This is a genomic window from Klenkia taihuensis (assembly GCF_900112525.1).
In the GTDB taxonomy this organism is placed as follows: Bacteria; Actinomycetota; Actinomycetes; order Mycobacteriales; family Geodermatophilaceae; genus Klenkia; species Klenkia taihuensis.
In genome coordinates, this window is sequence record NZ_FOMD01000003.1 from 1 (window position 1) to 114,403 (window position 114,403).

Below are 114,403 nucleotides of genomic sequence, written 5' to 3' on the forward strand. Positions count from 1 at the left end.
GCCAGGCCGGCGATCCACAGGTCACCACCGGCACCCGGGGAGTTGGTCACGTCCGACAGCGGGGAGTAGGCGAACCAACCGAAGTCCGCCGCACCACCCGGGGTGAAGAACCCCGAGATCATGATCAGGCCGCCGAACAGGAACAACCAGTACGAGAACGCGTTCAGCCGCGGGAACGCCACATCCGGAGCACCCAGCTGCAACGGCAGGATCAGGTTCGCGAACGCGAAGAACAACGGCGTCGCGAAGAACAACAGCATCACCGTGCCGTGCATGGTGAACAACTGGTTGTACTGCTCGTTGGACAGGAACTGCAGCCCCGGCCGCGCCAGCTCACCACGCATCAGCATGGCCATCAAGCCACCGACCATGAACCAGGTGAACGACGTCGCCAGGTACATCAACCCGATCACCTTGTGATCGGTGGTCCGCAGCAGCATCGACAGCCGCGAACCCTTCTCGGCCACGTGAACCGGAGAAGGACGGCTCACGATCGGGGCAGGAGCGATCGTCACGGGGGTGTTCCTCAGCTCGACGGGGGCGTGCCGCCAGCCTAGGCGGGGGGTACGACAGCGCTCGGAGGTCCCTGTGCCGTCGTCCTCGCGGTGCGTGACCTGGCTCACCTGCGGGGCTAGGGTCGGCCGCGGAGGTGGTCGACGGTGCCCATGGATCTGCTCGCGCACGTCCCCGGTGACCGGGGGTGGCCGGTCGTGGGGCACACGTTGTCCTTCGTGCACGACGCGGCCGGGCTGGTCGAGCGGCACCGCCGGGCGCACGGCGACGTGTTCCGGATGCGGGTGCTCGGCCGCGAGGGCGTCACCTTCCTGACCCCGCAGGCCACCCGCGAGATCTACCTGGACCCGGGCAAGGTGCTCTCCAGCGAGCGCGGCTGGTCCAGCTCCATCGGCCCGCTGTTCCGCAACGGGCTGATGCTGCGCGACTTCGACGACCACCACCGGCACCGCCGGGTGATGCAGCAGGCCTTCAGCCGGGCCGCGCTCACCGGCTACGTCGACGCGATCCACGACGTCACCGACCGGCACCTGCGCGGGCTGCCCGCCGGCGACGTCGACGTGTACGTGCTGATGAAGCGGCTGACCCTCGACATCGCCGCGGAGGTGTTCGTCGGGGTGTCCCTGGGGCAGCAGTCCGAGCGGGTGAACCGGGCGTTCCAGGCCGCGGTCGCCGCCTCGATCACCCCGCTGCGGGTCGCCGTCCCCGGCTCCACCTACCGGCGCGGGCTGCGGGGCCGGGCCGAGCTGACCCGGGTCTTCGGCGAGCTGGTCGCCCAGCGGCGGCGCGAGGAGCCGCGCGGTGACCTGCTCTCGCGGCTGTCGCACGCCACCACCGAGGACGGCGAGCTGCTGCCGGTCGACGACGTGGTCGACCACATGGTGTTCCTGATGCTCGCCGCGCACGACACCACCACCTCGACGCTGGCGGTCATGCTCTGGCAGCTGGCCCTGCACCCGGCCGAGCAGGACCGGGTGGCCGAGGAGGTCCGGGCGCTGGGCGGCGCCCCGGTCACCCCCGCCGACCACGGCCGGCTCGAGCACACCACCCGGGCGATGCAGGAGGCGCTGCGGCTGAGCCCGCCGGTGCCGTTCTCCCCGCGGCACGCCCTGGCCGACGTCGAGATCACCGGCGTCCGGGTGCCGGCCGGGCACGGGGTCAACGTGTCCAGCCTGGCGCTGCACCGGCACCCCGACTGGTGGACCCTGCCCGACGCCTTCGACCCCGACCGGTTCGCCCCCGGCCGGGAGGAGCACAAGCAGCACAGCCACCTGTTCGTGCCCTTCGGCGGCGGTGCGCACCTGTGCATCGGCAACCACGTCGCCGAGGTCATGGTCAAGGCGATCGTGGCCCGGCTGCTGGCCGGCCGGCGGGTGACCGCCGACCCCGCGGCCGGCGTCGTCATCCGGCCCGTGCCCATCCCCAAGCCCCGTGGACCGATGCTGCTGACGGTGCGCTGACCTGGTTCCATCGGCGGCATGCCGTCGACGCTGACGCTCGCCCCCGCCCCGCCGTCCGAGGCCGCCGAGGCGGTCCGGCTGGAGGTCCGGCAGTTCCTCGCCGAGGAGCTGGCCGCCGGCACCTTCAGCACCCACGTGGACACCTGGCTGTCCGGGGTGGACCCGGCGTTCTCCCGGAAGCTGGGTGAGCGCGGCTGGCTGGGCATGACCTGGCCGAAGGAGTACGGCGGCCACGAGCGCACCGCGATGGAGCGCTACGCCGTCACCGAGGAGCTGCTCGCCGCGGGCGCGCCGGTGGCCGCGCACTGGATCGCCGACCGGCAGTCCGGGCCGAACCTGCTGCGCTACGGCACCGAGACCCAGCGCAAGGAGATCCTGCCGAGGATCGCGGCGGGGGAGTGCTACTTCGTCATCGGCATGAGCGAGCCCGACTCCGGCTCCGACCTGGCCTCCATCCGCACGAAGGCGGTGCGCAACGCCGACGGTGACTGGGTGGTCGACGGCGCCAAGGTGTGGACGTCGAACGCGCACCACAGCCACTACGCGATCGTGCTGGTGCGCACCGCGCCCGCCGACCCCACCGCCCGGCACGCCGGCATGAGCCAGCTGCTGGTCGACCTGTCGCTGCCGGGCATCACGATCAACCCGATCCGCATCCTCGACGGCGGTCACCACTTCAACGAGGTGGTCTTCGACTCCGTCGTCGTCCCCGGCGACATGCTGCTGGGCGAGGAGGGCGCCGGCTGGCACCAGGTCACCGCCGAGCTGGCCTTCGAGCGCAGCGGTCCCGAGCGGATCCTGTCGACCTTCCCGCTGCTGGCGGAGTTCGCCCGCCGCGCGTCGTCGCCGGCCGAGCTCGCCACCCTGGGCCGGCTGAGCGCCCGGCTGCTCGCGCTGCGCCAGCTGTCCATCCGGATCGCCGCGGCGCTGGACCGGGGCGAGCTGCCCGACATCCCGGCCGCGCTGGTCAAGGACGTCGGCACCACGTTCGAGGCCGACGTCGCCGAGGAGATCCGCCGGGTGGTCGACGTCCCGGCGTCGCTGGACTCACCCGACCCGCTGGGGCGGGCGCTGGCCGAGGCGCAGCTGCACCAGCCCGGCTACACGCTGCGCGGCGGCACCAACGAGATCCTCCGCGGGATCGTGGCGCGCGGGCTGGGTCTGCGATGAGCGGCGAGCAGGACCTCGTCGTCTCCACGGTCCGGGAGATCCTGGCCGGCCACGAGCCGGTCAAGCTGACCGCCGAGCGCCGCTGGGACGCGCAGCTGTGGGCCGAGCTGGCCGACGCCGGGCTGACCGGGGTGGGGCTGCCGGAGGAGGCCGGCGGGTCGGGCGGCGAGCTGGCCGACGCGGTCGCCGTCGTCGCCACCCTGGCCGCCGGTGCCGGGGCGGTGCCCGTCGCCGAGCAGCTGCTGGTCGCCGGTCCCGCCCTCCTGGCCGCCGGGCTCAGCCTGCCGCCGGTGGGCGAGCCGCTGACCGTGTCGGTCTCCGGCGGCCTGCGGGTCGAGGACGGCCGGCTGACCGGGACGGCGACCGACGTGCCCTGGGCCGGGGTGGCCCGGCACCTGGTGGTGGTCGCCGACGGCCCGGACGGCGAGGTGCTGGCGCTGGTCGACGTCGCCGAGCTCGAGGCCGGCGACGCGACGAACCTCGCCGGGGAGCCGCGCGGGTCCTACGTGCTCGACGGGGTGCCCGCACAGGTCGGCCCGGTGGGGGAGCTGCGGGCCCGGTACGCGCTGGCCCGGGCGCTGCAGCTGTCCGCGGCCGCGGAGACCGTGCTGGCCTGGACCGTGCAGTACGCCGGGGAGCGGGTGCAGTTCGGCCGGCCGCTGGCGAAGTTCCAGGGCATCCAGGTGCAGCTGGCGCAGATGGCCGGCGAGGTCACCGCGGTCTCCGCGCTGGTCGACGCCGCGGTGCAGCGGCTGGACCGCGGCGAGCCGCTGGAGCTGGCCGCGGCCGCGGCGAAGGTGCGGGCGGGGGCGGCGGTCGACGTGGTCGCGCGGCTGGCGCACCAGGTGCACGGCGCGATCGGGTTCACCCTGGAGCACCGGCTGCACCACCTGACCACCCGCATGTGGTCCTGGCGCGACGACGCCGGCAACGAGACGACGTGGGCGCGGGTGCTGGGCGCCGCGGTCGCCGGCGACGACCCGTGGCCGGCCCTCGTGGGGGTCGTGTGAGCGAGCCCGCCTGGGTGCAGGACGCGATCTGGTGGCAGGTGCACCCGCTGGGGTTCGTGGGTGCCGAGCGCGAGGCCACCGACCAGGTGAGCCACCGGCTGCCGCGGATCGCCGGCTGGCTGGACCACCTGGTCGCGCTGGGCTGCAACGGCCTGGCGCTCGGGCCGGTGTTCGCGTCGGCCACGCACGGCTACGACACCCTCGACCACCTCCGCATCGACCCCCGCCTCGGCGACCAGGGGGACTTCGACGCGCTGGTCGCCGCCGCGCACGAGCGGGGCATCCGGGTGCTGCTGGACGGCGTGTTCAACCACGTCGGCCGCGACCACCCCGCGGTCACCGACCCGGCCCGCCGGCACTGGATCCGGTGGGACGGCGACCGGCCGGGCACCTTCGAGGGCCACGACCTGCTCGTCGAGCTCGACCACACGCAGGACGACGTCGTGGCCTTCGTCGTCGACGTCATGTGCTCCTGGCTGGACCGCGGCGTCGACGGCTGGCGGCTGGACGCGGCGTACGCCGTCCGCCCCGACTTCTGGGCCCGGGTGCTGCCCGCCGTCCGGGAGCGGCACCCCGACGTCTACGTCGTCGGCGAGGTGATCCACGGCGACTACCCGCAGGTCGTGGCCGCGTCGGGGATGGACGCGGTCACCCAGTACGAGCTGTGGCAGGGCGTCTGGCACGGCCTCGCCGAGGGCAACCTGTTCGAGACCGCGCACGCGCTGCAGCGGCACGACGGGTTCCTCGACGCCTTCGTGCCGTGGACCTTCGTCGGCAACCACGACGTCACCCGCATCGTCGACCAGGTGGGGGAGCAGCTGCTGCCGCACGCGCTGGCGCTGCTGTTCACCACGGGCGGGACGCCGGCCGTGTGGTCCGGCGACGAGTTCGGCTGGCACGGGATCAAGGAGCACCGCGCCGGCGGGGACGACGCGATCCGGCCGGAGTTCCCGGCCGACCCGCTCGCCGTCGAGGGCGGGGCCACCTTCGCGCTGCACCAGGAGCTGATCGGGCTGCGCCGCCGGCACCGCTGGCTGCACCGGGCGCGCACCGAGCAGCTGCACCTGACCAACGAGCAGCTGGTGCTGCGGTCGGTGGCGGACGGGGAGGCGCTGGTCGTCGCCCTGAACACCGCCGCCGAACCGGCCGTCGTGCCGGCGGCGGGGGAGCTGCTCGCCGGCGCGGGGACGGCGCGGGGCGGTGACCTGGAGCTGCCCGCCCACGGCTGGGCCGTCCTCCGCGGATAGGTGCAAGATGCAACGGTGATCTTCGAGAACAGCGGGATCGAACGGGGCGAGGACGGCGTCGCCCGGTACACCGGCCTGGCGCGCAACGTCGTCCGCGGCTTCGCCGACGCGGTCGCCGCGCACCCCGACCGCACCGCCGCCGTCGAGCTGGGCGGCGGCACCGCCACCTACCGGGAGCTGTGGAACGGCGCCGCCCGGGTGGCCGGCGGCCTGCGCGCGGCGGGCGTCGCCGCGGGGGACCGGGTCGCGGTCGGGCTGCCCAACGGGCTGGCGTTCCTGCGCGCCTTCTGGGGCGCCCAGCTGGCCGGCGCCGTCGTCGTCCCGCTGAACACCCGGCTCGCCCCGGTCGAGCGTGACTACGTGGTCGCCGACTCCGGCGCCGCCGTCGTGCTGGACACCGCCGACCTGCCCGACGACGAGCCGGTCGAGCCGGCGGACCCCGCGCACACCGACGTGGCCGCGCTGTTCTACACCTCGGGCACCACCGGCCGGCCCAAGGGCGCGGTGCTCACCCAGGAGTGCCTGCTCAGCTCGGCGGAGAACGTGCAGCGCTGCCGCGAGCTCGACCGCGCCGGCCACCACGTCTCGCTGATCTCGGTGCCGCTGTTCCACGTCACCGGCTGCTGCTCGCAGATGGTCACCCAGGTGCTCATGGCCGGGACCACCGTGCTCATGCCGAAGTTCTCGCCCGCCGCGTTCCTCGCCGCGGTCGCCGAGCACCGGGTCACCCTGCTGACCAGCGTGCCGACGATCTACGAGCTCGTGCTGCGGCACCCCGACCTCGCCACCACCGACCTGTCCAGCGTGCGGGCGCTGTCCTACGGCGGGGCGCCGATGGCCCCGGAGCTGGTGCACCGGCTGCGCGCGGCGTTCCCCGGCGTCGCGCTGGGCAACGGGTTCGGGCTGTCGGAGACGAGTGCGCTGGCCACCTTCCTGCCCGATGCCTGGACCGACGACCACGCCGACTCCGTCGGTTTTCCCGCCCCCGTTGTCGACGTCGCGGTCGACCGGCCGGACCCGGACACCGGGGTGGGCGAGCTGCTGGTCCGCGGACCGAACGTCGCGACCGGGTACTGGGGCGACCCGGCCCGGACGGCGGAGACGTTCCGCGACGGCTGGCTGCACACCGGCGACCTCGCCACGATCGACGGCGAGGGCCTGGTCCGGATCGTCGACCGGGCCAAGGACATGATCAACCGGGGCGGGGAGAACGTGTACTCCGTCGAGGTGGAGAACGCCCTGGCCGAGCACCCCGACGTCCTCGAGGTCGCCGTGGTCGGCGTGCCCGACGACGTGATGGGGGAGAAGGTCGGCGCCGTGCTGCTGGTGCGCGAGCCGCTGGACCTCGCCGAGTTCGCCGCGTTCGCCCGGCACCGGCTGGCCGACTACAAGGTGCCGCAGTGGGTGCGGGTGCTCGACGGGCCGCTGCCGCGCAACGCCGGCGGCAAGGTGCTCAAGGGCCCGCTGCGGACGGCGGAGGGCTGGACGCCGGTCCCTCGATGAGTTCCGGGCCGCCGGCCGGTCCTGTCCCCGACGACCCCCGGACCGAGGAGCTCCCGTGCGCCTGCGCGACCTGGACACCATCACCCTCTTCGTGGAGGACCTGACCGCCGCCCGTCGCTTCTACGCCGACGTGTTCGACAGCCGGGAGCTGTACTCCGACGACGTGTCGACCGCGCTGTCCATCGGCAACGTGACGGTCAACCTGCTGCAGGCCGACCGGGCCGAGGAGCTGGTGACGCCCGGCGAGGTGGGTGCGCCCGGCCCCGCCCGCTGCCTGCTCACCGTGCAGGTCGCCGACACCGACGCGGTCTGCGCGGAGCTGGCGCGGCTGGGCGTGCCGCTGCGCAACGGCCCGCAGGACCGGCCGTGGGGTGTGCGGACGGCGGCCTTCGCCGACCCGGCCGGCCACCTGTGGGAGGTCGCCGCGCCGCTGGCCTGATCCGGGTGACGCAGGTGTCAGTCGACGTCGCCGGGCACGTGCGGGGTGTCGTCGGACTGCGGGGCCACGGCCAGCTGGGCCAGCACCGACGCCACCGCGATGCCGCCGCTGACCGCAGCGGCCTGCCGGTAGCGCGGGAGGAGCAGCCAGGCGGGCACCATGCTCGCCGCGTGCAGCGCGTCGATCGCGGCACCGGCCTGGAGCGCCGGCCGGGTCGGGGTGGCCAGCAGGACGGCGCTCTGCACCACCGTGCGCACGCCGAGCACCCGCACCAGCCAGTTCGCCGGCGCCCGCCGTCCGGGTGCGAGGTGCGCGACCGTCCACCGGGAGGCGGCGGCCATGGCCAGCCCGCCGAGACCGAGGACGGCGGACACCGCGCGGGTGCGGGCGCGGCGCTGGCTGCGGGCAGGCAGGCCGCTGCGGACCGGGCTGATCGACGTCATCGTGCCCCGCTACCCGCACACCCCGTCGGGAACCTCACCGTGCGCGGACCAGCAGGGGCTGCGCCACCTCGCCGACCACCCCGGTGGCGTCGGAGACGGTGCCGGTGCACAGGCCCAGCCCGTTGGCCTCGATCCGGGTGCGGCAGGCCAGGTGCACCCAGTCGCCCTGCGCCTCCCGGGTCAGGTGGCAGGTCATGCCCGGCGGGATGGACAGCCACCGGTCCAGCGGCAGCTCCACGGAGATCCCGTTGGCGGCGTCGGCGGCGATCAGCACGCGGTCGGTCCCGGTGAGCTCCTCGCCGGCCACCAGCGGGATCCGGACCCGGGTCCACACGTCGGCGGCACCGAGCTGCTCGGGCGACCCGGCGGTGTAGCGCCACTCCAGCGCGTGCTGGTAGCCGAAGTCCGGCAGGTCGGGGAAGACCACCGTGCCCTCGTCCGGCACCGCCGGCGGGACGGCGGCCGGCGTCACCACCGGTGGGGTGGGGCCGGGCGCCAGCGACCACACGCGGGCGACCGCCGCCGTCCGCCCGTCGACGGTCAGCACCGCCTCGGTCAGGTCGATCCGCCGGCCGGGCCGGACCGGGGACACCTGCACCTGCAGCTCCCGCCGCGGGATGGCGCCGTAGAAGTCGACCGAGACCCGCACCGGCTGCTGCCCGCCGGCGGCCGCGGCGAGGTGGGCCAGCAGCGCGGACGGTGGGCCGCCGTGCTGGGCCTCGGCCTCCCACGGGCTCTCGGTCGCCCGGGTCGGGGTGTAGCGCCCGTCCCCGAGCGGCAGGTAGAAGGCCTCGGCGATCTCGTCCACGTGCCGCACGCTAGAGCAGCGCGTGTCGCACCCGGAGGACACGGGCGCCACCGCGCACCCTCGAGCGGTGAGCTCCCGACCCGTGCGCGTCCGCTCCGAGCGGGCCGGGCCCGCCCGCCGCGGCCCGTCCCGGCGCGCCCGCCGTGCCCTGCTGTCGGCGGTGTGCGCGCTGGCGGTGCTGCTCGGGGTCGGGTTCGGCGTGCTGGGCGGCGAGGACCCCGGCCCGGCACCGGTCCCCACCGCGAGCACCCAGCTGCCGCCGTCCCCCTCGGCACCGACGTCCGCGCCGGCCACGCCCACCACGGGGGCGACCGAGCCGCCGCCCCCGGTCACCGCCACCCCGGGCACCGCGCTGGCGGCGCTCGCCCAGCTGCCGGTGCGCGGGCGGGCGCCGCAGACCGGCTACGACCGCGACCAGTACGGCGAGGGCTGGGTCGACACCGACCGCAACGGCTGCGACACCCGCAACGACGTGCTGGCCCGCGACCTCACCGCCGAGCAGTTCCGCCCCGGTACCCGTGACTGCGTGGTCACCAGCGGCGTCCTGCTCGACCCGTACTCCGGCGCGACGATCCTGTTCCAGCGGGGGCAGGGCACCAGCGAGCTGGTGCAGATCGACCACGTGGTGGCGCTGTCGAACAGCTGGCAGACCGGCGCGCAGGGCTGGGACGCCGCCACCCGGGTCGCCTTCGCCAACGACCCGCTCAACCTGCTCGCGGTCGACGGCGGGCTGAACTCCCAGAAGCGCGACGGCGACGCCGCGACCTGGCTGCCGCCCGACCGCGGGTACCGCTGCGCCTACGTCGCCCGCCAGGTCGCGGTCAAGGTCAGCTACGGCCTCTGGACGACGCAGGCCGAGCACGACGCGATGGCCACCGTGCTCGCCACCTGCCCGGAGCAGCTGGTGCCCGTCGGGTGACACCCGACCGGGTGGTCGCGACCACCGATGTGGTGACGCAGCGTGAGGACGAGCGGGTTCCGGCACCACGATGCACCGGTGATCACCTCCCGGGTCCGTGCCGCCGCCCTCGTCGTCCTGGCGATCGAGGTGCCGCTGGCCGCCGCGCTGCTGGTCGCGAACAGCACGTCGTCCGCGCGGGCGTTGGAGCCCGGCCCGCACGCCTTCCTGCAGACGCACCCCGACGGCTCCCCGGTCACCTGGGACCCGTGCAGCCCGATCGGCTACGTCGTGAACTGGGACCACGCACCCGACGGCGCGCTGCCGCTGCTCACCGACGCGGTGGCCACCGTCGAGGACGCCACCGGCCTGACGTTCACCGCGCTCGGCGCCACCCGGGTGGACCCGACGTCGGACGCCGCGGTCGACGTGCTGCCCGCCGGTGCGGAGGTGCTCATCTCCTGGGTGCCCACCGGGGAGGAGCAGCTGTACGCCGACGGCGAGGCGGTCGGCTGGGCCCGGCCGCTGGCCGCGGGGGGCGGCTACGTCCGCGGGCAGGTCTCCCTGGACGCCGGCTGGTTCGCCGCTGCCTCGCCCGCCCAGGCCCGCCGGGTGGTGCTGCACGAGCTCGGGCACCTCGTCGGGCTGGACCACGCCGGCGACGACGGCCAGCTGATGGGCGCCCACGGCACCCCGACGGCGTTCCAGCAGGGCGACCTGGAGGGGCTCGCCGAGCTCGGCCCGCGCAGCGGACCCCGCTGCAGCTGATCGGCCCGGCCGTCGACTAGACAGTGCACATGACCGACGCGACCACCCTGACCGACGCCGGCTGGCTCTCCCGCGAGGAGATGGACTCAGCGCGCGAGCGGTTGCCGATCCTCTACGTCGACGCCGTCCCGGTCCGGGTGGACGACCACGGGGTGGTCACCGAGATCGGCCTGCTGCTGCGCGCGGGCGAGGACGGGCAGATCAAGCGAGCGCTGGTCTCGGGCCGGGTGCTGTACCACGAGCGGGTGCGCGCGGCCCTGCTCCGCCACCTGGAGAAGGACCTCGGCCCCCTCGCGCTGCCCCGGGTGCCGGCCTCGCCGCAGCCGTTCACCATCGCCGAGTACTTCCCGACCCCCGGCGTCACCCCGTTCCACGACCCCCGCCAGCACGCGGTCTCGCTGGCCTACGTGGTGCCGGTCGAGGGCGACTGCGAGCCCCAGCAGGACGCGCTGGAGCTGACCTGGTTCACCCCCGACGAGGCCCGCGACCCCGGTGTGCTCGCCGAGCTGGCCAACGGGCAGAGCCACCTGCTCACCCAGGCGCTGGCGCACCTCGGCGTGTGACGCGGGCGGGGCCGCGCCGTCCCGCACACTGGTCCCGATGACCGAGGACCCGGCCACGCAGCGCTACCCGCTGCCGCCCTGGCCCCCACCGGCCCAGTCCCCGCCGGCCGCCCTTCCGCCCGCCCCGTCCCCACCGCGGCGCGGCTCGCGGCTGCTGCGCGGCTTCGTCGTGCTCGTGGCCGTCGTCGGCCTGGTCGCCGCCGGCTGGTGGCTGCGCACCGGCGAGGCGCCGCCGGTGCCGCAGGTCGGGCCGTCGGCGGCCACCGCCGACCCGGCGCCGCGCACCGTGCCCACGCCCGGGTACGAGGAGTCCGGCACCCCGCTGGGCACGCCGCCGCCGGCCCCGGACAGCGACGTCTACGCCTTCGTCGCCCGGCAGGACGACGGCACCACCCCGGTCGCCTACGACCCGTGCCGCCCGGTCGCGGTCGTGCTCAGCCCGGACGGCGCCCCCGCGGACGCCGAGCCCCTGCTGGTCGACGCGCTGGCCCGGATGTCCGAGGTGACCGGGCTGCAGTTCCGCTACGAGGGCACCACCGACGAGCTGCCCGGCGGCTCGCGCGAGGCCTACCAGCCCGACCGGTACGGCGACCGCTGGGCGCCGGTGCTCGTCGGCTGGCGCACCCCCGACCAGGAGCCCGGCCTGGCCGGCGACGTCGCGGGCCTGGGCGGCAGCGCCTCGGCCGGCCCCGAGGGCGGACCGCTGGCCTGGGTGACCGGCAGCGTGACGCTGGACGGCCCGGAGTTCGCCGAGCTGGCCGCCTCCGGGGACGCCGAGGTGGGGCGGGCGATCCTGCTGCACGAGCTCGGCCACGTGGTCGGGCTGGCGCACGTCTGGGACTCCGACCAGCTGATGGCCTCCACCACCTCCGGCCGGGTGCTCGACTTCGCCGACGGCGACCTGGCCGGGCTCGCGCAGCTCGGCGCCGGGGTGTGCATCCCGGAGCTGTAGGGCCACCGATGAGATCGGCCGGCGGTGGCAGTCTCCCCGGCATGACCCAGCAGACCATCCGGCACACCCTCGACGCCCCGGGCGCCGTCCTGTCCTACGAGGTGCTCGGCAGCGGCCCGGTGCTGGCGCTCATCGGCCACCCGATGCCGGCCGACGGCTTCCGGCCGCTGGCCGAGCAGCTGGCCGGGGCGCACACCGTGGTGCTGCACGACCCGCGCGGCACCGGCGACTCCACCATGACCGACCCCACCGAGCCGCCGGACGTCGCGACCCTGGCCGACGACCTGTCCCGGGTGCTGGCCGCGGTCACCTCCGAGCCGGCCGACGTGTTCGGCTCCAGCGGCGGCGGCATCACCGCGCTGGAGCTGGCCGCCACACACCCCGAGCAGGTGCGCACCGTGGTCGCGCACGAGCCGCCGCTGGTGGAGTACCTGGACGACGCCGCCGTGCACCGGGCCGCCGGGGAGCAGGTGCAGCGGCTCTACCGCGAGCAGGGCCTGATGGCCGCGATGGCGCTGTTCGCGCAGCAGAACGGGTTCGCCCCGCCGCCCGGTGCGCCGGCGCCCCCGCCGCCGTCCGAGGCCGACCTGCGGTCGATGACCCGGCTGGTGCTGGGCATGGGCACGATGACCGGGCACCGGGTCGGCGAGCTGCCGGCCGGTCAGGTGGTCATCGGCGTCGGCGCGTGGTCGGACCAGGCGACGACCGGCCGGACCTCCCGCGCGGTCGCCGCCGAGCACGGCCTGCCGCTGGTGACCTTCCCCGGCGGGCACGGCGGGTTCCATCCCGACCAGGGCGGTGACCCGGTCGCGTTCGCCGTGGCGCTGGAGGAGGCCCTCAGGCGGTGACGGTCCGGGCCAGCGCGCGCCGGGCCCGGTAGTCGGCCACGGTCAGGCACTGCAGCCGCGACTCGTCGCCCTGCTGGTTGTCCACGTAGGCCAGCGACGCCACGTAGGGCTCGATGGTGTGGATCTTCTGCAGCGGGGTGACGACGAGCAGCTGCAGACCCAGCCGGGCGAACAGGTCCAGGGCGAACCGGGTGGAGTCGTCCGAGCCCCGCCCGAACGCCTCGTCGACCACGACGAACCGGAAGTCGCGGGCCAGCTGCTTCGCCGGGTCGATGCCGAACTGGTAGGCCAGCGAGGCGGCGAGCACGGTGTAGGCCAGCTTCTCCTTCTGGCCGCCGGATTTGCCGCCGGCGTCGGTGTGCGTCTCGTGCTCGGCGTCGTCGTGCCGCCACCGCTCGGTCGCGGTGAACTCGAACCAGGTGCGGACGTCGGTGACCAGCCGGGCCCAGCGGCGGTCCTCGGCCACGTGCCCGGCGCGGCCGCGCAGCCGGTGCACCACGCGGGCGACCCGGGCGAAGCGCTCCTCGGGGTCGGTCTCGCCGGCGTCGGCGCAGGCCCGCAGGTCGGCGCGGAAGTCCTCGATCTCCGGGGCGGCCGAGCGCCGGGCCTCCAGGGCCAGGTAGCGGCCCGGGTGGTAGTCGATGTCGTGCAGCGAGCCGTTGATCGCCGCGACCCGCTCGGTGACCTGGTCGGCGCGGTGCTCCAGCTCGGCGAGGAAGCCGGCGACGTCGCGCACCGTGTCCTGCTCGAGCAGCGCGGTGAACGCCGCCTCGGCGCGGGGCAGCTGGTCGGCGCGCAGCCGCTCGTGCAGCGCCCGGAAGGCGTCGACCGCGCCGCGGGAGGCATCCAGGGAGGCGGCGACGTCGGGGTGCTGGGCGCGGAAGGCGGCCATCGCGCGCACCATCCGCTCCTCGACCTCGGCGCGGACCGACACCTGGGTGGTGCGCTCGCGCTCGAGCAGCGCGCGCATGTTCCGCTCGCGCTCGTCGACGTCGGCCAGGTCGGTCACCGGGACCGTCGCGACCAGGGCCCGGCGGTCCAGCCGCTCGGGGGCGGTCAGCGACCGGTCGATGCGCAGCGCCCGGGCGACCGCGGAGCCGTCGTCCACCGCGAGCTGCGCGGGCCGGACGTCGGGGGCCTCGTCGGCGACGCCGGCGGCGGCCAGCCGGCGGCGGACGCCCTCCAGCACCGAGAACGTCTCGCCCAGGGCGTAGGCGGCCGCGCCCCGGCGCTGCTGCAGGGTGGCCTGCGCGGTGGCCAGCGCGACGATGTCGCGGCGGACGTCGTCCATGGCGCCGTCCAGGCCGAAGAGGACGCCGGAGGCGGCGATGAGCAGGTCGCGCTCGCGGCCGAGCTCGGCGATCTGCCGGATGGCGCCCTGCCAGTCCAGCGCCCGCCAGCTGTCGTAGGCCGACAGCTGGGCGAGGTCGCGGCTGCGGGCGACGGCGCGGGCCCGCTCGGCGCGGACGGCGTCGCGGGCGGCGGTGAGCTCGGCCAGCTGGGGCAGCAGCGCGTTCTCCGCGGCGGTCAGGGCGCGGATCTTGCCGGCGGCGTCCCAGCCGAGCACCCGGTGCACGGGGTCGGCGGCGGGGTGCCGGTCGTCGAGGGCGTGCCGGCCGCTGCGGTCCTTGACCTGGCCGGTGCGGGTGACCGCGACCGGGGTGCGGGCGAACTCGGCGACGTCGTCGACCCGCAGGTGCGGGGCGCGGCGGGCCAGCAGGCCCTCCAGCCACGCGGCCAGCGGGGTGGACCGGACCTCGAGGACGGCGGCCAGCGACTGCGGCGCGGGCATCGGTGCGGCGGTGGGCAGCTCGGCGGGCACCGGCAGGTAGGCCAGCTCCGCGCCGAGGTCGGACCCCTCGACCCAGGCGCAGACCTCGGCGTAGCGGTCGGCGGGGACCAGCAGGGTGAGCGCGAGGTCGCGCAGCACCCGCTCGGCGGCGGGCACCCACTCGGCGTGCACGGGGGAGACCCGGACCAGCTCGCCGGCGAAGGGCAGCTCGGCGGCGTCCACGCCGAGGGCGGCGGCCAGCCGGTCGCGCAGCAGCACCTGCTCGCGGGGGACGGCGCCGGTGCGCCCGCGCAGCCCGGTCAGCTCGTGGCCGATGCCGGCGGCGCGGGAGCGCAGCGCGGCCAGTGCCACCTCGACCTCGGCGAGCCGGTCCTCGGCCTCGCCCTCGCTCTCCACGGCGCGGGCGAGGGCCTCGGCGACCTCGGTGCGCCGGACGACGAAGTCCTCGCCGTCCACGACCGGGTCCAGGCCGGTGGCCTCGAGCAGGCCGGCGAACACCCCGGCGCGGGTGCGCCGCTCGCGGCGGGCCTCCTCCAGCTCCAGCAGCTGCTCGTCGATGTAGCGCAGCCGCTCGCCGCCGTTGCCGGTGCGCTGCATGGTCAGCGACAGCTCGCGGGCGCGGGCCAGGTCGAGGTTGGTGATGCCCTGGGTCAGCGCGCGGTCGGCGGCGGCGACCTCGGCGCGCTGGGTGGTGGCCCGGGCGGCGAGCAGCTTCTCGCGCAGGGTGTCCGCCCAGCGGGGGAGCGCGGCGAGGTCGGCGTCGACGGTGGCGATCTGCTCGGTGAGGACGGCGTGCCGGTCGGCGTCGGTGAGCACCGGGCGCAGCTGGGCGAGCTGGGCGCGGCCGGTGACGACGGCGTCGTGCGCGCGGGTGAGGTGGTCGACGTGGCCGAGCAGCCGGTCCACCCAGCCGGCGGAGTCGCCGGGCTCGAGCAGGTGGCTGCGGACGAAGCCGTTGAGGTCGCCGACGGTCTTCATCGAGACGGTCTGGTGGAACAGGTCCATCGCCTGCTCGGAGGCGATGCCCAGCCGGTTGCGGAAGGCGCGGCCGTACTCGGTGAAGGTGCCGAACACCTCGACGTCGGGCCGGGCGGCCAGCCGGCGGCGCAGTGCCGCGGGGTCGCTGCCGAAGTCGGTCAGGTCGCCGGCGATGGACAGGTCGCGGTCGGCGACGAGGTGGAACCGGTCGGGCTGGCCGACCTCGCCCGAGCGCAGCCAGAAGACCTGGCCGAGGGTGACGGTCTCGTCCAGGCCCTCGTTGCGGAACACCGCCAGCAGCGCGGTCCAGGTGCTGCCCGGGCGCAGGCCGACGGTCCGGGTGCCGCCGGTGGAGCCGGTGCGCTCGGCCCGCCAGTGGCCCTGCACGTAGGAGCGCAGGTCGCGCTCGCGGGTCGGGGCGCCGGCGGCCTCGTTGTAGGAGACCCGGGCGGCGGGCAGCAGCAGCGTGCTGATCGCGTCGACGATGGTCGACTTGCCCGAGCCGATGTCGCCGGTGAGCAGGGTGTTCTGCCCGTCGGCGCGCAGCGTCCAGACCTTGCGGTCGAAGGTGCCCCAGTTGAGCAGCTCGAGGCGGTCCAGCCGGAACCCGGCGCGGGGGGCGGGGCCGTCGGGGCCGTCGTCCTCGGTGGTGAGCAGCAGGTGCGGCACCGGCGGGGTGGTGGTCACGGGAGGTCCTCCACGGCGGGCTGGAGCTGCTGGGTGGCGGCGGCGTACTCGGCGAGCTTGGCGTCGAAGTCGGCCAGCCACTGCGCGTCGACGAAGGCCTTGAGCACGCGGCGGACCTCGAAGCCGCCGTCCGGGCCGGGCATCCGGCGCAGGAAGCCGAGCTCGACGGCCTTGGCGACGTGCCCGTCCACCTGCTCGACCAGCCGGTTGCGCCGGCCGGGGTCGGGCAGCACCTCGGCGAGCAGGTCGACGATCTCCAGCCGGGAGAGCACCAGCCGGCCGCCGGCCTCGCCGGCGTCGGTGGCGGCCAGCCGGCGGCGCAGCAGCGCCAGCAGCAGGCTGACCGGGAAGGACAGCGACCGGCGGGCGACCAGCCGGGGCACGGGGACGCCGCCGTCGGGGTCCTCGTCGGGGCGCTGCCGCAGGAAGGCGTAGCCCTCGGTCTCGTCGACCACCGGCACCAGCCCGAGGACGGCGACGTGGTCGCGCAGGTCCGGCTGCAGGGCCAGCAGGTGCCGCCACACCTCCGGCGCGGACTCGCGGTAGACGACGCCGCGCATCAGCGAGGTCACCACCAGCGGGAGGCTCAGCTCGGCCCGGGGCGGGGCGGTGTCGGGCAGCAGGGCGGTCATCGGGGGTCCTCCGCGAGCACGGTCGGGACGGCGGGGTGGGCGCGGCGGCCGGCCGGGTGCCGGGACCCGGCGCGGGGGTCGGCGTGCCGGCGGGCGTAGACCACGCGGGGCAGGGTGGCGGTTCGCTGCCGGCCGTCGGGGTCGGTCCAGGAGACGGTGTCCGGGTCGTCGTCGGGGCCCCCGGGCTCGTCCTCGGCGGACGGCGCGGGCAGGACGACGTCGAAGGCCTCGTCGCGCAGGGACAGGTAGGCGACCAGCTCGGCGAGGCCGTGCTGCAGCGGGTGCTGCTCCAGCACGGTGGCGAGCTCGACACGCGGCCGCTGGAGCAGGGCGCGGCGGACGTGCGCGGTCAGCGGGACCGGGTCGACCTGCACCTGGTCGAACAGGGCCGCGGCGGCGAAGTCCTCGTCGCCGGCCTCGGGCCGGGCGCTGTCGACGGCGGCGCGGCGCGGCGGGGAGTAGAGGTGGCGCTCCATCGGCAGGACGACGGTCGGGTGCAGGTCGTCGAGCCCGACGGAGAACCCGTCCAGGTCGGCCAGGCCCGCCGAGAGCAGGCGGGCGCGGGCCTCGATGCCGGCGACGAGGTCGACGACGCGTCGGTTCTCCTGCCACACGTCGTCGTCCAGGCCGGTGCGCAGCACGTCGACCAGGCCGCGCAGCACCTGGCGGGTGTGCTGGGCGGCGGCGACCAGGTCGTGCCGGATGCGGCGCATCCGCGGGTCGGCGCAGGTGCGCAGCGCGGGCAGCGCGTGCACCCGGTCGAGCAGGTCGGTGAACTCGTCCTGCAGGCGGGGGGAGAGCAGCCGGTCGTAGCAGGCGTGGAAGCTGCGGCCCTGGTCGGTCTCGGCTATGCCGGCGCGGCCGGCGGCGACCTCGAGCGCCAGCGCGCCGTCCCCGGCGGCGATCCGGTCGCGCAGCTCCCGGTCGCGGTCGCGGAATGCGGCCTCGACGGCGCGCAGGTCGGCGAGCAGGCCGGTGGCGGTGGCGGTGGCGTGCAGGTAGCGGTCGCGCTGGGCGGCGGGCTCGTCGTCCCCGGTGGCCAGGGCGCGCAGCTGGTCGACGACCGTGCCCAGCCGGGCGGCGGTGTCGACGAAGGGACGGCGCTGCAGGCCGCGGACGAAGGCGACGGCGAGCTCGGCGGCGGGGGTGGCGTCCATGAGCGGCTCGTCAGAGCCGGGCGGGTACCAGGCGCGCAGCCAGCCGCCGTCCGGGCCGGCCCAGCCGTCGAGGTAGCCGCGGGCGTCGACCGGGACGCGGGAGGTGCCGTCGAGCTCGGCGAGCAGGTCGGCCAGCCGGTCGGCGAGCTCGCCGGCGGGCAGGCCGTGCGCGCCGCCCTCGGTGAAGACGCGGGCGAGGAAGGCGACGACGAGGGGTGCGTCGTCGGCGCGGAGCAGCCGCCAGGCCGCGTGCTGCTGCAGCGACTGGACGTCGTCGACCTGCATGTCACCCCTCCCGGCCGTGATCGTGATCGGCGCGAGGGTAGGTCGGTGGTCGCGTCCGACCCGGCGGGGCACTCCGGGGTGTGACTACTGAGCTACGTGGGGTTGCCGACCCGGGGGGGCGCGCTCGGCCAGCTCGGACGCCGGGACCGGCCGGCCGAACAGCCAGCCCTGGCCGGCGTCGATGCCGAACCCGGCCAGCCGGGCGTGCTGCTCGGCGGTCTCCACGCCCTCGGCGAGTACCTGGATGCCCAGCGCCGACGCGAGGCTGGTGAGCCCGGCGATGAGCTCGTCGCTGGTGTCGGGGCCGGTGATGGAGCGGTCGAGCTTGAGCACGCCGACGGGGTAGCGGTGCAGGTAGCCCAGGGAGGTGTAGCCGGTGCCGAAGTCGTCCAGGCTCACCCCGACGCCGAGGTCGGCCAGCTCGTGCAGCGCGGCCACGCCGGCGTCGACGGGCAGGGCCTCGTGCTCGGTGATCTCCAGGTGCAGGCGGCGCGGGTCCAGCCCGCTGGCGTGCAGGGCGTCGAGGACCCGGGTGGCCAGCAGCGGGTCCACCATCGACGAGCGCCCGAGGTTGACGCTCACGGTGCGGTCGGCGTCCCAGCCGGCGGCCTCGCGGCAGGCCTCGGCCAGCACCCAGCCGTCCAGGGCGGCGCCCTGGCCCTGGCTCTCGGCGACGGGCAGGAAGGCGTCGGGGGCGAGCAGCCCGCGGGTGGGGTGCTGCCAGCGGACCAGGGCCTCGTGGCCGAGCACCCGGCCGTCGACCAGGTCGACCAGCGGTTGGTAGACCAGGAACAGCTCCCCGGCGCCGGACCCGCCCGCCACGAGCCGGCACAGGTCCTCGCCCAGGCCCAGCTGGCCGAGGACCTCCTGCCGCTGGGCCGGCACGAACGCCGTCGCGGCACCGCGGTGGACGGCCTTGCTGGTGTAGAGCGCGATGTCGGCGTCGGCCAGCGCGAGCGGCAGCCGGCTGTCGTCGTCCAGGTCGACCCAGCCGGCGCTGGCGCGGACGGCGAAGCGGGTGCCCGGCGCCACGGGGAGGGTGACCGGGGCGTCGAGGGCGGCGCGCAGCACGTCGTCCACGGCCGGGGCGTCGGGGCCGAGCACGAGGACGAACTCGTCGCCGCCGGAGCGGGCGACGGTGCCGGCGCCGCCGACCGCCGTCCGCAGCCGGTCGGCGACCGCGCAGAGCAGCTGGTCGCCGGCCTCGTGGCCGTGGGTGTCGTTGACGACCTTGAAGTCGTCCAGGTCCAGCAGCGCGAGCCGGCCGACGGGGCCGTCGGCGGCGGTCAGCAGGAGGCGGTCGAACGCGCTCTGCAGGCCGCGGCGGTTGGCCAGGCCGGTCAGCGGGTCGAGCCGGGCGTAGGTCTCGCTGGCCGCCAGTGCCTGCGCGCCGCGGGCGGTGGTGAGCACGGCGAGGGCGGTGCCGGCGGCCAGGTACACCAGCCACGGCAGCCGGCCGGCCGGGTGCAGCAGGGCCAGCACCAGCGGCACCGGGGCGAGCGCGACCAGGCCCAGCACCCGGCCGGACTCCGGGCGCAGGTGGCGCAGGGAGGCGGAGGAGAAGGCGGACGGGGCGCTGGGGTGCAGTGCGCCGGCGACGAACAGGGCCATGGACAGCGCCCAGAGCAGCTGCACGGGGCGGTCCAGCGGCTGCAGCCGCAGCCCGGTGGAGGAGGCGACCATGTCGTAGAGGCAGTTGACGGCGCCGCCGGCGAGCAGCAGCTGCAGGCTGCGGGTCAGCCCGGCCCGGGAGCAGGCGAAGCGCAGCAGCACCGCGACGACCAGGGCGTCGACCGGGGCCCAGGCCGAGCCCACGGGGGCGTCGGCCGACAGCGCGGTGGTGACGATCTGGGCGGTGGCCAGCCCGGTGACGACGACGAGCGCGGCCTGGTCGGCCCGGCGTCCCCAGGCGCCGCGGCCGCGGACCCGGCGCTCGGCCGGGCGCGCCCGCAGGTGCTGGGCGTAGAGGCTCACGGTCAGGGTCACCGCCAGCACCAGGCCGAGCAGCTGGGTCACCGACGCGAGGGCGGGGGAGGGGACGGTGGCGGCCATGGAGACCGCCCAGGCGCCGAGCATGCCGGCGACCAGCGCCCACAGGGTCCACCCGGTCCGGCGGTGCAGCAGCACGGTGAGCGGGGCGAGGGCGGCCAGCACGCTGACGGCGACGACGCCGGTGGCCCGGGTGCCCGGCAGCGCGCACAGCAGCAGCGCCGCGACGGTGGCGGCGGCGAGCAGGCGAGCGGGGGCGGTCACCCGGGTGTTGTCGGCCCGGAGCGGGTCGTGCTTGACCGGGCGGGTCCGCATGTCATCCCTCGGGGGTTGCCGCGCCGGCCGGCTGCGGGCGCAGGTCGCCGAGCCGGTCGGTGGGGACCGGGCGGCCGAACAGCCAGCCCTGGCCGGCGTCCACCCCGAGGCGGGCCAGCCGGGCGCACTGCTCGTCGGTCTCGATGCCCTCCGCGAGCACCGTGGTGCCCAGCGCGTCGGCGAGGCCGACCAGGCCGCGCAGCAGGGCGAGGGAGGCGTCGGGGCCGGTGACGCTGCGGTCGAGCTTGAGCACGGTGATCGGGTAGCGCTGCAGGTAGGCGACCGAGGTGTAGCCGGTGCCGAAGTCGTCCAGCGCGAGCCCGACGCCGTCGGCGGCGAGCTGGTGCAGCGCCAGCACGCCGGCGTCGGCGGGCAGCTGGTCGTGCTCGGTGATCTCCAGGTGCAGCCGGGCGGCCGGCAGGCCGGTGGTGGCCAGTGCGGCGCGGACGGTGCCGGCCAGGCCCGGGTCGACCATGGAGGAGCGGCCGAGGTTGACGCTGACCGTCCAGGTGGGGTCGGGCCAGGCCAGCGCGGCGCAGCAGGCCTCGCGCAGCACCCAGGCGTCGATGGCTGCGCCGTGGCCCTGGGCCTCGGCGACCGGCAGGAAGGTGTCGGGGGAGAGCAGGCCGCGCTCGGGGTGCCGCCAGCGGACCAGCGCCTCGCACCCGCGCACGGTGCGCGCGGGAAGCGAGACCAGCGGCTGGAACAGCAGCACCAGTTCACCGGCGCCGGGGTCGCCGGCCACCAGGCGGCGCAGGTCGGCGCCGAGGGCGAGGGAGCCCAGCACCTGCTCGCGCTGCTCGGGGGCGAAGCGGGTGGCGCGGCCTCGGGCGCCGTCCTTGCTGGCGTAGAGGGCGACGTCGGCGTCGGCGAGGGCCAGCGGCAGCTCGCTGGCGCCGGTCAGCTCGACCCAGCCGGCGCTGCAGCGGACCGGGAAGTCCAGCCCGGCCAGCGGCACGGGCGCAGCGAACGCGGTGGCCAGCAGCGCGTCGACGTCGGGGGCGCCGGGGCGCAGCAGCAGCACGAACTCGTCGCCGCCGGAGCGGGTGACGGTGCCGGTGCCGCCGACCGCGTCGGCCAGCCGGGCGGCGACGGCGACGAGCAGCCCGTCGCCGGTCTCGTGGCCGTAGGTGTCGTTGACGTGCTTGAAGTCGTCGAGGTCGAGGACGGCGAGGCGGCCCACGCGGGAGACGGGGTCGGTGGTGGGCGGGAGGAGGTCCTCGAAGGCGACCCGCAGCCCGCGCCGGTTGGCCAGGCCGGTGAGCGGGTCGCGGCGGGCCAGCTGCTCGCTGGCCCGGATGGTCTGCGCGCCGCGCACGATGGCCAGCGCGGCGACCGCGGCGGCGGCACCCAGGTGCACGGTGAGCGGGAGCGCGGCGGCGCTGTCGAGCAGGGCGAGGGCCACCGGCACCAGCACCAGCGGGGCGGTGCCGAGCAGCCGGGCGGACTCCGAGCGCAGCCGGGTCAGCCGGGCGGGGGAGAACGCGGTGGTCATGCCCGGGTGCAGGGTGCCGGCGAGGAAGAACAGCATCGCGACGACCCAGACCACGTTCTGGCCGGTCTGCGGGCCGGTGATGCGCACACCGGAGTCGGCGACCAGGCAGTCGTAGACCGCGGCCCCGACCCCGCCGACGGTGAGCAGCCGCATGCTGGGGCCGAGGTCGGCGCGGGAGGCGGTGAAGCGCAGCAGCAGGCAGATGAGGACGAGGTCGAAGGGGGCGAACGCGACCGACCAGGGCGCGCCGGGGACGAGCGCGCCGGCGACGGCCTGCACGAGGGCGAGCGCGATGACGACGGCGACCATGGCCTGGTCGCTGCGGTGGCCCCAGGTCTCGCGGCGGCTGCGCCGGCGGTCGCGCGGGGCGGCCCGGCGCTGCCGGGTGAACAGGACGGCGAACAGCCCGGTGGCGACGGCGATGCCCAGCGCCTGGGCAGCCACGGCGAGGGTCGGGGCGGTGTGCGCGAAGGCGAGGGCGGCCCACCAGCAGGCGAGCATGGCGCTGACCGCGACCCAGGGCTCGGGCCGGGCCGGCCGGTACCGGCGGACGGCGACCAGCGGGGCGGTGGCGGCCAGCGCGGTGATGGTCAGCACGGTGCCGACCCGGGTGGGCGGCCAGGCGCCGAGGGCCAGCACGACGGCGGCCGCGGACAGCGCGAGGGCGCGTGCGGCAGCCGGAGGGGTCACGGAATGCGGGTCGGCGGGGTTCCGTCCGGACTTGACCCGCTGCTCACCCGTGCGGGTCAGCCGGTGACGTCGTCGCAGCCGGTCTCGTCGGGCAGCAGCGGCCGGAACACCACCGTCCAGGTACCGGCGCCGTCGGTCCACGGGGTCACGGTGTCGGCGGCCTGGGCGGCGGTGACCAGGGCGGCGGCCTGCTCGCCGGTGGCGAGGGCGCAGCCGACGTCGGGGGTCACGGCCTCACCGGGCAGCGGCGGACCGGGCCAGGCGACCGGGTCCCGCACGAGCGCCGGGTCGCCGGGGACGTACGCGCTGGCGAAGGCGGCGACCGCGGTGGGCGTGTACCTGCCGAGCGGCTCGCTCTCCGTCAGGGCGAGCAGCCGGTCGACGAGGTCGGCCAGGTCCTGGCGGGCGGTGGCCTGCTCGTCGGTGAGGGACGGGTCGCCGACGGCCTCGGTGAGCGCGTAGACGTCGCGGGTGTCGGTGCCGTCGGCGGTGGCGAGGGTGATCGAGGTGGTGCGGGCGTCGGCGATCTGCGGGTCGCCGAGGTCGGCGGTGCCGGCCACCCCGGCGTCCTGGGCCGCCTGGACGAGCTCGGCGAGGGTGTCCTCGTCGACCCGGTTCACCTGGACGTTGGGCCACGCGGGGGCGGGGTAGATCGCGATGACCGGGCCGTTGCTGAGCACCCGCCCGTCGCGGTACACGCTGACCGCGGGCAGCTCGGTGGGGGCGGTCCCGGCGGGGGCGAACCCGCCGCCGACGGCCACCCGCAGCACGAGGGCGTCGCCGTCGTCGGGCAGCTGCGGGGCTGGCGGGCCGACGGCGTCCTGCCGCTGCCCGCAGGCGGTCAGCGCGAGCAGGCCGGCCAGGACCACCAGGCGGGTGCGCATGCCCCCGAGCGTGCCGCACCCGTCACCGGACGGCGACGAGGCTCGCGAAGACGACGACGTTGTCCCGGTAGTCGCCGGTGCCCTCGTCGAAGGCGCCGCCGCAGGTGATGAGCCGGAGCTGGGCGGTGGTCGTGTCGCCGTAGACCTCGTCGGTGGGGAATTCGTCCTTGTCGTGCTCGGTCACGCGGTCGACCACGAAGACCGCAGTGCTGCCGTCGGCGCGCTGCACCTCGACCTCGTCGCCGGGCAGCAGCTCGCGCAGGCCGACGAAGGTGCCGGGCTCGCCGGCCCAGTCAACGTGACCGGCGAGCACCGCCGGGCCGAGGACGCCGGGCGTGGGGGAGCCGGTGTACCAGCCGACCGGCTCGGCGCCGTCGGGCGTCTCGAGCTCGCCGTCGTCCTCGAGCCCCAGGTCGACGATGTCCGCCGACACGCGGAGCACCGGGATGCGCACCTCGACCGGTGCGCTCGCGGTGAGCAGCAGCGGGACCGCGGCCGAGGGGACGGCCAACGGTTCGGCTGCCGGCGCCACGGCCGGGTCGACGGGCGCCGAGACGGTGGCGACGACGTCCTGCCGCACCGGCTCGGCCCCGCCGGGCGCGAGGAGGAGGGCCCCGACCCCGGCCGCGGCCAGGGATGCGGACAGCGCCGTCCAGGCCCGCGTGGTGGAGCGGCTGCCGGAGCGGGACCGGCGCCGCTCGTACCGGGTGACGTGCACCAGCGGCGGCGGGTAGACCCCGACGATGCGCACCACGACCTCCCCGGGCGGGTGCCCGGGGAGGTCGCGATCCGGCGCGCGGTGCCGCACGGTGGGTGGGGCCGGGTCAGGCCGAGGCGCGGGCGCTGCGGCGGGCGGCCACACCGGCACCGGCTGCCCCGACGAGCGCGAGGCCGCCGACGGCGTAGGGCAGGACGCCCGGGCCCTCGGTCGAGCTGCCGTCGCCGGCGGCGACGGCACCCTGCGGGCGGTTGGAGACCTGCGCGCCGCCGTTCGCCGCGACGGTGGTCCCGTCCTCGGCGCCGCCCGAGGGCAGGGACTCGCAGGCGATCCCGTCGTCGTCCTGGTCGAGGTTGTTCGGGTCGGCCCGGTTGGCGTCCAGCACCGCCTGGGCCTCGGCCTGCGTGGCGAAGTCGCTGCAGTTCAGGTCGGCCGCGCTGGCGGGACCGGCGAGGACGACGGTGAAGCCGGCGGTGGCCAGGACGGTGAGGGTGGTGCGCAGTCGCATGGGGTCTCCCGTGTCGGTGGGTGGGACCTGAGCATCAGCTGTGCACCGATCGAAAGGAACCAGCTCGTTCTGAAACTATGACGGGAAGAATTGGCAGAAGATGTGCCGTGGCGCAGTTGCCAGTCGTGACCCCGGTGTCAGGGCCAGGCGGGCAGCTCGTACTCGTCGGCGGGCGGGTTGCCGAAGCGGCCCAGCGCGGTGCCGAGCTTCTTCGCCACCGGGCTCGCCGCCAGCTTGAGCGCCGTCCCCAGGACCTTCCGGCCCAGGTCGGTCTGCGGGTTGGCCAGGCCGGGTGTGCCCGGCGGCAGCGACTGGCCCTTCTCGACGAAGGGCCGCATCCGGGCGTCGTAGTCGGCGAAGGCGGCGCGGTGGTCGTCGTGCGCGGCCAGGCAGGCGGCGAGGGTGTAGGCGCCGGACAGCGCGAGCGTGGTGCCGATGCCGCTGACCGGGGTGGCGCACCAGGCGGCGTCGCCGGTGAGCACGACCCGGCCGACCGACCAGCGGTCCAGGTGGATCTGCGACAGGTCCTCGAGGTACATCGGGGCGTCGTCGAGCTCCGCGAGGATGCGGTCGGTCTGCCAGCCGGCGCCGGCGAAGGCCCGCCGCAGCAGGGTGACCTGGGCGTCGCGGTCGAGGACGTCGATGCCGCGGACGTCGGTCATCAGGTTCAGCATCGCGCGCTGGGTGCCGGTGTCGTCCGGGCGCAGGTTGACCCCGCGGCCCTGCCCGGCGACGTACCAGCGCCACCAGTCGGTGTCGTCGTCGATGCGCGGGATGGTCAGGTAGGCGATGACCATGCCGAGGTACCGGCGCGGGGCGTCGGGCAGCACCAGGTCGCGGCTGCGGGAGTTGACTCCGTCGGCCAGGACGACGAGGTCGTAGCGCTCCTCCTTCCCCGACAGGAAGGTGACGTCGACGCCGTCCGGGTCCTGGTCGAGCGCGGCGATCTGGTCGCCGAACCGGTAGGCGACGTCGTCCTGCGTGTGCTCGAACAGCAGCTGGCCGAGGCGGCCGCGCAGGATCTCCAGCTCCGCGGTCGGGCCGGTGGTGTCGTCGGTGCTGGCGGGGAAGCGGGCCAGTTCGCGGCCGCCCTCGCCGAGCAAGACGGTGCCCTGCTCGCCGGTGCCGTGCGCGAGCGCGGCCTCCTCGAGGCCCATCCGGCGCAGCACCTCGCGAGCGGCGCCGCGGACGTCGATGTTCTGGCCCTCGTCGCGCAGCGAGTCGGCGCGCTCGACGACGGTGACGTCGTGGCCGGCGCGGGCGAGCCAGGAGGCGGTGGTGGGGCCGGCGACGCTGGCGCCGGAGACGAGCACGGAGGTCATGCGGTCGAGTCTGCCGAGGATGTCGAGAACGGCGACCCGGCTCCGTCCCCTGGGTGTGAGCGGCGAGGATGAGCCGCACGGACGCGAGGAGACGACCATGCCGAAGTACCTGATGCTCAAGCACTACCGCGGTGCCCCTGCCCCGAGCAACGACGTCCCGCTGGACAAGTGGACGCCGGAGGAGTGGCAGGCCCACGTGCAGTTCATGGGCGAGTTCGCCGAGCGGCTGCAGGACACCGGGGAGTTCGTGTCGGCCGACGCGCTGGCGCCGGAGGGCACCTGGGTCCGCTTCGACGGCGAGGGCAAGCCGCCGGTCACCGACGGCCCGTTCCCCGAGACCAAGGACCTGATCGCCGGCTGGATGATCATCGACGTCGCCGACTACGACCGGGCGCTGGAGCTGGCGGGTGAGCTGTCCGCGGCGCCGGGCGCGGGCGGGCGGCCGCTGGGTGAGTGGCTGGAGCTGCGGCCGGTGATGAGCGAGCCGCCGACCGTCACGGAGTGACCGAGGCGGACCTGCGGGCCGCGGTCCCGCAGGTGCTCGCGGCGCTGGTCCGCCGGGGCGCGGAGTTCGCCGCGGCCGAGGACGCCGTCCAGGACGCGCTGGTCGAGGGGCTGCGCACCTGGGTGGCGGACCCGCCGCACGACGTCCGCGCCTGGCTGGTCACCGTTGCCTGGCGCCGGTACCTGGACGCCGTCCGCTCGGACGCCGCCCGGCAGCGCCGGGAGTCCCCGCCTCCGGAGGAACCGGTCGAGGTCTCAGGAAGGGACGACTCGCTGCAGCTGTACTTCCTCTGCGCGCACCCGTCGCTGACCCCGTCGTCGGCGGTCGCGCTGACGCTGCGGGCGGTGGGCGGGCTGACCACCCGGCAGATCGCCGAGGCCTACCTGGTGCCCGAGGCGACGATGGCGCAGCGGATCAGCCGGGCCAAGAAGACGGTGTCGGGATCCCGGCTGGACGCGCCGGGGGACGTCGGGACCGTGCTGCGGACGCTGTACCTGGTGTTCAACGAGGGCTACAGCGGCGACGTCGACCTGGTCGCCGAGGCGGTCCGGCTCACCCGGCAGCTGCACCGGGCGTACGACCACCCCGAGGTCGCCGGTCTGCTGGCGCTGATGCTGCTGCACGCGGCCCGCCGTCCGGCCCGGTTCTCGGCGGACGGGGCGCTGGTGCCGCTGGCGGAGCAGGACCGGACCCGGTGGGACACCCGGCTCGTCGCGGAGGGGGTCTCGGTGCTGCAGGCGGCGCTCGCGCAGGACCGGCTGGGGGAGTACCAGGCGCAGGCGGCAATCGCGGCGCTGCACTGCGATGCCACGTCGGCGGAGGAGACTGACTGGGTGCAGGTCGTCGAGTGGTACGACGAGCTGGTCGCGCTGACCGGTTCGCCGGTGGCGCGGCTGAACCGGGCGGTGGCGGTGGGGGAGGCGGACGGCCCGCGCGCCGGCCTGGCCGCGCTCGCCGACCTGGACCCGGGGCTGCCTCGGTGGCCGGCGGTCGCGGCGCACCTGCACGAGAAGGACGGCGACCCGGTGCGTGCGGCCGAGCTCTACGCCGAGGCCGCGCGGGCGGCGACCAACACCGCCGAACGCGACCACCTGCACCGCCAGGCCGTCCGGGTGAAGGCAATCGCTGACCCGAAGCTGTGACCGACCCCGCATCAGCGGTAGCGCGAGCAGCAGGTTCCAGATCGATACGGTTCCGCTCTCCGGTCTTTGCCTTGAGCAAGGACAATGGTCAGAGCGGAAGCGGTGAACGTGAAGAAGAGCTTCGTCGTCGGCGTCGTCGCGGTAGGCATGCTCGGTATCTCGGGGTGCGGGTCCACGTCGAACGAGTCCTCGGCTATGCCCCCTTCCGCCTCCGTGTCTCCGAGCACGTCGTCCGCGAGCCCTGATACGTCGAGTGCGGCTACGAGCAACGAGCCGGCGCAGGGCGAGCTCCGTGCCGCGGTGCAGAGCTACTCGGACGCCTTCCTGACCGGCGACGCCGACGTCGCTTACGACCTCCTCACGGCCCGTTGCAAGGACCGCACCTCGGCGGCCCAGTTCTCGGGCATCGTCTCCGCGGCGTCCCAGCTGTACGGCGCCGCCCTTCCGATCACCAGCTACTCGGCTGAGGTGTCCGAGGACCTGGCCCGGGTGACCTACACGTACGACGTCCCGGCGATCAATCAGACCTCGGAGCCATGGGCGCGCGAGGACGGCGAGTGGAAGCAGGACGATTGCTGACCCTGAGGGGCGCCTAGCGTCAGGTCGCCACCGCACCGCGCCACCATGCGCGCACGGCGTCCCGCGCAGCACCCGGACCCACCTCGACCCTGCCCTGGTGACCCAGCGCGACGGTCCTCTCGGCCGTGCTCGGTACGCGGTCGAACATCCACGGCTGCACGTCACCGGCCGTGGGCCCGTGGGTGCGGAACAGCCGGGCGGCCTCGGCGTCGATGTGGCCGTCCCGCCCGAGACCCCACAGGTCGTACAGGTCGCGCGGTGTGTGGCGGTCCATCCAGGTCACGGTCTTCCACCCGGCGAAGGCGGGCGCGGTCGGTGTTGTCAGGGTCGCGGGAGGTGCGTCGGTGTACCGCTGTTCGAGCGGCCGGCGCTCGGTCGGCCACGGCGGGTAGCCGGCCGCCGCGAGCAGCTGGACCCGGATCCTGATGTCCTGCCCGACCACCAGCACGCTCGACTGCGATCCGCGGGTGCTCGCGATCGACGGCTGCCACGACGTGGTGCCGTGCGACCGCTGCAACCCCCGGCCGACCGCGTCCTCGATCGCAGCACCGACGGCGGCTCGGGGCCCCGTCGCGAGGAGGTCGATGTCCTCGCTCAGCCTGAGCTCGGTCAGGAACGTCCGGGAGAGGGCCGTGCCGCCGATGAAAACCAGGTGATCCTGGACGTCGCCGTCGGAGAGGGCCGCCAGGACGTGGCTGATGGCGTGGTCCCGGAGCACCTGCTCGTCCGCGACGCCGAAGCGGTCACGAACGGCAGACAGCTCCACCGGGTCGAGGCCTCTCGCGCGGCGGGCCACTAGGACGGCTCGTGTGCAGCCCGCAGCCGCGCCAGGGTCGCTCCCATGCGCTGCTCGTGCGCCAGTCGCGCCAGCCTCTCCGGGGCGCAACGCGGCAGGAGGGTGCGGACGGCGTCCTCGGCCTCGGCCGGCATGCCCCCCAGCTGTGGTCGCTTGGTCAGGTCGAGAACCGTCTGCTCGGGTGTGGTGACGAGCGCGGGACCGAGATCGGTGCGCAGCAGCACCGCATCGAGGGCGTCGACGTCACGGGTGACGAAGGTGATGGTCCCGTCGGGGCGGTCGGCCACCTGCACGGTGGGGTGCTTGCGGGGAACCGCCACGACGGCGGCGGTGATGGCACGCGGGATCGCCCCGTGCAGCCGAGCAGCGGTCAGGTGCATGAGCACGGGCACCCGGTCGCCGTACAGCGCCGTGGCCACCCCGGCGGCCACAGCCTCGAGGGTGGGCACCCACCGACGGTCGCGGTCGTCGGGCAGCGCGTAGTACACGCCGGGCGCGGCCTTGCGCACCACACCCTGCCGGACCAACCGGGTGAGCTGGACGTTCGGTTGGGTGTACACCTCGGCCAGGTCCTGCGGCCGGATGGTCCGCAACGGTGCACGTGTCATGACCTCTGGTGCCGCGGTCATCATCACCCCCTGACGCTGGTCGAGAACTTATCTCTCGGATAAGTATTCGGCCAGTCATCAACCTGCTTGAGCGCCCTTCCCCGCCGAGTACGGGTGCCGGATCGCGTACCGGCGGTTGTGGGTCGGCGGTCTTGCCTAGACGTGACCGTCCGTCAGGTCCTCGTCGCCGTGGTCGGGTCGACCGAGGCGCCGCTGGTCGAGCCGGTCGGCCAACGCGAACAGCAGGACGCCGACCACCATCGCGAGCAGCGTCGACCCGAAGGCGTAGAAGACCAGGCCGCCGTTGAGCGCATCGCGCGCGACGAACCACATCACCGCGACGGCGACCAGCCAGATCGCCGGGCTGCTCATGCCCACCACGCCGAGCGCGCCGATCAGCCACACCAGGGGCGAGCGGCGTGCGGGTCGGGAAGGGGACGGGTGCGGCACGGCCCGAGCCTAGGAGGTGCGGGTTGACTGGGGCCGTGGACGACGTCGTCGCTGCCCTGTGCTCGACACCGCTGCCGGTGCCCGAGGCGGCCGAGGCCATCCCGAAGGCGCCGGGCCTCTACGCCTGGTGGGGCAGGTTCGGCGCGCTGCCCGGCATCTCCGGCCCGAAGCACCCGACCGCGCCGGTGCAGCTGCTCTACGTCGGCATCGCGCCGAACGGTCCGACGTCCGCCTCGACCCTGCGCTCCCGCGTGGTCGGCGACCACATCCGGGGGACGACGGGGCAGTCCACCCTGCGCCGTTCGCTCGCGGCGCTGCTGGTCGAGCAGCAGGGCTGGCGCAGCCGCTGGACGACGCGGCCGGTGCTGGTCAACCGCGACGAGGTGGCGTTGTCGGAGTGGATGGCCCGGACGCTGCACCTGACGTGGTCCGAGCACCCGCAGCCGTGGACCGTCGAGGCCGACGTCATCGCCGAGCTGGAGCCGCCGCTGAACCAGGCCGAGAACCGGGGCCACCCGATGCACGCCGTCGTGGCGGCCGCCCGCAAGCGCTGGCGCGAGGAGGCCAGGGCGGCCCGCTGATCAGCCCAGGAAGCCGGTGACGGGGATGCCGGCCAGCGCCTGCCAGGTCAGGAACCCGACCAGCGCGGCGTACCCGACCGACGCGGCGGCGACGAGGCGGAACCGGGTGCGCGGCTCGGCCAGCGCGGGCACCCGCCGGCGCAGCGCCTCGAGGCCGAAGGCGAGCAGCGGCAACGCCTGCAGGGCGTGCATGCCGACGAAGTGCGGCACCCGCAGGTCGCCGCCGGTAGTGGACCAGCCCAGCAGCGGCAGGCCGGGGCCGTCGTCCGGCACCCCGACCGCGTGCGCGCCGACGATGCCCGAGTAGTCGTTCAGCTGGTCCGCGGTGGGTGAGGTCATGAGGAAGGCGACGGCCATCCCGGCCAGCCCGATGACCAGCCCTGCCCGGATGGCCAGCCGCCGGGCGGGGTCGTCGACGGCCCGCCACAGCAGGACGGCGAGCACCACGGTGACCAGCCAGACCGCGGCGATCGCGGTGCCCATCGAGGCCCAGACCGCGCTGTGCAGCGGCGTCGAGACGTTGAAGTGGCTGGTGGTGCCGACCGCGACGGCGCCGACGATGGCGGCCATCTCCACGGCCATGGCGATCGCGATGACCCACGCGATGCCCCGGCCGAGGCGCTGCCGGCGAGCGGGCAGCAGGGTGAGCAGCCAGGCGATCGTGAGGGCGTAGATGCCGATCGAGATCGCGAACTTCAGCGGCTTGAGCCAGCCGTTGCGGCCGACGATCTGCATGGGGTCGACGACGGCCAGGACGGCGGTGACGACGGCGGTCGCGGCCATGGTGGCGGCGACGCCGAGCAGGACGCGGTTGAGGCGGGGGGCGGCGGTGGTGGGGCGGTCGAGGACGGCGGTCATGACGGACTCCCGGGGTGGAAACGGCGGACGGACTCGCTCTCCTGCGCCATGCGGCGGAGGCCTGCGAGGAGGGCGTCGCCGAGCACGGTGCCCACGACGACGGTCTGGGCGGCGGTCGCGGGACCGGCGTCCAGCTTCTTGCTGATGGTGTCGATGTCGGCCTCGGCGACGACCTCGGCGGCACGGGCGTAGGCGGGCAGCACGGCGGCGAGGTCGTCGCGGCCCAGGGCGAGGTAGCGGTCGAGGACGACGGCGGCCGCGACCAGGCCGGGGTTGCCGTCGTGGACGGTCCAGCCCTGCCGGCGAGCGACGTCGGCGACCCGGCGCAGCGACTCCTGCGACGGCGGGACGGCGACCCGGGGGAGGGAGGCCTGGGCGATGCCGAGGGTGTTGCCGAACGGGTGGTCGGGGTCGTCGGCGGCGGAGAGGACGTCCTTGGCGGCGGCGACGGAGAGCCCGCCGACCTCCACGAGCGAGCGGATCAGCCGCAACCGGGCGAGGTGGTCGTCGTCGTAGTCGGTCTGGTTGTAGCCGGTGCGCTCGCCGGCGGGCAGCAGGCCCTCGCTGACGTACCACTTGATCGAGGCGGCGCTGACCCCGCTCCGTTCGGCCAGCTCGGCGATGCGCATGTCGAGAGTATCACTATCGATAGTGATGCTGTCAACCCGTCACGGCGTCGAGGCGTAGGAAGGGGACATGGAGATGCGCACGCTCGGACGCACTGGTGTGAAGGTCAGCCCGCTCTGCCTCGGGGCGATGATGTTCGGGGCGTGGGGCAACCCCGACCACGACGAGTCGGTGCGGATCATCCACGCCGCGCTGGACGCCGGGATCAACTTCGTGGACACCGCGGACGTGTACTCGGCGGGGGAGAGCGAGGAGATCGTCGGCAAGGCGCTCGCCGGCGGACGGCGGGAGAAGGTGGTGCTGGCGACCAAGGCGCACGGCGCGATGGGGGAGGACCCCAACCAGCAGGGCAACAGCCGGCGGTGGCTGGTGACCGAGGTGGAGAACAGCCTGCGGCGGCTGCAGACCGACCACATCGACCTGTACCAGATCCACCGCCCGTCGCCGGACACCGAGATCGAGGAGACCCTCGACGCCCTGACCGACCTGGTGCGGGCGGGGAAGATCCGCTACTTCGGGAGCTCGACGTTCCTGCCGTCGCAGGTGGTGCAGGCGCAGTGGGCTTCTGCTGATCGCCGGAGCGGGCGGTTCGTCACCGAGCAGCCGCCGTACTCGATGCTGGTGCGCGGGATCGAGCGCGAGCTGCTGCCGGTGACCCAGGAGTACGGCATGGGCACGCTGGTCTGGAGCCCGCTGGCCGGTGGGTGGCTGTCGGGCAAGTGGCGCAAGGGCGCCGACGCGCCGGAGACGCACCGCGCATCGGCGATGGGCGGGCGTATGGCCTCGCGCTACGACCTCTCGGACCAGGTCAACCAGCGCAAGCTGGACGCCGCCGACGCCCTGGCCGGGGTGGCCGAGCAGGCAGGGGTGAGCCTGCCGCAGCTCGCGATCGCGTTCACGATCCGGCACCCGGGGGTGACGTCGTCGATCATCGGCCCGCGGACGATGGAGCAGCTGACGAGCCAGCTGCCGGCGGTGGACGTCGAGCTGTCGGACGACGTCCTGGACGCCGTCGACGCGATCGTGCCGCCGGGGACCAACATCCGCGCGGACGACGGGGGGTACGCCCCGCCGTCGATCACGGACGCCACCCTCCGCCGCCGCTGAACGTGTGAACCCCGGCAGCCCACAACGGTGCACGCTCTGGGCTGTCGGGGTCCAGCGTGCGAGGCCATCGGCGTCGGTGACCCAGATGTCGAACGACGAGGGGACGGGCGCCGTCCTCCGCAGCCTGGCAAGCTGTCAATCGAGCTGGTCGAGGGGTTGGCAGCTCACGTGCTCGGCCAGTCCCGCAAGCTCAGCAGCCTGTTGGTCCTCAACAAGGACGGCTACGTCATCAGCGAACGAGATTACGGTCGACATGGCCGACGAGGTGCTGCCGGTCGTGTGCAGACTTCAGTTCTCGTCTGGGTCTTCTGCACCGACCCGTTCGGGCAATGGGGCCGTTCCTCGACGAGCTGGTGTGGACTGGCTTCGCCGACTCTTCAACGGTATGGCTTATCGCCGGTATGTTTGGGGCGGATCTGGAAAGACCGGAATGGGCTTCGACCTGGATGTCGAGATAATCCGGGCCGCGCACGAGCACGGTCTGGTGACGACGCCCCATACCTTCGACGCCGGGAAAGCGGTGGTCATGACCAAGGCGGGGGCCGACGTGCTGATGCAGCACATTAGGGCTCACGACGAGCGGGACCATCGGCGCGCAGACGGCGATGACGCTGGTTGACGCGGCGGCGCAGCTGCACGAGGTACGCGACACCGCGGTGGCGGAGCGATCCGACAAGCTGTTGTTGTGCCACGGCAGGCCGATCGCCTAGCTGGCTGATGCGCAGTGCGCGCTGGGGCCCGCCACTGGCGGGGCCGCGTTCCTCGGGGCGTCGTCCAGGGATTGGCTGCCCACGCGAAAGGGGATCGCTGTGCGGGCCACTCAGTTCGGGGCGCTCACCCCCGGCTGAGAGAGGCCGAGTATGACCTCACGAACTCGCCGAGCGGGCGGAGGCGAGAAACCGCATCCCGACGACGAGTGATGCGCCTTTGAGCGAAAGGTTGCCGCGACGGCAGTCAGCACCGAGAACGGCGGAGACGGGCGACCACTCATTTCACTGTGGGTTCTTCCTTAAGCGGTTGCGGCCGTTCAGTCGCAGCCACTCCGATTCATCTAGACCAATTCGCCCGCCGACTTGAGCCGCGTTGACCGCAATCCTAAGCGCGTGCTCTGGTCGAAGGTCTGCTAGCCAAATGTACGTCTGTCGATCCCCATCGGCCTCGAAACGCCATTCGGCCTTTCCTGCATGCCAGATAGCCCGCACTTCGGAGTCCGCCGGCGTGAAAGTGGGCATAGACGTCTCGTAAGGGTGCGAACTGCTTTGAAGTCGCAACTCTGTCCCATCGACGTCGAGCAATGCGACGTCGAAGCTTCCGCTATTGGACCCTGAAACGTGAAGCGGCACGAGCGGGAACTTTCGTTTCCCCTTGACCCTCACAGAATCGCACAAGGGCATCACGCAGACCCAGTATTGCCAGCCATCGGTGCCGCCATTGCGAAGAACTGTCCCCAGTCGAAGAACCGGAGCCTTCCCGCGCTTGAGGATCTCAGGAACAGCGTCGTGATGACTGCGTGCCACGCATGATAAGCGCGCGAATGAGTGATCCGCCCTGTCCGCATCGGACGCAGAACCAGCAAAAACACTCGTCAGTGAAGCGACATCCGTGAAAGTCAGGTCGGCACGCTTAATCGACTGACCACCGTTTGTTGCGGCCTTCAGGGCGCTCCGGATAGCTTCTTGAGGACCCACCTCAATCTCTCGAAAAAGCGTCTTCACCCAGTCGGCATCCACGGCCTGCGGTTCGTGCTGGTCGCGTGCAATCAAGGGGGTGAAGTTTGGTTGAGCAACGACTTCCGACGCCCAGGCACCTATGGCAGACCGGTCCACGTTTCCTGCCACTCCCGCGGCCTCAAGAAGCGCCGATATCTGCTGCACCACGATCGAGACAGCGAAGTCCCCATCATCGCCTGTGAGTACAGAATGACTCGCGTAAGCAGCGTCAAGGCTCACGTCGAACCGTGCCACCAGTGCGCTCGAGTTGTCGCGCAATACGGCCAGCGCCTCCAGGACCAGACCTCGCAGCAGGCCATGGTTGGCTGCTGCGAACTCACCGATCAGCACGTCGGGCAGTTCGGATTCCGTAGCACTTTTGGTGTTCACGCGTGCACCAGAACCCTTACCGATAATCGAGATGCGGTAACCCGGACCGCGAACCCCTAGGGTTCCCGTTTCAGATTGAGCCGCGTCCAGGGCCGTCACCCCATGGGGAGTGCTGCCATCCTTCGACGAATGCTGCCTCACCAACGCATCAGCCACCTTCTTCTGAATAGAATCAAGGTCGATGTCATGGGTGTAGATGCAAATCAAACGTAGGCGGCTGCGATGGTCCCCACCGAGAAGGTCCTTGATTATCGCTAATGTCGCCCGTCCGTCGTCCCCATTCATCCGCCAATCGAGAACGAAGGCGTCCGCCCGTTGAGCTACAGCTAGCACTTGGTCCTTCAGAGTGCTCCCTGGCTTTGGCGAAAGGAGTGCGCAGATAAGTCCTTGAGCGGCGAAAGACTCGACTATAGAACGTCCGTCCAAACGTGCGGTTGCGCGACCGACAGGCGCCGTGGCAACATCGTCGGCCGCCTCATTCGGTGTGTCTGAGGTGTCGTCGGGCGTCACGAGCCTCAAGGGGACCGCACTATTATCGAATGAAATCTCGTCGTCCACGACCACCACGGTCTGCAGATAATGAGTCGCAATCTCACGAGCCCGCGCACGGGGCACGCTGGTACTTGTCATTGACGTGGTTCTCCAGCCTCATTTGAGGTTGCATGCATATTGGCCTGATTTATATCCTCAGATTCGGTCGTATCGGGCAATGGCACGATCGCGAAGCAAGCTCCCTGACCCCTCTCGTCCGCATGTCCATGCCCGGCCCCAGCTGGCCAGTCCAGACCCGACCCTTGACGAAGCTGCAGTTCATAGCCGTTTCTGCGTAGGACGTCGCGGCTGACTTTAAGGCCAACACCTCGCCCTCCTGGTTTACGTGACCAGTTCATCTCGAAGATTCTTTCCTCGTCCCGCAATCTGACGCCGGGCCCGTTGTCCTTCACGAGCCAAGCAGAGTCGGCATAGTCAAGAACGACCGAACGGGGCTTTGGACGTTGATTCAGCCAGAAAAGTGCATTGTCGATCAAATTCAGGAAGACTGGATAGAAGGTTGAAGGGTAGCCAGAAACGGATGCTCGGTGGAAGGCGTCGGACATTGTGATAGAGACATCGTGACGTTGAGTTCGATCGCGAAATAGGTCCATCACAAAGTGAAAAATCTCATCTCCAGTGATCAATACTGGCCGGCGATAAAGGCGACGCTGTAGAGGTGTAAACATGGTGAGGTAGGCATCCAAATGTTCAAAGGAGGCCGAAAGGTTGCTCTCGATCGGACGCAAATCGGGATTTATCCTTGCCCACGGCCGAAGTGCACGCAGGTTGTTTCTCACCGCCGTCACACTGGCCGAGAATTCATGGTTGATGATTTCCACGGCTCGACCAAGCTGGGCCAGCTCGAGATCCGCTTCTGCGTCATCCCTAAGAGCCAGCACTTCTTCCTCCAGGGCAACCAAGTCTTCGTCAGGTGCAGGGTCATCGTTGACCAGACGCGATAGAATTGGCTGTAACCTACCCAACCGCTGCTGCTGCGCCTTGATGGACCTATCGACTATTTCATAAGCAGTTCGTCGAGCAGTAAGGACGGCCTTCGTGTGTTCCACGCTGGCCGCCGACACTATGGTTGTAGCCTCGCTGATGGACGCTTCGACTGCCTCGATAGCATCGCTCAGGATATTCAAGACATGCTGGTGCGCCGAGTCCGCTGAGTAGCGAGAACGTTCCACCGAATGGCCCCATGAACCATGAAGTTCTTCCATGTCGGCACGGCTGGCTCGTAAAAGTTCCTCGTGGACTCGTCGATCAGTAATCTCGGGTGCAGTCAGCGCGGATAGCGCAGCAGTGACTATCCGGTCGAGCTGTTCTTCTGCGGCTGGCAATGTCGTGTCGAGGAGCTTTTCGTTGCTCTCTTGCCATACCGAATAGTCGCGTTGCATATCCCTTGCCAGCCCAACTCCGTCAGGCCGCTCGATCAGGTACCTATGAGAGATCTGGCGAAGTTCGCGACGCGCCTTGGTGTCGAGGTGGATGATCTCAGATGCTTCTCCGGGCGACGCGGCGTGGTTAAACAGATGGCGGCGCTCTTGGAGCTCATTGCGCAGGCCGTCCACCACCTCGGCAACTTCGCGTTGCGGTGTCCCGTTCTCGAACGCGGCGACCTTGACTTGCAACTCTTCCCGCAACCGATTTCTTTGCGGCCTCACGTTAGACTCGCGCCGTTCCCGCGCCGATTGCTGCAGCGCTTGGCGGATGCGCAGGTATTCCTTCCCCTCCTCAGTGCTGCTCCGGAAGAAGTCCGCTGCCAACTGGACGAACATGTTTTTCAGAATTGCGACCATTTCGCGGTAAGCAAGATTCTCTCTGAATCCTTCGCGCCCAGCCTTTTCCTGCAGGTCGGGGTTGTCGTCTGAATTTATGTCGACGGCACCGAAAAGTCGTCGATACGAGAAAAAATGGTAGGCCGCGTTCTTGCTGCGCCGTTCCTCGATGTTGAGGTAATCGACGTCCGAATTGCCATACGGAAGGATGCGGATGCCGTCTCGGTAGATGTACAGGCCCGCAACGCGGTTGAGTTTCGCGTTGATAGCATTATAGTCGACATCGGATAGGCGTGACTGTTTGGCTGTCCCCTGAACATATCCAAACCGGATGGTGAATGGCCCGCATCTGGTTCGACCATTGCTGCCAGGCCATGGAATCACGTGCTCGAGCGGGTCGCCGCCAAAGATTCTTACGGTGCCATGAAATGTTCCGTTCTCATCGAAGCGACCGTCAAACTCGTGGTCGACACGCGAGAAGTCCTCCTCGTTGAAAAACTCGGCCCCGTCAAGCAAGTCGCGGGGAGGACTACCTTCACGAATCTCGCGAAAAGCTGTCCTGAACCCCGGGACGTTCTTCCGAGAAAAGCTGTTTGTGAATCCAATCAGCAGTTTGACGAGTCGGCTAGCTGAGCCATCTTCCTGTGGAGCCGTCTCGAGAGCCAAGGTTTCGTCGACCGGCGTCACCAGAAAGTGTGTCCCGTAACCCTTCCCATCGAGACGAGGTCCTGAGAGTTGTTGTATTGCAGCAAAATCAAGTTGTCGAAGATGGTTTAGTTCCTTACGAATTGCCCGCACCGTCTCGGGCGGCATTCGAGTCTCCAGTTCGGACAGGTGGGCGAGCATCACTTCCGTGAGATCAACGACGAGTTCATGGTCGACATGGCCGCCTGGCGCAATCGAAACTGTGGGTATCCGAATATCATCAAGGGTTAGGCCCGGGACTGTGAAGAAGCGCCAACAGATAAGCGCGACCGTTGTGGCAGAGTTGTTAGTTACATCCCGTGGTCGGGTCATCACGAGGACTTGCTCGCCCAATGAAGCGATGGCTAAGCGGCCGATACCCTTCTCGCCCAGAACTGGGCGGGGAGCAAAGCCGTCGGGTGGAGCTAAAGAGGAAAACCTTCCACCAGTCGTCTTGCTGTCGGTGCCAACCGTCAGCCATCGGTCTAGGAAATCGCGCTCGGACATGCCGACGCCGTCGTCGCGGAGGAGAAGGGCGTTCTTGTCTAGAAGATTGTCGACTACAACACGTGATGCATATGCGTCGTAGCTGTTCTTAAATAGTTCGTTGATAGCCGTTGGAATTCCTGCGATCTGCTGCCGACCGAGCATGTCGACGGTCCTCGCTGATGTAGTGAATCGTGCCATCATTCGCCTCGTGCAATGAGGAATCCCGCGTGCATGTCGTGAGCTTAGACGACAAGGGGGTCGATCGGCCGTAGGCGCCCCCGCTCTGACCGACGCCTGAACGGGAGACGATGCACGAGAGGTCGTTCAAGACGCCGTCTTTGCCTGGTGACAGGACGAGTGCATGAGTCGGTCCCCTTCGGCGTTGCCGTAGGTCCTCGGTATCCGTAGGTGTGGCGGGACTGCGTTGCGGCTTTCGTCGCGGTAATGTTCACTTCTTTGTGGCGGTCTCCTGTGCGCATCTCGCGCTAGGGCTGCCACTTCTCTCTCAGTGGCAAAGCTTATCGGCGATGTGGGTTGCGAGACCGTGTGCCAGCTCTATTGGTACCGCATTTCCGATCTGACGAGCGATATCTAGTTTCGATCCACACCACTTGAAGTCGTCTGGAAACCCCTGTAGTCGGGCCGCTTCATGGTGCGTGATGGCGCGGTCGCGCTCAGGGTGCAGGTACCGACCCTTCTCGGGCTTGAAGAACTCCGTCCGGATGGTGACCGAAGGGCGGTCCCAGTGCATCCGGCCCATTACGTCGAGCGAGCCCTTGTCGTGACCTTTCCAGCAATTGGCCTTCAGATCGTCCGGCAGGTCAAGTCGGTTGCCGCCCACCCGGATGTGCCTGAACCGGTTGAGGGACAGATCGGTGTAGTGACGTGTGACATGCAGGTCGGGGGACTGGTAGACGCCCGGGACATCTCGACTGAAGAACCCGACTACCCCAGAGGGGAGTTCGCGGTGTGTCGGGTCAACATGCTCGTCCAGCCCTATGAGCGCTTGCCGGACCGTCTTCCAATCGGCCTTGGCCACCGTTCCCTCTGGCACCGCAATCTTGGGTAGATCGCGGTGCGTTCCGATGACGATGAACCGTCGGCGAAGCTGAGCGGCTCCGAAGTCGGTCGCCCGAACAATGCGAGCATCGATGTCGTACTGCTCGAGCAGGCCGCCCGGGGCCGTCTCCCGGGCCAGCATCTGGAATTGGTCGCTCGTGCTGAAGCGGTCCACGTTCTCGATCAGGAAGGCTTGCGGTCGAACTTTGATCAACGTCTCCATGTAATGACGCCACAGCTCGTTCCGTGGATCGAAAGGGCTCTTCTTTCCGAGGTTCGAGAACCCCTGGCACGGAGGCCCACCCACGACGACGTCCGCCTCGGGAAGATCGCCTTCGACCCAGTCTTCGATCTTTCCCCAAAAGACGTGGTCCTCGCCGAAATTGGCTGCATACGTCGACGCGGCCGCGAGGTCGTGCTCGACCGCCGCCACTGGGTCGAACCGCTTCGTCAGGTCGAAACCGGTGGTGAGACCACCGCACCCGGCGAACAGGTCGATCACGCGAAGCCGAGAGGGCTCGGAGTCGTCGATCAACATCTCGGGGTCAGCTTCCCGCACCGAGGTTGCACCGCCGTTTCATGCTGGCGCATGCCGTCGCGGTGGCACGCGCGTCGTGGGGACCACACTATCGATCGTCTGTTGGGGAGGACGGTAAGCGCGCCGTCTGACAATTTGTCCCGCCGGGTCTCGGTGGGGTGCCTGCCGGGGTAACACCCGGTTGCTCACCGAGTCAAATGCCAGGTCAGGAGGGTCCGTGGTGGACGAACGCCCGCCTGCCTCCAGCGCAGGGGTCGCGGCCCGGATGAGTCGTGCTCGACGTAGGGACACTGCGCCCGAAGTGGCGATCCGCCGTGAGGCTCATCGGCGAGGACTGAGGTATCGGGTCGACACACCGGTGCCCGGCCTGCCGCGCCGACGGCCGGACATCGTCTTCACCCGTCAGCGCGTGACCATCTTCGTCGATGGCTGCTTCTGGCATTCGTGCCCCGTGCATGCGACTGCTCCCAAGTCGAACAGCGACTGGTGGGCGGCCAAGCTTCAGCGCAACGTCGTCCGGGACCGCGAGACCGATGACCGACTACGCGCCCTGGGCTGGACGGTGTTGCGTTTCTGGGAGCACGAGGACCCGATCGCCGTGGTGGACGTCATCGAGCGTGTGGTCCGGCCGCCCACGCCCGATCGTCAGGCATCGGCGTGACGAGGGCCGGCAATCTGGCTCTGCGCCCGTAGGACAGCGACGGCCTCGTCTGCGGCGTCCTGCACCTGTCGGCGCAGTTCGTTCTGGTCGAGCGCCTCGAAGTCCACGACAGCGCCCCACCGGGATAACCGCTTGAGCACGTCGACGAGGACGTCCCGTTCCGGCGCGCCCGAGCGGTCGATCGACGGCCATATGTCGGCGAGCGTCCGGATCAGGACCCGACTGCCCCCGATCGATCGCCGTCTCGCGAAAATCTGGTCAAAGGCAGCCTCGCCGAAAGTGTCCAGCAGTCGGTAGGGCTCGAACCGCTGCGGTAACGCGAGCAGGTGGGCGCGCCACCAGAGCCGACCCCAGACGTGTCGGGTGATGTCCGTCCCGAGAACCCGGTCCCCAGGAGGTCGGGGATACCGCCAGTACGAGACGTCGGGCAGCAACACCAACGCGATGAAGGCCCAGATGGATCGGACGGCGGCCTCGCCGGCGACTAGTCCGCACCGCTGGTGGAGCAGCTGAGCGATCTCCAGGTCGAACATCACGCGGTCCTGGCGTCGCCCCTCCTTGGGGAAACCAGCACGGCCGGCGATCTCCAGGACGTCGTCACGAAGGCGTTGGAGCTCCTCTTCGGTGACCCGGCGACCGCCAGTCGCAGCGAAGACGGCGGCAGGATGACGTAACGCATGCTGGCTGCTCAGCTCCGCTATCGGGACCTGCTGGTACTCCTGGTGCAGGCGTTTCGCTGTGTCCCCGAGGAGACGCGGATAGAGGACGCTCACGGTTCCACCAGGAGCTGTGATGCGTCCTGAACGCGACTGCTGAACAGGGCGGGCGCTGTCTGGCGTTCTCGGCGGAGAGCTTCCAAGGAGAACGCCGGGAAAGCGATCCGGGCCACGTTGAGGAGAACTGCCCCCAGCGACCCGATCGGGTATTCGACATGATCATTGAGGTCATCGAGAGTCAGTGCCTTATCCAGCAGGACCCGCATTACGTCCGTCCGCAGAGCGGATAGGACTCGGCGATCGGCCTCTGTCGGCGCAGAGGCGGCCTCGACGGCACGCATGACCACAGCGTGACGCTCGTTGAGGAGCAGGAGGATCGACCCGAGTGCCGCGGACTCGAGGTCCTCGTCGATGTGGAGATACCAGGCTGCGCCGGTCGGATAGGGCAAATCGTGGAAATCGGCGGTGGCGATGGGGAAGAGGGTGTTGTCCGCTTCCAGCTTGAGGCGATGCCTGTCCGACCACAGGACACTCCCGGGTCTGGTTGCTGCTGCAGGAGAGGCTCCCGGCGCGGATGCCCGCAGGATGACGCTGGTGATCAGCTCAAGATGACCTCCAAGATCATCCCCGGGTAAGCGGAAATCGATGTTTGTCTCGAAGCCGTCCTCCGCGGGGAGACCGATCCGCCAGGCGCGACCTCGCAGCGCGGAGTTGCTGGCGAACCACTGCACGCTGACATCAAGAGTGGCGCCGATGGGCAGCCCAGACAGTCGGCGAAGGCGTAGTCCATCGACGGAGCCCGCTCGGTGGAGGGCAAGAGTGGTGCTGTAGTCCCAGTCGGGCAGAGTATCGGTGAGCGGCTCTGCCCCGTCGGGGGTCAATCGAGACCAGGGGCCGACGCTGACGACGTCCGATGGTGGACGGAGGAACGGGAAGACGCGGCTCACCGACTCACCTCCACGGCGTCATCGGCCGGACTGGTCGCGATGACCGAGATGTCCGTGGCCGTGTCCGCCACGGGGACGACCACGAGATCGACCTCCGTCGGACCGTCCACCACGCACGCGTTCGCCGCGACAACGCCGTCGACGGTCCGCCAGTGCTTCACGCGTGGTCGGGCTGCACCCGCGGGCGGGTCGTCCTCTCGTCCTTCTAACGTCGCGATGGACAGCCTCGCCTCCAGCCGGACGGGTCCTTGTGCGGTCACCGCATACCGGGCGATGAGAACAACGCTGCCCGCGTCGTCCTCGACGTGTGGTTCGACAATGGTGACGATCCGCGTCCGGCTGGAGGTGCCGGGTTTCTGTGGACCTGTTTCGCCGGTCCCCGAGCCGCTCTCACCGATGGATGACCTCGCTGATCCTTTCCTGCGCTCACCGGGCGTGGTGGGCGTCTGATCGGCTGGCGAGGCAAACGCCGAGGCGACCAGGCCACCCAGGTAGTTGCTCACCGCGCCCAGGGCGGTACGCGAGCTGGTCGACGCGGCGCCCTGTGTGGGCGCACGGAAGACCCCGAGGACTTCCCGGAGCCGCTGGAACGTCACACGAACGAAGGTGCGTTCCGTACCTGTGAGCTGCTCGAAGACCCAGTTGTCATGGGTGGGCGGCTCAGCAGCCGCATACACGTCGTCAAGCTCGTCGTCGGCCCGGAATACACCCGCGTAGACGCTGTGCACGGAGCTGGTGGTCGGGCCCTCGTGATAGCGGACGACCAACTCGGGTGAGCGCATCAAGCAGACGTGGTGGGGGTCCCCGTCCACACCCGCGAACGATGCGGCCAGGGAAACAGCGTTGGGCTGCATCGGCACTACTACCTGGCGGTCCAGCGCGAATCTGCCCAGGCGCTGACGCGGGTTTCGGCACTCCAATGTGCGAGCGGCGTCCGTCGGTAGGCGGCGGTAGGCCGACACGAACATCCGCAGGGGATAGGACCGCGCTGGATCGGGCGGGGCGAACGAACGCCCATTCGCGGTGACCTCGGGTACGAGACGCTCCGTGCCGCGCTCGGGCAGCATGATCGGCCAGAGCTGCCAGGAGATCGTCTCGGCCAGGTGGTCGGCCGCCTGGTCGACATCCTCCAGGTGGTCGAGGTCGGGGTCGATGACGACCAAAGTGGTTCCTGACTCGCCCGGGGCGAATAGGGTGAGACCGAGTGCCCGTGCCACTTCGTCGGCGTCCTCCCCGATGAGCGGCTCGACGTGGCCTTCTTGTACGTCACCCCACCAATGACGTCCGGTGAAAGGGCGGCTTTCCTGATCCACCCGTTCCCGACTGTCGAAGGAGCTCCCCAGCGCGATACCGATGAGGCGTGAGTTCAGGACATTGTCCTCGCCTGCCGTACGCGTGTACACCAGGATGGTGCCGACCCGGGAGAGGCGGTACAGCACCGCCTTGCCGTAGCCGTAGGTACCACCGCCCTGCGCGGTGTCCCGCTTCTCCCCGACATTCAGCACGAAAGAAATCCAGTCACGACGGCCTTCGGCCAACTGATCGGCGCGTGTCGGGCCCCCAAGGCCCTTGGTCCCACGGTCGACCACCGACAGCAGCCGGAGGTTGGCGGTCCGCACCACGCGGCCGACGCCCAGATGGTCCTGGACGCTGATCGGCGGGGTCAGAAGTCGCTCCCAGTTTGGCCGGTGGGCAGGCGCGACGCTGGTCAGCTCGAGCCGGTAGGTCGTCTCGACACCGGGCAACCGTGCGTCCCACGAGTTCTGTGCGGTTTCGCGGACGAACACTGTGAGTGGGTCGACGGGTGGCCGCCCGAGCTGGTTGCGGATGCCCTCGGACGCGATCGCGCCCGTCGGAGGAAAGGGTTGTGACCACCAGCGCGGCGTGGTCATGCGTGTTCCAGGAGAAAGCGCGTCGGCTCGACGTGCGTGTGGTGGGCGAGGGCTGGCGGGGCGTCCAGATCGACCGTGTAGTCGATCTGGTCAACTCCACTCAGAGCAGCATCACCGGTGAGGCCATGTGTCGTGATCCGGGGAAAACCACGGCCGACCTGATACGTCCTGCTCTCGACCACGTCGAAGGCCGTCCGTGCGTACACTTCTCGGTCCCTCTCGTCATAGCCGGCCTTTCGCAGCAACATCCGGAAACTGGCGGTGTCGTCGGTCAGCGCCAGGATGTCGTCGACGAGATCCGGGACGGAAATGCCTTGCTGATTGCGCACCCGAAGCCAGAGGAGGACGAGTCCGCCCTCGGGGCTGCCGTCCAGCTGGTCGACACCGTGAACGCGGACCATCCTTCCCTCGGGCGCCGCAGTCGTCTTGACCTCGACGGCTCGAGAGCCGCGGTGGAAGTCCTGGGCGGAGCCCGTAGGACCGGTCCAGAAGGCGACAGCGCCGGGGTCGGCTGCGATCAGCGAGCGGAGAAAATGCAGTTCACCGAAAAGCCCCGCCAACGCCGACGGCGTCAAGAGGGGGCGAGCGCCGGCGAGCAGCGAGCGCCAGTCCTTCAATACGTCGCGCAACGCGGCTACAGCACGGTCCGGGGCAGCGTTGATCCGGTCGGTCACCTCAACGCAGAGAGCCGTGAACAGGTCCTTCAACCGTTCGTCCACGAGCTCGAGCGAGGCGTACTGCTGATAGCTTCGCTCGTCCTCCAGGGCCCGCCGGCGCAGGACGACGGCCTCGCCGTTGATCGCCTCCTTCAGGCTGTGCCCAGCGGCGAGTGGCACCAGCAGATGCCGGTGTCCGAAAGCGTCGACAGCGACCTGGAGCTCGCCGGGAGGAGTGCGGGTGCCGATCGAGACCGAGCGGAAGGCCGCAATGACCGGCTGCTGCTCGAGGACCGACCAGAGCCGCTCCAGGTCGGCGGAGTCGACGGTCACGCGGCCTCGTCGTCCTGCTCCAGGACCGACAGGTCCTCCTCCTCCACGACGACGTTCGACAAATCGGCGCTCCAGTACTCGACGTCCGAGTCGGATGTGCCAGGTCGGGGCTTCGGGAAGACGAGGGCCACCCCGACGACCACATCGTCGGTAGGTGCAGCCAGGGGCACACGCCCGGCCCGGTCGGTGTTCGACTCAGGCTCGATCGGATAGATCAGCAGCAGGCCCTGGTCCGGGCGCTGGGCATTACGTAGGCCGAGGATCTGGTCGCGGCTGCCGATGTCCTCCCCATCGACGACGAGGTCGATGGTCTCGTCGCGGCGGCTGCTCAATGTCTTTATGTCCGCGACCGCGTCGAGGACGGGATCAGAATGGTGTCCCAGACGGGAGCGCTTGACCATTCGTACGGCCACTTCATTGCCAAGGTCGCAGCGGAGGGTTGTCGCGCCGGGGCGGGAGTTTCCGACAACCGCGACACTCCATTGCCCAAGGGCGCCCTTGCTGACGCGCTTGGCGATGTATTCGATCAGCCTAGTGCGGTCACCGTCTGAGCTGCGCTCATCGAAGGCGTACTTCAGGAGGAACGCCTTGACGTCGTCATGGGGTACCTGGGTGAACAGGGCGGTCTCCTCTCGCGGCGGCGTCTCCCTCACCCCGTGACGTTGGGCGTCACCGATCAAGGATCGAGCGGCCGCGGCGTTCGACGCCAGGATTTCCGCCCCGCCGGGGCTGACGTCGAAGAAACGCGACTCGACGAGAGTTCCCCCGTAGGCAGCGTGCGCCAGTACCGCTGATTTCATCTTCGCCTTGGCGGTGATGCTCATCTTCGGATGCGACCTGAGGCGGACGGCGAACGTCAGGGGCGTCTCCGCGGGGTTGTGCATGTAACGGTCGATGTCCCGGCGCATGTCCGCCTCGACGGTGGCCAGATGACTGAACCACTCCTTCAGCTCGTCGGTCATCCAAATTCGCGGTAGGTCGCCGTAGCCCGTCCGGTAGCCGAACCACCGACCCATCTGGAGCAAGGTGTCGTAGGCGGACACGGCCCGCACGAAGAGGCTCGACACCAATCCCTCGAGCGTCAGGCCCCGGGACAGAGTGTTTCCACCGATCGCGATCGCAGTGACGGGGCCGGACTCGTAGTTCAGCCGGTCGGTGCTGCGGTAGTTGTCGATGATGATGCGCGTGTCGCGGACGACGGCGGACATCGATTCGAGGACAGCCTCGAAAGCGATCGGCTGTTCACCGAACCCGGCTGATGGGACCAGGCCCGTTTCCCGCTCCCAGGTCGATCGCAGACGATCGATCGTCCGCTCGTCGTTGCGCTCCAAGCGGGCCAGAGTCGACGAGCGAAAGCTCAGCAGCGGGTCCTTGAACGCCTCGTGGACCAAGGTCTCGGTCGTCGTGTGGACGAGCATCGTCGAGTGAGGGTTGCCGCCGCCTCGCACGCGCCGTGCGGCAGTCGCCAACCAGAACCATTCGACCGCTGCCTGCAGCGAGTGCGTGAGGGCTGGCTGGAAAGTTGACGCTTCCTTCTTGTTCCGTGGCTTGAGGTCGGCCACCTCGTCGTCCGGGACGGTGCGGATCATGTCGTGGCCGCCAGGGAGGTCGGCCGGGTCCTCGCCGTCAAGCAGGTCGCGACCAAAGAGGACCTCTGCGCCGTGATAGCCGTCCGGCTGCGGGAGGTTGACGATGAAGTCCCTCGGATAGAAGTCCTCCTCTACCGAGGGATCGATCAGCAGGTTTGCGAACGGGGTCGCCGTGTAGCCCACGTAACCGACGCGGGGAAATTTGGCCAGGACGTCGAACAGCAACGGGTTGATCTTCGACGTCGCGACGGTCGACTGGTCGGCCTCATCGTCGATGATCAGGGTCGGACAATCCTCAAGGTATTCACCCGCGTTGGCTAGCCAGGTCCTCAGCTTCCGAAGGACCGCAGCATTCTTCTTGACCACCAGGAGCAAGCGCTGGTCGGTCGAAGCGAAGAAGGCTTTCGGGTTTGGCGGGGGCACGAAGTCATGCGTCTCGCTCGTGACCTGGTGCCACTGCCCGGGGTTGGCCTCCACCAGGTCCTTGACCAAACGGATCTGCGTCTGTCGGCGAAGCGTGTTGTGGATGCCCGACAGAACGATGAACAGGCGGTAACCACGGTCGGCCGCCTTGGCCATCACAGCGGTGAAGTTGGTGGTCTTTCCCGACTGTACGAAGCCGACGACCAGACCACGCGTGCGGAAGGTGTCCTGCTTCGGATGCTCGAGGAGCGCGACGATCTTCGTAGAGGACTTGTCGATCGACGCGACGTTCTCTGAGCCGAAGCCCTTGCGCTGCATGGTCGACTCGAGAGCCGGCCAGTTGCGGTCGTTCTCCATGTCCGGACCCGTGTACCAGGTCTGGCGGCCGTCCAGAAAAACGGAGGACGGCTCGTCCAGGTTGCGGATCTTCAGACTCTCGGCATCGTGCCGCTCTCGGACCGCTCGGATGATCGAAGCGTCCGCACCGAACAGTTGCAGGTTCTTCACTGCGTCGTGCGGTGTCATGGACTGTGTGAACCGAAGGAAGACCTGGTAGAGCTGGTCGACCTGTTCGTCTGTGCCAGTCGTCATTGCAACCCCTCCGTTGGCCTGCTGCGGTGAGCGTAAGCACGCGGCCGTCAGGCGAGTCCGGTCGGTCTCGCCTCCTGGTGAGGTCGGGACCGCAGTGACTGATGAGGCGTGTGCTGCGTCCAGTGTCCGCAGAGTTCGAAAGGTGCCGTCCCGTCGTGGTCGTGGATGGGACGGCTAGGCGTCGCTGGTCGGAGCTGTGGCCGCTGCCGGCTAACGTGAGTGCGTGCCGGGGACCAAATTCACCATGCTCGATCTGTTCGCGGGTTGCGGGGGACTGACCCGTGGGTTTATCGATCAGGGCAGCTTCGATGGCGTCGGTGGTGTGGAGCTGGATCGAGCAGCGGCAGCGACCTACGCCGCCAACTTCGATCCGACCGGACTTCACACCTACACGGGCGACATAGCCGGATTCACGAATGTGCCCTCCGTGGATCTCGTCGTCGGGGGGCCTCCGTGTCAGGGCTTCTCGGCGCTCGGTAAGCGGGACCCCACGGATGTTCGCAATCAGCTCTGGCGGCAGTTCGTCCGGGTCGTCCGTGATTCGGACGCCCGCATGTTCGTTTTCGAGAACGTCGATCGGTTCGCGAAGACGTTGGAGTTTCAACGACTCCGAGATGCAGCCGGCGAGGGAGGGGAACTTGCTGACTTTCGTACCCAGGTCTTCCGGCTGAACGCCGCCGACTACGGCGCTCCTCAGAAACGCGTCCGAACGGTCATCGTCGGCTCGAGTATCGGTCCGATCGCCGAACCTGCTCCGACTCACGCAAGGCGCCCGGCGGAGGGTCGAGACCGGTGGGTCAGCCTCCGCGATGCGTTCGCTGGCGGACCCCTCGTTCTTGAACTGCCCGTCCGGGCGGAGCGCCTCCCGGATCGCTCGGTCGACTTCCAAGGTGGTGAGGTGCCTGGCGCATTCGAGCTCCGGGAATTGCACGTCACCCGCAACTATGACTTGAAATCGCTGATCCGCTATGCGCACATCCAGCCGGGGCAGAGCCGATTCGCGCTCCCGGATGAGCTCCAGTACCCCTGCTGGCGTAAGCACACGAAGGGGGCCGGTGACGTGCTCGGGCGGCTCCGATGGGACGAGCCTGCCGTGACCATCCGTACGGAGTTCTTCAAACCGGAGAAGGGGCGCTTTCTCCACCCGCAGTGGGAGAACGGCGGGGAGCAGATCAACCGCGCGCTTACCCACGCCGAGGCCGCGGTCGTGCAGGGCTTCGACGCGCGTCACGTCTGGTGCGGCACGAAGACCGAGATTGCCCGCCAGATCGGGAATGCTGTGCCGCCGCCGCTGGCCCGGGCGATTGCCCAGCCTGTGGCCGAACGGCTGGGCGCCTGAAGGGCAGCCGCCGAGGTGCCCCGATTGTCGTCGGCCTGCACGACGGCCAGCCGGTGCCGCCAGTAAAGGGGTGCGGAGCGTTGCGGGCTCGACCCGGCGAACCCCGCTCGCTACCTCGATGCTCTGCTGCGCGACGGCGGCGTGCCGTGGGCCATCGGGATGAAGGTGTCCGGCGCGGGTGCGGTCGGCCGCTACTACCGGCACGCAATCGGGCAGGCAGTCCTGTACCGGCACTCCATTCACTCGGCCGACCGGCTGGACGCCTAGGTCAACGACCACGAGCTGGACCGGAAAGGTGCGAGCAGCCGTGGTCGTGCCCGACTTGGCCAAGCGCCCGGAGTGGCGCGGCCGGCTGCAAACGCCGTGCGGGTGCTTCGACGTAGCGGTCGTCAAGGTCGACCGGTGGGCGGCTCTGCTTCGCTGACCGGAGCGGGGGTGAGCGCGATGCGAGCCCACGATGCGTGGGATCTGTGGGACCTGAGGGCCCGATGGGGAACCCGGGTGATTCGGAACGGCGCGGCTGCCCGACGTCCGCGCCCCATTGGCCGAGCATGCAGATGGTGGCGGGAGATCGGGCTGGACTATCACCCGAGATAGCGGCCGCGAGGTCGCGTGATGAGGAGACCCTTATGACCGAGCTGACTGTGCGTGAGCACGACGAGTCGAAGGCCCAGGCAGTCGTCAGCAACGTGCTCGCGGTGAGCATCAAGGGCAAGGGTCCGTTCAAGAGCGCGCAGATGATCGCCGACGAGCACCTGGCACGTCATGGCGACGTCGAGAAGGCCGTCCAGAAGGTCATCGCAACGCACACGCGTCTGGTCGGTATGAGTGGCTTCGCAACCGGTTTGGGTGGGCTCCTTACCCTGCCCATCACCGTGCCGACCGACGTCGGGGTCTTCTACATGCAGGCGTCGCGCTGCGCCGCTGCGGTTGCACACCTTCGTGGTTACGACCTCGATTCCGACGAGGTGCGGAGCATTGTCGCCATGACCACCTTGGGCGCGAGCGGAGTCGCGATTGCAGCCGAGTTCGGGGTGGACCTCGGCACACGCGCTGCGGTGGCAGCTTTGAAGAAGGTTCCTGGTCGAGTGCTCATCGACATCAACAAGAAGGTCGGGTTCCGCCTGGTGACCAAGGCGGGGACCACGGGAGTCGTCAACTTGACGAAGCTCGTGCCGCTCGTAGGCGGCGGCGTCGGCTCCTCGGTGAACGTGGTCGGTATGCGCTCGATCGGTCGCTACGCGACGCGGAACTTCCCCGTGGCGTGAGGGCTGGCCGGGCCTCGGCCCGACGCCGGCTGGGACCGGTCGGTTGTGGCCACGGCAGATCATTGCGGTGCCGACGCCCCTGATTCGAAGGGGCGAGCTGCACCTGCCTAGCGACCTCTTCAGGGTCCTCGTGCTCCTAGAACCGGAGCACCGTCCACCCCATCCCCTCCAGCTGCGCCGTCACCGACAGGTCGCGCAGCTGATTGGTCTCCAGCTTGACCACCCACCACGCCGAGTTGGCCCGCGGGATGTGCAGGTGCTCGGGGCAGGCGTGCCAGAAGCAGCCGTCGATGAACACCGCCAACTTGACCCGGGTGAACGCGATGTCTATCGAGCGCCGGCGCTGCCCGGGCACGCGGAACGCCACCCGGTAGCGCAGCCCCGCGGCGTGCAGCCGCCGGCGCACCGCCATCTCCGGGCCGTTGTCCCGCTTCCGCACCCGCCGCATCCGCGCCGTGAGCTCCATCGAGGAGGAGCCCGGGTGCGGGGGTGGCGTCGGCACGCGGCGAGGGTCCCGGGCCGGCGCCCGCGACACCATGGCCCGCGCGGACCTGTGGATCCACCACGCCCGGACCGGCAGGGTGGCGGCATGACGTCGCCCGAGCTGCCCGGACCCGCCGCCGACGAGAGCGCGCCCCGGCTGCCGGACCTCATCAGCCGCTATGCGGACCTGTGCCACCGCGAGATGGCGGACGGGCATTGGGTCGCCTCCCCGCTGGGAGCCTGGCTGCTGCTGGCGATCGCCGCACCGGCCGCCCCGCCGGGCTCCGCCCTGCAGGCCCGGATCGGCGACGTCCTCGGCTTGCCCGTGCCCGAGGCGGTCCGGCTCGCCGGGGACCTGGTCAGCTCCCGGCACGACGTGGTGCGCGCCGCCTCCGCCGCCTGGGCCGACCTCGACGCCACGACGGCGGCGCTCGTCGAGTGGGGCGGCGCGCTGCCCGCGGGCACGACCTTCGACACCCGCGTCCCGACGCAGGAGGAGGCCGACGCCTAGGCCGCCCGGACCACCGACGGCCAGATCACCCGCTCCCCGTCGCCGTCGCCGACGCCCTGGTCGTCCTCGCCAGCGCGCTCGCCATCCAGGTAGGCTGGCGCCAGCCGCTCGACGTCGCCCCGGCGGTGTCCCTGGGCCCCGGGGCGCCGCTCGGCCGGCACGTCCAGCGGGTCCTGCAGGCGGCGTGGGACAGCGCCCCCTCGGTGCACCGCACGGAGGCCGCCGGCGACGTCGCCTTCCTCGCGCACCGGGCGACCACCGGCCTGCTCGTCGCGACCGTCGCCGCCGCCGACCCGGCGCGACCGGCGGCCGACGTCCTCGCGGCCGCCCACGAACTCGCCGTCGCCGAGGCGCTCGGCGGCGGGCCCGAGCCGGTCGACCCGTTCGACCTCGAGCTCGGGGAGGGGCCGGTCGTCGAGGTCGCCGAGGGCGAGCGGGAGACGTGGGGCGGTCAGCGGTCGGTGGTGCGGGCCTTCCTGCCGGCCTGGACGGCGGCGTCCGACCACGACCTGATGGCCTGGCCCGGCATCGGCGACGGTGCCGAAGCCGTGATGGGGCTCCTCGCGCCCGGGCCGCTCGAGGCGGAGGCGCGGCAGGTGGCGGTGGCCTCCTTCCACCGGACCGGGTTCCGCGCGGCCGCGGTCAGCGCCCTGGCGGTCCGGGCGTCGGCAGCGTTGCCGCACCGGGGTCTGGTCCGCGAGGTCACGCTCCGGTTCGGCCACCCGCACGCCGTCGTCGCGGTCGCCCTCGACCCCGCGGGCGGTGCGTGGCACGGCGTCCCGGTCTTCAGCGCCTGGGTGGGCGAAGCGACCGAGGTCGACGGAGACTGAGGCCGCACGACAGCGAGGAGCCTCGACCCCAGGGGCAGTGGCGTGGTCACCCCACCGAGGTACAACACGTGCGATTTGGTTCCGAGACCGTCAAGTACGCGCAACCCGACGACGACCACGTGCCATGCACCGAGCCCGCGTACCCGAGGTCGCGACGCCCCGCACCATGGCGACCACGATCGCGGTGTTCTACGCGGTGGGCGGCTCCGCCGGGCTGCTGGTCACCCTGGGCGGCGGCACCACGGGCGCCGCCCGCTGGAGCATGGTCGCGATCGTGCTCGTCGCGTTGTCGTCCGCGCCGGTCGTCCTGCGGTGGGGCCAGCGCTGGCCCCGGTGGACCTTCCACCTCCTGGTCGTCTCCGCCGCCGCCCTGGTCGACGCGGCCGTCCTGCTCAGCCCGGGCCCCGACATCGCCCTCGCGGTCGCCACCATGACCTCGTTCCTGGTCTTCGACGCCTACCTCTTCTTCAGCCTCCGCGCGGGCACCGTCCACCTGGTCGCCGTCCTGGTCGGCGTCGTCACCGCGCTCACCCTGCGCGAGGACGTCGGCCTGCCGGCGGCCCTCGCCCTCGGCATGGTCATGACCGCCCTCGGCGCCGTGACCCGGCGGCTCGTGCTCCGCGCCTCCGGCGCCACCCGCGACGCCCTCACCGACCTGCACAACCGCCGCGGCTTAGACCAGGCCCTCCAGGACGCCGTCGCCCGCGCCGACCGCTCCGGGGAACCGCTGGCGGCTGCGCTGTTCGACCTCGACGGCTTCAAGCAGGTCAACGACACCCAGGGTCACGAGGCCGGTGACGCGGTGCTCCGCCAGGTCGCCGACGTCTGGCGCAGGGCTCTGCCGCGCCCGGTGGTGCTGGCCCGGCACGGCGGCGACGAGTTCGCCGTCCTGCTCCCGGGCCGACGCGGCCCCGAGGCGCTCGACGTGCTGCGCCGGGTCCGCGCCGACCATCCCGACCTGCAGCTGTCCGGCGGCGTCGCCGAGCACGTCGGCGGGGAGAGCGGTGCCCAGCTGATGCGCCGCGCCGACACCGCGCTCTACGCCGCCAAGGCCGCCGGGCGCGGCCGGTTCGAGCTCGAGGGCGGCGAGGTCTCGGCCATCTCCCGCGAGCTCGCCGCCGCCGTCGCCGCGGGTGACCTGCGGGTGCACCTGCAGCCCGTCGTGGCCTTCGCCGACGGCGAGGTGGTCGGCGTCGAGGCGCTCGCCCGCTGGGACCGGCCGGGGCACGGTCCGGTCCCGCCCGACCAGTTCATCGAGGTCGCCGAGCGCCACGGGCTGATGGGCCCGCTGGGCGAGCACGTGCTGCGCACCGCCTGCCAGGCGCTGGCCGACCTGCACGCCCGCAGCGGACGGCGGCTGCGCCTGGGGGTCAACGTCTCGGGCCAGGAGCTGTGCGACCCCGACTACCCCGCCCGGGTGCGCGCCGTGCTCGCCGCGACCGGGTGGCCGGCCACCGAGACCGTCCTCGAGGTGACCGAGTCGACGCTGGACGGCCAGTCCGCCACCGCCGTCGCCGCATTGGGCGCCCTCCGGGCCGAGGGCGTGGTGGTGGCCCTCGACGACTTCGGCACCGGCTACTCCTCGATCAGCCGGCTCGACACCCTCCCGGTGGACATCCTCAAGGTCGACGCCTCCTTCACCGCAACCGTCGCCAGCTCGCCGCGCCGGGCCCAGCTCATGCGCAGCCTGGTCGCGCTGGCCGACTCGCTCGGGCTCGACGTGGTGGCCGAGGGCGTCGAGACCGCGGAGCAGCACGCCCTGGTCCGCGACGTCGGCTGCCGCTTCGGGCAGGGCTGGCTGTTCGGCCGGCCGCTGCCGCCCGAGCAGTTCCCGGTCTACCTGGGCGCACCGGACCGGGCTCCGCTGGAGGTCTGATCGGCCACATCGGCCCGACCCCAGGTGTCAACGACGCCACGACCGGTCACACCTCGCCCGGACCAACGACCGGAGGAGGACCAGGTGGCAGTGCAGTCGGTGGCAGTGCTCGGGCTCGGCACGATGGGGGCGGCGATGGCCCAGCGGCTCGTCGACGCCGGCCTCGACGTCCGGGTGTGGAACCGCAGCCCGGAGAAGGCCGAGCCGTTCGGCGACCGGGCCGCCGCGACCGCCGCCGAGGCGGTCGAGGGCGCCGACGTCGTCCTCACCATGCTCTTCGACGCCGACTCCGTCCGGTCCGTCGCCGACGACGTCCTGCCGGCCATGCACGAGGGTGCGATCTGGATGCAGTCCTCCACCACCGGCCCGGACGCCGCCGAGGAGTTCGCGAAGCGGGCGGCTGACGCCGGCGTGCACTTCCTCGACGCCCCGGTGCTCGGCACCAAGGCCCCCGCCGAGCAGGGCAAGCTCACCGCCCTCGTCGCCGGCGACGACGCCGACGTGGACGCCGTCCAGCCCGTCCTCGACGCCATCTCCGTCAAGACCGTCCGGCTCGGCGCGCCCCCGAAGGCGTCGGCGCTGAAGATCGCCGCCAACGCCTGGATCGCCACCGTCACCGCCGGCATCGGGCAGTCGCTCACCCTTGCCGACAAGCTCGGCGTCGACCCCGCTGACCTGCTCACCGCCTTGGAGGGCAGCGCCGTCGACACGCCCTACCTGCAGATGAAGGGCAAGGCGATCCTCGGCCGCGACTTCACGCCGTCGTTCGAGGTGACCGGTCTGCTCAAGGACGTCCGGCTGGCCGCACAGACCCAGGGCGTGGACAGCACGCTGCTCGACGCGCTGACCGCGCTGTACGCGAACGCCGCCGACTCCGGCCACGGCGACGAGGACGTCTCAGCTGTCTGGCACGCCTTCCAGCGCTGACGGGATCGTCTGCACGTCCCGCGCCACCACGGCCCGGGCCTCGTTCTCCACCTGCGCGTGCAGGCGGTGGAACAGGGCCTGGGCCGCCTCGCCCGGCCACGGCGTCGGCAGCAGCTCCAGCGGCAGGTAGGGCTCCTGCCGCTGCGCCAGCCGCCACTCCTCTTGCAGCGCCAGCTGCCGGCCCAGGGGGTCGGTGAACCGGCGGTCGGCCTCCCCGCCGTCCCACCGCTCGCAGAACCGCTCGTACCGGCGGGCCAGGCCCTGCACGTCCCACACCTGGCGCAGCATCGTCGCCGGGTCCAGGTCACCGGTCGTCCGCGCGACGAAGGACCGCACGTGCGCCGCCGCCTCCAGCCCGGCGAGCACGGTCGGCACGTCCGGGGTCGCCGGCGCCGCCCACAGCCCGCCCTGCAGCGGACCGAACCCCGCCCACAGCAGCCGGGTCCGCAGCTCGTGCCGCTGCCGCTGCCACGCGTCGGGCAGGTTGAACGCCAGCAGCGTCCAACTGCCGTCCCAGTGCCGGTTCACCGCCCCGGTCCGCCAGATCCGGGTGTAGCCGTCCTCCAGCACCGCCACCGACTCCGGCGTGAGCCCCAGGTACACCGACCGGCCGTGCCGCCGGTTGGCCAGCCGACCCCGCTTGACCATCCGGGCGATCGCCGACCGCGTCGCGTGCGGGGACACCCCGACCCGCTCCAGCGCGTCGATCAGGCCGGGCGTGGCCACCATGACCGGCCGGCCCAGCACGTGCGCGCCGAAGAAGGTGAGGATGAGGCTCTCCGGTCGCAGGACCACCTCTGCGTCCACCGGGCCGGCCGGCGGCTCGTTCTCCTCGACGTCCATCGGCGCCATCTTCCACCGGCGCGGCCGCACCCGGCCCGCGCGACCGCGCGGACCGGGTGCGGGTCGCGTCGTCAGGGCGCGCCCAGCAGCTGCCGGATCTCCTGCGCCTGCGCGTCGGGCACCGGCGTCGGGCGCACGAAGTCGTCCGCGGTGTCGGCGAACGGCGAGATGTCCCCGGTCAGCTCGTTGAGGTAGGTGTTGCCCTCCTCGCTCAGCACGTAGTTGGCGAACAGCCGCCCGGCGTCCCCGCACGGGCTGTCGGCGGCCAGCCCGACCGCGATCTCCGGGCCGGTCGTCGGCGACAGCTGCGCCAGCTCCACCGGCGCCCCGGCCGACTGCAGGTTGGCCACGATCGGCGTCACGCCCGGGAAGCCCAGCGAGCCCTCGCCCGCGGCGACGGCCTGGGTGGCCGGGACCGCGGAGTTGTACCAGGACGGCCCGTTGGCGGCGACGGCCTCGAGGAAGTCGTCGCCGTAGGTGTCGCGCATCAGCTGCCAGAACGACACGTTCGCCGGCGAGGACGTCGGCTCGGCGAACAGCAGCTCCCCGGCGAACGCGGGGTCGGCGTAGGCCTCCCATGACTCGGGCGCCTCCTCGACCAGCCCCGGGTTGTAGACCATGGACGTCGGCACCAGCTGCACGATCGGCGTCCGGCCGTCGTCGGCGGTGTACCCCTCGGGGAACTCGCCGGGGAAGGCCGGGATCTCGGCCTGGTCCATCGGGGTCAACCAGCCGCGTGAGTAAGCGTCGGCGTAGAACGGCGAGTGCGTCAGCAGGACGACGTCCGCGGCCACCGCGCCGGCCTCGGCCTCGGTGGAGAACCGCTGCGTCAGGTCCGCCGACACCAGCCGCACCACCGACACGGGGATGTCGTACTCGGCGGTGAACGCGTCGGTCAGCGTCGACAGCGCCGCCTCGTCGGGGACGCCGTACAGCGTCAGGCAGTTCTCCTCCTGCGCGGCGGCGATGAGCTCGTCGAGCTCGTCGCTGCCGGCCAGGCTCGGCGCGGCGACGTCCGGCGCCGACTCCGACGAGCTCCCGCCTCCGCACGAGGTGATGAGCAGGGTCAGGGCGGTGGCGGTACCGAGAGCGGCGGTGCTCCGGCGGGTGCTGCGCATGGGGTGTCCTTTCCGAGGGGTCGTTCAGGGGTGGGGGGTGAAGCGCAGCGGGACCGACACGTAGCCGATCTCCGGCATCCGGGCGCCCTCGAGCGGGCCGTCGAGGACGAACCCGGCCGTGGCGGCGAGCAGGGTCTCCAGCGCCACGGCCAGGGCCAGGCGGGCCAGCGGCATCCCCGCGCAGTGGTGCCGGCCGCGGCCGAACGCCAGGTGCGCTGCGATGTTGGGCCGGTCCAGCACGAAGGCGTCGGGGTCGGGGAAGACGGCCGGGTCGCGGTTGGCCGCGGCGTAGACCAGCGTCACCGGCTCGCCGGGGGAGATGCGGCGTCCGTGCAGGTCGACGTCGTGGGCCACGGTGCGGGCGAACCCCCGGTAGGGGGTGTACAGCCGCAGGAACTCCTCGACGGCGGCCGGCACCAGCGACGGGTCGGCGCGCAGCCGGTCCTGCAGCTCCCGGTCGCGGGCCAGGTGTACGCAGACCGACCCCAGCAGGATCGGCGGGGCGACCATCCCGACCACCAGGCTCTGCCGCAGCGCCCCGACCAGCTGCTCCTCCTCCAGCGGTGCACCCTCGTGCCGCTCGGCCAGCAGCGAGCTGGCCGGGTCCTCCTCGACCGGCAGCGGCTGTTCCCGGCGGGCGGCGACCAGGGCGCGGGCCATGTCGTACATCGCCTCGCTGGCCGCGTTGACCACCGGGCCGTCCATCCGGCGCCAGGCCTGCACCCACCGGGTGGCGGTGTCGGCCAGCACCGGCGCGGTGGCGGGGGAGAGGTTGAGCCACTCGGTGGTCACCCACGCCGGGAACCGTGCACCGAACTCCTGCGCCACGTCGCCGGACCCCCGCGCCAGCATCGGCGCCAGCTCCCGCGCGGCGTGCTCCCGCAGCCGCGGCGCCAGCCGGTCGATGCGTGAGCGCTGCAGCGTGCGGTCCAGCGCCCGGCGGTAGGGGGTGTGCGCGGGGGCGTCGTAGTTCAGCGGCGGCCGGCGCAGGCCACGCGGGTCGCTGGGCACCACCGCGCGCACCGAGGAGATGAAGGTGCGCGGGTCGCTGGCCGCGGCGGCGACGTCGGCGTGCCGGGTCAGCGCCCAGAACCCGCCGTAGGCAGCGCTGTGCGCGACCGGGCACCTCTCCCGCAGCTGCGCGTAGACGGCCAGCGCCTCCTCGGGGTGGTCGGTGGCGGTCGGGTCGAAGTCCTCGGTCACGGCGCTCCCTCGGGGACGGTGTCGAGCAGCCCGGCGGCGACCGCCCGGGCGGCGGGGTCGACGGCGGCGTGCAGCCGGTGGAACAGGTCCTGCGCCGGGCCGGCCGGCCACGACGCGGGCAGCAGCTCCACCGGCAGCCGCGGGTCGGCGCGCACCAGCTGCAGCCACTCGGTCTCCAGCAACAGCTGTCGGGCCAGCGGGTCGGTGTGCTGCCGATCGGCCGGACCGCCGTCCCACCGGTCGGCGAAGCCGCGGTACCCCTCGGCGATGGCGTCGAGGTCCCACGCGGCGGCGACCATCGCGGGGACGTCGTCCCCGCTGCCGGGGGTCGCGACGAAGGACCGCACGTACGGCGCGGCCGACGCCCCGGCCAGCAGGGGGACGACGTCGACCGTGCCCGGCGCGATCCACAGCCCGCCCTGCACCGGCCCGAAGCCGGCCCAGACCAGCCGTGCCCGCAGCTCGTGGCGTTGCCGCTGCCACGACCCCGGCAAGGAGAAGGACAGCAGCGTCCAGCGGCCGTCCCAGAACCGGTTGACCGCGCCGCTGCGCCACACCCGTGCCCCGCCGTCCTGCAGCACCTGCTCGGACCGGGGCGTCAGACCCAGGTAGGCCGGGCGACCCAGGCGGCGGCTGGACAGCAGGCCCTTGGAGACCATCCGGGTCAGCGCCGACCGGGTGGCCGGGGCCGGCGTGCCGGCCCGCTGCAGCACCTCCACCACGCTGGCCGCCGAGACCCGGGTCGCCCGGCCGAGCACGTGCGTGCCGAAGAAGGTCAGCAGCAGGCTCTCCGGGGTGGTCCGGACGTCGGCCGCGACCGCGGCGGTCACTTCACCCCGCCCACGCTGGCGCTCACGCCGAGCTTGCTCATCCGCCGGGTGTAGGCGAGCACGACCACCAGCACGGTGGCGGTGATGACCACCAGCACCGTCGACAGCGAGGCCAGCAGGGCGAACGACCCGCTGGTGAACACCTCGAGGATGCGGAAGCCGACCACCGGGTTCGCCGTCCCGGCCAGGATCGCCGAGGCGGTCAGGTCGCCCACGATGCGGATGAACAGCAGTGCCCACCCGGCCACCAGGCCGGGCACCATCAGCGGCAGGTAGACCCGGCCGAAGGTCCGCGCCGGGCGCGCGCCGGACACCGCCGAGGCCTCCGGCAGCTCCTTGCCCACCCCGCTCACCGCGGCGTCCGCGGCGATGGAGGCCTGCGGCAGGTAGAGCGCGAGGTAGCCGATCAGCAGGATGAGCAGCGACCCGGACAGGTACAGCGGCGCCCCGGCCAGCAGCAGCAGGATGCCGACGGCGATGACCATGTTCGACACCGCGGCGGGCATCTTGACGGCGATGTCGATGCCGCGGGCCAGCGCCGTCCGCCGGCGTGCGACGTAGAGCGAGATCATCGCCGCGCCGAGGATGCCGATCAGCCCGCCGACCAGGCCCAGGCCCAGGCTGTTGCCCAGCGCGGTCAGCGTCGTCCGGTCGTCGAACACGGCGGTGGTGACGGCGGTGAAGCTCAGGTTGTCCCAGCGGATGTCCGGCGTCCAGAAGCCGTTGAGCGAGACCAGCACCAGCGCGACCACCGGCAGCACCGTCGAGACGAACACGTAGCCGAGCACCAGCACGCGGGCCGGCCACTTCGCCCGGCCGAGGTCGAGGGTCCGGGCGCGGGCGCCCTTGCCGCCGAGGGTGGCGTACCGGCCGCGGCGCAGGATGCGCATCTGCAGCCAGTACGCCAGCCCGACGAAGACGACGACGAAGCCGGACAGCCCGATGGCGACGTCGGTCTGCGGCGGGAAGGTGAACGTCAGCAGCTCGACGATGCGGACGGCGACGACGTCGATGCCGGCCGGCCCGCCGATGATCGCCGGGATGCTGAACATGCCGATGCCGAACCAGATGGCCAGCAGGAACCCCGCGCCCAGGCTCGGCGCGGTGGCCGGCAGGGTGACCTTGCGCAGCGTGCGCCAGGTGCTCGCCCCGGCCAGCCGGGAGGCCTCCTCCAGCGCGGGGTCCAGGTTGCGCAGCCCGGCGGAGGCGTTCATGAACACGAACGGGACGGCGTAGAACGCCATCACCAGGATCAGGCCGTACCAGGAGTTGATGTCGAAGGGGCCCTCGCGCAGGTCGATGCCGACCAGGCCGAGCAGGTCCCGCAGCCAGCTGTTGGCCAGCCCGGCCCGCGGGGAGAGCAGCATCGTCCAGCCGACCGCGCCGGCGACCGGCGGCAGCAGGAACGGCAGCAGCGGCAGCGCGTCGGTCAGCAGGCCCATCCGGGCGTTGGTGCGCTCGTTCAGCCAGGCGAGCGTCGTCCCGATGACGAAGGCGAGCACCGAGCTGGCGACCACCAGGATCAGGGTGTCGCGCAGCATCCCGCCCAGACCCGGCAGCTCCAGGGTGCGCCGGATCGGGTCGATGGTGAGGGCGCCGTCCACCCAGAACATCCGCACCAGCACCCGGCCCAGGGGCAGCACGACGATGCCGATGAGCACCGCGGCGATGACCAGGGTGACCGAGTCGAAGGGTCCGGGCAGCCGTCGCCGGCGCCGGGGCTGCTCCGCCGGCGTGGGGGGTGCGGGCCGCTCCAGGGTGGCGGTCACGACGCCGTCGCCAGCTCGCCCGCGGGTGCGTCCTGCGGCTGCTCGGAGCTCTGGTCCTCGGGCAGCACCAGGACGTCGTCCACGTCGACCGACACCCACGCCGACGCGTCGACGGCGACCAGGTCCGGCCGCGGGCTCCACAGCCGGACGTCGCCGCCGGCCAGGGTGACGACGTACTCGGTGTGCGAGCCGACGAACAGGCCGGCCTTGACCGCGCCCGGCCAGCGGTTGGGCGCGGTGGGCTCGCTGCGGTGCAGGGCCCCGTGCTCGGGCCGCCAGAGCGCGGCGACCCGGTCGCCGACCGCGTGCCGGGCGCCGTGGGTGCGGCCGGTGACCCGGCCGTGCTCGGTCTCCACGGTGACGGTCCCGTCGTGGCCGGAGCCGTCGACCGCGACGACGCGGCCGGGGGCCTCGTTCATCGCGCCGATGAAGGTGGCCACGTACCGGGTGGCCGGACGGCGGTAGATCTCCTGCGGGGTGCCGAACTGCACGACCCGGCCGCGGTCCAGGACGGCGATTCGGTGCGCCAGCTCCATCGCCTCCACCTGGTCGTGGGTGACGAACAGGGCGGAGAAGCCGAGCTCGCGTTGCATGGAGACCAGCTCGAAGCGCAGCTGCTCGCGGACCTTGGCGTCCACGTTGGACAGCGGCTCGTCGAACAGCACCAGGTCGTCGTTGTTGACCAGGGCGCGGGCCAGCGCGATCCGCTGCTGCTGGCCGCCGCTCATCTGGCCGGGGTACTGCCGCTCCAGCTCGCCGACGCCGACCAGCTCCAGCGCCTGCCGGACGCGGCGGGCGATCTCGTCCTTGCCGAGCTTGCGGCCGCGGCGGCTCTGCAGCGGGTAGGCAACGTTCTTGAACGCGGTCATGTGCGGCCACAGCGCGTAGCTCTGGAAGATCATGCTGATGTCGCGGCGCTCCGGCGGGAGCTCGACCCGCTCGGCCGAGGAGTAGACCGTCCGGCCGGAGATCCGCACCTGCCCGCTGTCGGGCGTCTCCAGCCCGGCGATGGCCCGCAGCAGGGTGGTCTTGCCGCAGCCGCTGGGGCCGAGCAGGACGACGAAGTCCCCGGGGTCGACGGTGAGGGTGACGTCGTCGATGGCGTGCACGAGCGCGCCGTCCTCACGGCGGAACCGCTTGAGGAGGTTGTTCACCTCCACGACGGGGGTCGAGGGGGCTGAGGCTGCGTCGGGCTGCATCGCGTCGACCTGTCTCTTCGGTGGCGTGGCCGGGGTCGTGCCCGCGGCGACGGGGTGATGGGGGTCACCGCGGCGGGTGCGGCCATGTTGGCCGTATCAAGAACGCGCGTCAAGCCTCTGGCGAAATACGGATCCGCCTGCCAGGGTGGTCCGGGACCGCGACCGCAGCCCCGAGGAGACCGCCGTGGACCCCGCCGCCGAAGCCCGCAGGCTCGAGCACGACTTCGACCCGGTGCGCCCGGGGGAGACGTTCACCAGCGCGCACGAGGAGTTCGCGGAGCTGCGGCCGCGCTGCCCGCTGGCCCGCAGCCAGGAGTACGGGGGGTTCTGGGCGGCGTTGGGCTACGACGAGGTGCTGTCGGTCATCACCGACATCGAGCACTTCACGACGTCACGGCAGAACGCGGTGCCGGCCTTCGCGTTCACCGGTGTGCGGCCACCGCTGCACCTGGACCCGCCCGAGCACATGGCCTACCGGCGCGTGATCAACCAGTTCTTCATCCCGCCGCGGATGCGGGCGCTGGAGCCGCGGGTGCGCGCGGTCGCCGTCCGGCTGCTGGAGCCGCTGCTCGAGCAGCGCACGGTCGACGTCTGCAAGCAGTACGCGCACGTCTTCCCGGCGCACGTGTTCGCGGAGTTCTTCAACCTGGCGCCGGAGACGTCGGAGGAGATCAAGCGGGTCAGCGGCACCTACGTCGACGCCATCCAGGTGCTCGACCACGCCACCGTGAAGAGCCTGAGCGGGCGGCTGTACGAGATCGCGCAGGAGATCATCGACGCCCGCACCGGCGGCGCCTTCGACCCGGCCGACGACCTCACCGCCGCGCTGCTGGCGGCCCGCTACGAGGGCGGTCCGCTGCCGGCGCCGATGGTGCTGGGCTGCGTGCGGCAGTTGATCGTCACCGGCATGGTGGCCCCCAGCGTGTTCACCGGCACGATGTTCGTGCACCTGAGCCGCGACCCCGAGCTGCAGGACCTGCTGCGCGCGCAGCCGCACCGGATCCCCGCCGCGGTGGAGGAGTTCCTGCGGCTCTACTCGCCCTACCGCGGGATGGCCCGCACCGCCCGCGAGGACGTCGTCCTGTCCGGCGAGCTGGTGCGCCAGCACGACCCGATCGCGCTGGTCTACACCTCGGCCAACCGCGACGAGAAGGTCTTCCCCGACGGCGACTCGTTCGTGCTGGACCGGCCCAACATCGACAGGCACATCAGCTTCGGGCGGGGCACGCACAGCTGCCCCGGCGCGCCGTTGGCCCGGATGATGATGCGGCTGACCCTGGAGGAGTTCCTGGCCCGCAGCAGCAGCTTCCGGGTGACCGAGGAGCCCGAGATGGCGGTGTGGGCCGAGTGGGGCACCCGGTCCGTGCCGCTGGAGATCATCGCCGGCTGACCGCCTGGGGCACCTGTGGCTGCTGTGCCTCCGCCGAGCGTGTCCCAGCGGAACGGCCCCGTTCGGTTCCGCTCGTGCCGCATCGTGTCGGTGCGCCGCCGAGGGCGCCACGGGGAGGAACAGCATGGAGCAGGGCAGCACGGACGACGCCGCACACGGGCCGGACCGGACGATCAAGGTCGGGGCAGCAGTCATCGGTGGGCTCGCGCTCCTCGTGCTGCTCACCCAGGGGGTCGGGCAGGCGCTCGGCGTGCTCGGGCTGGCGGCCCTCGTCGTCGGAGGCGCGGCGGCCGTCCGCGGCCGGTCCCGACGCCTCGGCATCGGCAGCCGCCGTGTCGCCGGGGGAGTTGTGGCCGCTGGGCTGGCCGTGATGACCGTGGGCAGCGCGATGACGCCCTCCGTCCCGACCGACACCGCGGCGGCTGACGCCGCGCAGACGTCCGCGGCGCGGACGACCTCCGCACCCACCTCGCGGTCGACGAGTGCCCCCGCTGAGCGCCCGTTCGTCGCGGCCCCGACCACGACGACGGCGCCGTCGCCGGTGCTGCCGCCGGCTCCGGTCCTCGCGATGACCTGCCCGTCGGGCGGGACCAACGCCTCGCCGGTCTACGGCCAGCAGATCTCGGCGACGGGGCCGTTCAGCGTGACCATCACCTACGGCGACGGAGACTCCTACACCGACGACGACCAGAGCCTGGCGGCGATCTTCAGCCACACCTACGCCAGCCCCGGTTCCTACCTGGTCCGGGCGGTGCTGACCGACGTGGCGGGGCAGACGGCGGCGGCCGAGTGCACCTATGCCTGGACGGCACCGGCGCCCCGGCCTGCCCCCGCCCCTGCACCGGCCTCCGCGCCGGCACCTGCCGTAGGTGGAGGATCGAGCTCGGGTTCGAGCAGCGTGTACTACCAGAACTGCGATGCGGTCCGGGCTGCCGGCGCGGCCCCGATCTACGCAGGCGACCCCGGTTTCCAGGCCAAGTTCGACCGGGACGGCGACGGCGTCGGCTGCGAGAACTGACGGTGCGGCGCAGGGTCCCCGGACCCTGCGCCGCCGTCGTCGCGCACCCACCGACCAGGCAGCGCGGCGGCCGGACCAGGGGTAGACCGGAGCCGTGCACCGCATCGCGCTCCTCGACGACCACCAGCACGCCGCCGCCCGCTTCGCCGACTGGTCGCAGCTGCCCGAGCCGGCCGAGGTGGTGGCCTTCACCGACTCGGTCACCGGCGACGACCTGGTGCACCGGCTCCGCGGGTTCGACGTCGTCGTCGCCATGCGGGAGCGGACCGCCTTCCCGCAGGAGGTGCTCGAGCAGCTGACCGACCTCCGGCTGCTGGTCACCACCGGCATGGCCAACGCCGCCATCGACCTGGACGCCGCACGCGACCGCGGCATCACCGTCTGCGGCACCGGCTTCTACGGACCGCCCACCGCCGAGCTGACCTGGGCGCTGATCCTCGCCGTCGCCCGGAACGTCCCCGTCGAGGACGCCTCCCTGCGGGCCGGCGGGTGGCAGCGGACCGTCGGGCGTGACCTGCACGGGGCGACGTTGGGACTGCTGGGTCTGGGCAACCTCGGCGCGCAGGTGGCCCGGGTGGGCCTCGCGTTCGGCATGGACGTGGTCGCGTGGAGCGCGAACCTCACCGACGAGCGGGCCGCCGAGGTCGGCGTCCGGCGGGTCGACCTCGACGACCTGCTGCAGATGTCGGACGTCGTGTCCATCCACCTCAAGCTGTCCGACCGCACCCGCGGCCTGCTCGGCGCCCGCGAGCTGGGCATGCTCAAGCCCACCGCGATCCTGGTCAACACCAGCCGCGGACCCGTCGTCGACGAGGCCGCACTCGTCGACACCCTGCGCGCACGACGCATCCACGGCGCCGGCCTCGACGTCTACGACACCGAACCGCTGCCGGCCGACCACCCGCTGCGGGAGCTGCGCACCGCCGTCCTCACCCCGCACCTCGGATACGTCACCGAGCGCACCTACGAGGTGTTCTGGCCCGAGGTCGTCGAGGACGTCGCGGCGTGGATGCGCGGCGAGCCGGTGCGCCTGCTCACCAGCTGAGCCGCGGCAGCGCGGGCACCACCCAGGTGTCGGCGGCGACGTGCACGCTGCAGTCGAGCCCCTCCCGGGTGCGCATCACCGACTCCAGCGCAGCGACCCATGCGTGGTCGTCCGGGGTCAGGTACGTCGGTCCGCGGCGCTCCAGGCACATCGCCAGGTGCAGGTCTGCCGGGTCGACGCCGGTCTGCTCGGCGACCTCGTCGTGGAACCCCCGCAGGTGGCCGATCATCGTGCGGTCGGGCTCCACCGGGACGTCGTCGACCGGGATGACCAGTTCGGCCATCGTGCCGTCGCGGTGCAGCCAGGCCAGGCACAGCGTCCGTGACTCGGGCGCCCGCATGTGCTGCAGCAGCCCGCGCCACCGCTCGGTGAGCTCGGCGGCGTCGGTGACGGGGACGGAGCGGTGCAGGGGAGAGGTCATGGGCTGGAGGGTGCCGCGCTGCGCCGACACCGGGGTCCCGCCGTCCACAGGGTGCCGGGCGGTCCACACCCCGGTTGACTCCTCGGCATGCAGACCTTCACCGCCCACGGCGGCCTCACCCTCCCCGCGCTGGGCTTCGGCACCTACCGCCTCAACGGCGACGCCGGGGTGCACGCGATCGAGCAGGCCATCGACGGGGGCTGGACCCTGCTGGACAGCGCCTTCAACTACGAGAACGAGGGCGCCGTCGGCCGCGCGGTGCGCAACTCCGGTCGCCGCGACGAGCTGGTCATCACCTCCAAGCTCCCCGGCCGGCACCACGCCCACGACGAGGCGATCGCCACCATCGAGGAGAGCCTCTTCCGCACCGGTCTCGACGTCCTCGACCTGTACCTCATCCACTGGCCCAACCCCGGCGTCGACAAGTACGTCGAAGCGTGGGGCGCGCTGATCGAGGCCCGCGACCGCGGGCTGGTCAAGGCCATCGGGGTCTGCAACTTCGAGCCCGAGCACCTCGACCGGCTGCAGGCCGAGACCGGCGAGCTGCCCCAGGTCAACCAGATCGAGCTGCACCCCTACTTCCCGCAGGCCGAGCTGCTCGCCTACGGCGCCGAGCACGGCATCATCACCGAGGCCTGGACCCCGCTCGGCCGCGGCAACGACCTGCTCGAGCACCCCGTCCTCACCGAGGTCGCCCAGGCCCACGACGCCACCACCGCGCAGGTCGCGCTCGCCTGGTCGATCGCCCTCGGTGCGCTCCCGCTGCCCAAGGCCGCCTCGCCGCAGCGGCAGGCCGAGAACCTCGCCGCTGCCGACCTCGCCCTCACCGACGACGAGGTCGCCCGGATCACCGCCCTCGGCCACCCCGACGGCCGCACCTACGACCAGGACCCCACCCGCTACGAGGAGTTCTGACCCGGTGGGGTGAACCCTGCTCAACCGCCGACGGGCGGGCCCCGATGACGTGGGACCCGCCCGTCACCAGGAGCACCCCGTGGACCGACCGCACGACACCATCTCCACCCGCACCCTGCTGTGGGGCGTGGTGGCACCGCTGCTGGTCGGCGCGCTCGTCCCGCCGCTGGCCGGCATCGCCACCGTGTGGCTGCTGGCCGGTCTCGCGACGGTCGTGGTGCAGGCCGGTCTCTCCGCCGTCCGCCGCGTCGACCCGGGGGAGGACGACGACCTGCACGACGAGCTCGCCGCCACCCTGCCCGCCCCGGTCCCGTCCGCCCGCTGGTGGAACCGCACGCTCGAAGACCCCAACGTCGAGGCCGCCCGCGCCGGCAGCTGGGGCTGACCGACCCTCCCGCTACGGTCCCCGCGTGAGGATCGCGGTGGCCGGTGCGACCGGCGTCGTCGGCGCGCACGTGGTGCGGCTGGCGGCCGACGCCGGCCACGACGTCGCCCCCCTGTCCCGGGCGACGGGTACGGACGTCGCCACCGGTGCCGGTCTCGCCGACGCCCTCGACGGGGCCGACGCGGTGGTCGACGTGCTCAACGTCAGCACCCAGCAGACCGACGTCGCCCAGCGCTGGTTCCGGCGGACCACGGAGCACCTCTCCGCCGTGGCCCGGCACCTCGTCACGCTCTCGATCGTCGGCATCGACGGCGCGGCCAGCGGCTACTACGCCGGCAAGGTCGCCCAGGAGCAGGCCCTCGCCGCCGGGCCCGCGCCCTGGACCCTGCTGCGGGCCACCCAGTTCCATGAGTTCCCGGGCCAGATGGCGCGGCGCCTCGGCCGAGGGCCGTTCGTCGTCGTCCCCGCCATGCGGACCGCCACCGTCGCCGCGGCCGAGGTCGCCGCCGAGCTGGTCCGCCTCGCCGAGGGCCCGCCGCAGGGGCGGGTGCCCGACCTCGCCGGCCCCCAGGACGCCGAGCTCGCCGACCTGGTCCGTGCGGAGCTCGCCGTCCAGGGCAAGCGCCGGCTGGTCGTGCGGGTGCCGCTCCCGGGTACTGAAGGCCGGCGGATGCGGCACGGTCTGCTGCCGGGTCCGGACGCCCGCCGGGTGGGCCCGACGTTCGACGCCTGGCTCAGCTCCCGCTGACCAGCCAGGCCTCCACCGCGTCGAGGTGGCCGTGGGTGAGCCCGGTCGCCAGGTCCGGCGCCACGACGTAGACCTGCGGGTTGTCGGCCAGGAACGCCTGCACGTCGTCGGCCTGCAGCGCCAGGTCGTCGTCGATCCAGACGGTGCGGCGGGTCGGGTCCTCGGCGACCACCGCCTGCGCGGCACCCAGCTTCCACCAGTTCGGCGCACCGCCCAGGCTGCTCGAGTAGCCGGTCGGACCCTCGCCGTGCGGTCGCTCGTGCACCCGCAGCCCGCGCGGCAGACCCATCGGCTCGGCGAGCATCTCGTCGGCGCGGGCCGCCCAGGTGGTCAGCCACTGCAGCTCGACCGTGCCGTCGGCGTGCCAGTCGGCGAGGCGCTTCGTGACGGTCGGGTCCCACGACAGCAGGTAGCCGGCGAACGTGCGGCGCACCCGGTCGGGGGCGTCGCCGCGGTCCAGGGCGTTGAGCACGCCGTCGACGTCGAGCAGGAGCAGGGGAGGTGCCACGGTGGGTTCCTACCGTGCTGGCGCGCGGCCCGCTCGACCGCCAAGGTGTGCGCCATGGGCAAGCTGATCGCCGTCGTCGTCGTCCTGGTGGTCCTGGTCGTGCTGTTCCGGGCCTACCAGCGCAGCCGCGCCGCCGGCCCGACCACCGCGCGCCGCGCGTCGTCCGACGGGGGGACGGCGGCCTACGGCGGCACCACCTGGTCCGACGGGGGCGCGGACTCCGGGCGCCACTCCGGCCACCACGGCGGGTACGACGGTGGAGCGGACGGGGGAGCCGACTCCGGCGCCGGGGGCAGCGACGGCGGCGCCGGCGGCGGTGGGGACGGCGGCGGTGGCGGGGGCGGCAGCGACTGAGCCCGGTCAGCCGGTAGCGACCCGGGTGCCGAACCAGCCGATCGCAGCGGTGACGGCGGTCTCCAGCAGGTAGCCCGGGACGGTCGGCAGCAGCTGCGAGGCCACGACCGCGCTCAGGGCAGCGGGCGGGAACCAGGGCGGCGTCGTCCGCGCCCGCCACGCCACGAGCAGGCCGAGCACCGCCCCGACGGCGATCACCGCCATCGACCCCAGGATCGTGGGCAGCAGCAGGTCCATGCGGCCGTTCAGCGCGTCGACCAGGTCACGGCCCTGCTCGGCCGGCAGCACCGCCGGGTCCACGGCGAGGACGAAGGGCAGCACCTCCGCGGTGATGACCAGCCCGAAGACCACCCCGCCCAGCCCGACCAGCAGCGCCGACACCCACGCCAGCACCGTGCCGCGACCCAGCAGGACCAGGAACACGGCAGTGGCCACGAACGACACGGTGTAGCCCGGCCCGCCGACGTACAGGTTCATCCACCAGTAGCCGGGGCGGGCGGCGTCCGCGGCGGTGACGGACCCCTCGAAGGGGCCCTCCCAGACCGAGAAGACCAGCCGCGCGGCGAGGGAGACCAGCAGCAGGCCGAGCAGGACGACGGCCGCCCGGGGCGGCGCGGAGCGGGCGGTGAGCGTGGTGGGCACAGGACCTCCTGGGGTCGGTGGTGGTCCCACCAACCTCGGGCCCGCGAACCTGCGCGCGCATCGGTGCCAGCACCTATTCGCAGGTCAGGAGGTGTGCTGCAGCCAGATCCGGGCCGCCTGCACCCGCCGGTTGGTGCCGCCGTCCTGCCCGAGGTCGAGCTTCGCGAACACCGACCGCAGGTGGGCGTCGACGGTCCGCTCGCTGATCACCAGCTGCGCCGCGATGCCCGCGTTGCTCGCCCCCGACGCCAGCAGCCCGAGCACCTCGCTCTCGCGCTGGGTCAGCCCCGGGACCCGCGGCGCGGGCACGGGTTCGGGTGCCGGCTCGAGCGCACGGGCCAGCCGGCCGCCGCCGACCCACCCGCCCACCACGCAGACCAGCGCCACCGCGGCGACGGCGACCGCGGTGCCCACCGGGGGCAGCGCCACCGCCAGCAGGGTCCCGGTGCCCAGCACGACCAGGACGGCGGCCGCCACCGCGGTGCCCCGGACCGCGAACACCGCCCCCTTCGCCGCCGCGACCGCGCACCAGGCCGCCGCCGCCGCCGATCCACCGCCGAGGGCGACCAGGAACGCCACCGACCCCAGCTCGGGCTCCACCGCGCCGGGGTCGCGCGCCACCGCCAGCAGCAGACAGAACACCACCACCAGCGGTGCGGTGACCGTGCCGGCGGCCGCCGTGCCCAATCCGGCGCGAGCCGGCCCCGTCGAGGTGACCGCCGCCCGGCCGAGCCTGGCCGGCAGCAGGAGGAGAGCCAGCCCGGCCGCCACGGTGAGGACGGCGCCGAGCGGGGCCAGGGCCGTCGTCCAGGCCTCGGGCGCGATGGTGGCTACGCCGCGGAACGGGTCGGACGCATGGGTCAGCAGCAGGGCGCCGAGCGTCGCCGCGGTGAGGACGACGGCGACGACGCGGGAGTCCCACGCCCTCGTGCCGGTGCGCCGGACGGCGGCTGCCGCGGTCAGCTGGGCCAGCGCCAGCGGCGGGATCCACGCGCAGCCCCACACCGCGACGGCGACCGGGTCGCGGCTGCTCACCGCCCACACCGCGGCGAGCAGGTAGCCGACCAGCGAGGCGGCCAGCGCCAGCGCGAGCCGGCGGGCGGGGCCGTCCAGCCGGTCGGCGGCAGCAGCGGCGACGACCGCCCCGGTGGCGAGGCCGAGCGCGCCCACCGGGTCGGTGGCGAAGCCGGTGTCGCCGGCGACCCGGAGCGCGACCAGGCCCAGGACGCCGGCCGCAGCGGTGCCCGCCACCAGCCACGACGCCCGGGTCAGCACGGACGACAGCGTGGCGGGTCCGGGGCTCCGTGGACAAGGTCACCCGACCCGTTGTGCATGACTGATCATGCTTCGGGCAAGGTGTCCTCTCCACGACGTCTTCGAGAACAGGAGCGCGAACATGGCGAAGACCGCCAAGAAGAAGGTCCGCAAGGCCGAGTCCAAGCTGAAGAAGCTGGTCGCCGCGATCAAGGACAGCGGTTCGAAGAAGGACCGCAAGCGCGCCGAGAAGGCCGCGAAGGCTGCTCGCAAGGACGCCAAGAAGGCCCGCAAGGCCTGGAAGAAGTCCAGGAAGTAGTGCGGGCGCCTGCCCCCGGGCTCACTCCGGGGGCAGGCCCATCGCTGCGCGGATGCGGGCGCGCGTCTGCAGCAGCTGGGTGGAGGCCTCGACGTCGATCTCGTCGTCGGCGTCCAGGTCGATGCGGTTGAGGCCGATGGAGGACCAACGGAGCGCCTGGTCCGGGTCGCCGGCGGTCTCCCACACCTGGGCCATCGCGTCGCAGTCGACGACCGCGGGCCGCGACCGCCGGATGTCGTCTGCCTCGTCCCTCGCCTCGTCCACCCGGTCGGCCGCCAGCAGGACGGCGACGATGGAGCAGCGGACGTCGGGCGTGGTGGGTCCGGTCTGCTGCGAGCGACGCAGCACCTCGAGCGCGGCCTCGGTGTCGCCGGCGAGGTCGAACTGCCAGCCCGCCTCGGCGAGGAGCTCGGCGGTGGTCGGCTCGTCGTCGGGGTGGACCTCGGTGGCCCACTCCAGGACGGTGTCCGCGGCCTCGCGGTGACCGGCCTGGTCGCGGTGGGCGGCGAGCTCGAGCAGGTCGTCGTAGGTCAGCGGATCACGCACCGGATGAGGCTAGCCGTCCACAGGCGGGTCCCGTCGGGCGGCTGACCTGCATAGACTCCCGCGGACCGGTCGTCGAGGATGCGGGGGCAGCTGTGCGGCGTGGAGCGTGGGTGGCCGGGTTCGCTGCTCTGCTGGTGCTCGCCGGGTGCTCGGAGCCGTCGCCGGCGAACGACACCCTGCCGACGGCGGGGTCCACGTTGGCGTCGCCCACCTTAGAGCCGCTGGGTCCGGTGGACTTCCCGGTGCCGGACGAAGCCCGGGAGCAGACCGAAGCCGCGGCCGTCGTCATGGCGAAGTACTACGTGGATCTGTCGTTCTACACCGCTGAGTCGTTGGACCCGTCCTGGATGGAGCAGCTGAGTCAAGCTTGCGAGAACTGTCAGGCTGACATCGAGTCCTACTCGGCCGACCGGGCTGCAGGAAACCAGTTCAATGGCGGCGATGCCGTGGTTCAGGCTTTTTTCGACCGGGCTATCAGCGATTCGGAGATGAGTGTTGGTGTCGCGGTTGACCGCGCGGCATTCCAGGTCGTCGGTCCAGCTGGTGAACCTCTTGACGGTCGCGAAGTTCCTGCCCAGCGTTTGAGTGGGGGGCTGACGCTCTCCTGGGATACGAGTCGCAGCGTTTGGCTGACCACCTCGCTATACCTAGAGCAAGCCTCGTGATCCGACGGCTGCTCATGGTGGCCGCGATCGTCGGCAGCTCGGTCGTGTTTGGCGCCGGCGCAGCCCTGGCTTGCGGAACGATCAACAACCCGTGTCCACCGCCAACCGAGGTCGCGGCCGGACCGGGCACGTTCGACGTCGCCTCATTGATCGACGCCCCAGGCGGTGTGCTGCTGGCCTCGAATGCGGTGCCCAACCCATGGCCCGCGTACCGCTACCGACTCATCAGCGCATGCCAAGCAGCGGATGACGCTGGCAACGGTTGCCAGGCCGGCCTCGTCTGCGAGCCGGTTGACGGTCGCGTTATCCAGTACCTGGTGGCACAGCGACAAGCCCTGGTTCAGCCTGCGGAGGTAGCGGTCGGCGATGCAGCGAATGACGCGGCGCTCGCGGCAGGACTCACACCTGGCTCGAGCAGGTCGGGCTACCTGGCCTATCGCGAAGGATGCGTCGATATAACGGAGCTCAACCCGGCGCCTACGCCGGAGGAGGTGTTCCGGTACTTCCAGCAGCTGCCGCTGCCGCAGCTGAGCACCGTCGTCCAGCCCCCCGGCGGGACCGTCCTGGTCGGGCTGCCGACGATCTTCTACACCGACGCGCCCGTGCAGCAGGTGTTCACCGTCGACATCCGGGGCTTCGCCGTCGTCATCACGGCGGTCGCGCAAGGGTTCACCTGGCACACCGGTGACGGGGGAGCGGTCGTCACCTCCGACGGCCCCGGCGTGCCCTACCCGGACCAGACGGTCACCTACGACTACACGTCCGGCAGCTACACGACCTACCTCACGGTCACCTGGGGCGGCACGTTCACCGTCGACGGCAGCGCCCCGCTCGAGGTCGCCGGCACGACCACCACCGACGGTCCCGCCGTGCAGCTCACCGCCGTCGAGGCCCGCGCCGTCCTGACCAACCCCTACGACTGACCTCGACGCCCCCAGCCCCGGACCAGGCGTCATCTGACGGTCAGCGACCACAGTCCGCGAGAAGTGGTCGACAACCGTCAGATGACGGTCAGCGGCCGCACCGCGAGCAGCGGCAGCGGCGGCGGCTCAGCCGGCGAGCTTGGCCGACCGCGCAGACAGCGCGTCGCGCCGGTGGGCGTTGCCGTGCAGGTCCACGTAGCGCTGCCCGAACCCCGCCAGCAGGGCGTCGTCCAGCCGCCGCACGGCACCGGGTGGGTACTTGTAGCCCATGCGGGAGGCGATCCCGCCCTCGTCGGCCGACCGCAGCACCTCGCCCAGCTCCACCAGCGACGTCACGCCCAGCTCCAGCAGCAGGCCGGAGATCCAGTCGTAGTGGTCCGGCCGCGACCAGCCCGCGTCGGCGTACTGCCCGGCCAGGAACGCGGCCAGCTCGCGCGGGGCGATCCGCGGGTCGTCGGGGTCGTCGTCCTCCGACTCGACCGACAGCGGTGAGCGCAGCCGGTCGCGGATCGCGGTGAACTCCTGGTCGGCCAGCTCCAGCAGGCCGGCGGCCAGGGTGAAGCGGCGGTCGAACTCCGACGCGTGCTCGGCCGGCACGGTGCCCTTGTAGCGGATGTCGTGCTCGAACTCCGCCCACGCGTGCTGCAGCACCGTGCGCACCTGCACCTGCACCCGCCGGTCCACCAGCGCCGGCCACTCCCCGGCGCGGGCGGCGTCCAGCCCGATCTGCAGGTGCCGGCTGGCGTAGCCGAAGCGGCCCTCGCGCGCGGTCACCGACCCCATGTCGCGGTCGTCGTGCACCACCACCTGGTCGGCCAGCAGCTCGGCCACCGCCACCACGTCGCTCTGCACGTACAGGATCACCCGCACCCCGACCGTGTCGCCGATGTCGCGCACCGGGTCCGGGTACAGCCGCACCCCGTCGACCTCCCGGGTCACCTTCTCTGCGTAGGACGCCACCGTCTTGGCCCGCCCGGCGATGGACAGGTAGTTGATGCCGGCCTCGTCCAGCAGCCCGGTGACCAGCGCCAGGGCCTCGGCGGCGGCCTGCACCGTGGCCGGGTAGCCGTCGGCGTAGTCCTGGATCGCCCGCTGCGCCGGGTCCACCGCGGCGGCCGGGGGCGGGCCGGGGACCAGGTCCGGCGGCAGGGAGGGCGTCACGATCGCGCCCTCGCCCGCCGTCCCGTAGATGGTCACGTCGTCGGGCCGGCGGACGGCGACGAGCGCGACGTAGGCGCACACCACGGCGTCGACCTGGTCCTCTACCCGGCGCAGCTCGCTCTTGCGCACGGCTGTCTCCACCGCCGTGCGCAGCACCGTCCACGCCTCGCCCAGGTGCAGCTCCGGCACCGCCTCCAGGTGACCCATGAGCACCAGCAGCTCGGCGCGCATGCCGTCCAGCGTCCGGCCCGGCTTGTTCTTGTACTTCAGCGTCCGGCCCAGCCGGAACAGCGCCACCGTCGCCGCGTGCGGGTACACCTCGATCGCCCGCCGTGGCCGGCCCGAGCGCGGGTCGAGGTCCAGGCCCAGCCTGCGCACCAGGCGCCCGCCGCGGGTGTCGCCGTCGGTGAACTCGGGCTTGCCCTGGTTGGTCGGGTGCGCGCCGGCCTGGAACTTCGCGAAGTCCGCGTTCAGCTCCCGCTCGGCCCGCCGGTTGCCGGTCGCGTTGGTCACCACCAGGGGCGCGTCCACTGCCACCACGCACGGCCCGCTCGTGTACGGCTCGAGCGCGGCGAGCACCTCGTCGTCGGTGCGGACGGCGGAGACGTGCAGCAGCCGGCCGCCCTCGTCGAGCACCGCGGTGCCGGTGGGCTGCTTGAGGCCCCAGGCGAGGTCGATCCCGATCAGGTGCACGCGTCCACCCTGCCCCACCCGACCGGGGGAGGGGACGTCAAGCCCGGCGGGCGCGCCGCCGACACCGGGTGCATGCGCGGGACAACGGCCGCGGGTGCGGCCAGCCCCCGCGTGATGGTCGAGACGCTGGCCGTCTTTTACGCGGCCGGGACCGTGCTGGGGGTGCTCATCGCGCTCGAGGCCGACCTCGACACCGCCCGCCGCGTGGTCGCCGCCGTCGCGGTCGCCGTCGGCACCGTCGGCACCGCCGTCCTGCTGCTCGTCCGCGACCGGGTGCCGCGCCGGCTGCTCGACGGACTGGTGGCGCTGGCGACCGTCGTCGTCGGGGTCGGCGTGCTCGTCCCGCCGCAGCCGGCCACCGCCGTCGCCGTCGCCTGGCTGGCCTCCCTCGCCGTCGTCGACGCCTGCTACTTCTTCACCCCGCGCGCGGCCCGGGCCCACCTCGTGCTGGCCGCGGTCTGCAGCAACGGCGCGCTGCTGCTGCGCGGCGACGTCGCCGTCTGGACCGTCCTGGCGCTGGACTGCGTGCTCGTCGCCCTCGCCGTGGTCACCCGCCGGCTGGCCGCGCGCGCCTCGGGCGCTGACCTCGACCCGCTCACCGGCCTGCCCAACCGGCGCAGCCTCGACGACCGGCTCCAGCAGCTGGTGCGCGGTGACCGGGTGGTGTCGGTGGCCCTGCTCGACCTCGACCACTTCAAGGAGATCAACGACACCGCCGGCCACGAGGCCGGCGACCGGGTGCTGCTGCGCGTGGCGGAGGAGCCGCGGCGGGTGCTGCCGCCCGGCGCGGTGCTGGCCCGCCAGGGCGGCGACGAGTTCGCCCTGCTGCTGCCCGACCTGACCGGCCCCGAGGCCGTCGTCGTGGTGTGGCGGGTGTGCGACGCGCTGGCCGGGATCGGGCTGTCCTGCGGGGTGGCCCAGTACGAGCCGGGGGAGTCGGTGGCCCAGCTGGTGCGCCGTGCCGACGGTGCGCTGTACGCCGCCAAGGCCGCCGGCCGCGGCCGGGTCGAGCTGGCGACGGCGGTGCGCGCGTGAGGCGGCACCGCGCACCCGAGGTCGCCACCTCGCGGGTCATGGCCCAGACGCTCAGCCTCTTCTACGTCCTCGGCGGCACCTGCGGGCTCGTCGGCGTGCCCGGCGGGGACCCCGACCCGGCCCGCCGGTGGGCGATCGTGGCGCTCGGCAGCACCGCCGTCGTCTCCGGGCTGGCCCTGGCCCGCTGGGGGGCGGCGGCCCCGCGCGGGTTCTTCCACGCACCCGTCGCCGCGGCCACCGTGCTCATCGCCGTCGCCGCGCTGATGGCCCCCGGCGAGGTGACGGCCCTGGTCGTCGGCGCGATCATCCTGTTCGTCGGCGTCGACTCGTTCTTCTTCTTCGCCCTGCCCGGTGCGCTCGCCCAGCTCGGCCTCGCCGTCGGGCTGATCACGGCGGCGCTGCTGACCCGCGGCGACGTCCCGCCCACCACGGCGCTCGCCCTGGACGTCGTCCTCGTGGCCATCGGCGTCGTCACCCGGCGGCTGGTCGCCGAGGCCAGCCGGGCGAGCACCGACGGGCTGACCCGGCTGGCCAACCGGCGCGGCTTCGACGAGGCGCTGGCCGAGCTGGTGCGGCCCGGCGCCGTCCTGTCCGCGGCCCTGCTCGACCTGGACCACTTCAAGCAGGTCAACGACACCGGTGGCCACGCCGCCGGGGACGAGGTGCTGCGGCAGGTCGCCCGCACCTGGCGGCGGGCGTTGCCGGCCGGCGCCGTCCTCGCCCGGCACGGCGGCGACGAGTTCGCGCTGCTGCTGCCGGGCTGGACCGGAGCGCGGGCCCTGGAGCTGGTCCGGCGCCTGCGCACCCTGCACCCGGGCATCGGCATGTCCTGCGGGGTGGCCCAGTTCCGCGACCGGGAGACCGCGGCCCAGCTGATGCGCCGGGCCGACCAGGCGCTGTACGCCGCCAAGGCCGCGGGCCGGGGCCGCGCCGAGCTGGCCGGCGGGACCCGCGAGTCCGTCGGCGGCTGACCGCGCCGGTCAACCCGATCGTCACCTGGGCGTGGCAGCCTGTCTTCCCGTGCCACCGACACGCCCCCGCGTCCCCAGCGTCAAGGACATCCCGGTCGCCCCGCCGCCGGGACCCCAGGACGCCGTCGACCCCCGCAGTGCCGAGCACGCCCGGCTGGCCGAGTCCACCGACCAGAACTCGCCGTGGCGCATGTGGGGCCCCTACCTCGCCGGCCGGCAGTGGGGCACCGTGCGCGAGGACTACTCGGCCTCCGGCGACGCCTGGGCCGGGTTCCCGTTCGACCACGCCGTCGCCCGCGCCTACCGCTGGGGCGAGGACGGCCTCGGCGGGTTCTGCGACCGGTACGGCTTCCTCAACTTCTCCGTCGCGCTGTGGAACGGCAAGGACCCGATCCTCAAGGAGCGGCTGTTCGGCCTGACCAACGGCGAGGGCAACCACGGCGAGGACGCCAAGGAGCACTGGTGGGCCGTCGACGGCACCCCCACGCACTCCTGGGTGCAGTGGCTCTACCGCTACCCGCACGCCGAGTACCCCTACGCGAAGCTGCGCGAGGAGAACGGCAAGCGCTCGCGGATGGAGCGGGAGTACGAGCTCGCCGACACCGGGGTGCTCGACGAGGACCGGTTCTTCGACGTCCTGGTCACCTACGCCAAGGCCGACCACGACGACATCTGCATCACCGTCTCCGCGACCAACCACGGCCCCGAGGCCGCGCCGCTGCACCTGCTGCCGCAGACCTGGTTCCGCAACACCTGGTCGTGGGGCGGGGACAAGCGGCAGGGCCACCTCACCCAGTTGCTCGCGCCCACCCTGACGGCGTCCGGGCTGGAGGCGGTCGAGGCCGAGCACGGGTTCCTGGGCCGGTACTGGCTGTGCGCCGAGGGCGCCCCGACCGTGCTGTGCTGCGACAACGAGACCGACAAGGTCACCCTGTTCGGCGCGACCCGCAACGAGAGCAAGTACCCCAAGGACGGCGTCAACCGGCGCGTCGTGCACGGCGACAAGAGCGGCATCAACCCCGCCGACTCCGGCACCAAGGCCGCGTTCTGGTACCGCTGGGACGCCGTGGCCCCAGGCGAGACGGTCACCGTCAAGCTGCGGCTGACCACCGACGAGCCCTACGACGGCATGTTCGACGAGGAGTTCGACGCCGTCCTCGCCGCCCGCCGCGAGGAGGCCGACGCCTTCTACGCCACCGTCATCCACCCGGGCCTGTCCGACGCGGACCGGCACGTCGCCCGCCGCGCCTACGCCGGCCTGCTGTGGACCAAGCAGCTGTACCGCTTCGACGTCTCCCAGTGGCTGGACGGCGACCCCGACGTCCCCGCGCCCGCCGACCGGGCGAAGAAGGGACGGCGGAACACCACCTGGCGGCACGTGGCGCTGGCCGACGTCATCTCCATGCCCGACGAGTGGGAGTACCCCTGGTTCGCCGCCTGGGACACCGCCTTCCACACCATCCCCCTGGCGCACGTCGACCCCGACTTCGCCAAGGAGCAGCTCGTGCTCATGTGCCGCGAGTGGGCCATGCACCCCAACGGGCAGCTGCCCGCCTACGAGTGGGCCTTCGGCGACGTCAACCCGCCGGTGCACGCCTGGGCGGCGTGGCACGTCTACCGGATCGACGGCTACCGGGACCGGGAGTTCCTGGTCCGGGTGTTCACCAAGCTGCTGCTCAACTTCTCCTGGTGGGTCAACCGCAAGGACGCCGACGGCTCCAACGTCTTCGAGGGCGGCTTCCTCGGGATGGACAACATCGCGCTGTTCGACAGGTCCGCGCCGCTGCCGCCCGGGTACCGGCTGGAGCAGTCGGACGCGACGAGCTGGATGGCGTTCTACTGCCAGCAGATGTTCAAGATCGCCCTGGAGCTGTCGCGCTACGACAAGGCCTGGGACGGGACGGCGACGAAGTTCCTCGAGCACTTCCTGTCGATCGCGCAGGCGATGAACTCCTTCGGCTCCAGCGAGGTGTCGCTGTGGGACGAGGAGGACGGCTTCTTCTACGACGTCCTGGTCGCCCCCGACGGCACCGCGCAGCCGATGCGGGTGCGCTCGATGGTGGGGCTGCTGCCGATCCTCGGCGTCACCGACGTGCCGCACTGGATCACCCAGGAGGTCCCCGACGTCACCGAGCGGCTGCGCTGGCTGCAGCGGCGGCGCCCGGAGCTGGTCTCACCGCTGCGCAGCCGGTCGGCGCCCGAGGGCCGCAAGATGCTGCTGTCGCTGGTGGACCAGGAGCGGCTGCGCCGGATCCTGACCCGGATGTTCGACACCGAGGAGTTCCTCTCCCCGTTCGGCATCCGGTCGCTGTCGAAGTCCACCGGCGAGGTGATCGCCAAGGTCGGCGGCCGGGACGCCCGGATCGAGTACGAGCCGGGGGAGTCGCGGACGGCGCTGTTCGGCGGCAACTCCAACTGGCGCGGGCCGGTCTGGTTCCCGGTGAACGTGCTGCTGGCCGACAAGCTGCGCACGCTGGGCCGGCACTACGGCGACTCGTTCACCATCGAGCTGCCCACGGGGTCGGGCAACCACTGCACGCTGGTGGACGCCGCGGACCTCATCGACAACGGGCTGACCGCGCTGTTCCGCCCGGTCGGCGGCAAGCGCCCCGCCGACGGCGACCGCATCGAGTCCTCGGACTCCCCGCTGTGGCGCGAGCACCCGACGTTCAGCGAGTTCTTCGACGGCGACACCGGCGAGGGCCTGGGCGCCACCCACCAGACCGGCTGGACGGCGCTGGTCGCCCACCTGCTCAACCCGCGGCTGCCCCCCGACCCGCGCTGGAGCTGAGGGCCGCCCGGGGGTCAGCGCGTCGGGTCGGTGACGCCGTCGGTGCAGGCCAGCCCGGCGACGTCCCAGCCGGCCCGGCTCGCCCCGGCGGTGTAGGCCGCCTCGTAGAAGGCCAGCACCGCCGCGCGGGGGTCGGGCGCGCTGCGGGCGACGTCGTAGGGGAGGACGGCGAGGTGGCTGGCGCCGCGGGCCAGCCACGTCGCGCCCTCGGGCAGCGGCTCGGTCTCCAGCCCCGCCGGCTCGGGCGCGGTGTAGGAGTAGAACGCCGGGTCCGGGTAGGTGGGGTCGCCGAACCAGAACCCTGAGCTGACCACCTCGCGCGAGTAGGCCTCGCGGGTGACCGGGTCGGCGTCGGGCTGGTGGACGACCCGGTCGGAGAACCGGGTGAGGGCGATGTCGAAGGTGTGCCAGAAGTGGTGCACCGGGCTGGTCTTGCCGGAGAACCGGCCGGCGAACTCCTCCAGCACGATGTTGACCTGGCTGAGCACCTGCCAGTAGCGGGTGACGGCCACCGGGTCCCACGACGCGTGCTCGGTGTCCTCGGCGAAGGGCCGGTCGGCGTCGGGCAGGTCGAAGGGCCGGGCACCGGCGATGTCCACGTCGATGCTCAACGTGCTCAGCGCTGCCACCAGGTCGGCGTGCACGTCTGCGACGGACCGGCGCAGCAGCGACGTCGACACCCGCCGCCCGTCGACGGTCGTCACGTCCAGCCGGTGGTCGACCAGATCCAGGTCGATGGCGAAGGTGGGGTCCAGGCCCATCGGTCGGGTGGTGATGCCCCGGCCGGTGACGTGGAAGGGCACGTTCCACCAGTGGTTGCGGCGGGGGCTGGCCAGCAGCCGCACCCGGCCGACGACCTGGGCGACCCGGTGCACGGTGGCGAGGGTGTCGGCCCAGCCGGCGTAGGGGATCGGGGGGAACAGCTCCACGGGTGCCTCCATCGCGTCGGGGTCCCGAGCCTGCCACGCCCCGAGTCGCCTGCTCGCCGTCCCTCGTCAGGGTGCCCGCGGACAGGAGGACCTTCTGGGTTCGAAGCGGTTCCGGTAGTCAGGGAGGATGCAGAACCAGGGCGGTCCGGTGCGGCGGTCACCGACGGGGCGCATCCCGCAGTGGGCCATGGACGAGGCGATCCGCACCCACCGCACGGTGTTCCCGCAGGCACCTCCCCCGCCGTCCTCGTCAGCGGACCTCCTCCTCACCGCCCCCGGGGCTGCCGCCCGTTCCCGGGCAGTGGAGCTGACGGTCGGCCACCCCTTCCGGTCGACGCTCGCGCGCTTCCTCGGCGTCCGGCGGCCGGAGCACTCCTGGCAGGCCGGAGCCCGGGGTGAGGAGCTGGTCGCGCGGGAGCTGGCTCGGCTCGGCCACCCATGGACGGTGCTGCACAGCGTGCCGGTCGGACGTCGCGGGTCCGACATCGACCACGTCGTCCTCGGTCCGGCCGGCGTCTTCACGCTCAACAGCAAGCACCACCGCGGGGCCCGGATCCGGGTCGACGGTGACCGGGTGTGGGTCAACGGGCAGTACCAGCACTACGTCCGCAACAGCCGGCACGAGGCCAACCGGGCTGCCCGGTTGCTCTCGGCTGCGGTCGGGTTCCCGGTCCCCGCGCAGGGCGTGGTGGTGCCGGTCGGCGCCGCCGCGTTCGACGTGCGGCGGCAACCGGTCGACGTCCAGGTGGTCAACCGGGCCCGCATCCGCCGGTGGCTGTCCGGCCAGCCGCGGGTGTGGTCCGACGCCCAGCTCGCCCTCGTGGTCCAGGTCGCTCGTAGCTCCGCGACCTGGGTGAGGTGAGACCGGTGTGCAGTTCTCGGGGCGGTGGAATGCGATCCGACCCCGGGAACTGCAGACCCGTGGGACCTCAGCGGGTGTAGTGGCCGGCGCGGACGTCCTCGAGCAGGGTCGGGCCGGTGGGTGCCCAGCCGGTGAGCTCGCGGGTGCGCGCCGACGACGCGGGGCTGTCCAGGCCGAGCATCGGGGCCAGCCAGCCCAGGGCCTCCGGTGCGTCGGCGGCGGGCACCGGCACCACCGGGACGCCGAGCTGCTCGCCGAGGGCCGCGGCGATGTCGCGCGTGGCCACGCCCTCCTCGGCCGCGGCGTGCAGCACCGACCCGGCCGGCGCGGACTCCACGGCCAGCCGGAACAGGCGGGCGGCGTCGTCCCGGTGCACGGCCGGCCAGCGCGCGGCGCCGTCGTCGACGTAGCGGGACACCCCGCGCTCGCGGGCGGTGGCGGCGAGCGTGGAGATGAACGCACCGGGCGGGTCGCCGGCCCCGTGCACGGTGGGGGAGAGCCGGACGACGACGCTGCGCACGCCCCGGTCGGCCAGCGCGACGGTGGCCCGCGCGGTCTCCTGCCGGTGGTCGAGCAACCCGGACCCGGTCCTCTCCGCGACCAGGCCGTCGGTCTCGGTGGCCGGCCGGCCGGGGGAGACGCCGAGCAGCCCCGAGGCGATGACCAGGGGCTTGCCGGTACCGGCCAGCGCCTCGCCGAGCGCGTCGACGACGGCCCGGTCGGCGAGCGCGGCCTCGGTCATCGCGCCGCTGAACGCGAGGTCGTGCCGGAAGGCGAGGTGGACGACGCCGTCGGAGTCCCGGGCGCCCTGGCGCAGGGTGTCGAGGTCGTCGAGGGAGCCGCACAGGACGTCGGCGCCGGCGTCGGTGAGCGCGGCGGCCGAGGCGCCGGACCGGGCCAGGCCGGTGACCCGGTGGCCTCCGGCCAGCAGCTCGGGCACGAGGGCGGAGCCGATCCAGCCGGACGCGCCGGTGACGAGGACGTGCATGGGGATGACCTCCGGGCGAGTGATGACAGTGACTGTCATTGACGCTAACACCCGATGTCAGTCGCTGTCATCAGTAGGCTCGGGCGCATGGGTCGCTGGGAGCCGGATGCGCGCGGCCGCCTCCAGCAGGCGGCCATGGAGCTGTTCGTCGAGCACGGCTACGAGCGGACGACGACCGCCGACATCGCCGCCCGCGCCGGCCTCTCCGAGCGCACCTACTTCCGGCACTTCCCCGACAAGCGCGAGGTCCTGTTCGACTCCACCCACGCCCTCGACACCCTCGTCGTCGAGGGCATCGCGGCCGCGCCCGCCGACGCCGCCCCGCTGGACGCCCTCGCCGCCGGGCTGCGGGCCGGGGCGGCGATGCTCCACGGCCTCGGCGACCACGCCCGCGCCCGGACGGCGGTCATCGCCTCGCAGGGCGAGCTGCGCGAGCGGGAGCTGGCCAAGATGAGCGGGCTGGTCGCCGCGTCGGCCGCCGCGCTGGTCGAGCGCGGCGTCGGCGAGGCCGCGGCGCTGCTGTCCGCCGAGGCGGGCGTGGCCGCGTTCCGGGTGGCCTTCGACCGCTGGGTCGCCACCCCCGCCGGCCCGCCGCTGCCCGACGTCGTCGACGCCGTCCTCGCCGAGCTCCGGCAGGTCGTCGCCCCCGCCTGACCTGCCCCCGGGCGCCGACCGTGCAGCTACGGCCCCGCTGAGGTGGTGCGGCGGGCGCTCGCTGCACGCTCGGCGCTGCCCAGTGCACTGCTGCGGTGGTCATCGGACGCTGGTGACCACCGCAGTCGTGCACTCGCCGCGGGCGGGCGCAGCCTCAGACGGCGGCGTAGAGCTCCAGCAGCCGCTGGGCCTCCGAGCCGGCGGCGCGGGCGCCGGCGGCGGTCCAGCGGCGGGTGTCGGCGAGGTCGGGGTCGGCCTGCAGCAGCCGGCGCACCTCGGCGGTGAAGACCCGGTTGAGGTGGGTGGCCACGTTCACCTTCACGATCCCGGACCGGACCGCGGCCACCAGCCCGTCGTCGGAGACCCCCGACGACCCGTGCAGCACCAGCGGCACCGGTACGGCGTCCGCGAGCCGGGCCACGAGGTCGACGTCGAGGCGGGCACCGCGGTCGGCCATCGCGTGCGAGGAGCCGACCGCCACGGCGAGGAGGTCGACGCCGGTGGCGGCGACGAACGCGGCGGCCTCGGCCGGGTCCGTGCGGGCCGTCGGTGCGTGCGCGCCGTCCTTGCCGCCGACCTCGCCGAGCTCGGCCTCGACGTCCACCCCGGCGGCGTGGCAGGTCCGCACCACCTCGGCGGTGGTGGCCAGGTTGTCGCCGTAGGGCAGCGTCGAGCCGTCGTACATCACCGAGCTGAAACCGAGGCCGACCGCGGCGTGCACCAGGTCGACGTCCTCGGCGTGGTCCAGGTGCACCGCGACCGGCACGTCGGAGGCCCGGGCGAGCGCGAGCACGCCGGCGGCGTAGGGCTCGAGCCCGCCGTGGTGGCGCACCGCGTTCTCCGACAGCTGCAGCACGACGCCCACCCCGGCGTCGCGTGCGGCGGCCTCGTACGCGCGGGCCTGCTCGAGGTGGACGACGTTGAACGCGCCGAGCCCCCGCCCGTGACGTCGGGCGTCACGGGCGAGGGCGGCGGTGGAGACCTGCGGCACGGATCAGACCCGGGCGCCGGGCGTGACGCCCCGCTCCTGGACGACGGCGCCCTCGGCGACGGACTCCCCGCGCTTCTCGTCGCTGTAGACCATCAGCGTCGAGCCGACCAGCGCCAGCACGATCCCGATGGCGGCCGGGACCGACGGCAGGGTCTGGTAGAAGGCCAGCGACAGCAGGATCGTCAGCACCGGGGCCAGCGCGTTGGTCGTCGGCGCCACGATCGAGGCCTTGCCGCGCGAGAGCGCCATGACCAGGAACAGCGCGCCGACGGCGTTGAGCAACTGGGTGCCGGCGGCCAGGGTCGGGGCCTGCCACGGGGCGCCCGAGGGCAGCCCGCCCATCATCAGCAGTGCGACCGGCACCAGCACCAGCCCGCTGATGGTCATCCAGCCGAAGGTGGTGCCGTCGTTGACGCCGAGGGTCGCCGCCTTGCGCATGAAGAAGGCCTGCACGCCCCAGGCGACGCAGATCAGGATCGCCAGCAGCAGCCACGGGCCGGTGCCCTCGGTGCCGTCGGAGCTGGAGATGCTGAACATGACGACGGCGACCAGCGCGAGCACCACGCCGACGACGGCGAGCCGGGTCAGCCGCTCGCGGAGCAGGACGACGGCCAGCAGCACGGTGATCGCCGGGGACAGCGCGATCAGCGGGAAGATCAGGTAGGCGGGACCCATGGTCAGGGCCTTGAACAGCAGCAGCTGCCCGCCTGCGCCGGTCAGCCCGATGGCCAGCCCGTAGCCCGCGGCGACGCCGCGCTTGTCCCAGGTGCTGCCGCGCAGCGCGAAGAAGGCCGGGATGAGCATGGTGAACGCCCAGATGACGTAGACCATCTCGTCGGGGTAGCCGTAGTTCGCGGTGGGCAGCCCGGAGAACGCGCCCCAGACCCCCCAGGACAGGACGAGCAGCAGGGCGTAGGTCATCCAGCTCCGGCTCACGCCGGCTCCGGCCGTGGTGGACGACATCGGTGTCTCCTCAGGCAACTGCGGTGGTGGGGTGGGTGGACAGCCGCGACACGGCGTCCGGGTCGACCGGGTGGCCGGCCAACCGCGCGGCGTGCAGCGCAGCGCCGAGATCGGGGGCGAGCAGCGGGCGGCGCAGCTCGACCGGGTCGCCGAGGGCGCCCAGCCGGCGCGAGAAGGCAGCCAGTAGGAGCTCGGCGTTCAGCGCACCGCCGGAGTAGGAGACGGGCATCGGCAGGTCGGACGGCCAGCCCAGCCGGAAGCGGGTCGCCGACACCAGCAGGGCAAGCTCGGCGCCGGCCTGCTCGACGATGCCCAGGCAGACCTGGTCCCCGGCGCCGGCCGCGGCGACCACCGGCCGGCACAGGGCGGCGATCTTGCCGCGGTCGCCGTGCCAGCGGTTGAGGACGACGTCGACCAGGTCCAGGTCGGCGGTCAGCCCCAGGTGCGCCCGCAGCAGCTCCAGCAGCGGCCCCGGCTCGGCCCGCCCGTCGGCCATCCGGCTGAACGCGGCGAGGCCCTCGCGGGCGATCCAGTAGGCCGACCCCTCGTCGCCGAACAGCTCGCCCCAGCCGCCGACCCGGGCTCCGCGGCCCAGCCGCTCGCCGTAGGTCATCGAGCCGGTGCCGCTGATGACGTTGACGCCGTCGACCGCGCCGAGCGACCCCGCCCAGCCGGCCACCATGTCGTTGTCGCAGCGGTACCGGCCGTGCCCCAGGACGGCCGCAGGCGCGGCGTCCAGCGCCGGGACGTCGCCGCTGGCCTCGCCGTAGCCGGGCATGCCGAAGAAGGCGTACTCGACGTCGGCCGGGGTTGCCCCGGCGTCGGCGCAGACGTCCCGCACGGCGGGGGTCAGCACCTCGCCGACCAGCTCCAGGCCGGTCGCGAAGTAGTAGATGGACGGCGCGGTGCGCCGGGCCAGGACCTCGCCGGTCCCGTCCACCAGGCACAGGGCGGTCTTGGTACCGCCTCCGTCGACACCGAGGAACACGGTGCCTCCTCTCCGGCGACGTCCTCGTCGCCCGTGGGTGGGGCTGCGGTCAGTCGGCGAGCGGGTGCACGGTCACGCCCTGCACCACGCGGTTGACCTCGCCGTCCGGGAAGGGGTTGTCCGGCGTGCGGCCCGCGGCGAGCGAGCAGGCCAGGCCGATGAGCTGCGGTACCGGGGCGGCCGCGACGGCGAGCAGGACGTCGCCGAGGTCGTCCACGCCGGGGACGGCGAACCGCGGCCCCGGCGTCGTCGGGTCGGGCTCGTCGTCGCCGTCCACCACGTGGACCTGGCCGGCGCCCAGCTGCGCCCGCAGCTCGCGGACCAGGTCCAGGTCGTAGGCGCGGGTGTGCCGGTCGGTGGACAGGTAGACCACCACGACGGTGCGGGCGTCGAGCACGGCCTTGGGTCCGTGCCGGAAGCCCAGCGGGCTGTCGGAGGTCACGGTGATCGCGCCGGTGGTCAGCTCCAGCAGCTTGAGGGCGGACTCCTCGGCCAGGCCCTTGAGCGAGCCGCTGCCGAGGTAGACCACCGAGCGCGGACCGGTCGCGGCCAGCGCGTCGGCGACGGGGCCGGCCTGCGCGACGACCTTGCGGCCGGCGGCGACCAGGCGGTCGACGCCGTCGCCGGGCAGGTCGCCGGCCAGCGCGAGCCAGGTGCCGAGCACCATGCAGGTGAAGCTGGAGGTCATCGCGAAGCCGCGGTCGTTGGACGCGGCCGGCATGCCCAGCACCAGCGAGCGGTCGGCGGCGGCGTGGTCGCGGGCCAGCCGGCCGTCGGCGTTGCAGGTGACCACCAGGTGGTGCACCTCGGTGAGGCACTGGTCGGCCAGCTGCGTGGCGGCGACGGACTCGGGGCTGTCGCCCGAGCGCGCGAAGGACACCAGCAGGGTCGGGACGTCGGCGGCGAAGCACTCGCGCGGGGCCGACACGATGTCGGTGGTCGCCACCGCCTCGACGACCCGGTGCAGCCGGCGGGAGAGCGCGGGTGCCACCACCTGGCCGGCGAAGGCCGACGTGCCCGCGCCGGTGAGCACGATGCGCAGCTCGGGGCGGGCCAGCAGCGGACGCAGGAACGCGTCCAGGTCGGTGCGGCGGTCGGCCACGATGCCGGCGACGGCGGCCCAGAGGTCGGGCTGCTGCGCGATCTCGCGGGCGGTGGCGCCTGCCCCGGCCGACTCCAGGTCGGGCAGGGTGTCGAGCACGGTGGTCATCGGGTCTCCTCGATCGGGGTGGCGCGGGTGCGGCAGGCCGTCGCGTAGCCGCGGAGCACGTCCTGGACGGCGTCGACGACGAGGGCGGCGGGGTCGGCGGGCAGCCGGCCGGCGCGCACCCGGGCGTGCTGCACGGGCAGGTGGGCCGACAGGAGGGGGAGCGGGACCGTGCGCCGGCGCAGGTTGGCCATCAGTTGCTCGGTCGCGGCCTCGACGCGGGGGTCGGGCCAGTAGTAGCGGGCGCGGTCGCTGTAGGAGTAGCGCCGGGCCAGGTGCTGCGCGGCCTCGTCGCCCTCGTAGTAGCCGCGCCAGTGGTGCGGGGCGTCGAGCATGACCTGCTCGAGCACCTCGGGGAGCCGGGCCTGCTCGGCCTCGGGGACCAGCTCGCGCTCGACCTCGCTGAGCGCGAAGAGGGCCTCCCGCATGGCGAAGGTCAGCCACGGGCCGACCTTGAGCACGGCCCAGTGGTCGGCGACGAGGGAGCTCAGCGCCTCGACGGTCTGGTAGTCGGTGGAGTGGGCCTCGAAGACCATGGCCGGCTCGTCGGCGAGCACCTCGCGCAGGGCCGCCGTCCGGTCGCTGCGGTAGTCCACGACCTGCAGGGCGTCGAACTCCACACCCGGCTGCACGACCAGCGCCATGACCTGCGGCCAGACGTGGTCGAGGCCACGGGCGGCGAACGCGGCGCGGTGCGCGGCGAGGGTGGCGCGGGCGGCGTCGGCGTCGGTGGGCCGCAGGTCGTGCAGCTCGTGGTCGGCCCCGCCGGGCACGGGGACCTCGGTGCCGACGACGTAGCGCAGCGCGCCGGCCGCGCCCACCTCGGCGGCCGTGGCCTCGGCGACGGCGAGCAGGTCGGCGGCCCGCTGCGAGACCAGCTCGTCGGTCAGCGGCGAGGGGTCTCCGGCGCAGGGGTAGGAGCAGTCGAGGTGGATCTTGCTGAACCCGGCCCGGACGTAGGCCGACACCAGGTCGCAGGCCTGCGACATCGCGTCGGCCGGGGACGAGGAACGCCAGCGGTTCGTCCCGAGGTGGTCGCCGCCCAGCAGCACGCGGTCGCGGGGCAGGCCGCAGGTGTCGGCGAGGCCCAGGACGGCGTCCCGGAAGTCGGCGGGCCGCATGCCGGTGTAACCGCCGTGCTGGTCGACCTGGTTGGAGGTGGCCTCGACCAGCACCACGGTGTCGTCCTCGACGGCCTGGCGCAGCGCGGCCTCGAGCACCCACGGGTGGGACGAGCAGACGGAGGTGATGCCCCGGACGTCCCCGCCGTGCTGTGCGCGCACGAGGTCGTCGAGGACGGCGGCCGTGGTGGGTGACGTGGTGTCGATCACGCATCCGACGCTAGGGCGACCGAGCTGGACCTTTCTTGGGTCAACTGGTATGAAACTGGTATGGACCGTGCAGCCGGGGCCGACCTCGTCCGCCGCGGCCGCACGCTGCCGCAGCAGACCGCGGAGCGGCTGTGGTCTGACCTCGTCGCCGGTCGAGCCAGGTCGGGGGACCGGCTGCCCAGCGAGCGGGCGCTGGCCGACCGCTACCGGGTCAGCCGGGTCACCGTGCGCAGCGCCCTGGCCAGCCTGGCCGACCGTGGTCTGCTGTCGGTCACCCCGGCCCGGGGGTGGCAGGTGGAGGTCGACACCGGCCCGGTCGGGGAGGACGTCGGGCACACCGTGCAGGGGTTCGCCGACTACGCCGCCGAGCGTGGTCTGACCGCCCGCAGCGCCGTTCTCCGCCAGGTCACCCGGGCGGCCACGGTGAGCGAGGCCGACCGGCTGCAGATCGCCCCGGGGGCGCCGCTGTTCGAGATGCGCCGGCTGCGGTTCCTGGACGACGTGGTGGTGGCCGTGGAGCACAACCGGCTGCCGCTGGCCCTGTGCCCGGCGCTGGCGACGACGGATTTCCACGCCGCGTCGCTGTACGCCGTGCTGCGGGCGAACGACCCGCCCCAGCTGCCCCGGGTGGCCGACTACTCGGTCGAGGCCCGCTACGCCACAGACGAGGAGCGGGTGCTGCTGGAGATCGAGGGCGAGGTGCCGATGTTGGTGGCCGACCAGCTCACCTACAACCAGCAGGGCCGGGCGCTGGAGTGGACCACCCAGGTCTTCCGCGGCGACCGCTACCGCTTCCGTGCCTCCATCACCGACTGACGCCCCGCCGCCGGGGCCGGTGTCGGGGACATCGGGGCCCGTGACCGCCCGTGCACCCCGGGTTCCCCGGCATCGGGCCCCTCGCCGGGAACGTCGCGGGCCCCGCGGGGGTTCACCCGGGCGTGCCCACCGCTGACACGCCCCTGCAGAAGCTCGGCTTCCTCACCATCGGGACCTTCGACGGCGACGACCCGCGCCCCGGCATGGAGGCCTTGCTCACCCAGATCCAGCTGGGGGAGGAGCTCGGCTTCGACTCCGCCTGGCTGCGCCACCGGCACCTGCAGTACGGCGTCTCCAGCCCCGTCGCGATCATGGCGGCGGCGTCCCAGCGCACCTCGCGCATCGAGCTGGGGACGGCGGTCACGCCCCTGGGCTGGGAGAACCCGGTCCGGCTGGCCGAGGACCTCGCCACCGTCGACCTGCTCTCCGGCGGCCGGATCAACCCCGGCGTCAGCGCCGGGCCGCCCATGCGCTGGGACGACATCAAGGACCTGGTCTACCCCGACACCGCCGACGTCGAGGACTTCTCCTACACCCGCGTCACCCGGTTCCTGCGCGCGGTCGGCGGCGAGCCCGTCGCGACCGCCGGCACCCAGGGCATCGAGGTCTACTCCGACCGGGTCCAGCCGCACAGCCCCGGCCTGCGCGAGCGCGTCTGGCTCGGTGCGGGCAGCCTGCGGTCGGCCACCTGGGCCGCCGAGCACCGGCTCAACCTGCTCACCTCCAGCGTGCTGAGCGGCGCCGAGGGCACCGACTTCGCCGCCATCCAGGGCGAGCAGATCGCCGCCTATCGCGAGGCCCACCCCGAGGGCCGGGTGTCCCAGGGCCTGGTCGTCATCCCGACCGACACCGCCACCCGCGAGCAGCGGGAGAAGTACGAGGCCTACGCCGCGGCCCGGCTGCCGCGCACCCGCGAGCCGCAGGGCCCGGGCAAGCTGCTCTTCGCCCCGGACGTGGTGGGCACCTCGGAGCAGATCGCCGAGCAGCTGCACGCGCACGCAGGCTTCCGGCAGGTCGCCGAGGTGGCCTTCGCGCTGCCGTTCAGCTTCGAGCACGAGGACTACGTGCAGATCCTCACCGACATGGCCACCCGCCTGGGCCCGGCGCTGGGCTGGCGACCCCGGGAGTTCACACAGGGGGCCTAGGAAACGTCAGGCCCGCTCATTACCTTCGCTCAGGAACGCACCCGCGATCCTGAGGAGACCCCCGTGCGCAGACGCACACCCGTCGTCGTCGGCCTGGCCGCGGCGCTCGCCCTGGGCGCCGCCACCCCGGCGCTGGCCGCACCCGGCGGCCCCCGCCCCGGCGGTCCGGGCAGCCCCGGCCACGACGCGAACAGCCTGGACCTCACCCTGCTGGCCACCACCGACGTCCACGGCCGGGTGTTCGACTGGGACTACTTCCGCGACGCACCCTCGGCCGAGCCGCTGGGCCTGGCCCGCGCGGCCGGCGCGATCGACAGCGTGCGCGCCGAGCAGGGCGCCGACAGCGTGCTGGTCGTCGACAACGGCGACTTCCTGCAGGGCACCCCGCTGACCTACCGCGCCGCGCAGGACGACCCGGCCGCCGAGCACCCGATGGCCGCGGCCTACGACGCGGTCGGCTACGACGCCCAGGTCGTGGGCAACCACGAGTTCAACTACGGCCTGGACACCCTCGCGGGCTACACCGCCGACGTCGACCACCCGGTGCTCGGCGCCAACGTCGTCGACGCCGCCACCGGCGAGCCCGCGCTGCAGCCCTACACCCTGCAGCGCATGCACGTGCCCGGCCACAAGCCGGTCACCGTCGGCGTCCTCGGCCTGACCACCCCGGGTTCGGCGATCTGGGACCGGGACAACGTGACCGGCCTGGAGTTCCAGAACATGGTCACCGCCGCGCAGCGCTGGGTCCCCGAGGTCGCCGCGCAGGCCGACGTGGTCGTCGTGCTCTCGCACGCCGGGGTCGGCGGGACGTCGTCCTACGGGCCGGGCACCCCGACGGAGAACCCCACCGACGAGATCGCCCGCACCGTCCCGGGCATCGACGTCATGGTGGTCGGGCACAGCCACCGCGACGTCCCCGAGCAGCGGGTGGTCAACGAGGTGACCGGCGAGTCGGTGCTGCTCACCCAGCCCTACCGCTACGGCGCCAGCGTCAGCCGGGTCGACCTGGACCTGCAGAAGACCCGCGGCCAGTGGGACGTCGTCTCCACCACCGCCAGCTCGCTGCGCTCGGCCGACTACGCGCCGTCCGAGCGCGTGCTCGACGCCGTCCGGGCCGCCCACGAGGACACCGTCGCCTACGTGAACCAGGTCGTGGCCACCTCCACCGAGGAGCTGTCCGCGGCGACCAGCCGGTACGAGGACACCCCGATCCTGGACTTCATCGCCCAGGTGCAGGCCGAGACCGTCGACGCCGCGCTGGAGGGCACCCCGCAGGCCGACCTGCCGGTGCTGTCGGTCGCGGCACCCTTCAGCCGGGACGCGGTGTTCCCGCAGGGCGACGTCACCATCCGCGACATCGCCGGTCTCTACGTGTACGACAACACCCTGCAGGCGGTGGAGCTCACCGGCGCCCAGGTGCGCGACTACCTGGAGCAGAGCGCGACCTACTTCGCCCAGGCCCCGGCCACCGGCGACGTCGACCCCGCCTCGCTCGCCGGCGCCGGCGGCACCCCGGACTACAACTACGACGTGCTGTCCGGGGTCACCTACGACATCGACGTCTCCCGGCCCGCCGGTGACCGGATCACCCGGCTGGAGACCGCCGCCGGCCCGGTCGCCGACGACGACCGCTTCGTCGTCGCGGTCAACAACTACCGGCGCTCGGGCGGCGGTGGCTTCCCGCACGTCTCCACCGCGCCCGTGGTCTACGACCAGCAACTGGAGATCCGGCAGCTGCTCATCGACTGGGCGAGCGCCCGCGGGGTCATCGACCCGGCTGACTTCGCCGAGCAGAACTGGCAGCTCGTGCGGGGCGGCGTCCCGCTGGGCTGACGCGCTCCCGGTCGGCGGGCCCAGGGACAGCACGGCCCCGACCTGGCCTCGGGCCCGCCGACCGGAGAGTGACCCGCATGCGGACCACACCTCTCCTCGCCACCGCCCGGGCCGGCGCCGTCGGGCTCGGCGAGCAGGGGAGGGGACAGCCACCCGGGCACGGTTACCCGGCTGAGGTGGAGGTGGGTCCACGATGGGCCCGTGCCACGACGCAGCGCCGGGATCCTGCTGTTCCGCCGCGACCCCGAGCTGCAGGTGCTGCTCGGGCACATGGGCGGCCCGTTCTGGGTGCGCAAGGACGAGCACGCCTGGTCGATCCCCAAGGGCGAGCACGACGAGGACGAGGACGCCGAGGCCGCCGCGCGCCGGGAGTTCGCCGAGGAGACCGGCCACCCCGCGCCGGGGGACCTGCTGCCGCTCGGCGTCGTCCGAGGGGCCAAGGTGCTCACCGTCTGGGCCGCGGAGGGCGACCTGGACGCCGGCGCGGTCGTGAGCAACACCTTCGAGCTGGAGTGGCCGCCGCGGTCGGGCCGGGTGCAGAGCTACCCCGAGCTCGACCGGGCCGCCTGGCTCGACCTGGAGACCGCCCGCACCAAGATCGTCAAGGGCCAGCTGCCGTTCCTGGACCGGTTGGCCGAGCTGCTCGGCTGAGGAGGTCGGGCCCGTCACCCGGACCGGACCGGCTCGTTGGTGTGAGTGACCGTCACGGACGAACCGACACCGGAGTCGCCTGATGTCCCGCCGTCTCGCCCTCGCCGTGCTCACCGCCGGCGCCCTCGCGCTCACCGCGTCCCCCGCCCAGGCGGCCCCCGCCGTCGCCGAGCTGACCCCGGCCACCGTGGTCCCGACGCCCACCGCGCAGGTCGACCCGTTCTACGACCCGCCGGCACCCACCGGCGCACCGGGCACCGTGCTGCGCACCCGCCCGGCCGCCGTCCCGCTGGCCGGCGTGCTGCCGTTCACCGCCACCACGGTGCTCTACACCTCCACCTCGGCGACCGGGGAGCCCCAGGTCGTCTCCGGCACCGTCTTCACGCCGACCCTGTCCGGCAACGCGGGCACGGTGCTGACCATCGCGCCGGGCACCCAGGGCCTGGGCCCGCAGTGCGCGCCGAGCAGGCAGTTCGTCGCCGGCACCGAGTACGAGCTGGCCTCGGTCGCGGCCGGGCTGGCCCAGGGCTGGACGGTCGCCGTCACCGACTACGACGGCTACCTGAACGGTGGTTCCCCGACCTACACGACCGGTCCGGCGATGGCCCACGCCGTCCTCGACCTGGCCCGCGCCGCGTCCGCCGTCCCCGGGGCGCGCAGCACCGACGACTCCCCGGTGCTGCTGCAGGGCTACTCGCAGGGCGGCGGCGGTGCCGCGTGGGCCGCCTCGCTCGCCCCGGACTACGCCCCCGACCTGCACCTGCAGGGCGCAGCGGTCGGCGGGGTGCCGGCCGACCTGGGTGCCCTGGCCCGCAGCCTGGACGGCGGCCCCGCCGCGTACTTCGGCCTCCTCGGCGTCATCGGCCTGGACGCCGCCTACCCCGAGGCGATCCGGCTCGACGAGCGGCTGAACGACCGCGGCCGGGCCCTGGTGGCGCAGCTGCGCACCGAGTGCGTCGGCGGTCCCGGCACGCTGGCCAGCGCCTTCACCTCGGTGCAGGACTACACCGCCGACGGATCCACGCTCGAGCAGCTGCTGGCCGAGCCCGACATCGCCGTGGTCGTCGCCGCGAACGACCTCGGCGCCCGGCCGGCGCCGGCGGTGCCCGTCTACCAGTCGCACGCCGCGGCCGACGAGGTCGTGGCGCTGGGCCAGGCGCAGCAGCTGCACGCCACCTGGTGCACGGCCGGCGCGACCACCCGGCTGGACCTGCTGCCCGCCGAGCACGTGACCGGCCTGCCGCAGAGCCTGCCGCTGTTCGGCGCCTGGCTGGGCGCGCTGTCACGCGGCCTCCCGGTGGTCCCCGCCTGCTGACCCACGAGCCGGTGTCGACATGGCGACGAGTCGCCATGTCGACACGCGAGCCGTGCGCGCTACACCACGACCGACGAGAGCGACTCCGGGGCGAAGAGCTCTTCTGGGTCGTACCTGCGTGCCGCCAACCCCTGCTCGGCGGAGTAGCGGAGGAACGTGTCGAGGGTCGTTCGGTTGCGCTCGAGCCCGTAGGGCCACCAGTCCTTGCCCAGCACCTTCCGGGTCCGCTCGGCCTCCGCCCACGACCACGGCAGCGCCGAGGGCAGGGCCGCGGTCTCGGCGATGCCGGCCAGGCCGACCCGCTTTGCCTCCGCGCAGGCCTTGACCAGCTCCTGCGCCAGCCACCGGTACCGCTCGTGCACATCGCGCCGGATGACCAGCACGTGCATGACGGGGAAGACCCCGGTGCGCCGGAAGTAGTCGGCCTCCACCGCGGGCGCGTCGGCGAACAGCCTGCGGACGCCGGCGCCCAAGGTGCCCGGGTTGCGGGCGCTGTGCACGGCGTCGAGCTCGCCGTCGGCCAGCATCCGCGACAGGGTCGCGCCGGGCGGGATCGGCGCCACCTCGACGTCGGCCGGGAGGTCCAGCTGCACCTTCTCCACCCGGCCCGGTGCGTCCAGCCCGCCCGTGCGGTAGCGCACCGCCGACACGGGCAGGTCGTGGTGCTCGGCGAGGATGCCGCGCACCCAGACGGCGGCGGTGATCTGGTACTCGGGCACCCCCACCACGCCTCCGGCCAGCTGGGCCGGCTCGGTGACCGGGGAGTCGGTGGGCACGTACACGGCGCTGTGCCGGAAGGCCCGCGACGGGAACACCGGGACGGCGACGAAGGGCGCGCCGCGCGAGAGGGTGAGCGCGTAGGTCGACAGCGACAGCTCGGCGACGTCGAACTCTTGGTGGGCCACCATGCGGTGGAAGGTCTCCTCGACCGGCAGGTCCAGGCAGTTCAGGTCCACCCCGGCGACCTGCACGCGGCCGTCGAACAGCGGGCGGAACCGGTCGTAGGCCTGGACGGCCATGGTCAGGTGGGGGCGGGTCACGGCAACCTCCGGAGCAGCGCGGTGACGGCGGGGATGCCGACGAAGACGGCGAGCGGGACGAGCACGGCCGAGCTGGCCAGGGACTGGACGACCACCGGCAGGTGGCTCAGCGCCGGTGCGACCCAGAGGCCGTAGAGCACGGAGAACGGGAAGAGCCCGGCCCACACCACCAGCGCGGTCCGCCAGCGCGGAGCAGCCGTGCGCGGCGGCTGGGGGCGGCTCACCGGGCGGCCGGGGGCAGCAGGCCCGGCGGCAGGCCGTACATCTGGTCCTGCACCACCTCCACGACGGCCGGCAGGTCCTGGTCCAGAGCGGCCCGCAGGGCCGGCGCCACGTCCTCGTCGGTGGTCGCCCGGGCGCCGAAGGCCCCCAGCGACCGGGCGAACTCGGCGAAGTCGGGGTTGCCGTAGAAGACCCCGAGGTAGCGGCCGCCGTGCGCGGAGCGCTGCCGGTCGCGGGTGTTGCCGTACGCGTCGTTGTTGACCACCACGTTGACGGTGGGGATGCGTTCGCGCACCGCGGTCTCCAGGTCCTGGGCGACCATCCAGAAGCTGCCGTCGCCGCTGACGGTCACCACCCGGAGGTCCGGGCGGGCCAGCGCCATGCCCATCCCGGCCGGGAACCCCCAGGCCATCGCCCCGCCGGCGGACCCGGCGAAGCTGCCCGGCCGCGGGAGCCGGAGGTAGCGGTGGCTCCACGGGCCGAAGCTGGGCGCGTCCTGCACCAGCAGGTACCCCGGGGCGTCGGCCACCTCCTGCAGCGCCCGGACCAGCGCGGTGCTGCTGACCTTGCCGGCCGGGTCGTCGTCGGCCAGGGCGGGGGAGTCCAGCGACGTCGCCGCCAGGTAGCGCTCCCGCAAGCCCGCCAGCCGACCGGCCCGGCCGGGCGGCGGCGGGGGGAGCGCCTCGGCCAGCGCGGTGGCCGCCAGCCCCGCGTCGGCGACCATGCCGACCTCGGGGAGGTGCACGCGGCCGAGCTCGGTGGCGTCGACGTCGACGTGCACGATGCGGGCCGACGGGCCAACCAGCGTCCACCGCTTGGTGCTGAACTCCGAGAACCGGCACCCGACGGCGAGCAACACATCGGCCTCCCGCACGGTCTCCTCGGTGACCTCGTGCGCTCCGTACCCGAGGGCGCCCAGGAAGCCGGGGTGGTCGTGGGAGACCAGGGACTGACGCAACCAGGTGGTGATGACCGGCGCGGCGAGCCGGTCGGCCAGCCGGCTCACCTCCTCCGTGCGGCCGGTGGCGCCCCCACCGACGACCAGCACCGGTCGCTCCGCCGCGGAGAGCACCGCGACCGCGTTCTGCACCGCGGCCGGTGCGGGCGCCGGCGGGTGGGCGCGGACCCGGCGCGCCGGGCGCAGCCCGTCGTCGACCTCGGCCTGCAGGACGTCGAGGGGCAGCGAGACGACCACCGGGCCGGGCCGCCCGGTGACGGCGGTGCGGACGGCGCGCTGGAGCAGTTCGGGGATGCGGTCGGCCCGGTGGACCTCGACGGCCCACTTGCTCATGGGCGCGAACGTGGCGACGACGTCCATCTCCTCGAATGACCGGCGTTCCGTGATCGAGCCGGGGACCTGCCCGACCAGCAGCAGCAGCGGCACGGACTCGTCGTAGGCGTTGTGCACCGCGATCGCCGCGTTCGCGGCACCGGGGCCGCGGGAGACCAGCGCCACGCCCAGGCGCCCCGTCCGGGACGAGCCGTCGGCCATCAACCCGGCCACCTGCTCGTGCCGGGTGTGCACGAACCGGATGGTGTCCTGCCTGGCCAGGCTGTCGATGAGGTCCATGACCGTGGTCCCCGGCACGCCGGCGACCAGCTCGACGCCCTCCCGGGTCAGGCACTCGACCACGAGGTCGCTGCCGGTGCGGATGGATGGGTTCGTTCCCACGAGGCCTCCGGGGGGTTGGGCTGTGACGGTTGACACTTCGGGGCGACTATGCCAGAAATGACCTCTGCAGCGCAGAAAGAAAACCTGCGGATGCGTTCGCCGCCGCCCGGCAGTCGCCGTCGGCGCCTCCCCTCAGGCTGGAGCCCCCGTGTCCATCCACGTCATCGGTGTCGTGGCGCTCGTCCTGGTGTTCGTCATCGGCACCGTGCGGCCGGTCAACATCGGCGCGCTCGCGCTCATCGTCACCTTCTTCATCGGGACCCTCGTCGCCAACGAGAGCGTCGACGAGCTGCTCGCCGGCTTCCCGCCGGACCTGTTCGTGCTGCTGGTCGGGGTGACCTACCTCTTCGGCCTGGCCGCCGTGAACGGGACCCTGGAGTGGCTGGTCGACCGGGCCATCGGCCTGCTCGGCGACCGGCCGGCGCTCGTGCCGTGGTTGATCTTCGGGTTCTCCGCGGTCCCCACGCTGGCCGGCGCCCTCGGCCCGGCCGGGGTCGCCATGCTGGCCCCCCTGTGCCTGCGGCTCGGTGAGCGCTACGGCGTCGACCGGCGGATGGCCGCGCTGATGGTCATGCACGGCTCGTGCCTGGGGAACTTCTCCCCGCTCAACGGGCTGGCGATCATCGTCCGGCAGGTCGCCGACGCCAACGGCCTGCAGGTCTCGGCGGCCGAGCTGTTCTTCGGCAACGCCGCGTACAACATCGGGCTGGCCGTGGTCATCTACCTGCTGTTCGGCGGCCGGACCCTCCTCCGCCAGCGCCGGGACCACGTCGTCTCCGCCGGTGACCTGCAGGCCCGCACGGAGCCCGGACTCGAGGACCCGGTGGTGTCCGGGGTGGGCGGGGACCAGACCGCGGCCGGCCTGGCCGCCGGCGGCGGCACGCGCACCGCCACCCGGGCACCCCACGTGGCCCCGGCGCGCACCGCGCTGCGGCTGGACCAGGTCATCACCCTGGTCGTCATCCTCGGCGTGGCCGTCGGTGCGCTGGTCTTCGACCTGGAGATCGGGTTCCTCGCCCTCATCGCGGCGGCGCTGCTGCACCTGCTGTTCCCGCACCGGTTCGAGCAGGCCGACCGGCGCATCGTGTGGTCGGTCGTCCTGCTGATCTGCGGCGTCGTCACCTTCGTAGGCGCCCTGCAGCGCTACGGGACGATCGACGTCGTCGGCAACGGCATCGCCGGGCTCGGCAACCCGCTCCTGACGGCCTTCCTGCTGTGCCTCGTCGGCGCGATCACGTCGGCCTTCGCCTCCTCGGCCGGCCTGCTGGGCGTGCTCATCCCGCTCGCCGTGCCGTTCCTGGTGCAGGGCGAGGTCGGCGTGACCGCGATGGTCATCGCGCTGGCCGTGTCGGCCACCGTCGTCGACTCGACGCCGTTCTCCTCGGTCGGGGCCCTGACGCTGGCCAACGCACCGGAGGCCGATCGCCGGCCCCTCTTCCGCACGATGCTCGCCTGGGGCATGGCCATGGTCGTCACCGCCCCGGTCATCACCTGGCTGGTCTTCATCCTGCCGACCCACTGATCCTTCACCGCCCCCGACCCCGGGGGCCGGTGCACCTCGATGCGCCCAGGAGGCGGCATGCCCTACGTGATCGGCATCGACATCGGCGGGACGTTCACCGACGCGTTCGTCGCGGACGGCGGCGGGCGGGTGGCCGGCGTGAAGACACCGTCCACCCCACCGGACTTCGCCCGTGGCTTCCTCGCTGTCCTCGACGAGCTGTCCGTCGAGCTCGGCATCGACACCGGCGCGCTCCTGGCCGACACGCACTACATCGTCCACGGCACCACCTCCACGCTGAACGCGTTGGTGACCGGTGACGTGGCCAGGGTCGGCTTCCTGACCACGCGGGGCCACGCGGACTCCATCGCGATCATGAACCTCGAGGGCCGCTACGCCGGGTTGGGTGCGGACCGGGTGCAGGACATGGTCCGCACCGACAAGCCGCGGCCACTGGTCCCGCCGCAGCTGGTCCGCGAGATCGACGAGCGGATCGACCACAAGGGGTCCGTGGTCGTCGAGCTGGACGAGGAGGGGACCCGCCGCGCGGTTCGGGAGCTCGTGGCCGCCGGCGCCGAGGCCATCGCGGTGAGCCTGCTCTGGAGCTTCCGGAACCCGGCGCACGAGCAGCGTGTCGGCGAGATCGTGGCCGAGGAGGCACCCGGCCGGTACGTCGCGCTGTCCAGCGACGTCAGCCCGCGCATCCGGGAGTACGCACGCAGCGCCACCACGATCATGAACACCCAGGTGGGCCCCCGCCTGCGGGACTACCTGAGGCCCCTGGAGGCCGAGCTGCGCGACCTCGGCTTCGGCGGGTCCCTGCTGGTCATGCAGGGCTCGGGCGGGTGCGTCGACTCCGCCGACGCCCCGTCCCGGGCGATCACCACCATCGGCTCGGTGCTCACCGGTGGCGTGGTGGGCTGCACCCGCCTCGCCGACGAGCTGGGCCACCGCAACGTCATCTCCACGGACATGGGTGGGACGACGTTCCTGGCCGGTCTGGTCGTCGACGGCGAGGCGGTCTCCACCACCAGCACGGTGCTCGGCCAGTACCAGCTGAACGTGCCGATGGTCGACGTGCACACCATCGGGGCGGGCGGGGGCGCGATCGCCTGGGTGGACGCAGGCGGGAACCTCCACGTCGGGCCGCGCAGCGCCGGTGCCCGCCCGGGGCCGGCCTGCTACGGCGAGGGCGGGACCGAGCCGACCGTCACCGACGTCGACCTGCTGCTCGGGATCGTCAACCCGGACAACTTCCTCGGCGGTCGCAAGCAGCTGTCTGTCGACCTGGCCGCCGAGGCCGTCCGCACCCGGGTCGCCGAGCCGCTCGGGCTGTCGCTGGACGAGGCGTGCGCGGCGGTCTACGCGATCCAGAACGCGCAGACCGCGGACCTGGTGCGCAAGGTCGTGGTGACCTCCGGGCAGGACCCCCGCGACTTCGTGCTCTACGCCTTCGGTGGTGCGGGCCCGATGCACTGCGCCAGCTACGCCGCCGACCTGGAGATCAGCGAGGTCGTCGTCCCCCTCGGGCCGACCGCGGCCGTGTTCTCGGCCTACGGACTGGCCGCCTCGGACATCGTGCTGACCGCCGAGCTGTCCGCGCCGACCAACTTCCCGCCCGACCCGGCCGACTTCAACGCCGCGTTCGGCCAGCTGCGGGCCGAGCTCGATCAGCGGTTGGCCGACCAGCAGCTGCGCTTCGCCGACGTCGACTACCGGTCGGAGGCCGACCTCCGCTACACCATGCAGCTGGCGGAGGTGGCCACGGCTGTGCCGTCCGGGGACCTCGACGAGGCGGGTCTGGCCGGCGTCGGCGCGGCGTTCGGCCACCGCTACGAGCAGCTCTACGGCAAGGGGTCGGGGTTCGCGGAAGCCGGGCTGCAGTTGATCACCTACCGGACGCAGGCGGTCGGTGTGCTGCCGATCAGACCCCGTCTCACGCCGGTCGGCGCGGCGGAGGGGGGTGCCCGGCCGGTGTCCCGGCGGCGGGTGTTCCTCGACGCGCGCCGGGGCTGGCAGGACGCCGCCATCCACGACTACCGGGACCTGGCGGAGGGCCACGAGATCGCCGGCCCCGCCGTCGTGGAGGCCCCCACCACCACCGTCGCCCTGCCGGAGGGCTGCACCGGGCGGGTCGACCGGCTCGGCAACCTCGTCATCCGCTACACCCAGGCCCGAGAGGACAGCTGACGTGCCCGTCATCCCCGTTGCCGGTTCCGAGAAGTTCGCCAACCTCCCCGTCGGAGCTGAGGAGACCCGGCGCGCGGTCGGTGACTCCCTCCGGCTGCACGACGTCGCCAGCTCCGTCGTCGAGGGCCTGGACCCGCTGACCTACGAGGTCGTGCGGCACCGCCTGACCTCCATCACCGAGGAGATGGGCGAGGCGCTCAAGCGCATGTCGGGGTCGGTGGTGGTGACCGACTGCAACGACTTCGACGCCGCGATCATGGACGAGGTCGGCGACGTCGTCCAGGTCGGCCTCTACAACACCGAGCTGGCCGCGTCGTTGGACATGGCGGCCAACTGGACGCTGCGGAACCGGTGCGCGCGGCCGGGCATCGCACCGGGGGACATGTTCCTGTGCAACGACCCCTGGGTCGGCGGGGGCCTGCACCAGAACGACACCAGCCTCTTCGCGCCCCTGTTCGTCGACGGCGAGCTGTTCTGCTGGACCGGTGCGGTCGCCCACCAGGTCGACCTGGGCGGGGTCTCGCCGGGGAGCTGGTCGGTGGGGGCGACCGACGTCTTCTGGGAGTCCCTGCCCACACCGCCGATCAAGATCGTGGAGGGCGGTGAGATCCGTACCGACGTCGAGGACGTCTGGTTGCGGCGGTCCCGGGTCCCCAAGCTCGTCGCCCTCGACCTGCGGGCCAAGATCGGTGCGAACAACGTCGCGCACGAGCGGCTCACGGCGCTGTGCGCCAAGTACGGGGCCGACGTGGTCAAGGCGGTGATGCGCCGGACCATGGACGACGCGGAGCAGCGGTTGCGGGCCAAGCTCCGCGAGATCCCGGACGGTTCGTGGAGCTCGGTCGCCCACCAGGACTCGGCGCGCTCGGGGGACCGGGGGATCTACCGCATCGTGCTGACGCTGACCAAGACCGACGACCGGCTCGTCTTCGACTTCACCGGCACCGACCCGCAGGTGGACGGGCTGATCAACTGCACGTTCGCCGGCCTGCGCGGCGGGATCATGCCCGTTCTGCTCACCATGGTCTGCGGGGACATCCCGTGGGCCTGCGGCGGGATCTACCGTTGCGTCGAGATCATCAGCGAACCAGGGACGATCAACAACTGCACCTTCCCGGCCGGGATCGGCAAGGCGTCGGTGGCGTCGGGGTGGGCGACCACCAACGTGGCCACCGAGTGCCTGGCCGGGATGCTCGACACCCACCCCGAGCACCGCAAGCGGCTGATGAGCGTGTGCTGCGGCACCTGGGACTTCGCGCTGCTCGCCGGGGTGGACCAGCGGGGCGGTGGCTTCGTCACGATGCTGTGCGACTCCATGGCCGGGGGGCTCGGCGCCCGCTCCGACTCCGACGGGGTGGACACCGGAGGGTTGGCCTGCATCCCGATGGGCCGGGTGGCCGACGTCGAGATGAACGAGTTCGCCTTCCCCATGCTGTACCTCTGGCGCCGCGAGGAGCCCGACTCGGGCGGCCCGGGGCGGCACCGCGGTGGGGTGGGTGCGTCCAGTTGCTTCATCCCCCACGACAGCCCGCTGGGTGGGGTCCACCTCGTCGTGTCGGCGCCGGGCAAGGCCCTGCCCCTGGCGGGGGGTCTGGCCGGTGGCCTGCCGGCCGGCACCCAGTACGACGTCCTCGTGCGGGACACCGACGTGCACGCGAGGTTCGCCGCCGGCCGCATCCCGGCGTCCCTCGACGAGTTGGCGGGGACCACCGACCTCGTGCCCACCCACCACGAGACCGATCTGGGTCCGGCCGACGTCTACTTCACCCACTGGCAGGGCGGGGGCGGGTACGGCGACCCCCTCCGACGCGACCCGGCCGCCGTGGCCGACGACGTGGCCGCCCACAAGGTCTCCCCGGGGGGTGCGTCCGAGGTCTACGGAGTGGTGCTCGACGACCGGGGCGCCGTCGACGACGGCGCCACCACCGCACGCCGGGACGCGCTGCGCCGCAGCCGGGCCGGGCTGGACACCGAGGAGGTCCCGGCATGACCGTGCACATCGACGAGAACCTGGTGCAGGACGACGGCGGCGGGGTGAGCTGTCGGCACTGCGGGGCCGCTGTCGGGGTCGCGAGGCAACCGCTGCGCGACGCCCGGGTGCGGGAGTCCGACCCCCGGACCGCCGGGCCCTCGGTCCGGGCCGACGCCGGCCACTTCGCCGACCGGCCCGTGGTGCTCCGGCAGACGTTCTGCCCGGGGTGCCTGACCCTGCTGCAGTCGGAGATCGTCCCGGGCGACGAGCCGTCCGGCCGGACCCGGGCCGTGGCGGTGGTGGACCGGTGAGTGCCGTGCTGCAGGACCGGGTCGTCGTCGTCACCGGGGGTGCGCAGGGTCTGGGCCGCGCCTATGCGCAGCGGGTCGTCGCGGACGGGGGCACGGTCGTCGTGGCGGACCTGGACGAGCGGAAGGGGGCCGCCGTCGTCGACGAGCTGGTCTCGGCGGGAGGGGCGGCCTCGTTCGCGGCCCTCGACGTCGGGGACCCGGGGGCGGTCGCGGTCTTCGCCGACACCGTCGCATCGCGGTTCGGGGCGGTCCACGGACTGGTCAACAACGCCGCGATCTTCTCCACGATCACCATGCGCCCGTTCTGGGAGATCCCGGCTGCTGAGTGGGACCGGCTGATGGCGGTCAACCTGCGCGGCCCCTGGCTCGTGACCAGCGCGCTGCTGCCCGGCCTCCGGGAGGGTGCTCGGGTCGGGCAGGGGGCGAGCGTGGTGAACGTGGGTTCCGACGCGGTGTGGCTCGGCCGGCCCGGCTACCTGCACTACATCGCCAGCAAGGGCGGGGTGACCGGCATGACCCACGCGATGGCGCACGAGCTCGGGGGCGACCGGATCCGGGTCAACTCGATCTCGCCCGGTCCCACCTACACCGAGGTGCCGCGCTCGACCGTGTCCCCCGAGCAGCGGACCGCCATGCAGGCCGCGCAGGCGCTGCACCGCGACGCCGAGCCCGACGACATGGTCGGCGTGGTCGCCTTCCTGCTCTCCGACGACAGCCGGTGGATCACCGGCCAGACGCTCAGCGTGAACGGCGGCGTCCTGCACCGCTGACCCGCCGCCGCGACGCCCATGCCCCGACCACCACGGAGGACACCGCGTGACCGACCTGCGGACTGCCACGACCCTGCTCGACCGTCGCCCCGAGATCCAGCTCGGCGGACGCCCGTTCCCGACGGCTGCCCGGTACGACGTCGAGGATCCGACGACCGGTCGACCGATGACCGACGCCCCCGACTGCTCCGCCGCGGAGGTGGACACCGTCGTCCGCGCGGCCGGGGAGGCCCAGCGGGCCTGGGCGCGGCTGCCGGCCCGCGCCCGGGCCGGGCGGGTGCGCGAGTTCGCCGCGCTGCTGCGGGAGCACACCGGCGAGCTCGCCACCCTCGACGCGCTGGACGCCGGCTTCCCGCTGGCGGTCATGCGGGCCGATGTGGACGCCGCCGCCGTGCTGCTGGAGATCATGGCCGACCACGCGCTGGCGCTCGGCGGGTCCACCTACCCCTTGTCGGGCAACCTGCACTACTCCACCCAGGAGCCCTACGGCGTGGTGGGCCGGATCGTGCCGTTCAACCACCCGCTGTTCTTCGCCGCCGGCAAGGTCGCGGCGCCGCTGGTCGCCGGCAACGCCGTCGTCCTCAAGGCGCCGGACCAGACGCCGCTGTCGGCCCTGCGGATGGCCGAGCTGGCCGCCGAGGTGTTCGGGCCGGACCTGTGCGGGGTGGTCAGCGGCCGGGGCGCGACGACCGGGGCCGCGCTGGTGGCCCACCCGCTGATCCGCCGGATCGGCTTCATCGGCGCCGAGCCCACCGGGCGGCTCATCCAGCGGCAGGCCGCCGAGCACGGGGTCAAGCACGTGAGCCTGGAGCTGGGCGGCAAGAACGCGCTGGTGGTGATGCCCGACGCCGACCTGGCGCGCGCGGCCGACGCGGCGGTGTTCGGCATGAACTTCACGGCGACTGCCGGGCAGTCCTGCGGGTCCACCAGTCGCCTGCTGCTGCACGAGTCGGTCGCCGACGAGGTGCTCGCCTCGGTGGTCGAGCAGGTCCGGGCCATCCGGGTTGGCCACCCGCTGGCCGAGGGCACCCAGATGGGGCCCCTGGTCGACCGGGCGCAGTACGAGAAGTCGCTGCGGGCGATCGAGGCGGCCACCGCGGCCGGGGCGCCGGTGCTCGCCGGCGGAGGGCGGCCGGGCACCGTCGGCGAGGAGGGCTGGTACGTCGCACCGACCGTGCTGGGCCCGATGGCGCCGGACAACCCCACAGCGGTCGAGGAGGTCTTCGGACCCGTGCTGTCGGTGCTCACCTTCGCCGACGAGGCCGAGGCCGTGGCGATCGCCAACCGGACCGCCTACGGGCTCACCGCCGGCGTCTTCACCTCCGACGTCACCCGGGCGCACCGGATGGCCGCCGACCTGCAGGCGGGCTACGTCTGGGTCAACGGGGCCTCGCGGCACTACTGGGGTCTGCCCTTCGGCGGGGTCAAGGCCTCCGGTGTCGGGCGGGAGGAGTCGGTCGACGAGTTGCTGTCCTACACCGAGACCAAGGCGGTCACCGTCGTCCTGGACTGACCGGTTGACGCGGACCGGGCAGCACGCTCTACTGGAAAGAGAGACATTCTGTTGAGCAGAGGAAGAGGGCGGCACGAGTGACCGACCAGACCGGCGTCATCGCCGACGTCCGCCGCGGGATGATCCCCGCGCACGTGTACAACGACCGCGAGGTCTTCGAGCTGGAGAAGCAGCGAGTCTTCTCCCGGGCCTGGGTGTTCGTGGGCCACGAGTCGGAGATCGCGCAGCCCGGTGACTACGTGGTGCGCCGCGTGCTCGAGGACTCCTTCATCGTCACCCGCGACGAGCAGGGCGAGATCCGCGCCCACTTCAACATGTGCCTGCACCGCGGCATGCAGGTCTGCCGGGCCGAGGTCGGCAACGCCAGCCACTTCCGCTGCCCCTACCACGGCTGGTCCTACCGCAACGACGGCCGCATCGTCGGGCTGCCGTTCCACAAGGACGCCTACGGCGGCGAGGCCGGCTTCGCCCGCAAGGGACAGCGCCTGCTGCCCGCGCCCAACCTGGCGACCTACAACGGGATGATCTTCGTCTCCATGGACCCGGAGGCGCCCCCGCTGGAGGAGTTCCTGGGGGACTTCCGCTTCTACCTGGACTACTACACCAAGCAGTCGGCCTCGGGCATCGAGCTGCGCGGGCCGCAGCGCTGGCGGGTCAAGGCCAACTGGAAGATCGGCGCGGAGAACTTCGCCGGCGACATGTACCACACGCCGCAGACCCACACCTCGGTCGTGGAGATCGGCCTGTTCCGCGAGCCCAAGGCCGAGAAGCGCAAGGACGGCGCCACCTACTGGGCCGGCGCCGGTGGCGGCACCACCTACAAGCTGCCCGACGGCGACCTGGACCAGCGGCTGCGCTACGTCGGCTACCCGCAGGAGATGGTCGACCGGATGAAGGAGCAGCTCTCGCCCGAGCAGCTGCAGGTCATCGGCGACGACGGCTTCATGATCAGCGCCGCGTCGGTCTACCCGAACCTGTCCTTCGTGCACAACTGGCCCCGGGTCGCCGAGTCCGACGACGTGCTGCCCTTCATCTCCATCCGCCAGTGGCAGCCGATCAGCGAGGACGAGACCGAGGTCCTCTCCTGGTTCGCCGTCGACGCCGAGGCGCCCGAGGAGTTCAAGGCACTGAGCTACAAGGCCTACCTGATGTGCTTCGGGTCGACCGGCATGTTCGAGCAGGACGACGTCGAGAACTGGGTGTCGCTGACCAACACCGCCGCCGGCTCGATGGCCCGGCGGCTGCTGCTCAACAGCCGGATGGGCATCCTGGAGGACGACGAGCCGGTCACCCCGCCGCTGGGCCCCGACGCCTTCCACGGCCCGGGCGAGGCGCGCACCGGGTACTCCGAGCACAACCAGCGGGCGCTGCTCAACCGGTGGGCCGACGACCTGGAGCGGCCGCCGGTGCGGGCCGCGACGCTCACGGTCGGCGCGCAGGGCAGCGGCGCCGTCGACGACCAGGGCCGCACGTCCCCGCAGGCCTCCGACGTCGAGGTCCCCGGCGAGGCGGTGGCGCAGGCATGAGCGGGACGCTGAGCGAGCAGTCGGCGCTGGGCGCCCACGCGTCGCGGGTGCAGCGCACCGGGCGCAGCCTGCCCTTCGACGACCCTCGCCACCTCGAGGCCCACCGCTGGCTGGTCGACGAGGCGTGGCTGCTCGACGCGCAGGGCTACGAGGAGTGGCTGGGGCTGATCACCGACGACGTGCACTACCTGATGCCGGTGCGGGTCACGACCGCGCTGGGTGCCGGGTACGACACGGCCCGGGGCATGGCGCACTTCGACGAGGACAAGTACTCCCTGTCCCGGCGGGTGGCGCGGTTCCTCACCGAGCACGCCTGGACCGAGGACCCGCCGTCCCGGCTGCGGCACCACCTGACCAACGTGCGCACCTTCGCCACCGACACCGACGACCACCTGGTCGTCGAGTCGGCCACGCTGCTGTTCCGCAGCCGGGGCGACGTCCGCGAGGGGTCCTTCGTGTCGGCCGGCCGCGAGGACCTGCTGCGGCTGGTGGACGGCCGCTGGATGCTGGCCCGCCGGGTCATCTCCGTGGACGACGCGGTGATGCGCATGCAGAACCTGGCGATCTTCCTGTGAGCGCCCCCCGCGAGCCGCTGTCCTGGGAGGGCGAGGACGTCGACGCGGCGGCCGCCCGCCGGGCCGCCCTCGAGCACGCGGCGCTGCTGGCCGGCGCCCGCGGCGAACCGCTGACCATCGCCAACGAGTTCGCCGAGGTGACCGTCCGCCTGGTCGACACCCGCAACGGGTCGCGGCTGCTGGTCGAGGCGCCCAAGTCGGGCCAGTGGGTGGCGCTGGACCCGATGCAGGTGGAGGCGCTCACCTGGCAGGGCACCGCCACCTTCTCGGCGATGATCGGCAACCCGTTCGGGCCGCTGATCCCCGAGGCCAGCGCCGGGGTGGTCACCGACGGCTCCGTCCGCGAGGGCGGGGGACCGGAGACCCTCGAGGGCGGCAGCCAGTGAGCGACGGCTGGTTGGACGGCCGGCGCGCCCTCGTCGTCGGGGCCGGCTCCGGCATCGGCCGGGCAGTCGTCGACGCCTTCCTCGCCGAGGGGGCCCGGGTCGCCGTGCTGGAACGCGACCCGGCCAAGGCCGCCGCGCTGCGGGCCGAGCGGGCCGGTGTCCCGGTCACCACCGGCGACGCGGTCACCCGGGAGGCCAACGAGGCCGCCGTGTCGGCCGCGGTCGAGGCGTTCGGCGGCCTGGACGTGCTGGTCAACTGCGTCGGGGTCTTCGACTACTACCGCAGCCTGGTCGACCTGGACGCCGACGTGCTCGACACCGCCTTCGACGAGGTGTTCCGCACCAACGTGCTGTCCCACCTGCAGTCGGTGAAGGCGGCACTGCCGCACCTGCAGGCCGCCGGCGACGGCGTGGTGCTGCTGACCGAGTCGACCTCGTCCTACTACCCCGGCCGGGGCGGGGTGCTCTACCTGTCGTCGAAGTTCGCCGTCCGGGGACTGGTCACCGCCCTGGCCCACGACCTGGCCCCCGAGGTCCGCGTCGTCGGCGTCGCCCCCGGGGGGACCCTCGGCACCGACCTGCGCGGCCCCGCCAGCCTGGGCGCGGCCGACCGCAGCCTGGGCGACACCCCCGGGCGCGCCGACGAGCTGGCCGCCCGCGTCCCGCTGCAGGTGGCGCTCTCCGGCGAGGACCACGCCTGGAGCTACGTGTTCCTGGCCTCGCGCCGGGCCCGCGGCATCACCGGCGGCGCCCTGCACCCCGACGGCGGCGCCGGCGTCGCCGCCCCGCGCAAGCGTTCCTGACCCCCCGATCGAGAGGACCCACCATGCCCCGGCTGACGGCGGACCACGAGGCCTGCCAGGGATACGGCAACTGCATCACCGGCGCACCCGACGTCTACGACATCGACGACGACGGCGTGGTCGTGCTGCTCACCCAGGAGATCCCCGAGGGCGACCGCGCCCGGGTCGAGGAGGCCGCCCGCAGCTGCCCCGTGGACGCGCTCCGCGTCGAGGACTGACCCGTGTCGACCGTCGTCGTCGTCGGCTCCTCGGTGGCCGGCGTCCGCACCGTGCAGGCGCTGCGCAGCGAGGGGTTCACCGGCCGCGTCGTGCTGGTGGGCGCCGAGCCCGAGCTGCCCTACGACAAGCCCCCGCTGTCCAAGCAGTTCCTCGCCGGCGCCTGGGACACCGACCGGATCCGGCTGCTGACCGCCGAGCGGGCCGCCGAGCTCGACGTCGAGCTGCGGCTCGGGTCGGCGGCCGAGCGCCTGGACGTGGCCGGCCGGCAGGTGCACCTGGCCGACGGGTCGGTGCTGGGCTTCGACGCCGTCGTGCTGGCCACCGGCGCCGCGGCGCGGCCCTCGCCGTGGCCGGTCGAGTCCGGGGTGCACGTCGTCCGCAGCCTCACCGACGCCCGGGCGCTGCGCGCCGGCCTGGACCACGAGGGGCCGGTCGTGGTGGTCGGCGGCGGGTTCATCGGGGCCGAGGTGGCCGCCACGGCCTCCGCGCTGGGCCGCGCGGTGACCGTGGTGGACCCGCTGCCCAGCCCGATCGGCCGCGTCGTGGGTGCCGAGCTCGGCGAGCACTTCACCGGGCTGCACCACCGGCACGGGGTGGTCACCCGGTTCGGCACCGGCGTCGAGTCCGTCACCGGGGTCGCCGGGGACCTCGCGGTCGCGCTGACCGACGGGACGACGCTGCCGGCGGCCACCGTGGTCGTCGGCATCGGGGCCACCCCCAACGACGGCTGGCTGGCCACCTCCGGGCTGCTGGTGGAGAACGGGGTCACCTGCGACGAGCACTGCCGCGCCGTCGACGCCCCCGACGTCCTCGTCGTCGGCGACCTGGCCCGCTGGTACCACCCCGGCCACGGCGAGCACCTGCGGGTGGAGCACTGGACCAACGCGGTGGACTCCGCGGTCGTGGCCGCGCACAACATCGCCCACCCCGACGACCTGCGCACGCACGCCCCCGTCGAGTACGTCTGGAGCGACCAGTACGACTGGAGGATCCAGATCGTGGGCCGGCCCGCCCGCGCGGCCCGGCACGAGCTGGTCGGCTCCCTGACCGGGGACGCCGCCCGGGCCGCCGCGGTCTACACCGACGACGAGGGCCGGCTGCTCGGCGCGGTGACGGTGAACTGGCCCAAGGCGCTCGTGCTGTGCCGCCGGCTCCTGGGGGCCGGCGCGACCGCGGCCGACGCCCTGGCGCAGCTCGCCGCGCTGCCCGCGGCCAGGGTGGCGGCGTGAGCACCCTGGTCGCCGAGCGGCAGCTGGTCGCCGACGCCTGCCGGGTGCTGGCAGCCCGGGGGCTGGCCGACGGCTTCCTCGGGCACGTCAGCCTGCGGGTCGACGACGAGCGCCTGCTCGTCCGCTGCCGCGGCCCGCAGGAGCGCGGGCTGCGGTGGACCACCCCCGAGGACGTGCACCTGGTCACCCTGGACGGCGAGCCCGGCGACGACGGCGAGCTGGGGGAGTGGGCGCCGCCCAACGAGCTGCCCCTGCACGCCGAGGTGCTGCGCACCCGGCCCGAGGTGTCCGCCGTGGTGCACGCCCACCCGCCGGCCGTCGTCACCGCCGACCTCGCCGGTCTGGCCGTCCGCCCCGTCGTCGGGGCCTTCGACATGCCGGGCACGAAGCTGGCCGCCGGCGGCGTCCCGGTCTACCCGCGGGGCGTGCTGGTCCGCGACCGCCGGCTGGCGGCGGAGATGGTGGCGGCGATGGGGAACCGCCCCGTCGTGCTGCTGCGCGGGCACGGGCTCACCAGCGCCGGCGCCTCGGTGCCGGAGGCGGTCCTGCACGCGCTGTCGGTGGACCGGCTGGCCCGGCTGGAGCTCGCCGTGGTCTCGGCCGGGGGGACGCTGGTCGACCTGCCGGCCGAGGACATGGCCGAGCTGCCCGACCTCGGCGCGGGGTTCAACCACGCCACCGCGTGGCGGCACGAACTGGCGAACCTGCCGTGATCGTCGGCCACCTAGGCTGCGGGCATGGACGGAGCCCAGTTCCCGCCCGCGCCCGAGCACGGCGCTCCGCCGCAGTACCCGATCGAGTCGGTCGACAACGCGCTCAAGGTCCTGCTGCTGCTGGGCGGACGGCCCTCCCTGCGGTTGACCGAGGTCAGCCAGTACCTCGGCGTCGCGTCCTCCACGGCGCACCGGCTGCTAGCGATGCTGCAGTTCCGCGGGTTCGTCCGGCAGGACGCGACCACCCGCGGCTACGTCGCCGGCCCCACCCTCGACGGCCTGGCCATGGGGGTGCTGCGGCGGCTGGACGTGCGGGCGCGCGCCCGTCCGGTGCTGGAGAAGCTCAACGCCGACCTGCAGGAGACCGTGCACCTGGGCCGGCTCGAGGGCGCCGACGTGCACTTCATCGACTCGATCGAGAGCAGCCGGGCGCTGCGCGTGGGTGGCCGGCTGGGCCGGTCCATCCCGGCGCACTGCACCTCCAACGGCAAGGCGCTGCTGGCCGGGCTCACCGAGGTGCAGCTGCTGGCCCTCTACCCCGACGAGCAGCTCGCCCAGCTGACCCCGCACTCGATCGCCACCCGCACCGAGCTGTTCGACGTGCTGGCGCAGGTGCGCGCGGAGGGCTTCGCCACCAGCCACGAGGAGAGCGAGGAGGGCGTGGCGTCGGTCGCCGTGGCGCTCCCGGCCCGGCACTCCCCGCGCCTGGCGGTGAACGCCTCGGCCCCGGTCAGCCGGTTCACCCCGCAGGTCCGCCGCGACGCCCTGGACCACCTGTTCGCCGCCGTCGAGGAGATCGACCGGCTGCTGCTCTGAGGCCCGGCGTCCGCCGGGCCCGCGCCCGACGGACGGAGACCCCGTGAGCACCCCCACCGACCAGCTGCGCGACGACGTGGCCACCTCCTGCCGCGTGCTCGCCGCCGCCGGCCAGGACGACCTCATCTGGGGGCACTCGTCGGCCCGCGACCCGCAGGGCCGCGGGGTGTGGCTGAAGACGGCGGAGTGGGGGCTGGGCGAGGTCACCGCCGACCGGGTGCACCTGGTGTCGCCCGACGGCGAGGTCCTCGAGGGCGACGGCACCCGGCACAGCGAGTACCCCATCCACACCGAGGTGATGGCCGCCCGGCCCGACGTCGGCGGGGTCGTGCACACCCATCCCCCGCACGCGGTGGCCCTGGCGGCGACGGGGCAGGAGCTGCGGCCGGTCAGCCACGCGGCCAACCTCTTCGTCCCCCCGGGCGTGCCGCGGTTCACCGACACCGCCGACCTCGTGCTCACCCGCGAGCTGGGCCGCTCGGTCGCGCTGGTGCTGGGGCAGGCGCGTGCGGTGTTCCTGGTCAACCACGGCATCGTCGCGGTGGGGCCGGACGTGCGGATGGCCACGGTGGCCGCCGTGGTGCTGGAGCAGGCCTGCCGGCAGCAGATCCTGACGCAGACCGCCGGCGGCTGGCCGACCTGGTCGCCACCGGCGGAGTCGCTGGCCAAGCGGGAGCACGTGTACAACGACCGCGCGCTGGGCGCGGTCTGGGACTTCCTCGTCCGTGGCCTGTAGCCCGTGACCGGTGGGTGAGGCCCTGGCGGTCGCCTCGCTGCTGCTGTTCAGCGTCAACGTGCTGCTCGTGCCGGCCGCGTCGGCCCGGCTGGAGCAGGCGGCCGGGTTCGCCGTCGCCCTGGTCGCGAACGTGGTCGGGGCGGCGGTGCTCCTCGCCGGTCAGCTGCTGCTCGCCGGGCCGCCCACCGCCGTCCGCTGGCCGGCGGTGGGCCTGTTCGCGCTCGGCGGGCTGCTCACCTCCTACGCCGGCCGGCGCGCCTACTTCCGGTCGATCACCGCGATCGGCCCGACCCGGGCGGCCACCCTGCAGGCCAGCAACCCCGTGTTCGCGGCCCTGGCCGGCTGGGCGCTGCTGGGCCAGTCCCTGCCCCTCGTCGCCCTCGTCCCCGGCGCCGCCGTCGTGGTCGGGCTGGTGCTGGTGACCCGGGTCCCCGGCACGCCCGGGGAGCGGCGGTCCTGGCTGCTGCCGGGGACGGCGGTGGCGCTGCTGGGCGCGGCGACCTACGGCCTGGGCAACGTGGCCCGCGGCGCCGGGGTGGGGATCTGGGCCGAGCCGGTGGCCGGCAGCCTGCTCGGCGCGGCCGCCGGGCTGCTGGCGTTCGCGCTGGTCGAGCGGGACCGGGGCCGGCTGCTGGGCGCCGTCCGCCGGGCCGACCCGGTGGGGCGCCGGCTCTGGGTGCTGTCCGGCCTGCTCACCATCGGCGCGCAGACCTGCCTGGTCGCGGCCACGCGCACCGTGCCGGTGGCCGTCGCGGTGGTCGTCTCCGCCGCCGTGCCGGTCGTCGTCCTGCCGGTCGGGCTGCTGCTGGGCCGGGAGGTCCGGCTGCGGCCGGCAGCCGTGGTCGGGGTGCTGCTGGTCGCCGCCGGGGTGGTCGGGCTCGTCCTGGGCTGAGCGGGCTCAGACGGGCCGGAGGACGCCGGCCAGGAAGGCCGTCAGCTCCGCGTGGGCGGTGAGCGGCAGCACGTGCGCGACGTGCTGGTCGGGCCGGACCAGCACCGCGCAGCCGTCCCGGTCCACGCCTCGCAGGTCGAACACGTCGCCGGCACGGGTGTCGGGGCAGTAGACCTTCTCCTGGTCGACCAGGCCCAGCGGCCCCTTGACCGGGCGTAGCACCGCGGGCAGCGAGCCCACCTCGACGTCGTGGTGGTGCTGCTGCAGGACGGCCCGGACGTCCAGCACGGCGTCAGGGTCCCAGCCGGCCGGGGTGTGCCGCCGCAGCGCCGACCCCGGCCCGGC

111 protein-coding genes (1 of these 111 cut by a window edge) are annotated in these 114,403 nt (G+C 72.9%); 62 read left to right on the forward strand and 49 right to left on the reverse strand.

Annotated features, from left to right (window positions below; translation table 11 throughout):
* A partial coding sequence (locus BM158_RS12110; protein ID WP_242657469.1) for a cbb3-type cytochrome c oxidase subunit I occupies positions 1-515 on the reverse strand: 515 nt, incomplete at its 3' end.
* 150 nt (positions 516-665) lie between these two features.
* On the opposite strand from BM158_RS12110, the gene BM158_RS12115 reads away from it, so the two are divergent.
* Genes BM158_RS12115 through BM158_RS12140 form a run of 6 tightly spaced genes read left to right on the forward strand, consistent with a single transcriptional unit; the run spans position 666 to position 7,342 of the window.
* Complete coding sequence (locus BM158_RS12115; protein WP_091558942.1) at positions 666-1,973, forward strand: cytochrome P450; 1,308 nt, start codon at positions 666-668, stop codon at positions 1,971-1,973.
* Between the two features lie 18 nt (positions 1,974-1,991).
* On the forward strand, positions 1,992-3,143 hold the full coding sequence (locus BM158_RS12120) for an acyl-CoA dehydrogenase family protein (protein ID WP_091558947.1): 1,152 nt from the start codon (positions 1,992-1,994) through the stop codon (positions 3,141-3,143).
* Complete coding sequence (locus BM158_RS12125) at positions 3,140-4,153, forward strand: acyl-CoA dehydrogenase family protein (RefSeq protein WP_091558951.1); 1,014 nt, start codon at positions 3,140-3,142, stop codon at positions 4,151-4,153. Before BM158_RS12120 ends, BM158_RS12125 begins: the two co-directional genes overlap by 4 nt.
* Positions 4,150-5,400 (forward strand): alpha-amylase family glycosyl hydrolase, encoded by a 1,251-nt coding sequence (locus BM158_RS12130; RefSeq protein WP_091558954.1) that lies wholly within the window; start codon positions 4,150-4,152, stop codon positions 5,398-5,400. Before BM158_RS12125 ends, BM158_RS12130 begins: the two co-directional genes overlap by 4 nt.
* Before the next feature lie 15 nt (positions 5,401-5,415).
* The gene (locus BM158_RS12135; RefSeq protein ID WP_229827445.1) at positions 5,416-6,903 is read left to right on the forward strand and encodes a class I adenylate-forming enzyme family protein; all 1,488 of its coding nucleotides are present in this window, start codon (positions 5,416-5,418) and stop codon (positions 6,901-6,903) included.
* Positions 6,904-6,958: 55 nt separating this feature from the next.
* Positions 6,959-7,342: a VOC family protein gene (locus BM158_RS12140; protein ID WP_091558962.1), complete on the forward strand. Its 384-nt coding sequence runs from the start codon at positions 6,959-6,961 to the stop codon at positions 7,340-7,342.
* Positions 7,343-7,359: 17 nt separating this feature from the next.
* Here BM158_RS12140 and BM158_RS12145 read toward each other — a convergent pair whose 3' ends face one another.
* Together BM158_RS12145 and BM158_RS12150 are read right to left on the reverse strand one after the other, a co-directional pair.
* Positions 7,360-7,785, reverse strand: a complete 426-nt coding sequence (locus tag BM158_RS12145) for a hypothetical protein (RefSeq protein WP_091558965.1) — start codon at positions 7,783-7,785, stop codon at positions 7,360-7,362.
* Between the two features lie 34 nt (positions 7,786-7,819).
* A complete protein-coding gene (locus BM158_RS12150) occupies positions 7,820-8,593 on the reverse strand; it encodes a thioesterase family protein (RefSeq protein ID WP_091561047.1) in 774 nt (257 codons plus the stop codon).
* 67 nt (positions 8,594-8,660) lie between these two features.
* Between BM158_RS12150 and BM158_RS12155 the strand changes: the two genes are divergently transcribed.
* The 5 genes from BM158_RS12155 (at position 8,661) to BM158_RS12175 (ending at position 12,622) form a co-directional block, all read left to right on the forward strand.
* Positions 8,661-9,512 carry an HNH endonuclease family protein gene (locus BM158_RS12155; RefSeq protein ID WP_229827444.1) on the forward strand — a complete coding sequence of 284 codons (852 nt, stop codon included), beginning with the start codon at positions 8,661-8,663 and terminating at the stop codon, positions 9,510-9,512.
* A 78-nt stretch (positions 9,513-9,590) separates the two neighbouring features.
* Positions 9,591-10,259, forward strand: coding sequence for a zinc metalloprotease (locus BM158_RS21520; RefSeq protein ID WP_091558970.1), 669 nt, complete (start codon positions 9,591-9,593; stop codon positions 10,257-10,259).
* A gap of 29 nt (positions 10,260-10,288) precedes the next feature.
* Positions 10,289-10,822, forward strand: a complete 534-nt coding sequence (locus BM158_RS12165; protein WP_091558974.1) for an NUDIX hydrolase family protein — start codon at positions 10,289-10,291, stop codon at positions 10,820-10,822.
* A 37-nt stretch (positions 10,823-10,859) separates the two neighbouring features.
* Positions 10,860-11,774 carry a zinc metalloprotease gene (locus tag BM158_RS12170; protein WP_091558980.1) on the forward strand — a complete coding sequence of 305 codons (915 nt, stop codon included), beginning with the start codon at positions 10,860-10,862 and terminating at the stop codon, positions 11,772-11,774.
* Positions 11,775-11,815: 41 nt separating this feature from the next.
* Complete coding sequence (locus BM158_RS12175) at positions 11,816-12,622, forward strand: alpha/beta fold hydrolase (RefSeq protein ID WP_091558982.1); 807 nt, start codon at positions 11,816-11,818, stop codon at positions 12,620-12,622.
* On the opposite strand, the gene BM158_RS12180 is transcribed toward BM158_RS12175, so the two are convergent.
* The 9 genes from BM158_RS12180 to BM158_RS12220 form a co-directional block, all read right to left on the reverse strand.
* Positions 12,612-16,079, reverse strand: a complete 3,468-nt coding sequence (locus BM158_RS12180) for an ATP-binding protein (RefSeq protein WP_229827443.1) — start codon at positions 16,077-16,079, stop codon at positions 12,612-12,614. The genes BM158_RS12175 and BM158_RS12180 overlap by 11 nt on opposite strands.
* Positions 16,076-16,711, reverse strand: a complete 636-nt coding sequence (locus tag BM158_RS12185) for a DUF4194 domain-containing protein (protein WP_091558984.1) — start codon at positions 16,709-16,711, stop codon at positions 16,076-16,078. Before BM158_RS12185 ends, BM158_RS12180 begins: the two co-directional genes overlap by 4 nt.
* Positions 16,708-18,153, reverse strand: coding sequence for a DUF3375 domain-containing protein (locus BM158_RS12190; protein ID WP_091558987.1), 1,446 nt, complete (start codon positions 18,151-18,153; stop codon positions 16,708-16,710). The genes BM158_RS12185 and BM158_RS12190 overlap by 4 nt, the downstream gene beginning before the upstream one ends.
* 84 nt (positions 18,154-18,237) lie before the next feature.
* A complete protein-coding gene (locus tag BM158_RS22705) occupies positions 18,238-20,457 on the reverse strand; it encodes a putative bifunctional diguanylate cyclase/phosphodiesterase (RefSeq protein WP_091558990.1) in 2,220 nt (739 codons plus the stop codon).
* Position 20,458: 1 nt separating this feature from the next.
* Positions 20,459-22,642, reverse strand: a complete 2,184-nt coding sequence (locus BM158_RS12200; RefSeq protein ID WP_091558992.1) for a putative bifunctional diguanylate cyclase/phosphodiesterase — start codon at positions 22,640-22,642, stop codon at positions 20,459-20,461.
* Positions 22,643-22,698: 56 nt separating this feature from the next.
* Positions 22,699-23,526: a hypothetical protein gene (locus BM158_RS12205; RefSeq protein ID WP_091558994.1), complete on the reverse strand. Its 828-nt coding sequence runs from the start codon at positions 23,524-23,526 to the stop codon at positions 22,699-22,701.
* A gap of 22 nt (positions 23,527-23,548) precedes the next feature.
* A complete protein-coding gene (locus tag BM158_RS12210) occupies positions 23,549-24,277 on the reverse strand; it encodes a class F sortase (protein ID WP_229827442.1) in 729 nt (242 codons plus the stop codon).
* Between the two features lie 73 nt (positions 24,278-24,350).
* On the reverse strand, positions 24,351-24,752 hold the full coding sequence (locus tag BM158_RS12215; RefSeq protein WP_091559003.1) for an excalibur calcium-binding domain-containing protein: 402 nt from the start codon (positions 24,750-24,752) through the stop codon (positions 24,351-24,353).
* Between the two features lie 137 nt (positions 24,753-24,889).
* Positions 24,890-26,074: an FAD-dependent monooxygenase gene (locus tag BM158_RS12220; protein WP_091559006.1), complete on the reverse strand. Its 1,185-nt coding sequence runs from the start codon at positions 26,072-26,074 to the stop codon at positions 24,890-24,892.
* Positions 26,075-26,171: 97 nt separating this feature from the next.
* On the opposite strand from BM158_RS12220, the gene BM158_RS12225 reads away from it, so the two are divergent.
* The 3 genes from BM158_RS12225 (at position 26,172) to BM158_RS22060 (ending at position 28,300) form a co-directional block, all read left to right on the forward strand.
* A complete protein-coding gene (locus tag BM158_RS12225; protein ID WP_091559009.1) occupies positions 26,172-26,579 on the forward strand; it encodes a YciI family protein in 408 nt (135 codons plus the stop codon).
* Positions 26,576-27,721 carry an RNA polymerase sigma factor gene (locus BM158_RS12230; RefSeq protein WP_091559012.1) on the forward strand — a complete coding sequence of 382 codons (1,146 nt, stop codon included), beginning with the start codon at positions 26,576-26,578 and terminating at the stop codon, positions 27,719-27,721. The genes BM158_RS12225 and BM158_RS12230 overlap by 4 nt, the downstream gene beginning before the upstream one ends.
* Before the next feature lie 108 nt (positions 27,722-27,829).
* Complete coding sequence (locus tag BM158_RS22060) at positions 27,830-28,300, forward strand: nuclear transport factor 2 family protein (protein ID WP_207506509.1); 471 nt, start codon at positions 27,830-27,832, stop codon at positions 28,298-28,300.
* Positions 28,301-28,319: 19 nt separating this feature from the next.
* Here the strand turns inward: BM158_RS22060 and BM158_RS12240 are convergent, their stop codons facing one another.
* From BM158_RS12240 to BM158_RS12250, 3 genes are all read right to left on the reverse strand, one after another.
* Positions 28,320-29,066 carry a nucleotidyl transferase AbiEii/AbiGii toxin family protein gene (locus tag BM158_RS12240; protein WP_207506512.1) on the reverse strand — a complete coding sequence of 249 codons (747 nt, stop codon included), beginning with the start codon at positions 29,064-29,066 and terminating at the stop codon, positions 28,320-28,322.
* Positions 29,067-29,095: 29 nt separating this feature from the next.
* Positions 29,096-29,704, reverse strand: a complete 609-nt coding sequence (locus BM158_RS12245; protein WP_091559018.1) for a type IV toxin-antitoxin system AbiEi family antitoxin domain-containing protein — start codon at positions 29,702-29,704, stop codon at positions 29,096-29,098.
* Between the two features lie 156 nt (positions 29,705-29,860).
* Complete coding sequence (locus tag BM158_RS12250) at positions 29,861-30,154, reverse strand: hypothetical protein (protein ID WP_131802031.1); 294 nt, start codon at positions 30,152-30,154, stop codon at positions 29,861-29,863.
* A gap of 35 nt (positions 30,155-30,189) precedes the next feature.
* On the opposite strand from BM158_RS12250, the gene BM158_RS12255 reads away from it, so the two are divergent.
* On the forward strand, positions 30,190-30,735 hold the full coding sequence (locus BM158_RS12255; RefSeq protein WP_091559022.1) for a GIY-YIG nuclease family protein: 546 nt from the start codon (positions 30,190-30,192) through the stop codon (positions 30,733-30,735).
* Here BM158_RS12255 and BM158_RS12260 read toward each other — a convergent pair whose 3' ends face one another.
* Entirely contained in the window at positions 30,736-31,593 is an 858-nt protein-coding gene (locus tag BM158_RS12260; RefSeq protein ID WP_091559025.1) for a hypothetical protein, read from the reverse strand.
* On the reverse strand, positions 31,590-32,222 hold the full coding sequence (locus tag BM158_RS12265; RefSeq protein ID WP_091559027.1) for a MerR family transcriptional regulator: 633 nt from the start codon (positions 32,220-32,222) through the stop codon (positions 31,590-31,592). Before BM158_RS12265 ends, BM158_RS12260 begins: the two co-directional genes overlap by 4 nt.
* Positions 32,223-32,295: 73 nt before the next feature.
* On the opposite strand from BM158_RS12265, the gene BM158_RS12270 reads away from it, so the two are divergent.
* The 3 genes from BM158_RS12270 to BM158_RS22855 all read left to right on the forward strand — a co-directional run bounded on the left by BM158_RS12270 (position 32,296) and on the right by BM158_RS22855 (position 34,037).
* The gene (locus BM158_RS12270) at positions 32,296-33,327 is read left to right on the forward strand and encodes an aldo/keto reductase (protein WP_229827441.1); all 1,032 of its coding nucleotides are present in this window, start codon (positions 32,296-32,298) and stop codon (positions 33,325-33,327) included.
* Between the two features lie 253 nt (positions 33,328-33,580).
* A complete protein-coding gene (locus BM158_RS12275; RefSeq protein ID WP_165628917.1) occupies positions 33,581-33,946 on the forward strand; it encodes a phosphoenolpyruvate hydrolase family protein in 366 nt (121 codons plus the stop codon).
* Positions 33,933-34,037, forward strand: coding sequence for a hypothetical protein (locus tag BM158_RS22855; protein WP_091559035.1), 105 nt, complete (start codon positions 33,933-33,935; stop codon positions 34,035-34,037). The genes BM158_RS12275 and BM158_RS22855 overlap by 14 nt, the downstream gene beginning before the upstream one ends.
* A gap of 282 nt (positions 34,038-34,319) precedes the next feature.
* On the opposite strand, the gene BM158_RS21525 is transcribed toward BM158_RS22855, so the two are convergent.
* The 3 genes from BM158_RS21525 to BM158_RS12290 form a co-directional block, all read right to left on the reverse strand.
* Complete coding sequence (locus BM158_RS21525; protein WP_268247897.1) at positions 34,320-36,056, reverse strand: response regulator receiver domain; 1,737 nt, start codon at positions 36,054-36,056, stop codon at positions 34,320-34,322.
* On the reverse strand, positions 36,053-39,076 hold the full coding sequence (locus BM158_RS12285) for an ATP-binding protein (RefSeq protein ID WP_191328535.1): 3,024 nt from the start codon (positions 39,074-39,076) through the stop codon (positions 36,053-36,055). The genes BM158_RS21525 and BM158_RS12285 overlap by 4 nt, the downstream gene beginning before the upstream one ends.
* 343 nt (positions 39,077-39,419) lie before the next feature.
* Complete coding sequence (locus BM158_RS12290; RefSeq protein ID WP_091561058.1) at positions 39,420-40,511, reverse strand: DNA cytosine methyltransferase; 1,092 nt, start codon at positions 40,509-40,511, stop codon at positions 39,420-39,422.
* 265 nt (positions 40,512-40,776) lie between these two features.
* On the opposite strand from BM158_RS12290, the gene BM158_RS12295 reads away from it, so the two are divergent.
* A complete protein-coding gene (locus BM158_RS12295; RefSeq protein ID WP_091561061.1) occupies positions 40,777-41,172 on the forward strand; it encodes a very short patch repair endonuclease in 396 nt (131 codons plus the stop codon).
* Here the strand turns inward: BM158_RS12295 and BM158_RS12300 are convergent.
* From BM158_RS12300 to BM158_RS12320, 5 genes are read right to left on the reverse strand one after another with little or no spacing between them, the layout of a single operon-like run.
* Positions 41,157-41,945 (reverse strand): DUF6339 family protein, encoded by a 789-nt coding sequence (locus tag BM158_RS12300; RefSeq protein WP_091559041.1) that lies wholly within the window; start codon positions 41,943-41,945, stop codon positions 41,157-41,159. The two genes, BM158_RS12295 and BM158_RS12300, sit on opposite strands and share 16 nt — an antisense overlap.
* Positions 41,942-42,835 (reverse strand): hypothetical protein, encoded by an 894-nt coding sequence (locus BM158_RS12305; protein WP_091559044.1) that lies wholly within the window; start codon positions 42,833-42,835, stop codon positions 41,942-41,944. Before BM158_RS12305 ends, BM158_RS12300 begins: the two co-directional genes overlap by 4 nt.
* A complete protein-coding gene (locus BM158_RS12310; RefSeq protein WP_131802034.1) occupies positions 42,832-44,727 on the reverse strand; it encodes a hypothetical protein in 1,896 nt (631 codons plus the stop codon). The genes BM158_RS12305 and BM158_RS12310 overlap by 4 nt, the downstream gene beginning before the upstream one ends.
* The gene (locus BM158_RS12315; RefSeq protein ID WP_165628918.1) at positions 44,724-45,716 is read right to left on the reverse strand and encodes a PD-(D/E)XK motif protein; all 993 of its coding nucleotides are present in this window, start codon (positions 45,714-45,716) and stop codon (positions 44,724-44,726) included. Before BM158_RS12315 ends, BM158_RS12310 begins: the two co-directional genes overlap by 4 nt.
* Positions 45,713-48,319 (reverse strand): Z1 domain-containing protein, encoded by a 2,607-nt coding sequence (locus BM158_RS12320; RefSeq protein ID WP_091559055.1) that lies wholly within the window; start codon positions 48,317-48,319, stop codon positions 45,713-45,715. Before BM158_RS12320 ends, BM158_RS12315 begins: the two co-directional genes overlap by 4 nt.
* A 223-nt stretch (positions 48,320-48,542) precedes the next feature.
* On the opposite strand from BM158_RS12320, the gene BM158_RS12325 reads away from it, so the two are divergent.
* The 3 genes from BM158_RS12325 (at position 48,543) to BM158_RS12330 (ending at position 50,926) form a co-directional block, all read left to right on the forward strand.
* Positions 48,543-49,658, forward strand: a complete 1,116-nt coding sequence (locus tag BM158_RS12325; protein ID WP_091559059.1) for a DNA cytosine methyltransferase — start codon at positions 48,543-48,545, stop codon at positions 49,656-49,658.
* 141 nt (positions 49,659-49,799) lie between these two features.
* On the forward strand, positions 49,800-49,925 hold the full coding sequence (locus BM158_RS22710) for a hypothetical protein (RefSeq protein WP_268247896.1): 126 nt from the start codon (positions 49,800-49,802) through the stop codon (positions 49,923-49,925).
* Between the two features lie 362 nt (positions 49,926-50,287).
* A complete protein-coding gene (locus BM158_RS12330) occupies positions 50,288-50,926 on the forward strand; it encodes an EcsC family protein (protein WP_091559063.1) in 639 nt (212 codons plus the stop codon).
* A 136-nt stretch (positions 50,927-51,062) separates the two neighbouring features.
* On the opposite strand, the gene BM158_RS12335 is transcribed toward BM158_RS12330, so the two are convergent.
* On the reverse strand, positions 51,063-51,428 hold the full coding sequence (locus BM158_RS12335; RefSeq protein WP_229827440.1) for a very short patch repair endonuclease: 366 nt from the start codon (positions 51,426-51,428) through the stop codon (positions 51,063-51,065).
* A gap of 87 nt (positions 51,429-51,515) precedes the next feature.
* On the opposite strand from BM158_RS12335, the gene BM158_RS12340 reads away from it, so the two are divergent.
* The 4 genes from BM158_RS12340 to BM158_RS12355 all read left to right on the forward strand — a co-directional run bounded on the left by BM158_RS12340 (position 51,516) and on the right by BM158_RS12355 (position 55,553).
* Entirely contained in the window at positions 51,516-51,920 is a 405-nt protein-coding gene (locus tag BM158_RS12340; RefSeq protein WP_091559067.1) for a hypothetical protein, read from the forward strand.
* Positions 51,921-52,045: 125 nt separating this feature from the next.
* The gene (locus tag BM158_RS12345; RefSeq protein WP_091559071.1) at positions 52,046-52,750 is read left to right on the forward strand and encodes a hypothetical protein; all 705 of its coding nucleotides are present in this window, start codon (positions 52,046-52,048) and stop codon (positions 52,748-52,750) included.
* 166 nt (positions 52,751-52,916) lie between these two features.
* Complete coding sequence (locus BM158_RS12350) at positions 52,917-54,626, forward strand: putative bifunctional diguanylate cyclase/phosphodiesterase (RefSeq protein WP_165628919.1); 1,710 nt, start codon at positions 52,917-52,919, stop codon at positions 54,624-54,626.
* 24 nt (positions 54,627-54,650) lie between these two features.
* A complete protein-coding gene (locus BM158_RS12355; protein WP_341349809.1) occupies positions 54,651-55,553 on the forward strand; it encodes an NAD(P)-dependent oxidoreductase in 903 nt (300 codons plus the stop codon).
* On the opposite strand, the gene BM158_RS12360 is transcribed toward BM158_RS12355, so the two are convergent.
* The 6 genes from BM158_RS12360 to BM158_RS12385 all read right to left on the reverse strand — a co-directional run bounded on the left by BM158_RS12360 (position 55,524) and on the right by BM158_RS12385 (position 62,515).
* Positions 55,524-56,396: a PaaX family transcriptional regulator gene (locus BM158_RS12360; RefSeq protein WP_091561072.1), complete on the reverse strand. Its 873-nt coding sequence runs from the start codon at positions 56,394-56,396 to the stop codon at positions 55,524-55,526. The two genes, BM158_RS12355 and BM158_RS12360, sit on opposite strands and share 30 nt — an antisense overlap.
* Positions 56,397-56,467: 71 nt before the next feature.
* Positions 56,468-57,514, reverse strand: a complete 1,047-nt coding sequence (locus tag BM158_RS12365; protein WP_091559076.1) for an ABC transporter substrate-binding protein — start codon at positions 57,512-57,514, stop codon at positions 56,468-56,470.
* A gap of 24 nt (positions 57,515-57,538) precedes the next feature.
* Entirely contained in the window at positions 57,539-58,717 is a 1,179-nt protein-coding gene (locus tag BM158_RS12370) for a cytochrome P450 (protein ID WP_091559080.1), read from the reverse strand.
* Entirely contained in the window at positions 58,714-59,547 is an 834-nt protein-coding gene (locus BM158_RS12375) for a PaaX family transcriptional regulator (RefSeq protein WP_091559083.1), read from the reverse strand. Before BM158_RS12375 ends, BM158_RS12370 begins: the two co-directional genes overlap by 4 nt.
* Complete coding sequence (locus BM158_RS12380) at positions 59,544-61,316, reverse strand: ABC transporter permease (RefSeq protein ID WP_091559087.1); 1,773 nt, start codon at positions 61,314-61,316, stop codon at positions 59,544-59,546. The genes BM158_RS12375 and BM158_RS12380 overlap by 4 nt, the downstream gene beginning before the upstream one ends.
* Positions 61,313-62,515 (reverse strand): ABC transporter ATP-binding protein, encoded by a 1,203-nt coding sequence (locus tag BM158_RS12385; RefSeq protein ID WP_091559090.1) that lies wholly within the window; start codon positions 62,513-62,515, stop codon positions 61,313-61,315. The genes BM158_RS12380 and BM158_RS12385 overlap by 4 nt, the downstream gene beginning before the upstream one ends.
* Positions 62,516-62,699: 184 nt before the next feature.
* Here BM158_RS12385 and BM158_RS12390 point away from each other — a divergent pair, with 184 nt between their 5' ends.
* From BM158_RS12390 to BM158_RS12400, 3 genes are all read left to right on the forward strand, one after another.
* A complete protein-coding gene (locus BM158_RS12390) occupies positions 62,700-63,905 on the forward strand; it encodes a cytochrome P450 (protein WP_091561075.1) in 1,206 nt (401 codons plus the stop codon).
* A gap of 124 nt (positions 63,906-64,029) precedes the next feature.
* The gene (locus BM158_RS22065) at positions 64,030-64,923 is read left to right on the forward strand and encodes an excalibur calcium-binding domain-containing protein (RefSeq protein ID WP_229827439.1); all 894 of its coding nucleotides are present in this window, start codon (positions 64,030-64,032) and stop codon (positions 64,921-64,923) included.
* A gap of 94 nt (positions 64,924-65,017) precedes the next feature.
* Positions 65,018-65,968 (forward strand): D-2-hydroxyacid dehydrogenase family protein, encoded by a 951-nt coding sequence (locus BM158_RS12400; RefSeq protein WP_091559094.1) that lies wholly within the window; start codon positions 65,018-65,020, stop codon positions 65,966-65,968.
* Here BM158_RS12400 and BM158_RS12405 read toward each other — a convergent pair.
* Positions 65,958-66,389: a hypothetical protein gene (locus BM158_RS12405; protein WP_131802035.1), complete on the reverse strand. Its 432-nt coding sequence runs from the start codon at positions 66,387-66,389 to the stop codon at positions 65,958-65,960. The genes BM158_RS12400 and BM158_RS12405 overlap by 11 nt on opposite strands.
* A gap of 87 nt (positions 66,390-66,476) precedes the next feature.
* Between BM158_RS12405 and BM158_RS12410 the strand changes: the two genes are divergently transcribed.
* From BM158_RS12410 to BM158_RS12420, 3 genes are all read left to right on the forward strand, one after another.
* Complete coding sequence (locus BM158_RS12410; protein WP_091559100.1) at positions 66,477-67,304, forward strand: aldo/keto reductase; 828 nt, start codon at positions 66,477-66,479, stop codon at positions 67,302-67,304.
* Positions 67,305-67,383: 79 nt separating this feature from the next.
* Positions 67,384-67,689 (forward strand): hypothetical protein, encoded by a 306-nt coding sequence (locus tag BM158_RS12415; protein WP_091559104.1) that lies wholly within the window; start codon positions 67,384-67,386, stop codon positions 67,687-67,689.
* Between the two features lie 25 nt (positions 67,690-67,714).
* Positions 67,715-68,437 (forward strand): SDR family oxidoreductase, encoded by a 723-nt coding sequence (locus tag BM158_RS12420; RefSeq protein ID WP_091559108.1) that lies wholly within the window; start codon positions 67,715-67,717, stop codon positions 68,435-68,437.
* Here the strand turns inward: BM158_RS12420 and BM158_RS12425 are convergent.
* Positions 68,424-68,945, reverse strand: coding sequence for an HAD domain-containing protein (locus BM158_RS12425; protein WP_091559113.1), 522 nt, complete (start codon positions 68,943-68,945; stop codon positions 68,424-68,426). The two genes, BM158_RS12420 and BM158_RS12425, sit on opposite strands and share 14 nt — an antisense overlap.
* A gap of 54 nt (positions 68,946-68,999) precedes the next feature.
* Between BM158_RS12425 and BM158_RS22070 the strand changes: the two genes are divergently transcribed.
* Positions 69,000-69,299: a hypothetical protein gene (locus BM158_RS22070; protein ID WP_191328533.1), complete on the forward strand. Its 300-nt coding sequence runs from the start codon at positions 69,000-69,002 to the stop codon at positions 69,297-69,299.
* Positions 69,300-69,305: 6 nt separating this feature from the next.
* Here the strand turns inward: BM158_RS22070 and BM158_RS12435 are convergent, their stop codons facing one another.
* Together BM158_RS12435 and BM158_RS22445 are read right to left on the reverse strand one after the other, a co-directional pair.
* A complete protein-coding gene (locus BM158_RS12435) occupies positions 69,306-69,941 on the reverse strand; it encodes a hypothetical protein (protein WP_091559117.1) in 636 nt (211 codons plus the stop codon).
* 84 nt (positions 69,942-70,025) lie between these two features.
* Complete coding sequence (locus BM158_RS22445) at positions 70,026-71,216, reverse strand: helix-turn-helix transcriptional regulator (protein WP_229827438.1); 1,191 nt, start codon at positions 71,214-71,216, stop codon at positions 70,026-70,028.
* A 121-nt stretch (positions 71,217-71,337) separates the two neighbouring features.
* Here BM158_RS22445 and BM158_RS21795 point away from each other — a divergent pair, with 121 nt between their 5' ends.
* Complete coding sequence (locus BM158_RS21795; RefSeq protein WP_165628920.1) at positions 71,338-71,514, forward strand: hypothetical protein; 177 nt, start codon at positions 71,338-71,340, stop codon at positions 71,512-71,514.
* Positions 71,515-71,535: 21 nt separating this feature from the next.
* Here the strand turns inward: BM158_RS21795 and BM158_RS12445 are convergent, their stop codons facing one another.
* A complete protein-coding gene (locus BM158_RS12445; protein WP_091559122.1) occupies positions 71,536-72,060 on the reverse strand; it encodes a tetratricopeptide repeat protein in 525 nt (174 codons plus the stop codon).
* A 110-nt stretch (positions 72,061-72,170) separates the two neighbouring features.
* Here BM158_RS12445 and BM158_RS12450 point away from each other — a divergent pair, with 110 nt between their 5' ends.
* On the forward strand, positions 72,171-72,725 hold the full coding sequence (locus BM158_RS12450) for a hypothetical protein (RefSeq protein ID WP_091559126.1): 555 nt from the start codon (positions 72,171-72,173) through the stop codon (positions 72,723-72,725).
* On the forward strand, positions 72,722-73,648 hold the full coding sequence (locus tag BM158_RS21530) for a hypothetical protein (protein WP_131802036.1): 927 nt from the start codon (positions 72,722-72,724) through the stop codon (positions 73,646-73,648). Before BM158_RS12450 ends, BM158_RS21530 begins: the two co-directional genes overlap by 4 nt.
* A 126-nt stretch (positions 73,649-73,774) precedes the next feature.
* Here the strand turns inward: BM158_RS21530 and BM158_RS12460 are convergent, their stop codons facing one another.
* A complete protein-coding gene (locus tag BM158_RS12460; RefSeq protein WP_091559132.1) occupies positions 73,775-75,502 on the reverse strand; it encodes a DUF429 domain-containing protein in 1,728 nt (575 codons plus the stop codon).
* 72 nt (positions 75,503-75,574) lie between these two features.
* Between BM158_RS12460 and BM158_RS12465 the strand changes: the two genes are divergently transcribed.
* The 3 genes from BM158_RS12465 to BM158_RS12475 are packed head-to-tail and all read left to right on the forward strand — an operon-like array spanning position 75,575 to position 80,299.
* A complete protein-coding gene (locus BM158_RS12465) occupies positions 75,575-76,537 on the forward strand; it encodes a GGDEF domain-containing protein (protein WP_131802037.1) in 963 nt (320 codons plus the stop codon).
* Complete coding sequence (locus BM158_RS12470; RefSeq protein ID WP_091559139.1) at positions 76,534-77,508, forward strand: sensor domain-containing diguanylate cyclase; 975 nt, start codon at positions 76,534-76,536, stop codon at positions 77,506-77,508. The genes BM158_RS12465 and BM158_RS12470 overlap by 4 nt, the downstream gene beginning before the upstream one ends.
* 49 nt (positions 77,509-77,557) lie before the next feature.
* Positions 77,558-80,299, forward strand: coding sequence for an MGH1-like glycoside hydrolase domain-containing protein (locus BM158_RS12475; RefSeq protein WP_229827437.1), 2,742 nt, complete (start codon positions 77,558-77,560; stop codon positions 80,297-80,299).
* 14 nt (positions 80,300-80,313) lie between these two features.
* On the opposite strand, the gene BM158_RS12480 is transcribed toward BM158_RS12475, so the two are convergent.
* The gene (locus BM158_RS12480) at positions 80,314-81,228 is read right to left on the reverse strand and encodes a DUF5996 family protein (protein WP_207506516.1); all 915 of its coding nucleotides are present in this window, start codon (positions 81,226-81,228) and stop codon (positions 80,314-80,316) included.
* Between the two features lie 187 nt (positions 81,229-81,415).
* On the opposite strand from BM158_RS12480, the gene BM158_RS12485 reads away from it, so the two are divergent.
* The gene (locus tag BM158_RS12485) at positions 81,416-82,090 is read left to right on the forward strand and encodes a nuclease-related domain-containing protein (protein ID WP_091559147.1); all 675 of its coding nucleotides are present in this window, start codon (positions 81,416-81,418) and stop codon (positions 82,088-82,090) included.
* A 67-nt stretch (positions 82,091-82,157) separates the two neighbouring features.
* Here the strand turns inward: BM158_RS12485 and BM158_RS12490 are convergent, their stop codons facing one another.
* Positions 82,158-83,078: an SDR family oxidoreductase gene (locus BM158_RS12490; protein WP_091559151.1), complete on the reverse strand. Its 921-nt coding sequence runs from the start codon at positions 83,076-83,078 to the stop codon at positions 82,158-82,160.
* 87 nt (positions 83,079-83,165) lie between these two features.
* Here BM158_RS12490 and BM158_RS12495 point away from each other — a divergent pair, with 87 nt between their 5' ends.
* Positions 83,166-83,732 (forward strand): TetR/AcrR family transcriptional regulator, encoded by a 567-nt coding sequence (locus BM158_RS12495; protein WP_091559155.1) that lies wholly within the window; start codon positions 83,166-83,168, stop codon positions 83,730-83,732.
* 154 nt (positions 83,733-83,886) lie between these two features.
* Here BM158_RS12495 and BM158_RS12500 read toward each other — a convergent pair whose 3' ends face one another.
* Genes BM158_RS12500 through BM158_RS12520 form a run of 5 tightly spaced genes read right to left on the reverse strand, consistent with a single transcriptional unit; the run spans position 83,887 to position 89,212 of the window.
* Positions 83,887-84,723: a class II fructose-bisphosphate aldolase gene (locus BM158_RS12500; protein WP_091559158.1), complete on the reverse strand. Its 837-nt coding sequence runs from the start codon at positions 84,721-84,723 to the stop codon at positions 83,887-83,889.
* Between the two features lie 3 nt (positions 84,724-84,726).
* Positions 84,727-85,659 (reverse strand): DMT family transporter, encoded by a 933-nt coding sequence (locus BM158_RS12505; RefSeq protein ID WP_207506518.1) that lies wholly within the window; start codon positions 85,657-85,659, stop codon positions 84,727-84,729.
* Between the two features lie 37 nt (positions 85,660-85,696).
* Positions 85,697-86,674, reverse strand: a complete 978-nt coding sequence (locus BM158_RS12510) for an N-acetylglucosamine kinase (RefSeq protein ID WP_091559164.1) — start codon at positions 86,672-86,674, stop codon at positions 85,697-85,699.
* A gap of 49 nt (positions 86,675-86,723) precedes the next feature.
* Entirely contained in the window at positions 86,724-87,884 is a 1,161-nt protein-coding gene (locus BM158_RS12515) for an SIS domain-containing protein (protein WP_091559169.1), read from the reverse strand.
* Positions 87,881-89,212 (reverse strand): D-tagatose-bisphosphate aldolase, class II, non-catalytic subunit, encoded by a 1,332-nt coding sequence (locus BM158_RS12520; protein WP_229827436.1) that lies wholly within the window; start codon positions 89,210-89,212, stop codon positions 87,881-87,883. Before BM158_RS12520 ends, BM158_RS12515 begins: the two co-directional genes overlap by 4 nt.
* Before the next feature lie 60 nt (positions 89,213-89,272).
* Between BM158_RS12520 and BM158_RS12525 the strand changes: the two genes are divergently transcribed.
* From BM158_RS12525 to BM158_RS12545, 5 genes are all read left to right on the forward strand, one after another.
* Positions 89,273-90,028: a GntR family transcriptional regulator gene (locus tag BM158_RS12525; RefSeq protein ID WP_091559173.1), complete on the forward strand. Its 756-nt coding sequence runs from the start codon at positions 89,273-89,275 to the stop codon at positions 90,026-90,028.
* 122 nt (positions 90,029-90,150) lie between these two features.
* Positions 90,151-91,173, forward strand: coding sequence for an LLM class flavin-dependent oxidoreductase (locus BM158_RS12530; protein ID WP_091559177.1), 1,023 nt, complete (start codon positions 90,151-90,153; stop codon positions 91,171-91,173).
* Between the two features lie 63 nt (positions 91,174-91,236).
* Positions 91,237-93,006 (forward strand): bifunctional metallophosphatase/5'-nucleotidase, encoded by a 1,770-nt coding sequence (locus tag BM158_RS12535; RefSeq protein ID WP_207506520.1) that lies wholly within the window; start codon positions 91,237-91,239, stop codon positions 93,004-93,006.
* 201 nt (positions 93,007-93,207) lie between these two features.
* Positions 93,208-93,657 carry an NUDIX hydrolase gene (locus BM158_RS12540; protein ID WP_091559183.1) on the forward strand — a complete coding sequence of 150 codons (450 nt, stop codon included), beginning with the start codon at positions 93,208-93,210 and terminating at the stop codon, positions 93,655-93,657.
* Positions 93,658-93,739: 82 nt separating this feature from the next.
* The gene (locus tag BM158_RS12545) at positions 93,740-94,972 is read left to right on the forward strand and encodes a lipase family protein (protein WP_091559187.1); all 1,233 of its coding nucleotides are present in this window, start codon (positions 93,740-93,742) and stop codon (positions 94,970-94,972) included.
* A 59-nt stretch (positions 94,973-95,031) separates the two neighbouring features.
* On the opposite strand, the gene BM158_RS12550 is transcribed toward BM158_RS12545, so the two are convergent.
* From BM158_RS12550 to BM158_RS12555, 3 genes are read right to left on the reverse strand one after another with little or no spacing between them, the layout of a single operon-like run.
* The gene (locus BM158_RS12550) at positions 95,032-96,012 is read right to left on the reverse strand and encodes a substrate-binding domain-containing protein (protein WP_207506522.1); all 981 of its coding nucleotides are present in this window, start codon (positions 96,010-96,012) and stop codon (positions 95,032-95,034) included.
* Positions 96,009-96,236 carry a putative antibiotic biosynthesis monooxygenase gene (locus BM158_RS21535; protein WP_131802038.1) on the reverse strand — a complete coding sequence of 76 codons (228 nt, stop codon included), beginning with the start codon at positions 96,234-96,236 and terminating at the stop codon, positions 96,009-96,011. The genes BM158_RS12550 and BM158_RS21535 overlap by 4 nt, the downstream gene beginning before the upstream one ends.
* Entirely contained in the window at positions 96,233-97,906 is a 1,674-nt protein-coding gene (locus tag BM158_RS12555; protein WP_131802039.1) for a thiamine pyrophosphate-binding protein, read from the reverse strand. The genes BM158_RS21535 and BM158_RS12555 overlap by 4 nt, the downstream gene beginning before the upstream one ends.
* A 148-nt stretch (positions 97,907-98,054) precedes the next feature.
* On the opposite strand from BM158_RS12555, the gene BM158_RS12560 reads away from it, so the two are divergent.
* From BM158_RS12560 to BM158_RS12630, 16 genes are all read left to right on the forward strand, one after another.
* On the forward strand, positions 98,055-99,428 hold the full coding sequence (locus tag BM158_RS12560; protein WP_091559194.1) for an SLC13 family permease: 1,374 nt from the start codon (positions 98,055-98,057) through the stop codon (positions 99,426-99,428).
* A 57-nt stretch (positions 99,429-99,485) separates the two neighbouring features.
* Positions 99,486-101,597 (forward strand): hydantoinase/oxoprolinase family protein, encoded by a 2,112-nt coding sequence (locus BM158_RS12565; RefSeq protein ID WP_091559198.1) that lies wholly within the window; start codon positions 99,486-99,488, stop codon positions 101,595-101,597.
* A gap of 1 nt (position 101,598) precedes the next feature.
* Positions 101,599-103,587 carry a hydantoinase B/oxoprolinase family protein gene (locus BM158_RS12570; protein ID WP_207506524.1) on the forward strand — a complete coding sequence of 663 codons (1,989 nt, stop codon included), beginning with the start codon at positions 101,599-101,601 and terminating at the stop codon, positions 103,585-103,587.
* Positions 103,584-103,880: a hypothetical protein gene (locus BM158_RS22075; RefSeq protein WP_207506526.1), complete on the forward strand. Its 297-nt coding sequence runs from the start codon at positions 103,584-103,586 to the stop codon at positions 103,878-103,880. Before BM158_RS12570 ends, BM158_RS22075 begins: the two co-directional genes overlap by 4 nt.
* Complete coding sequence (locus BM158_RS12575) at positions 103,877-104,650, forward strand: SDR family NAD(P)-dependent oxidoreductase (protein WP_091559201.1); 774 nt, start codon at positions 103,877-103,879, stop codon at positions 104,648-104,650. Before BM158_RS22075 ends, BM158_RS12575 begins: the two co-directional genes overlap by 4 nt.
* Positions 104,651-104,696: 46 nt before the next feature.
* The gene (locus BM158_RS12580) at positions 104,697-106,163 is read left to right on the forward strand and encodes an aldehyde dehydrogenase family protein (RefSeq protein ID WP_091559205.1); all 1,467 of its coding nucleotides are present in this window, start codon (positions 104,697-104,699) and stop codon (positions 106,161-106,163) included.
* Between the two features lie 77 nt (positions 106,164-106,240).
* Complete coding sequence (locus BM158_RS12585) at positions 106,241-107,689, forward strand: Rieske 2Fe-2S domain-containing protein (protein WP_207506534.1); 1,449 nt, start codon at positions 106,241-106,243, stop codon at positions 107,687-107,689.
* A complete protein-coding gene (locus BM158_RS12590; protein WP_091559209.1) occupies positions 107,686-108,264 on the forward strand; it encodes a 3-phenylpropionate/cinnamic acid dioxygenase subunit beta in 579 nt (192 codons plus the stop codon). Before BM158_RS12585 ends, BM158_RS12590 begins: the two co-directional genes overlap by 4 nt.
* Positions 108,261-108,650, forward strand: coding sequence for a hypothetical protein (locus tag BM158_RS12595; protein ID WP_207506536.1), 390 nt, complete (start codon positions 108,261-108,263; stop codon positions 108,648-108,650). The genes BM158_RS12590 and BM158_RS12595 overlap by 4 nt, the downstream gene beginning before the upstream one ends.
* Positions 108,647-109,453 carry a 3-(cis-5,6-dihydroxycyclohexa-1,3-dien-1-yl)propanoate dehydrogenase gene (gene hcaB / locus BM158_RS12600; protein ID WP_091559213.1) on the forward strand — a complete coding sequence of 269 codons (807 nt, stop codon included), beginning with the start codon at positions 108,647-108,649 and terminating at the stop codon, positions 109,451-109,453. The genes BM158_RS12595 and hcaB overlap by 4 nt, the downstream gene beginning before the upstream one ends.
* A gap of 23 nt (positions 109,454-109,476) precedes the next feature.
* A complete protein-coding gene (locus tag BM158_RS12605; RefSeq protein ID WP_091559218.1) occupies positions 109,477-109,671 on the forward strand; it encodes a ferredoxin in 195 nt (64 codons plus the stop codon).
* 3 nt (positions 109,672-109,674) lie between these two features.
* Complete coding sequence (locus BM158_RS12610) at positions 109,675-110,901, forward strand: NAD(P)/FAD-dependent oxidoreductase (protein ID WP_091559223.1); 1,227 nt, start codon at positions 109,675-109,677, stop codon at positions 110,899-110,901.
* Positions 110,898-111,614: a 3,4-dihydroxyphthalate decarboxylase gene (gene phtC, locus BM158_RS12615; protein ID WP_091559227.1), complete on the forward strand. Its 717-nt coding sequence runs from the start codon at positions 110,898-110,900 to the stop codon at positions 111,612-111,614. Before BM158_RS12610 ends, phtC begins: the two co-directional genes overlap by 4 nt.
* A 24-nt stretch (positions 111,615-111,638) precedes the next feature.
* Positions 111,639-112,430, forward strand: a complete 792-nt coding sequence (locus BM158_RS12620; protein WP_091559230.1) for an IclR family transcriptional regulator — start codon at positions 111,639-111,641, stop codon at positions 112,428-112,430.
* Positions 112,431-112,473: 43 nt separating this feature from the next.
* Positions 112,474-113,166, forward strand: coding sequence for a class II aldolase/adducin family protein (locus tag BM158_RS12625; RefSeq protein ID WP_229827435.1), 693 nt, complete (start codon positions 112,474-112,476; stop codon positions 113,164-113,166).
* A 10-nt stretch (positions 113,167-113,176) separates the two neighbouring features.
* Positions 113,177-114,058, forward strand: coding sequence for an EamA family transporter (locus BM158_RS12630; protein WP_091559232.1), 882 nt, complete (start codon positions 113,177-113,179; stop codon positions 114,056-114,058).
* A gap of 6 nt (positions 114,059-114,064) precedes the next feature.
* Here the strand turns inward: BM158_RS12630 and BM158_RS12635 are convergent, their stop codons facing one another.
* Positions 114,065-114,403 carry the 3' portion of an FAD-dependent monooxygenase gene (locus BM158_RS12635; protein ID WP_091559236.1) on the reverse strand. 1,506 nt of this gene lie beyond the right edge of the window, so 339 of the gene's 1,845 nt are visible here — the last part of the coding sequence; its start codon lies off the right edge, out of view; its stop codon occupies positions 114,065-114,067.

What these genes read in the sequence shown, in the direction of transcription:
- BM158_RS12115 (WP_091558942.1), top strand. Translation starts at nt 666, where the DNA reads ATGGATCTGCTCGCGCACGTCCCCGGTGACCGGGGGTGGCCGGTCGTG.
- BM158_RS12120 (WP_091558947.1), top strand. Translation starts at nt 1,992, where the DNA reads ATGCCGTCGACGCTGACGCTCGCCCCCGCCCCGCCGTCCGAGGCCGCC.
- BM158_RS12125 (WP_091558951.1), top strand. Translation starts at nt 3,140, where the DNA reads ATGAGCGGCGAGCAGGACCTCGTCGTCTCCACGGTCCGGGAGATCCTG.
- BM158_RS12145 (WP_091558965.1), bottom strand. Translation starts at nt 7,785, where the DNA reads ATGACGTCGATCAGCCCGGTCCGCAGCGGCCTGCCTGCCCGCAGCCAG.
- BM158_RS12165 (WP_091558974.1), top strand. Translation starts at nt 10,289, where the DNA reads ATGACCGACGCGACCACCCTGACCGACGCCGGCTGGCTCTCCCGCGAG.
- BM158_RS12170 (WP_091558980.1), top strand. Translation starts at nt 10,860, where the DNA reads ATGACCGAGGACCCGGCCACGCAGCGCTACCCGCTGCCGCCCTGGCCC.
- BM158_RS12175 (WP_091558982.1), top strand. Translation starts at nt 11,816, where the DNA reads ATGACCCAGCAGACCATCCGGCACACCCTCGACGCCCCGGGCGCCGTC.
- BM158_RS12185 (WP_091558984.1), bottom strand. Translation starts at nt 16,711, where the DNA reads ATGACCGCCCTGCTGCCCGACACCGCCCCGCCCCGGGCCGAGCTGAGC.
- BM158_RS12190 (WP_091558987.1), bottom strand. Translation starts at nt 18,153, where the DNA reads ATGCAGGTCGACGACGTCCAGTCGCTGCAGCAGCACGCGGCCTGGCGG.
- BM158_RS22705 (WP_091558990.1), bottom strand. Translation starts at nt 20,457, where the DNA reads ATGCGGACCCGCCCGGTCAAGCACGACCCGCTCCGGGCCGACAACACC.
- BM158_RS12205 (WP_091558994.1), bottom strand. Translation starts at nt 23,526, where the DNA reads ATGCGCACCCGCCTGGTGGTCCTGGCCGGCCTGCTCGCGCTGACCGCC.
- BM158_RS12215 (WP_091559003.1), bottom strand. Translation starts at nt 24,752, where the DNA reads ATGCGACTGCGCACCACCCTCACCGTCCTGGCCACCGCCGGCTTCACC.
- BM158_RS12220 (WP_091559006.1), bottom strand. Translation starts at nt 26,074, where the DNA reads ATGACCTCCGTGCTCGTCTCCGGCGCCAGCGTCGCCGGCCCCACCACC.
- BM158_RS12225 (WP_091559009.1), top strand. Translation starts at nt 26,172, where the DNA reads ATGCCGAAGTACCTGATGCTCAAGCACTACCGCGGTGCCCCTGCCCCG.
- BM158_RS12245 (WP_091559018.1), bottom strand. Translation starts at nt 29,704, where the DNA reads ATGACACGTGCACCGTTGCGGACCATCCGGCCGCAGGACCTGGCCGAG.
- BM158_RS12260 (WP_091559025.1), bottom strand. Translation starts at nt 31,593, where the DNA reads ATGACCGCCGTCCTCGACCGCCCCACCACCGCCGCCCCCCGCCTCAAC.
- BM158_RS12265 (WP_091559027.1), bottom strand. Translation starts at nt 32,222, where the DNA reads ATGCGCATCGCCGAGCTGGCCGAACGGAGCGGGGTCAGCGCCGCCTCG.
- BM158_RS12270 (WP_229827441.1), top strand. Translation starts at nt 32,296, where the DNA reads ATGCGCACGCTCGGACGCACTGGTGTGAAGGTCAGCCCGCTCTGCCTC.
- BM158_RS12275 (WP_165628917.1), top strand. Translation starts at nt 33,581, where the DNA reads ATGGCCGACGAGGTGCTGCCGGTCGTGTGCAGACTTCAGTTCTCGTCT.
- BM158_RS22855 (WP_091559035.1), top strand. Translation starts at nt 33,933, where the DNA reads ATGACGCTGGTTGACGCGGCGGCGCAGCTGCACGAGGTACGCGACACC.
- BM158_RS21525 (WP_268247897.1), bottom strand. Translation starts at nt 36,056, where the DNA reads ATGACAAGTACCAGCGTGCCCCGTGCGCGGGCTCGTGAGATTGCGACT.
- BM158_RS12285 (WP_191328535.1), bottom strand. Translation starts at nt 39,076, where the DNA reads ATGCTCGGTCGGCAGCAGATCGCAGGAATTCCAACGGCTATCAACGAA.
- BM158_RS12290 (WP_091561058.1), bottom strand. Translation starts at nt 40,511, where the DNA reads ATGTTGATCGACGACTCCGAGCCCTCTCGGCTTCGCGTGATCGACCTG.
- BM158_RS12295 (WP_091561061.1), top strand. Translation starts at nt 40,777, where the DNA reads ATGAGTCGTGCTCGACGTAGGGACACTGCGCCCGAAGTGGCGATCCGC.
- BM158_RS12310 (WP_131802034.1), bottom strand. Translation starts at nt 44,727, where the DNA reads ATGACCACGCCGCGCTGGTGGTCACAACCCTTTCCTCCGACGGGCGCG.
- BM158_RS12320 (WP_091559055.1), bottom strand. Translation starts at nt 48,319, where the DNA reads ATGACGACTGGCACAGACGAACAGGTCGACCAGCTCTACCAGGTCTTC.
- BM158_RS12330 (WP_091559063.1), top strand. Translation starts at nt 50,288, where the DNA reads ATGACCGAGCTGACTGTGCGTGAGCACGACGAGTCGAAGGCCCAGGCA.
- BM158_RS12340 (WP_091559067.1), top strand. Translation starts at nt 51,516, where the DNA reads ATGACGTCGCCCGAGCTGCCCGGACCCGCCGCCGACGAGAGCGCGCCC.
- BM158_RS12350 (WP_165628919.1), top strand. Translation starts at nt 52,917, where the DNA reads ATGGCGACCACGATCGCGGTGTTCTACGCGGTGGGCGGCTCCGCCGGG.
- BM158_RS12360 (WP_091561072.1), bottom strand. Translation starts at nt 56,396, where the DNA reads ATGGACGTCGAGGAGAACGAGCCGCCGGCCGGCCCGGTGGACGCAGAG.
- BM158_RS12365 (WP_091559076.1), bottom strand. Translation starts at nt 57,514, where the DNA reads ATGCGCAGCACCCGCCGGAGCACCGCCGCTCTCGGTACCGCCACCGCC.
- BM158_RS12385 (WP_091559090.1), bottom strand. Translation starts at nt 62,515, where the DNA reads ATGCAGCCCGACGCAGCCTCAGCCCCCTCGACCCCCGTCGTGGAGGTG.
- BM158_RS22065 (WP_229827439.1), top strand. Translation starts at nt 64,030, where the DNA reads ATGGAGCAGGGCAGCACGGACGACGCCGCACACGGGCCGGACCGGACG.
- BM158_RS12405 (WP_131802035.1), bottom strand. Translation starts at nt 66,389, where the DNA reads ATGACCTCTCCCCTGCACCGCTCCGTCCCCGTCACCGACGCCGCCGAG.
- BM158_RS12410 (WP_091559100.1), top strand. Translation starts at nt 66,477, where the DNA reads ATGCAGACCTTCACCGCCCACGGCGGCCTCACCCTCCCCGCGCTGGGC.
- BM158_RS22070 (WP_191328533.1), top strand. Translation starts at nt 69,000, where the DNA reads ATGGGCAAGCTGATCGCCGTCGTCGTCGTCCTGGTGGTCCTGGTCGTG.
- BM158_RS21795 (WP_165628920.1), top strand. Translation starts at nt 71,338, where the DNA reads ATGGCGAAGACCGCCAAGAAGAAGGTCCGCAAGGCCGAGTCCAAGCTG.
- BM158_RS12465 (WP_131802037.1), top strand. Translation starts at nt 75,575, where the DNA reads ATGCGCGGGACAACGGCCGCGGGTGCGGCCAGCCCCCGCGTGATGGTC.
- BM158_RS12485 (WP_091559147.1), top strand. Translation starts at nt 81,416, where the DNA reads ATGGACGAGGCGATCCGCACCCACCGCACGGTGTTCCCGCAGGCACCT.
- BM158_RS12490 (WP_091559151.1), bottom strand. Translation starts at nt 83,078, where the DNA reads ATGCACGTCCTCGTCACCGGCGCGTCCGGCTGGATCGGCTCCGCCCTC.
- BM158_RS12495 (WP_091559155.1), top strand. Translation starts at nt 83,166, where the DNA reads ATGGGTCGCTGGGAGCCGGATGCGCGCGGCCGCCTCCAGCAGGCGGCC.
- BM158_RS12515 (WP_091559169.1), bottom strand. Translation starts at nt 87,884, where the DNA reads ATGACCACCGTGCTCGACACCCTGCCCGACCTGGAGTCGGCCGGGGCA.
- BM158_RS12525 (WP_091559173.1), top strand. Translation starts at nt 89,273, where the DNA reads ATGGACCGTGCAGCCGGGGCCGACCTCGTCCGCCGCGGCCGCACGCTG.
- BM158_RS12545 (WP_091559187.1), top strand. Translation starts at nt 93,740, where the DNA reads ATGTCCCGCCGTCTCGCCCTCGCCGTGCTCACCGCCGGCGCCCTCGCG.
- BM158_RS12565 (WP_091559198.1), top strand. Translation starts at nt 99,486, where the DNA reads ATGCCCTACGTGATCGGCATCGACATCGGCGGGACGTTCACCGACGCG.
- BM158_RS22075 (WP_207506526.1), top strand. Translation starts at nt 103,584, where the DNA reads ATGACCGTGCACATCGACGAGAACCTGGTGCAGGACGACGGCGGCGGG.
- BM158_RS12590 (WP_091559209.1), top strand. Translation starts at nt 107,686, where the DNA reads ATGAGCGGGACGCTGAGCGAGCAGTCGGCGCTGGGCGCCCACGCGTCG.
- BM158_RS12605 (WP_091559218.1), top strand. Translation starts at nt 109,477, where the DNA reads ATGCCCCGGCTGACGGCGGACCACGAGGCCTGCCAGGGATACGGCAAC.
- BM158_RS12620 (WP_091559230.1), top strand. Translation starts at nt 111,639, where the DNA reads ATGGACGGAGCCCAGTTCCCGCCCGCGCCCGAGCACGGCGCTCCGCCG.